The organism is Streptomyces sp. NPDC020747, assembly GCF_044334695.1.
Taxonomy (GTDB): Bacteria; Actinomycetota; Actinomycetes; order Streptomycetales; family Streptomycetaceae; genus Streptomyces.
Genome location: NZ_JBIRTJ010000017.1, coordinates 114800 through 229623, shown reverse-complemented (window position 1 = coordinate 229623; position 114824 = coordinate 114800). Strand labels below are relative to the sequence as shown.

The 114824-nt window shown below is 70.7% G+C and carries 99 protein-coding genes and 3 pseudogenes (1 of these 102 cut by a window edge); 45 read left to right on the top strand and 57 right to left on the bottom strand.

Annotated features, from left to right (window positions below):
* From ACH4YP_RS37370 to ACH4YP_RS37340, 7 genes are all read right to left on the bottom strand, one after another.
* A protein-coding gene (locus ACH4YP_RS37370; RefSeq protein WP_361057600.1) for a universal stress protein crosses the window boundary here: on the bottom strand, positions 1-257 show its 5' portion. 160 nt of this gene lie to the left of the window's left edge; 257 of the gene's 417 nt are visible here — the first part of the coding sequence; the start codon lies at positions 255-257; its stop codon lies off the left edge, out of view.
* Position 258: 1 nt separating this feature from the next.
* Positions 259-1752, bottom strand: a complete 1494-nt coding sequence (locus ACH4YP_RS37365; protein WP_398495379.1) for an APC family permease — start codon at positions 1750-1752, stop codon at positions 259-261.
* 155 nt (positions 1753-1907) lie between these two features.
* Positions 1908-3179 (bottom strand): saccharopine dehydrogenase C-terminal domain-containing protein, encoded by a 1272-nt coding sequence (locus ACH4YP_RS37360; RefSeq protein ID WP_361057596.1) that lies wholly within the window; start codon positions 3177-3179, stop codon positions 1908-1910.
* A gap of 87 nt (positions 3180-3266) precedes the next feature.
* A complete protein-coding gene (gene secD / locus ACH4YP_RS37355; RefSeq protein WP_398495377.1) occupies positions 3267-5552 on the bottom strand; it encodes a protein translocase subunit SecD in 2286 nt (761 codons plus the stop codon).
* 63 nt (positions 5553-5615) lie between these two features.
* Positions 5616-6083 (bottom strand): hypothetical protein, encoded by a 468-nt coding sequence (locus ACH4YP_RS37350; RefSeq protein ID WP_398495376.1) that lies wholly within the window; start codon positions 6081-6083, stop codon positions 5616-5618.
* Between the two features lie 224 nt (positions 6084-6307).
* Positions 6308-6532, bottom strand: coding sequence for a helix-turn-helix transcriptional regulator (locus ACH4YP_RS37345; protein ID WP_361057590.1), 225 nt, complete (start codon positions 6530-6532; stop codon positions 6308-6310).
* On the bottom strand, positions 6532-6903 hold the full coding sequence (locus tag ACH4YP_RS37340; protein ID WP_398495373.1) for a DUF2975 domain-containing protein: 372 nt from the start codon (positions 6901-6903) through the stop codon (positions 6532-6534). The genes ACH4YP_RS37345 and ACH4YP_RS37340 overlap by 1 nt, the downstream gene beginning before the upstream one ends.
* Before the next feature lie 19 nt (positions 6904-6922).
* Between ACH4YP_RS37340 and ACH4YP_RS37335 the strand changes: the two genes are divergently transcribed.
* Positions 6923-8128, top strand: coding sequence for a cysteine desulfurase-like protein (locus ACH4YP_RS37335; protein ID WP_398495371.1), 1206 nt, complete (start codon positions 6923-6925; stop codon positions 8126-8128).
* Positions 8129-8146: 18 nt separating this feature from the next.
* Here ACH4YP_RS37335 and ACH4YP_RS37330 read toward each other — a convergent pair whose 3' ends face one another.
* The 5 genes from ACH4YP_RS37330 to ACH4YP_RS37310 form a co-directional block, all read right to left on the bottom strand.
* On the bottom strand, positions 8147-9970 hold the full coding sequence (locus tag ACH4YP_RS37330) for a hypothetical protein (protein ID WP_398495369.1): 1824 nt from the start codon (positions 9968-9970) through the stop codon (positions 8147-8149).
* On the bottom strand, positions 9967-13701 hold the full coding sequence (locus tag ACH4YP_RS37325) for a DUF5682 family protein (RefSeq protein ID WP_398495368.1): 3735 nt from the start codon (positions 13699-13701) through the stop codon (positions 9967-9969). The genes ACH4YP_RS37330 and ACH4YP_RS37325 overlap by 4 nt, the downstream gene beginning before the upstream one ends.
* Before the next feature lie 5 nt (positions 13702-13706).
* Complete coding sequence (locus ACH4YP_RS37320; RefSeq protein ID WP_361057584.1) at positions 13707-14876, bottom strand: AAA family ATPase; 1170 nt, start codon at positions 14874-14876, stop codon at positions 13707-13709.
* Between the two features lie 123 nt (positions 14877-14999).
* Positions 15000-20063 carry a hypothetical protein gene (locus ACH4YP_RS37315; protein ID WP_361057582.1) on the bottom strand — a complete coding sequence of 1688 codons (5064 nt, stop codon included), beginning with the start codon at positions 20061-20063 and terminating at the stop codon, positions 15000-15002.
* The gene (locus ACH4YP_RS37310) at positions 20060-20914 is read right to left on the bottom strand and encodes a DUF4132 domain-containing protein (RefSeq protein ID WP_361057580.1); all 855 of its coding nucleotides are present in this window, start codon (positions 20912-20914) and stop codon (positions 20060-20062) included. The genes ACH4YP_RS37315 and ACH4YP_RS37310 overlap by 4 nt, the downstream gene beginning before the upstream one ends.
* 195 nt (positions 20915-21109) lie before the next feature.
* Here ACH4YP_RS37310 and ACH4YP_RS37305 point away from each other — a divergent pair, with 195 nt between their 5' ends.
* From ACH4YP_RS37305 to ACH4YP_RS37290, 4 genes are all read left to right on the top strand, one after another.
* Positions 21110-21925 carry a hypothetical protein gene (locus tag ACH4YP_RS37305; protein ID WP_361057578.1) on the top strand — a complete coding sequence of 272 codons (816 nt, stop codon included), beginning with the start codon at positions 21110-21112 and terminating at the stop codon, positions 21923-21925.
* A gap of 124 nt (positions 21926-22049) precedes the next feature.
* Positions 22050-22415 carry a peptidoglycan-binding domain-containing protein gene (locus tag ACH4YP_RS37300; protein WP_361057576.1) on the top strand — a complete coding sequence of 122 codons (366 nt, stop codon included), beginning with the start codon at positions 22050-22052 and terminating at the stop codon, positions 22413-22415.
* A gap of 93 nt (positions 22416-22508) precedes the next feature.
* A complete protein-coding gene (locus ACH4YP_RS37295) occupies positions 22509-23273 on the top strand; it encodes an N-acetylmuramoyl-L-alanine amidase (protein WP_361057574.1) in 765 nt (254 codons plus the stop codon).
* A 128-nt stretch (positions 23274-23401) separates the two neighbouring features.
* The gene (locus ACH4YP_RS37290) at positions 23402-24412 is read left to right on the top strand and encodes a winged helix-turn-helix domain-containing protein (RefSeq protein WP_361057572.1); all 1011 of its coding nucleotides are present in this window, start codon (positions 23402-23404) and stop codon (positions 24410-24412) included.
* A gap of 90 nt (positions 24413-24502) precedes the next feature.
* Here ACH4YP_RS37290 and ACH4YP_RS37285 read toward each other — a convergent pair whose 3' ends face one another.
* From ACH4YP_RS37285 to ACH4YP_RS37255, 7 genes are all read right to left on the bottom strand, one after another.
* The gene (locus ACH4YP_RS37285; protein ID WP_361057570.1) at positions 24503-25762 is read right to left on the bottom strand and encodes a VWA-like domain-containing protein; all 1260 of its coding nucleotides are present in this window, start codon (positions 25760-25762) and stop codon (positions 24503-24505) included.
* Positions 25759-27021, bottom strand: coding sequence for an AAA family ATPase (locus tag ACH4YP_RS37280; RefSeq protein WP_361057568.1), 1263 nt, complete (start codon positions 27019-27021; stop codon positions 25759-25761). The genes ACH4YP_RS37285 and ACH4YP_RS37280 overlap by 4 nt, the downstream gene beginning before the upstream one ends.
* 106 nt (positions 27022-27127) lie before the next feature.
* Positions 27128-28615 (bottom strand): hypothetical protein, encoded by a 1488-nt coding sequence (locus ACH4YP_RS37275; protein ID WP_361057566.1) that lies wholly within the window; start codon positions 28613-28615, stop codon positions 27128-27130.
* Between the two features lie 89 nt (positions 28616-28704).
* Positions 28705-30240: a HEAT repeat domain-containing protein gene (locus ACH4YP_RS37270; RefSeq protein ID WP_361057564.1), complete on the bottom strand. Its 1536-nt coding sequence runs from the start codon at positions 30238-30240 to the stop codon at positions 28705-28707.
* A gap of 69 nt (positions 30241-30309) precedes the next feature.
* The gene (locus ACH4YP_RS37265; RefSeq protein WP_361057562.1) at positions 30310-30846 is read right to left on the bottom strand and encodes a hypothetical protein; all 537 of its coding nucleotides are present in this window, start codon (positions 30844-30846) and stop codon (positions 30310-30312) included.
* Between the two features lie 49 nt (positions 30847-30895).
* Positions 30896-31747, bottom strand: a complete 852-nt coding sequence (locus ACH4YP_RS37260; protein WP_361057560.1) for a methyltransferase domain-containing protein — start codon at positions 31745-31747, stop codon at positions 30896-30898.
* 270 nt (positions 31748-32017) lie between these two features.
* Positions 32018-32734 (bottom strand): FCD domain-containing protein, encoded by a 717-nt coding sequence (locus ACH4YP_RS37255; protein ID WP_361057558.1) that lies wholly within the window; start codon positions 32732-32734, stop codon positions 32018-32020.
* Between the two features lie 220 nt (positions 32735-32954).
* On the opposite strand from ACH4YP_RS37255, the gene ACH4YP_RS37250 reads away from it, so the two are divergent.
* From ACH4YP_RS37250 to ACH4YP_RS37235, 4 genes are all read left to right on the top strand, one after another.
* Positions 32955-34178, top strand: a complete 1224-nt coding sequence (locus ACH4YP_RS37250) for an aminotransferase class V-fold PLP-dependent enzyme (protein WP_361057556.1) — start codon at positions 32955-32957, stop codon at positions 34176-34178.
* Positions 34179-34298: 120 nt separating this feature from the next.
* Positions 34299-35603 (top strand): sugar ABC transporter substrate-binding protein, encoded by a 1305-nt coding sequence (locus ACH4YP_RS37245; RefSeq protein ID WP_361057553.1) that lies wholly within the window; start codon positions 34299-34301, stop codon positions 35601-35603.
* Between the two features lie 2 nt (positions 35604-35605).
* Positions 35606-36601 carry a carbohydrate ABC transporter permease gene (locus tag ACH4YP_RS37240; protein ID WP_398495362.1) on the top strand — a complete coding sequence of 332 codons (996 nt, stop codon included), beginning with the start codon at positions 35606-35608 and terminating at the stop codon, positions 36599-36601.
* Positions 36598-37434 (top strand): carbohydrate ABC transporter permease, encoded by an 837-nt coding sequence (locus ACH4YP_RS37235; protein WP_361057551.1) that lies wholly within the window; start codon positions 36598-36600, stop codon positions 37432-37434. The genes ACH4YP_RS37240 and ACH4YP_RS37235 overlap by 4 nt, the downstream gene beginning before the upstream one ends.
* A gap of 57 nt (positions 37435-37491) precedes the next feature.
* Here ACH4YP_RS37235 and ACH4YP_RS37230 read toward each other — a convergent pair whose 3' ends face one another.
* The gene (locus ACH4YP_RS37230) at positions 37492-37956 is read right to left on the bottom strand and encodes an SRPBCC family protein (RefSeq protein ID WP_398495360.1); all 465 of its coding nucleotides are present in this window, start codon (positions 37954-37956) and stop codon (positions 37492-37494) included.
* A gap of 89 nt (positions 37957-38045) precedes the next feature.
* A complete protein-coding gene (locus ACH4YP_RS37225; protein ID WP_361057546.1) occupies positions 38046-38489 on the bottom strand; it encodes a Rid family hydrolase in 444 nt (147 codons plus the stop codon).
* A 142-nt stretch (positions 38490-38631) separates the two neighbouring features.
* Here ACH4YP_RS37225 and ACH4YP_RS37220 point away from each other — a divergent pair, with 142 nt between their 5' ends.
* Entirely contained in the window at positions 38632-39714 is a 1083-nt protein-coding gene (locus ACH4YP_RS37220) for a GlxA family transcriptional regulator (protein ID WP_398495358.1), read from the top strand.
* Between the two features lie 23 nt (positions 39715-39737).
* Here the strand turns inward: ACH4YP_RS37220 and ACH4YP_RS37215 are convergent, their stop codons facing one another.
* Positions 39738-42611 carry an ABC transporter substrate-binding protein gene (locus ACH4YP_RS37215; protein ID WP_398495356.1) on the bottom strand — a complete coding sequence of 958 codons (2874 nt, stop codon included), beginning with the start codon at positions 42609-42611 and terminating at the stop codon, positions 39738-39740.
* 597 nt (positions 42612-43208) lie between these two features.
* On the opposite strand from ACH4YP_RS37215, the gene ACH4YP_RS37210 reads away from it, so the two are divergent.
* Positions 43209-43433, top strand: a complete 225-nt coding sequence (locus tag ACH4YP_RS37210) for a hypothetical protein (RefSeq protein ID WP_398495354.1) — start codon at positions 43209-43211, stop codon at positions 43431-43433.
* 53 nt (positions 43434-43486) lie between these two features.
* On the opposite strand, the gene ACH4YP_RS37205 is transcribed toward ACH4YP_RS37210, so the two are convergent.
* Positions 43487-44104 (bottom strand): LysE family translocator, encoded by a 618-nt coding sequence (locus ACH4YP_RS37205; RefSeq protein ID WP_361057534.1) that lies wholly within the window; start codon positions 44102-44104, stop codon positions 43487-43489.
* Positions 44105-44218: 114 nt separating this feature from the next.
* Here ACH4YP_RS37205 and ACH4YP_RS37200 point away from each other — a divergent pair, with 114 nt between their 5' ends.
* The 3 genes from ACH4YP_RS37200 to ACH4YP_RS37190 all read left to right on the top strand — a co-directional run bounded on the left by ACH4YP_RS37200 (position 44219) and on the right by ACH4YP_RS37190 (position 47014).
* Positions 44219-44671 (top strand): Lrp/AsnC family transcriptional regulator, encoded by a 453-nt coding sequence (locus tag ACH4YP_RS37200; protein ID WP_361057531.1) that lies wholly within the window; start codon positions 44219-44221, stop codon positions 44669-44671.
* Positions 44672-44839: 168 nt separating this feature from the next.
* Complete coding sequence (locus tag ACH4YP_RS37195; protein WP_361057528.1) at positions 44840-45283, top strand: hypothetical protein; 444 nt, start codon at positions 44840-44842, stop codon at positions 45281-45283.
* Positions 45284-45472: 189 nt separating this feature from the next.
* Positions 45473-47014 (top strand): FAD-binding oxidoreductase, encoded by a 1542-nt coding sequence (locus ACH4YP_RS37190; RefSeq protein WP_398495351.1) that lies wholly within the window; start codon positions 45473-45475, stop codon positions 47012-47014.
* On the opposite strand, the gene ACH4YP_RS37185 is transcribed toward ACH4YP_RS37190, so the two are convergent.
* Together ACH4YP_RS37185 and ACH4YP_RS37180 are read right to left on the bottom strand one after the other, a co-directional pair.
* Complete coding sequence (locus ACH4YP_RS37185) at positions 46999-48381, bottom strand: FAD-binding oxidoreductase (RefSeq protein ID WP_398495349.1); 1383 nt, start codon at positions 48379-48381, stop codon at positions 46999-47001. The two genes, ACH4YP_RS37190 and ACH4YP_RS37185, sit on opposite strands and share 16 nt — an antisense overlap.
* A 31-nt stretch (positions 48382-48412) precedes the next feature.
* Positions 48413-49393: an antibiotic biosynthesis monooxygenase gene (locus ACH4YP_RS37180; RefSeq protein ID WP_361057519.1), complete on the bottom strand. Its 981-nt coding sequence runs from the start codon at positions 49391-49393 to the stop codon at positions 48413-48415.
* A 78-nt stretch (positions 49394-49471) separates the two neighbouring features.
* On the opposite strand from ACH4YP_RS37180, the gene ACH4YP_RS37175 reads away from it, so the two are divergent.
* Positions 49472-50038 carry a nucleoside deaminase gene (locus ACH4YP_RS37175; protein ID WP_398495347.1) on the top strand — a complete coding sequence of 189 codons (567 nt, stop codon included), beginning with the start codon at positions 49472-49474 and terminating at the stop codon, positions 50036-50038.
* A 6-nt stretch (positions 50039-50044) separates the two neighbouring features.
* On the opposite strand, the gene ACH4YP_RS37170 is transcribed toward ACH4YP_RS37175, so the two are convergent.
* Positions 50045-50989 carry an AraC family transcriptional regulator gene (locus ACH4YP_RS37170; RefSeq protein WP_398495345.1) on the bottom strand — a complete coding sequence of 315 codons (945 nt, stop codon included), beginning with the start codon at positions 50987-50989 and terminating at the stop codon, positions 50045-50047.
* Positions 50990-51097: 108 nt separating this feature from the next.
* On the opposite strand from ACH4YP_RS37170, the pseudogene ACH4YP_RS37165 reads away from it, so the two are divergent.
* From ACH4YP_RS37165 to ACH4YP_RS37155, 3 genes and pseudogenes are all read left to right on the top strand, one after another.
* Positions 51098-52070 (top strand): annotated as a pseudogene (locus ACH4YP_RS37165) (SDR family NAD(P)-dependent oxidoreductase).
* A gap of 516 nt (positions 52071-52586) precedes the next feature.
* A pseudogene (locus tag ACH4YP_RS37160) lies at positions 52587-52718 on the top strand (alpha/beta hydrolase); the annotation flags it as partial.
* A 56-nt stretch (positions 52719-52774) separates the two neighbouring features.
* The gene (locus tag ACH4YP_RS37155) at positions 52775-53434 is read left to right on the top strand and encodes a hypothetical protein (protein WP_361057504.1); all 660 of its coding nucleotides are present in this window, start codon (positions 52775-52777) and stop codon (positions 53432-53434) included.
* A 97-nt stretch (positions 53435-53531) separates the two neighbouring features.
* On the opposite strand, the pseudogene ACH4YP_RS37150 reads toward ACH4YP_RS37155, so the two are convergent.
* The 4 genes and pseudogenes from ACH4YP_RS37150 to ACH4YP_RS37135 all read right to left on the bottom strand — a co-directional run.
* Positions 53532-53972 (bottom strand): annotated as a pseudogene (locus ACH4YP_RS37150) (class I SAM-dependent methyltransferase); the annotation flags it as partial.
* Positions 53973-54051: 79 nt separating this feature from the next.
* On the bottom strand, positions 54052-54420 hold the full coding sequence (locus ACH4YP_RS37145; RefSeq protein WP_398495343.1) for a VOC family protein: 369 nt from the start codon (positions 54418-54420) through the stop codon (positions 54052-54054).
* A 113-nt stretch (positions 54421-54533) separates the two neighbouring features.
* Entirely contained in the window at positions 54534-55922 is a 1389-nt protein-coding gene (locus ACH4YP_RS37140) for a glycoside hydrolase family 43 protein (protein WP_398495341.1), read from the bottom strand.
* A gap of 449 nt (positions 55923-56371) precedes the next feature.
* Positions 56372-57316, bottom strand: coding sequence for a hypothetical protein (locus tag ACH4YP_RS37135; protein WP_398495339.1), 945 nt, complete (start codon positions 57314-57316; stop codon positions 56372-56374).
* 282 nt (positions 57317-57598) lie between these two features.
* Between ACH4YP_RS37135 and ACH4YP_RS37130 the strand changes: the two genes are divergently transcribed.
* On the top strand, positions 57599-58825 hold the full coding sequence (locus ACH4YP_RS37130; protein ID WP_398495337.1) for a cytochrome P450: 1227 nt from the start codon (positions 57599-57601) through the stop codon (positions 58823-58825).
* An 11-nt stretch (positions 58826-58836) separates the two neighbouring features.
* Entirely contained in the window at positions 58837-59037 is a 201-nt protein-coding gene (locus ACH4YP_RS37125) for a ferredoxin (protein ID WP_361057492.1), read from the top strand.
* A gap of 69 nt (positions 59038-59106) precedes the next feature.
* On the opposite strand, the gene ACH4YP_RS37120 is transcribed toward ACH4YP_RS37125, so the two are convergent.
* On the bottom strand, positions 59107-60738 hold the full coding sequence (locus ACH4YP_RS37120; protein WP_398495335.1) for an amidase: 1632 nt from the start codon (positions 60736-60738) through the stop codon (positions 59107-59109).
* A gap of 223 nt (positions 60739-60961) precedes the next feature.
* On the opposite strand from ACH4YP_RS37120, the gene ACH4YP_RS37115 reads away from it, so the two are divergent.
* Both ACH4YP_RS37115 and ACH4YP_RS37110 read left to right on the top strand, forming a co-directional pair.
* Positions 60962-61654 carry a hypothetical protein gene (locus ACH4YP_RS37115; RefSeq protein ID WP_361070465.1) on the top strand — a complete coding sequence of 231 codons (693 nt, stop codon included), beginning with the start codon at positions 60962-60964 and terminating at the stop codon, positions 61652-61654.
* Positions 61655-62385: 731 nt separating this feature from the next.
* On the top strand, positions 62386-63666 hold the full coding sequence (locus ACH4YP_RS37110; RefSeq protein WP_361070468.1) for an MFS transporter: 1281 nt from the start codon (positions 62386-62388) through the stop codon (positions 63664-63666).
* 54 nt (positions 63667-63720) lie between these two features.
* Here the strand turns inward: ACH4YP_RS37110 and ACH4YP_RS37105 are convergent, their stop codons facing one another.
* Positions 63721-64140, bottom strand: a complete 420-nt coding sequence (locus ACH4YP_RS37105; protein ID WP_361070470.1) for a VOC family protein — start codon at positions 64138-64140, stop codon at positions 63721-63723.
* 82 nt (positions 64141-64222) lie between these two features.
* A complete protein-coding gene (locus tag ACH4YP_RS37100) occupies positions 64223-64615 on the bottom strand; it encodes an AraC family transcriptional regulator (RefSeq protein WP_361070473.1) in 393 nt (130 codons plus the stop codon).
* A gap of 190 nt (positions 64616-64805) precedes the next feature.
* Here ACH4YP_RS37100 and ACH4YP_RS37095 point away from each other — a divergent pair, with 190 nt between their 5' ends.
* From ACH4YP_RS37095 to ACH4YP_RS37080, 4 genes are all read left to right on the top strand, one after another.
* Positions 64806-65432, top strand: a complete 627-nt coding sequence (locus ACH4YP_RS37095; protein WP_398495458.1) for a tellurite resistance TerB family protein — start codon at positions 64806-64808, stop codon at positions 65430-65432.
* Positions 65433-65647: 215 nt separating this feature from the next.
* Positions 65648-66571: an SGNH/GDSL hydrolase family protein gene (locus tag ACH4YP_RS37090; RefSeq protein WP_361070476.1), complete on the top strand. Its 924-nt coding sequence runs from the start codon at positions 65648-65650 to the stop codon at positions 66569-66571.
* 118 nt (positions 66572-66689) lie between these two features.
* The gene (locus ACH4YP_RS37085; RefSeq protein ID WP_361070479.1) at positions 66690-68051 is read left to right on the top strand and encodes an NAD(P)/FAD-dependent oxidoreductase; all 1362 of its coding nucleotides are present in this window, start codon (positions 66690-66692) and stop codon (positions 68049-68051) included.
* 223 nt (positions 68052-68274) lie between these two features.
* Positions 68275-68703 carry a cupin domain-containing protein gene (locus tag ACH4YP_RS37080; protein ID WP_361070501.1) on the top strand — a complete coding sequence of 143 codons (429 nt, stop codon included), beginning with the start codon at positions 68275-68277 and terminating at the stop codon, positions 68701-68703.
* 33 nt (positions 68704-68736) lie between these two features.
* On the opposite strand, the gene ACH4YP_RS37075 is transcribed toward ACH4YP_RS37080, so the two are convergent.
* From ACH4YP_RS37075 to ACH4YP_RS37050, 6 genes are all read right to left on the bottom strand, one after another.
* A complete protein-coding gene (locus tag ACH4YP_RS37075) occupies positions 68737-69630 on the bottom strand; it encodes a Gfo/Idh/MocA family oxidoreductase (protein WP_361070481.1) in 894 nt (297 codons plus the stop codon).
* 147 nt (positions 69631-69777) lie between these two features.
* Positions 69778-71847, bottom strand: coding sequence for an iron ABC transporter permease (locus ACH4YP_RS37070; protein ID WP_398495332.1), 2070 nt, complete (start codon positions 71845-71847; stop codon positions 69778-69780).
* A 35-nt stretch (positions 71848-71882) separates the two neighbouring features.
* Positions 71883-72863 (bottom strand): ABC transporter substrate-binding protein, encoded by a 981-nt coding sequence (locus ACH4YP_RS37065; RefSeq protein ID WP_398495330.1) that lies wholly within the window; start codon positions 72861-72863, stop codon positions 71883-71885.
* Positions 72860-73729 (bottom strand): ABC transporter ATP-binding protein, encoded by an 870-nt coding sequence (locus ACH4YP_RS37060; protein ID WP_398495328.1) that lies wholly within the window; start codon positions 73727-73729, stop codon positions 72860-72862. Before ACH4YP_RS37060 ends, ACH4YP_RS37065 begins: the two co-directional genes overlap by 4 nt.
* 56 nt (positions 73730-73785) lie before the next feature.
* Complete coding sequence (locus ACH4YP_RS37055) at positions 73786-74349, bottom strand: MSMEG_1061 family FMN-dependent PPOX-type flavoprotein (protein WP_398495326.1); 564 nt, start codon at positions 74347-74349, stop codon at positions 73786-73788.
* A gap of 142 nt (positions 74350-74491) precedes the next feature.
* A complete protein-coding gene (locus tag ACH4YP_RS37050) occupies positions 74492-75250 on the bottom strand; it encodes a class I SAM-dependent methyltransferase (RefSeq protein WP_398495324.1) in 759 nt (252 codons plus the stop codon).
* Between the two features lie 138 nt (positions 75251-75388).
* Between ACH4YP_RS37050 and ACH4YP_RS37045 the strand changes: the two genes are divergently transcribed.
* A complete protein-coding gene (locus tag ACH4YP_RS37045; RefSeq protein ID WP_361070497.1) occupies positions 75389-76540 on the top strand; it encodes an acyl-CoA dehydrogenase family protein in 1152 nt (383 codons plus the stop codon).
* A 220-nt stretch (positions 76541-76760) separates the two neighbouring features.
* Here ACH4YP_RS37045 and ACH4YP_RS37040 read toward each other — a convergent pair whose 3' ends face one another.
* The 6 genes from ACH4YP_RS37040 to ACH4YP_RS37015 form a co-directional block, all read right to left on the bottom strand.
* Positions 76761-77306 carry a PaaI family thioesterase gene (locus tag ACH4YP_RS37040; protein ID WP_361065095.1) on the bottom strand — a complete coding sequence of 182 codons (546 nt, stop codon included), beginning with the start codon at positions 77304-77306 and terminating at the stop codon, positions 76761-76763.
* A 16-nt stretch (positions 77307-77322) separates the two neighbouring features.
* Positions 77323-78297 carry an LLM class flavin-dependent oxidoreductase gene (locus ACH4YP_RS37035; RefSeq protein WP_361065096.1) on the bottom strand — a complete coding sequence of 325 codons (975 nt, stop codon included), beginning with the start codon at positions 78295-78297 and terminating at the stop codon, positions 77323-77325.
* Complete coding sequence (locus tag ACH4YP_RS37030) at positions 78294-80912, bottom strand: GNAT family N-acetyltransferase (RefSeq protein ID WP_398495321.1); 2619 nt, start codon at positions 80910-80912, stop codon at positions 78294-78296. The genes ACH4YP_RS37035 and ACH4YP_RS37030 overlap by 4 nt, the downstream gene beginning before the upstream one ends.
* 35 nt (positions 80913-80947) lie before the next feature.
* Entirely contained in the window at positions 80948-82027 is a 1080-nt protein-coding gene (locus tag ACH4YP_RS37025) for an amidohydrolase family protein (protein ID WP_361065099.1), read from the bottom strand.
* An 84-nt stretch (positions 82028-82111) separates the two neighbouring features.
* On the bottom strand, positions 82112-83074 hold the full coding sequence (locus tag ACH4YP_RS37020; protein ID WP_361065191.1) for an electron transfer flavoprotein subunit alpha/FixB family protein: 963 nt from the start codon (positions 83072-83074) through the stop codon (positions 82112-82114).
* Positions 83075-83137: 63 nt separating this feature from the next.
* Positions 83138-83899, bottom strand: coding sequence for an electron transfer flavoprotein subunit beta/FixA family protein (locus tag ACH4YP_RS37015; protein WP_398495456.1), 762 nt, complete (start codon positions 83897-83899; stop codon positions 83138-83140).
* 174 nt (positions 83900-84073) lie between these two features.
* Between ACH4YP_RS37015 and ACH4YP_RS37010 the strand changes: the two genes are divergently transcribed.
* The 7 genes from ACH4YP_RS37010 to ACH4YP_RS36980 are packed head-to-tail and all read left to right on the top strand — an operon-like array spanning position 84074 to position 91072.
* A complete protein-coding gene (locus ACH4YP_RS37010) occupies positions 84074-85399 on the top strand; it encodes a phenylacetate--CoA ligase family protein (protein WP_398495319.1) in 1326 nt (441 codons plus the stop codon).
* Positions 85399-86133: a hypothetical protein gene (locus ACH4YP_RS37005; RefSeq protein WP_398495317.1), complete on the top strand. Its 735-nt coding sequence runs from the start codon at positions 85399-85401 to the stop codon at positions 86131-86133. Before ACH4YP_RS37010 ends, ACH4YP_RS37005 begins: the two co-directional genes overlap by 1 nt.
* A 2-nt stretch (positions 86134-86135) precedes the next feature.
* Positions 86136-87047 carry an SDR family oxidoreductase gene (locus tag ACH4YP_RS37000; protein WP_361065106.1) on the top strand — a complete coding sequence of 304 codons (912 nt, stop codon included), beginning with the start codon at positions 86136-86138 and terminating at the stop codon, positions 87045-87047.
* Position 87048: 1 nt separating this feature from the next.
* Complete coding sequence (locus ACH4YP_RS36995; protein ID WP_398495315.1) at positions 87049-87552, top strand: Zn-ribbon domain-containing OB-fold protein; 504 nt, start codon at positions 87049-87051, stop codon at positions 87550-87552.
* Complete coding sequence (locus ACH4YP_RS36990; protein WP_361065111.1) at positions 87549-88697, top strand: thiolase family protein; 1149 nt, start codon at positions 87549-87551, stop codon at positions 88695-88697. Before ACH4YP_RS36995 ends, ACH4YP_RS36990 begins: the two co-directional genes overlap by 4 nt.
* A gap of 18 nt (positions 88698-88715) precedes the next feature.
* Positions 88716-89960, top strand: a complete 1245-nt coding sequence (locus ACH4YP_RS36985) for an acyl-CoA dehydrogenase family protein (RefSeq protein WP_398495313.1) — start codon at positions 88716-88718, stop codon at positions 89958-89960.
* Positions 89957-91072 (top strand): acyl-CoA dehydrogenase family protein, encoded by a 1116-nt coding sequence (locus ACH4YP_RS36980; protein ID WP_398495311.1) that lies wholly within the window; start codon positions 89957-89959, stop codon positions 91070-91072. The genes ACH4YP_RS36985 and ACH4YP_RS36980 overlap by 4 nt, the downstream gene beginning before the upstream one ends.
* A 13-nt stretch (positions 91073-91085) precedes the next feature.
* On the opposite strand, the gene ACH4YP_RS36975 is transcribed toward ACH4YP_RS36980, so the two are convergent.
* From ACH4YP_RS36975 to ACH4YP_RS36945, 7 genes are all read right to left on the bottom strand, one after another.
* On the bottom strand, positions 91086-92840 hold the full coding sequence (locus ACH4YP_RS36975) for a serine/threonine protein kinase (RefSeq protein ID WP_361065119.1): 1755 nt from the start codon (positions 92838-92840) through the stop codon (positions 91086-91088).
* A gap of 113 nt (positions 92841-92953) precedes the next feature.
* Entirely contained in the window at positions 92954-94111 is a 1158-nt protein-coding gene (locus ACH4YP_RS36970) for an acyl-CoA dehydrogenase family protein (protein WP_398495309.1), read from the bottom strand.
* An 82-nt stretch (positions 94112-94193) separates the two neighbouring features.
* The gene (locus ACH4YP_RS36965) at positions 94194-94730 is read right to left on the bottom strand and encodes a DoxX family protein (protein WP_361065124.1); all 537 of its coding nucleotides are present in this window, start codon (positions 94728-94730) and stop codon (positions 94194-94196) included.
* Positions 94727-95638, bottom strand: coding sequence for an SDR family NAD(P)-dependent oxidoreductase (locus tag ACH4YP_RS36960; protein ID WP_398495307.1), 912 nt, complete (start codon positions 95636-95638; stop codon positions 94727-94729). The genes ACH4YP_RS36965 and ACH4YP_RS36960 overlap by 4 nt, the downstream gene beginning before the upstream one ends.
* Positions 95639-95666: 28 nt before the next feature.
* Complete coding sequence (locus tag ACH4YP_RS36955) at positions 95667-96821, bottom strand: CaiB/BaiF CoA transferase family protein (protein ID WP_398495305.1); 1155 nt, start codon at positions 96819-96821, stop codon at positions 95667-95669.
* A 106-nt stretch (positions 96822-96927) separates the two neighbouring features.
* Entirely contained in the window at positions 96928-97707 is a 780-nt protein-coding gene (locus ACH4YP_RS36950) for an enoyl-CoA hydratase/isomerase family protein (RefSeq protein WP_398495303.1), read from the bottom strand.
* Between the two features lie 2 nt (positions 97708-97709).
* Positions 97710-98465 (bottom strand): SDR family NAD(P)-dependent oxidoreductase, encoded by a 756-nt coding sequence (locus tag ACH4YP_RS36945; RefSeq protein ID WP_398495301.1) that lies wholly within the window; start codon positions 98463-98465, stop codon positions 97710-97712.
* A gap of 85 nt (positions 98466-98550) precedes the next feature.
* On the opposite strand from ACH4YP_RS36945, the gene ACH4YP_RS36940 reads away from it, so the two are divergent.
* The 5 genes from ACH4YP_RS36940 (at position 98551) to ACH4YP_RS36920 (ending at position 103792) form a co-directional block, all read left to right on the top strand.
* A complete protein-coding gene (locus tag ACH4YP_RS36940; RefSeq protein WP_398495299.1) occupies positions 98551-99693 on the top strand; it encodes an acyl-CoA dehydrogenase family protein in 1143 nt (380 codons plus the stop codon).
* Between the two features lie 159 nt (positions 99694-99852).
* Entirely contained in the window at positions 99853-101454 is a 1602-nt protein-coding gene (locus tag ACH4YP_RS36935; RefSeq protein ID WP_398495297.1) for an AMP-binding protein, read from the top strand.
* Between the two features lie 4 nt (positions 101455-101458).
* Positions 101459-102610, top strand: a complete 1152-nt coding sequence (locus tag ACH4YP_RS36930; RefSeq protein WP_398495295.1) for a thiolase family protein — start codon at positions 101459-101461, stop codon at positions 102608-102610.
* Positions 102607-103026 (top strand): Zn-ribbon domain-containing OB-fold protein, encoded by a 420-nt coding sequence (locus ACH4YP_RS36925; RefSeq protein ID WP_361065144.1) that lies wholly within the window; start codon positions 102607-102609, stop codon positions 103024-103026. Before ACH4YP_RS36930 ends, ACH4YP_RS36925 begins: the two co-directional genes overlap by 4 nt.
* A gap of 16 nt (positions 103027-103042) precedes the next feature.
* A complete protein-coding gene (locus ACH4YP_RS36920) occupies positions 103043-103792 on the top strand; it encodes a FadR/GntR family transcriptional regulator (protein WP_361065147.1) in 750 nt (249 codons plus the stop codon).
* A gap of 89 nt (positions 103793-103881) precedes the next feature.
* On the opposite strand, the gene ACH4YP_RS36915 is transcribed toward ACH4YP_RS36920, so the two are convergent.
* From ACH4YP_RS36915 to ACH4YP_RS36905, 3 genes are read right to left on the bottom strand one after another with little or no spacing between them, the layout of a single operon-like run.
* On the bottom strand, positions 103882-104904 hold the full coding sequence (locus tag ACH4YP_RS36915) for a TIGR03617 family F420-dependent LLM class oxidoreductase (protein WP_398495293.1): 1023 nt from the start codon (positions 104902-104904) through the stop codon (positions 103882-103884).
* Positions 104901-106085, bottom strand: a complete 1185-nt coding sequence (locus ACH4YP_RS36910; RefSeq protein WP_398495291.1) for an acyl-CoA dehydrogenase family protein — start codon at positions 106083-106085, stop codon at positions 104901-104903. Before ACH4YP_RS36910 ends, ACH4YP_RS36915 begins: the two co-directional genes overlap by 4 nt.
* A 5-nt stretch (positions 106086-106090) precedes the next feature.
* Entirely contained in the window at positions 106091-106885 is a 795-nt protein-coding gene (locus ACH4YP_RS36905) for an enoyl-CoA hydratase/isomerase family protein (RefSeq protein ID WP_398495289.1), read from the bottom strand.
* Between the two features lie 103 nt (positions 106886-106988).
* Between ACH4YP_RS36905 and ACH4YP_RS36900 the strand changes: the two genes are divergently transcribed.
* Positions 106989-107855: a crotonase/enoyl-CoA hydratase family protein gene (locus tag ACH4YP_RS36900; protein WP_361065159.1), complete on the top strand. Its 867-nt coding sequence runs from the start codon at positions 106989-106991 to the stop codon at positions 107853-107855.
* A 319-nt stretch (positions 107856-108174) separates the two neighbouring features.
* Positions 108175-109587, top strand: coding sequence for a family 1 glycosylhydrolase (locus tag ACH4YP_RS36895; protein ID WP_361065162.1), 1413 nt, complete (start codon positions 108175-108177; stop codon positions 109585-109587).
* Here the strand turns inward: ACH4YP_RS36895 and ACH4YP_RS36890 are convergent.
* Both ACH4YP_RS36890 and ACH4YP_RS36885 read right to left on the bottom strand, forming a co-directional pair.
* Complete coding sequence (locus tag ACH4YP_RS36890; RefSeq protein WP_398495286.1) at positions 109566-110066, bottom strand: MaoC/PaaZ C-terminal domain-containing protein; 501 nt, start codon at positions 110064-110066, stop codon at positions 109566-109568. The genes ACH4YP_RS36895 and ACH4YP_RS36890 overlap by 22 nt on opposite strands.
* A 110-nt stretch (positions 110067-110176) precedes the next feature.
* Positions 110177-110998 (bottom strand): enoyl-CoA hydratase/isomerase family protein, encoded by an 822-nt coding sequence (locus ACH4YP_RS36885; protein ID WP_361065167.1) that lies wholly within the window; start codon positions 110996-110998, stop codon positions 110177-110179.
* 118 nt (positions 110999-111116) lie between these two features.
* Between ACH4YP_RS36885 and ACH4YP_RS36880 the strand changes: the two genes are divergently transcribed.
* Genes ACH4YP_RS36880 through ACH4YP_RS36865 form a run of 4 tightly spaced genes read left to right on the top strand, consistent with a single transcriptional unit; the run spans position 111117 to position 114794 of the window.
* On the top strand, positions 111117-112235 hold the full coding sequence (locus ACH4YP_RS36880) for an acyl-CoA dehydrogenase family protein (protein ID WP_398495284.1): 1119 nt from the start codon (positions 111117-111119) through the stop codon (positions 112233-112235).
* Positions 112236-112255: 20 nt separating this feature from the next.
* Complete coding sequence (locus ACH4YP_RS36875) at positions 112256-113485, top strand: acyl-CoA dehydrogenase family protein (RefSeq protein ID WP_361065173.1); 1230 nt, start codon at positions 112256-112258, stop codon at positions 113483-113485.
* Complete coding sequence (locus tag ACH4YP_RS36870) at positions 113482-114030, top strand: nuclear transport factor 2 family protein (protein ID WP_361065176.1); 549 nt, start codon at positions 113482-113484, stop codon at positions 114028-114030. The genes ACH4YP_RS36875 and ACH4YP_RS36870 overlap by 4 nt, the downstream gene beginning before the upstream one ends.
* Positions 114030-114794: an SDR family NAD(P)-dependent oxidoreductase gene (locus tag ACH4YP_RS36865; protein WP_398495281.1), complete on the top strand. Its 765-nt coding sequence runs from the start codon at positions 114030-114032 to the stop codon at positions 114792-114794. The genes ACH4YP_RS36870 and ACH4YP_RS36865 overlap by 1 nt, the downstream gene beginning before the upstream one ends.
* The last annotated feature ends 30 nt before the right edge of the window (positions 114795-114824 follow it).

Here is a 114824-nt window from a genome sequence, read left to right as displayed (position 1 = left end):
GCCGGCTTCTGGTCGATGATTTCGACGGTTGTCCGTACGTCGGCCTCGTCGGCCACCCTGACTGCGTGGTCGAGTGCGACGCGTCCGGCCTCGCGGACGGCCTCGCGGTGGGCCCCGTACTCCTCGCCGAGGGTTCCCGGAGCCGCGGCGCCGTAGACCAGCACGAGCGGCTCGTCGAACGCGGCGGACACCTCGATCGCGACGCGCAGCGCGCGTGCCGCGCCCGGCGACTCGTCGTATCCGAGGACAACCGACATGTCAGGACTCCTTGCCGTGGACGAGATCGGCGTCGGCCACACTTGGGCGTTCCGACCAGAAGAGCGGCGACATCAGTCGCCGTACGACCATGAGCACCACACCCATGAGGGCGATACCGATGCCGATGACGAGCGGGGGACCCAGCCCGAACCACGAGACACCGCTGTAGGAGTTCTCGGGGTCGGCCATGTCGGAGACCGATTCCACCAGGAGCCACGCCAGCAGTCCGGCGCCGACCAGCGGGCCCAGGCCGATGAGTACGAAGTAGCGCGCGCTCTCGGTCAGATGGCGACGGTAGTAGACCGCACAGGCCACACCCGTGAGCGCGTAGTAGAACGCGATCAGCAACGACAGTGCGGTGAGCGAGTCGAAGAGGGCGTTGGTGCTGATCTGGTTGACGACGAGGTACCAGGCGATGGCGATGCCGGCGACCCACCACGTGCTGACGTCGGGCGTGCGGAACCGCGGGTGGATGTGTGCGAAGTGCTCGGGCAGCGCGTGACGGCGTGCCATGGACAGTGCCGTGCGTGATGCCGGGATGATCGTCGTCTGCGTCGAGGCCAGCGCGGACGTCGACACCGCCAGCAGCACGACCCAGTCCCAGCCGCCCATCACCTCGGTGGCGAGCAGGGCGAAGACGAACTCCTCTTCGTCGGCGTTCTCGGCGAGGAAGGTCGTGCCGGCGTAGGCCACGACCGCGAAACCGACCGACAGATAGGTCACCAGCAGTACGACCGTCGACCAGACGCCCGCCTTGCCGGGAGCCGTGGCGGAGTTCTCGACCTCCTCGGTGAGATTGACCGCCGACTCCCAGCCCCAGTAGATGAACACCCCCAGCAGCAGGGCCCCGGTCAGTGACGCGCCGCCGGCCCCGAAGGGGTTCAGCCACTTGAATGAGGGGTTGATGGAGTCGAAGGTGCTCGTGCCCGCGTAGACCCGGTAGAGCGCCACCACGACGAAGGCGATCAGACAGGCGACCTGCGCCAGGATGAGGACGTTCTGCACCTTGGCCGACACCTCGGTGCCGACGACGCACACGGCCGTCATCACGAGGATGAGCAGCACCGCGAGCGACTGGCGTACGAAGTCGTTGTCGACCCAGCTGTCCAGGCCGAAGGCCAGCAGCGCGAAGCTCACGGCGACGTCCGCCAGCGATCCGACGACCAGAACTCCGGTCATCGCGATGGCCCAGCCACCGAGCCAGCCGGCCCACGGCCCCATCGCCCGGGTGACCCACGAGAAGGTCGTACCGCAGTCCTGGTCGACCTTGTTGAGGTAGTAGAACGCCGACGCGATCAACAGCATCGGCACGAACGACGCGACCATCACGCCCGGGGCGTAGATGCCCACCAGCGCCACGATCGGGCCGATGACCGCCGCCAGCGAGTACGCCGGGGAGGTGGAGTTGAGACCGATGACGAGCGCGTCGACGAACCCGATCGCGTTGGCCTTCAATCCGACAGGTGGGGGCGCGTCCGCGGTGTCGTTGGCCATGTTCCCTCGCTCCGGTTGTGCGTGGATCCATACAACAGGGCGTTGTGGAACTTTTTACGCTATTGAGGGCCTCTTGGATACGCATGTCACCTGGGTAGGCGTGCGCCGGTGCGTGGGCGGCAGTAGCCGGTGTGGCAGTAGGGGGTGTGTGGCAGTCAGAGGGCGGGGCCGTCGGTCCCGTCTCCGCGTACCGGCGTGTCCTCGCGCATGCCCCACGGTGACCCGTACTCCGTCAGCAGGTCGAGGAACGGCCGGGGCGGCAGTGCCTCGGGGCCGAGCACTCCGCTGCCGTGCCAGGCCCCCGACGCGATGAGTTCGAGAGCGGCCACGGGGTTGATCGCGGTCTGCCAGACCACGGCCTGGGAGCCGTACTCCCGCATCGACCACTGGTTGTCGACCACGTGGTAGAGGTAGACCTCCCGCGGCCGGCCGTCCTTGGTGCCCTTGACCCACGTACCCGCGCACGTCTTGCCGTGCATGCGGTCCCCGAGGCCGGCCGGGTCGGGCAGACAGGCGGCGACCACGTCCCGCGGGGAGACGGTGACCTTGCCCGTTCCGGTGCCGGTGCCGCCGTTCACGGTGACCGGGTCGGTGCGGTCCAGGCCCAGCTTGTGCAGGGTCTGGAGGACACCGATGAACTCGTCGCCGAGCCCGTACTTGAAGGTGACTCGCTCGGCCTTCAACCACCGGGGGACCAGCAGCACCTCCTCGTGCTCGACGTTGACGCACTCCACCGGCCCGATGCCCTCCGGGAAGTCGAACACCTCCGGCTCGCTGAAGGGCGGTGTGGTGAACCAGCCCCGCTCCGTCTCGTAGACGACCGGTGGGTTGAGGCATTCCTCGATGGTCGTCCAGATGCTGAAGGACGGGGCGAAGTCGTAGCCGTCCACGACCAGGTTGGCGCCGTCGCGGATGCCGATCTCCTCGATCTCGTCGAAGAGGACGTCGGCGGCGTAGCGGGCGAAGACGTCCGACAGGCCCGGCTCCACACCCATGCCGACCAGCGCGAGCCGGTCCGCCGCCTCCCACTCGGCGGACCGCGCGAACTGCGCGTCCCCCAGTTTCACGCCGCACTCCTGGTAGGGGCGGGTCGGGTGCGGCCGGGACAGGGACATCGCCATGTCCAGGTAGTGGGCGCCATGGGTGAGCGCGGCGTCGAACAGTGGCAGCACGAAACGGGGGTCGGTGGCGTTCAGTAGGACATCACAGCGGTGTTCGGCGAGTGCGGCCCGCACCCCGGCTGTGTCCGAGGCGTCGAGCTGCACCGCTGTGAACCTGTGCTCGTCGTCCCCGAGCGCCGCGACGGCCGACTCCGCCCGCGCCGGGTCGTAGTCGGCGACGACCATGTGCTCGTAGAAGGAACGCCGGGCCGCGATCTTCGTGATCGCGGTCCCGACGCCTCCCGCTCCGACCAAGAGAACTCGCATGGCGCAGCACTCCTTCGTCCCGCCGACGGCAGGCGTCCCAGCGTCGGCAGGGGAGGCCCCCTGCCTGTTCGGTGGGCCAGGACGATATCAGCCGGTACGCCCCGTGAGAGGGACGGACCGGGCCGTGGCGCTGGGCGGTGGCGAGGCGCTGCGGGCCTGGAGTCCGATGGCCAGGGGCGCGGCGGTGAACATCGAGGAGTACGTGCCCACGACGATGCCGATGAGCAGGGCGAGGGCGAAGTCGGTCAGGGAGTCTCCGCCCAGCAGGGTGAGCGCGGAGAGGATGAACACGGCTCCCATGCCCGTGTTCACCGTGCGGGGGAGGGTTTGCAGGATCGCGGTGTTGGCGAGGCGTGAGAAGGGTGTCTTCCGGTCGCCGGCCGACAGTTCCCTGATCCGGTCGAAGACGACGACGGAGTCGTTGACGGAGTATCCGATCACGGTCAACAGGGCCGCGAGGAAGACGCCGTCGATCGGTTTGCCGAGCCAGGCGAAGACACCGACGAGGATGAGGGCGTCGTGGGCCATCGCGGCGACCGCGGAGGTGCCGAAGGTCCAGCGGAAGCGCACCGCGAGATACAGCAACTGGGCGGCCAGCGCCGAGGCGAGGGCGATGAGAGCTCCTCGGCGCAGCTCGTCCCCGAGGCTGGGGCCGATGAGCTCGTCGCGGATCTTCTCGGCACCGCCCGCGAGGTCGCCGATCGTCCTGTCCACCTTCGCCGCCTCGGCGTTGGACAGTTGATCCGTGCGTACGGAGAGATCGCCGTCGCCGGAGGTCTGGACGACCGCGCGGGGCAGACCCGCGTCGGCCAGTGCGTCCCGGGCGCGGTCGGCGTCCACGGGGGCGGAGGTGGCGTACTCCATGAGCCGTCCGCCGGTGAACTCGACGCCGAAGTTCAGCCCCCGGAGCGCGATGCCCGAGGTGGCCAGGACGAGCGCGACGGCGGACGCGGCCAGCCAGGTGCGCCGACGGCGCATCAGGTCGGGATTGCGGCGGACGAGCCAGTCGCGGACCTTTCCGGTGTCCGCGATGCCGGTGAGACGGGGACGGCGTCGTACGGATCGACGGGCGACCGCGTGGTCGGCGAGGACGCGGGTGATGACCAGGGCGCTGAGCATGGAGGCGAGAACGCCGATGCCCAGGGTGACACCGAAGCCGCGGACGGGCCCTGAAGCGAGGAAGAAGAGCAGGCCCGCGGCGATGAGAGTGGTGATGTTCGAGTCCGCGATGGCGCTGAACGCGTTGCGGAACCCGGCGGTGAGGGCGGCGCGCAGGCCCTTGCTCTGGCGGGCCGCGTATTCCTCGCGAGCCCGTTCGAAGACGAGGACATTGGCGTCGACGGCCATGCCGATGGCCAGGACGAACCCGGCGAGCCCGGGGAGGGTGAGGGTGGCGCCGAGCGCGACCAGAGCCGCGTAGGAGATGACTCCGTAGCAGGCCAGGGCCACGGCGGCCAGGGCGCCGAGGAGCCGGTAGACGGCGACGATGAACAGTGAGGTCAGGGCGGTGCCGATGACGGCGGCCGTGGCACTGGCCTCGATGGCGGTTGCGCCCAGGGTCGGGCCGACGGTGCGCTGTTCGACGGTCTCGACCGGCACCGGCAGGGCTCCGCCGTTGATGAGCAGGCCCAGTTCGCGGGCCTCGTCACGGCTGAAGGAGCCGGTGATCTGGGTGGACCCGCCGGCGATGCCCGTACGGCAGGCGACGGAGGAGTTGACCTGCGGGGAGGAGATGACCTTGTTGTCCAGGACGATGGCGACGCGGCGGGCGGGATCGCCGGCGGGACGGCACGCCGCCTCGCCCGTCAGGCGGGCCCAGGCGTCGCCGCCCGCTCCCTTGAAGTCGACGCCGACGTACCAGCCGACCCCGCTCTGCTGGTCGATGCGTGCCTCGGCGTCGTCGACGTCCGCGCCGGTGAGTGCCGACGGGCCCAGGCGCACGGGCCGGCCGGATTCGTCGGGGAGGACGAGTTCCGCCGGGTGCTTGGCCTGCGGCTGCCGTGAGGTTTCGCCGGTGTCCGCGGCGCCGAGGACGGGATGGAAGGCGAGTTGGGCGGTGCGGCCCAGGACGTCGGCGGCCTCACGCGGGTCCTGGATGCCGGGCAGCTCGACGATGATCCGGTTGTCTCCGGAACGGGCGATGGTGGGTTCGGCGACGCCGAGCGCGTCGATGCGGTGGCGCAGCACCTCCAGAGTGCGGTCGGTGGCCTCCGAGTCGGCCTTGGCTGTGGGTGAATCCCGGGTTTCCAGGACGATTTGAGTGCCGCCGCGCAGATCGAGTCCGAGGCGGACCGGCACGGTCAGCGTGATGTAGAGCGACAGGGCGAGAACGGCAAGGGCGAAGAACGCCCGCACGCGGATGGCGCGCGTCAAGGGTGCCTCCAACAGGCATACCGCAGCCGTGAGAAGGGTGCGGTGGGGATCGACTGGGTGACGTCAGATGCCGTTGGAAGGCGGCGGGCCCCGCCCGCTGTGCCGCTCGGAGTGCTGTGGAGGCGTGAAGGCGCCCTGTGAGAGCGGCAGTTGCGGCCCGGGCTCCGGCAGGGGGAGCACCGGGCCGGGCGGGACGGACACCCCGCCCGGAGGCAGGATGTGCCACTCGCCCGGCGTGGCCCTGCTTACGCGGGGCTGCTGGCCGCAGGCGGTGGTGCACTTGTCGTCGGCGTTGCTACGGGTGTCGGCCTTGGTGGCGACACTTGTGGCCGGGGGGATTTCGGCGGCCGGTGTCAGGACCCGCTGCACGGCCGCCGTGACCGGCGCCGGTGAGACGGGGGAGGCCGCGGCGGGGATGCCCTGGAGGCCGAGTACGCCGAGGAGCGTGAACAGTGCCGCCAGCAGCGCGCCGGCGATGGGTGTGGGGTTCCGGCTGCCGGAGGTGGAGGACGCACGGGTTCGCTGTGTCATGCGATTCCTCCTCCTCAACTGCCTTTGCCTGAACTGCTGTTGGAACAACTGCTGGTGGAACGGCTTCCGGCCGACGGAGAAGTGGAACCGCCGGGCCCGGTCAGGGACACGGCCGCCACGGGTGGCGGCCCTTGGGGACAACGTGTGAGGAACGCATAAAGTTCGCTCGGGACCGTACGGATGGCGAATCCGGTCCGGGGACTGCTTCCGGTCCGGGGTCTGCTTCAGTCGTCGTTCGTGTCGTCGTCGGGGACCCAGCGCAGTACGTCGCCGGGCTGGCAGTCGAGCGTGCGGCAGATCGCGTCGAGGGTCGTGAACCGAACCGCCTTCGCGCGGCCGTTCTTCAGTACGGCGATGTTGGCGGGCGTGATGCCGACGGCAGCGGCGAACTCGCCGACCGACAGGTTGTGTCTGGCGAGCTGGACGTCGAGGTCGACGATGATCGCCATCAGACGACCGCGGCGATCTCGGTCTGCAGATCCGTCGCCTTGCGCAGGAGGCTTCGCATGATGACGGTGAGCATCGCGAACGCCGCTCCCACGCCGACGCTCGTGATCGCGGCGCCCAGGGCGCTGAGTTCCTCCATGCCGTCGTCGGGAGACGGAATGTCGGCCACGAAGAGATGTCCGGCGATCCCCGTCGCCAGCAGCGTCGCCACGACGGAGGATGCGATGACGATGTCGACCCACCGGAAGGCCAGCGGTGAGAAGATCGCGCCGCGCCGGACCATGGCGAGCAGCATCCACACTGCGAGGGGCTCGTCTCCGTGGGGGCAGCCCTGGGCGAGGTGCGTACTCTCGTCAGGGAACTGCCTCGGCACGGCACCCACAGGAGCTCTCGTGACGTACGACATCACCGCCCTCCGCTCCCAGTTCCCGGCGCTGAACGCCGGGACCGCGCACTTCGACGGCCCCGGTGGCACCCAGACCCCGCAGCCCGTCATCCGGGCCGTCGCCGACGCGTTGGCGCAGCCTCTGTCGAACCGGGGAGGAGGGACACCGGGGGAGCGGCACGCCGAGAGCATTGTCGCCAGGGCTCGTCAGGCCCTGGCCGACCTGTTGGGCGCGCACCCGGCAGGGATCGTCTTCGGCCGTAGTGCCACTCAGCTCACCTACGACTTCTCCCGTGCCCTCGCCAAGGCATGGTCGGCCGGGGACGAGGTGGTCGTCACCCGTCTCGACCATGACGCCAACATCCGCCCATGGGTTCAAGCCGCCGCCCAGGCCGGTGCCACCGTGCGCTGGGCCGACTTCGATCCCGCCACCGGAGAACTGACCGCGGCCGACGTCCGTGCCGTTCTGTCCCCGCGGACCCGGCTGGTCGCCGTGACCGCCGCCTCCAACCTGATCGGAACACGTCCCCCGATCGCCGAGATCTCCGGCCTGGCCCGCGATACCGGAGCGCTCACCTACGTCGACGGCGTGCACCACACCGCGCACGCGCTGGTCGATCTGGAGCGGCTCGGCGCGGACTTCTTCGTCTGTTCCCCGTACAAGTTCCTCGGCCCCCACCACGGAGTCCTCGCCGCCCGGCCGGAGTTGCTCGAAACGTTGCGGCCGGACAAGCTCCTGCCCTCCACCGACGCGGTGCCGGAGCGCTTCGAACTGGGCACACTGCCCTACGAGTTCCTCGCGGGTACGGAAGCGGCGGTCGACTTTCTCGCCGGCCTCGACACGGAGGCCACAGGAACGCGACGACAGCGCCTGGCGTCCGCGTTCATGGCCCTCGAAGCACACGAACAGGCCCTGCGCACACAGCTCGACAAGGGCCTGTCCTCGCTTCCAGGGGTCCAGGTCCACTCCAAGGCAGCCGACCGCACTCCCACCCTGTTGCTCACGTTCGACGGTCGCTCGTCGGTGGAGGCCTACCGGTTCCTCGCGGAGCGTGGCGTCCACGCGCCGTCGGGGTCCTTCTACGCGATCGAGGCCTCCCGTCGACTCGGCCTGGGTGACACCGGTGGGCTTCGGATCGGCCTGGCCCCCTACAACAACACGGAGGACGTCGAACGGCTTCTGGAGGGCCTGTCCGAGTTCCTGGCGCTCTGAGGGGAGCCGTCGACTCGTTCAAGGGGAGGGCGGCAGCGCCGGATCCGCTCCCCACGCCGCGGCGCACAGTGCCCGGTCGACCTCCTCGCTGTAGCGGGCCGCCGCGAGCCAGGCGTGGGCGAACCGGTTGACGTCGGCGGGGACGAGACGGCCGAAGGCGTCGCGGGACCGGTCCGCGGCAGCCGAATGGAGTTCGTCGAGGAGGTCTCCGGCGCAGGCGAAACCGTAGCGGCCCAGGCGCCGACTGTCGGCCGCGCTGTCTCCGGGAAAGGCGAGCACGCGACGGCCCGCCGAGGCCGCCTGGTGGACACGGCGGCGCAGAAGATGCAGCGGCGCCTCGTCCGGGGTGGTGGGTGGCGATCCGGCGGGCGCCATCGCCGGGGTGGGCAGGTCCGCGTGCTGGAGACGGTCGAGGCCCAGGTCGAGATGGGCCCCTGGATCTTGGGGGTGGTCCGCGGCGAGGAGCAGCGCTCGGGGCAGGGGAGACGGGTCGAGGCGGGCGACGACACGCAGTCGGGTGCCCGGGGAGGCCGCGAGGAGACGGAGGTTGTCGCGGTAGGGCAGCGCGGGGTGGTCATGGGCGGCGGCCAGCCGGAGCGTCAGTCCGTCGCAGTCCGCGAGCAGGCAGTCCCCCGCCGCCTCGCGGACCGTACCGGTGAGGGTCACGTCGAGGAACAGCAGGCCGTCCCCGCCGGTCAGGGCACGTGATACCTGATCGGCGACGGGCAGTTCCCACAGGCCTGCGAGAGGGTCCTCGCGCCAGGCGGCGCCGGACGCGCGCACGGCCCGTACACCCGCTCCCGCACCCAGCCGGCCCGTCGGGGAGACGGTCGCACCGGACACGGCGAGCCCGGCCCGTGACAGTTCACGGTGGGTGAGAGCCGTGTCCCCGACGCGTACGGCCCGGTCGGCCGCACCCACCGCCCGGCCGGGCCCTCCCGGGACGACATCCGAGACCGTATGGAGACGGCCCTCGGCGTCGGACGTCCAGGTGACCGCTCCGGCGTAGCCGGTCGCCGTGAGGACCGGCTCGGAGAAGAGCCCGTACAGCCGCAGGGATCCGTCCGGGGTGTACGGCTGCCGTGCGGTGCCGTGCAGGGCGGCGAGTTCGGGGCCGGTGGAGCCCGGGAGGCGATGGGCTGTCCCGAGGACCTCGCGGAGAGCCGCGGCCAACTCGGTGAGGCGGTACGCCGGATCGGCGCAGCGAGCCGCGCGCAACTGCGTGACCACGGAGACCGCCGAGGCGGCGATCCTGGGCAGACCGCTGATCCGTGCGGTGTGAGCGGCGCGCAGCAACTCCGCCTGCAGCACGGCGCCCGCGCCGTCCGTACCGGCTTCGAGTACGGCGGCCGCGGCGTCGTACGTGGCTTGTGCGGCGGCGCGCTGGTCGGGGGTGGGGGTCTCGGGTTCCGTGGGTGACGCGGACTTGGTGTCCGTCGAGATCGCCTTGTTCGCGGAGACCGGTGTGCGCGGGGAGGCGGGAGCGTCCTGGCCGACCGGTGCGGGCACGGCGTCCGGTATCGACTGCGACTCGGAGCCGGACTCGGGCTCGGAGTCGGCGATCGGTGCCGCCGAGGCCGCGGCCGCGCGGTGCAGGCAGTCCGGGGCCAGCAGGCAGCCGCAGCGGATCGCGTCCGCGTTGGTCACGGTGCCGCCGGGGGCGTGCAGTTCGAGGTGGGTGTCGTCGTCGACGGCGATGCGTACGGTGTCGCCGTCGCGGACGGACGGCCGTCCCGCCAGCTTGGTGATGCCGGCGTCCAGCCGCTTGCGGAGCCGGGGCGTGAGCCCTTGGACGAGTTCGGCGGTGACGGCCGGGGCGACCGGAGGCAGGTCGAGGCTCAAGAGACTTTCTCCCCTACCCAGCGGGCGAGTTCGAGTGGGCTGAGGGCGGCGACGGGCATGCCCGCGGCGACGAGCTGGCCCGCGACGCCGGTCGAGTACCGGGGTCGACCGGCGTCGTCCAGGCTCGCGCAGCCGAGTACGTGGCAGCCGGCCCCGACGAGACCGCGGACCTCGGCGAGCAGGCCACCGAGGGGATAGCCCTCCTCGAAGTCGCTGATGACCACGACGAGGGTGCGCGACGGCACGGTGACGAGTTCGCGGGCGTGGCGCAGCCCGGCGGCGATGTGCGTGCCGCCGCCCACGCTGACCTCAAGGAGCAGCGACAACGGGTCGTCGACATGGCCGGTGAGGTCGATGACCTCCGTGGAGAAGGCCAGGAAATGCGTGGACAGGGTCGGCACTCCGGCCAGCACGGAAGCCGTGAGAGCCGCCCAGACCGTCGAGGCCTCCATGGACCCCGACACGTCGGTGACCAGGATCAGCCGCCAGTCGGCGGCGCGTTTGGCGCGTGAACGGAAGACGGGGTGCTCCGGGATGACCTGGACGGTACCGTCCGGGCCGCGGCGTGCGGTCGCGAGGTTGGCGCGCAGTGTGCGGGGCAGGTCGAGGCCGCCGCCCGGCCGTCGGCTGGGGCGCGGGAGGACCGCACCGTGCAACGCGGGGCGCAGACGTGTGGCCAGTTCCCGGGTCAGCGCCTCGACCAGGCGGCGGACCAGCGGGCGCAGGGCGGCCAGTTGCGCCTCGGGCAGTCCTCCCGCGTGCTGGAGCACGGTGCGCAGCAGGTCGACGGAGGGCCGCACGACGTCCGGGTTGAGCTCGGCTATCACGTCCTTGCGGCCCGACGCCGCGGCCGCCGCCAGCACCTCTTCCCGGATGCCCGGTCCGAACAGGGCGGCCAGTTCCTCGGACCACGCGCGCACCCCCGGGTACGAAGCCTCCCGGCCGCCCCCGCCGCGTCGGCCAGGTCCGGTCAGGTCGCCCCTGCTGCCCTCACCGCGTCCGCTGCCGTACAACTCGTCCAGCGCGGTCGCGAACGCCGAGGCCGAGCGCGGCAGTTGGTCCGTACGACGGCCGAGTACGAGCCGCCAGCGGTCGGCGGACGCGAGGACGTGATCCTCGGGGGAGCGCTCAGCAACTCGCTCGGTTGTTTCTGACACTTCGGGCTCTTCGGGGTTCTCGGGTGCCGGAACGAGGTCGTCCCCCTTGGGCGGAGGCAGCAGCCCGAGCGTGCGCAGGGCGGCGCGGGCCGCGAGGTCCGCGCGGGTCCAGGTGGCGAGTGCGGCGGGGTCGACGCCGCCGGTGTCGGTCAGATGCGTGACGGCGAGGCGCTCCTCGACGGTGTCGAGGAGCCGGTCGCGGGCCGCCGGGCTGAGGGTGTCGAAGCCTTCCCGGAGCGAGGGGAGCCGATCGAGGAACTGCCGGTCGGGCATCTCGATGACGCGGTTGAGCAGCGGCTCCAGGGCGGGAGCCGCCGCCTCCAGGAGCGGGCCCGCGGCGGTGAGCACCCCGATGAGCCGGTCGGTGAGGGCTGTCCGGGCCTCGGGGGTGTTGGCCGAGTCGACCCATGAGGCGATGCGATCGCCCAGAACATGGGGGTCCTCGTGGCCGAGGAGAACACGTACGGCTCCGGCGGCGCCGCGCATCAGCGGGGAGCCGTCGGTGGCCAGCCGGGCGAGCGCGTCGGCGAGCCGTATCCCGCCCAAGAGGTCCGCGCGATGGGCGAGTTCGAGCAGCGCGTGAGCGTCGGCCCGGTCCTCGGAACCCGTGAGACCGTCCACCTGCCGCACCGCCGCGGCGGTCAGCAGCTCGGCCACGGTGGCCACCGTTTCGGTACGTTCCTCGTCGGTACCGAGGCCTGCGACATGACCCGCACGCAGTCGGTCCAACAGAGCCAGAGCGGCGAGGAGTTCCGGCAGCGTGGCGGACTGCGGCAGCACGTCGCGGACGTCGGCGAGGCGTTCGTCGGTGAGGGCGGGCAGGCCGCACTCCGCCGCCTGCCGAAGGCCGTGCAGGGTCTGTGCAGCCGTGGGGCCGCCCTCGTCCCGCTCTGCGCGCCGGCGTTCGCGCAGCAACCCCTCGGCAGCCTGCGCGGGGGTGACTCCTCGGACACCGGCCGCGGTCAGCATGGCCGCCGTGGCGGGTGTCCAGCGCACCTCCCAGCGAGAGGTCAGTGCCTCGGACCCGCCTGCGCCGACGACCTCCTTGGCCTCTCCGTACGGCACGCCGCACACGGTCAGGCGCTGCAGCAGGAGTTCGCGGCGGCTGTCCAGGTCGGAACGCAGCGGGTCCAGCCGCAGATCCCGCGTGGTGTCGGTGCCGTGGCTGTCGGGCCCGGGCAGCCCCAACGCCGCGAGCTCCGCCTCCACCGCCGGAGCGAGTCCACTGCGGGGCGCTCCCGGTGCCGGGCGGCCGCCGCGCGTTCCCACGAGCACCCGCTCCATCGCCTGTGCGACGGCCCGGCCGCGTCCGTACGGCTCTCCCTGTGTGAGGACGGTCTGCACCGCCTCGACCAGCTCGCCCCGGCCGGCCGCGGGAAGTCCACGCAGCCGGGCGAGGTCCCCCGCGAGGCGGCAGATCTCCCGGGCGTCGGCGGGTCCCGACGGGTGCCCGAGAACGCGCAGTTGGGCACAGATCTGTACGGCGGCGCGTGTCAGGGCGTCTTCCAGCGCGGCCGGGTCGCCCGCCGCGCCCAGGACCAGGTGCTGCCATTCCGGGTCCCGGATGCCCGCCGGGTAGCCGGACCGCTCGTCGAGAAGCGCGTAGGTGTAGGGGATGAACGACGTCGTCCATGCCGCGGCCTCGGCGGCGTCCGGGCCGCCGGATGCGTGCGACCGGGGTTCCGCCGGTGTGCCCGGTGACGTCAACGCCGGGGCGTGGAAGGCGCCGACGACCATGGCGGCGCGTTCGCCGTTCGCTGTGGCGGCGGCCAGCCGGGCACGCATCCACTCCTCGCGCCGCAGATCCAGCTCGGGCACGCCTCCCGAGGCGGCCGCGTCCTCGCGCAGCGCCCAGCCCGTCAGCAGGGCGGCCCGCCGCAGCGCTTCGGGAGGCGAGCCCGGGGCGGCCGCCTCGACGAGACGGTCCCACAGGTCGTCACCGGTACGGCCCGTGAGCCGGGCTCGCAGCGCGGTGGCGAGGCCGGCTCGGGGGGACGTCTCGTGGACGCCGACGGGATCCGGAGCGCTGGGTGTCTCGCCGGTGGCCGGTGAAGAGGCGGGACCCTCGGCTGTCTGCGCGGTTGGTGGAGGGGTGGGGATGCCGGGCGCCCTTGCAGGGGCCGGAGCGGCGGTCGGGCCGGGCGGCTCCAGGGCCGAGCCCCGGTCCGTACCGTCGTCCGGGCATGCCGGGGCGTACCGCTCGGCGCTCCACGCCCTGTTGGCGAGCGGCAGGTCGCACGCGACGACCGGCACGTCGTGGCGCGCGGCCCAGCGCACGGCGGCGAGTTCGGGCGAGAAGTCGGCGAACGGATAGAAGGCCGGGCCCGGGCCGCCGCCCCCGTCTCGGGGAGCGGCGGCGAGGGCGACCGGGGCCCGTGTCTCCTCATGACCGAGCCAGGGCAGCCATTCCTGCATCTCGTCGGGCAGTTCGACGAGCAGCACGTCCGGCTTGGCCGCGTCCAGCAGCGCGGGCACGGCCGCGGCCAGGGAGGGCGCGTGGTGCCGTACGCCGATGAGGTAGGGCGCCGCCGGGTCGGTGAGGGCCGCGACGGCTTCGTCGGGGGAGAGGGGCACGGTGGTCAGTCCTCCAGGACGGTGCGCAGGTCCCACAGGGTGCGCCAGGTGGCGGAGCCCTGTTCGGCGCGGCGCCTGACGGGGCCGTCCCAGTAGCCGCGCAGCCGGGCCGCGTCGGCGGGGTCGTCCTTACGGACCACACCGAGGAGGTGACCCGGCAAGAGGCCGAGGACGTCGCGGTCGCCCGGGAAGTAGGCGGCGGCGAGCCCCAGCGCGCCCGCCACGGACACGGCCTCCGCGGTGCTCATCACCGTGGAGGGCCGCTCGACCTCCCAGCCTTCCGCGGACCGGCCCTCCCGCAGGTCCCGGAAGGCCGTGATGAGGGCTTCCAGTACAGCGTCGTCGACCTGGAAGGGCGCTCCGGCCCGCTCGACCGAGGCGCGTGCCTGACTGCGTACGAGCGCGGTCTCGGCGTCGAGGTCCGCGATGGGGCCGACGGTCTCGAAGTTGAAGCGCCGCTTGAGCGCGGCCGACATCTCGGAGACCCCTTTGTCGCGCAGGTTGGCGGTCGCGATGAGGCTGAAGCCGGGTGCCGCGTGGGCCAGGGAGTCCTCGGTGCCCGCCAGTTCGGGCACGGCGATGCGCCGCTCGGAGAGCAACGACACCAGCGCGTCCTGCACTTCGGGCAGGCAGCGGGTGACCTCCTCCACCCGGGCCACTGCTCCCCGGGTCATGGCGGTCAGGACGGGCGAGGGCACGAGGGCCTGCCGGCTGGGCCCCTGGGCCAGCAACAGGGCGTAGTTCCAGCCGTACTTGAGCTGGTCCTCCGTCGTGCCCGCGGTGCCCTGGACGACCAGGCCACTGGTGCCGCAGACGGCGGCGGACAGCAGCTCGGACAGCATGGACTTGGCGGTGCCGGGCTCGCCGACGAGCAGCAGCCCGCGCTCGCCGGCGAGGGTGACGACGCACCGCTCGACCAGGGCTCGGTCGCCGACGAACTTGCCCTCGACGACGAGGCGCCGCGGCACACCGTCGGGTGTCGGGGCGCCGTCGGGCAGCCGCAGTGCCCGGCCGTCGCTGCCCATGACGAACGTGACGACGGCACGGGGCGTGAGCCGCCACGCAGGGGGGCGCGGCCCGTCGTCGTAGGCGGCGAGGAAGGCCAGCTCGGTGGCGTGCCGGTCCTCTGGCGGGGTGATCTGGCGGGCCGTGTCGGGGGCCAGGGTGGCTGTCATCGGTGGTCCGTCCGGTCGGGTCGGGAGGTCGTCGGCAGAGGGGTAGTCAGCTGAGGGGTCGTCATACGGGGAGCCGTCAGCAAGGGATCGTCCTGCCGGCTCGGGCGGTCGGCTCGGCGGTGGTCATCGGCGGCGGCCCTTCCGGGTGGCGCGGGTGGTGAGCTTCTCGTAGGCGGGCGCGTCGCCGTCCTGGACGCGCTGCCAGGCGCGGGCGAACAGGTCGGGCACCGGGAGGCGGGGCACGGCACGCGAGCGGTCGCGCACCGGATAGAGGCCCTCCTTCCAGGTCTCCACCGGCAGGGCGGGGGACTTGAGGTCGCGCCAGCCGCAGGGCAGGAAGAGGGTGCGCCCGGCGCGCGGTCGCTTCGCCTCGACAACCAGGTCGGTGGCGGCCAGTTCGGTGCGCGCCTTCTTCAGCCGGGCGGGCTTCCAGGCGGTCCAGCGGGCGCAGTTGCGGTCCGTCGGATCGGGCAGGGCCAGCAACTGGAGGTAGAGCGCGGCCGCGTCCTCACCCAGACCGTGTGCCGAGGCCACTTCGGCGACCAGCGCTGGAGCGACGACGGTGGGGTCCTGTGCGTGACCGACGGGCTCCTCCGGGGCGAGGCCGGCCGCCAGGGCGCGGTCGAGTCCGGCGCCGAGGATCGTGCGCAGGGCCTGCAGACCACTGTCACGATCCGGACCCACCAGGCCCTCCAGGAGTCCGAGGACCGCGTCGTCCGGACCGGAGAGAGCGGCGGGGCGGAGCAGGACCGTCTCCTGGTCGCGGTACCAGGGGCGCAGCACGAGGGCCTCCCCGACAGGCGTCAGACCGTGTGCGTCGGCGCCTCCGGTGGCGGGAAGCCCGTACGCCTTGCGCAGTTCGACCGCTGTCGAGCCGCCCTTGTCCGTCCACTCGACGTCGAGGTCGAGCAGCAGCCCGGGGTCGGTGAGGCGGTGCCGCACGGCGGCCAGGCCCTCGGGCAGCCGGGCGCGCAGCGGGTGCCCGTACGGCAGGCCGTAGGCGAGTGCGGCCAGCGAGGCGACGGCACGGGTCAGGTCGTACCGTCCGGGCAGCGCCTCGGGGTCCGCGGCGACGAGATTGCCGTCCTTGTCCGGCCGTTGCACCGTCGTGCGGCTGATCCAGGGGGTGAGCGTCGGGTTGAGCACGGCCTCGGCGGATCCGGCGGGCAGACCGGCGAGGTCGACCGCGAGGTCCTCGGGCAGGCGGACGACGGAACCGAGGCGCTCGGCCCACACCCGGCCCGCGGACGCGATGTCCGGACCAGTCGTCCACAGGTCCGCGGGGTCCTCGGGCAGCAGGACGCTCATGAGGGCGAACCGGTCCTCGCGGCCGAGCGACGACAGCCGGCCGTTGCCCAGGTCCAGCTGCCGGGGCTTGAGACCGATCGTGGCGAGTACGTCGGCGCTGGGGTCTTGCGGACGAGCGGCGAGGAGCACGGTGGCCTGGACGGGGCCCAGACCGTCGCGGGTCGCGGCGGCGAACGCGGCGGGCGCCTCGGGGTGCCAGGGTGCGGCGCCCTTGTCCCGGATCGTCCGGGTGAGAGCGGCCAGCCCGTCGGCGGGGAACGCCGACGGCACCGCGGTCTCCTTGTCCAGGGTGAAGTGGGCGACGGCGCCGAACGCGCCGGAGGGATCGTGGTCGAGGGCGAGCCAACAGACCCGGTTGCGCTCGGTGTCGACGTTCTGGCAGCCGAGGAGGACCACGGTGCGTCCGTCCCGGCGGAGCACCTGACCGGCACGTTGTTGCTTGTCGTGCGGCTCGCTCAGCAGGATCTCGCGCAGCCCGTTTCCGGGTGCGGCAAGCGGGCCTTCGGCGACCGCCTCCAGCAGCAGGAGCAGGGATTCCCGTTCGTCGTCGGTCAGGGTGGGCGTGGCGGCCCGGTAGGCCAGCGGCCGCAGCACGGCCAGGAGCGACGGCCACACGATGCCGATGCCGGGGATCGTGCGCTCCTCGCTCCGCCAGCCGTCACCGAGGGCGCCGGTCTGCGCGAGATCGGGCAGCGGCTTGCCCTCGGCGGGCCGTCCGGACAGCACGTGGTTCACGGCCCGGATCTGGCGCAGGGCGGTCCACGCGTGGTTGCCTCCCCACCATCCCCCCAGTTCGGCGATGCCGGCGGTGACCGCGCGCAGGGTCCGGTCCTCGCCGTGCTCGGGGCTGTAGTCGGCGAACATCTCCTCGTTCTGCCGCCGTTCGGACCCCTTCTTCTCCACCGGTGGTGCCACGAACGCGGCGGCCGACCCGGTGAGTTGGAGCGCCGCACGGACCAGGGCGGACACACCGATGAGCAGCCGCTCGTCGGCGAGGCCGGGCAGGGCCCTCGACACGGCAGGCCGAATGAAGTCGTCCACCGACGGGACGACGGGCTTGCCGTCGACGGTGGCACTGGCGGCGTCGCCGGCCTTGACGACCTGGGCCTCACGCTCGGTCAGGGCCTGGGCCCCGGCGCGCAGCACGTCGGCCGCCGCCTCGTCGGTGAGCGCGCGGAGCACGGCGGACGCCCGTTCGTCACGGGGGCGCAGTGCGTGCCAGAAGGCGAGAGGCGGTACGAGCCGGGTGCCGGCGGCGTACTCCCCGCCCCGCTGACCGGGTGTCACCCGGCCGAGTTCGCCGGTGGCCGAGGTGTCCTCGGAGGCGAACAGCGCGATGTGCTGGTGGAGGTACGCGGCGACGGGTTCGGCACCGCCGGGCAGTCGGAGCGCACCGAGAGGGAAACCGGCCGTCCGCAGTGTGACGGTCCGGCCGTCCGGCGTACCGCTGGTCGTCCGGGCCTCGGCGCCCTCGCCCTCCGAGCGCACCCAGCGGCCGAGCACCGAGCCGTCTGTGCCGAAGGGGCTGTGTTCCAGGCCGGGTTGCAGCGGCAGGACCTCGCAGTGGTGCTGCAGGAGTGTGGCGTCCTCGCGGATGCCGGAGCGCAGGAAGGCGGGCAGAGAGGCCCGTCCGTGCGTACCGGTGGCCGGGTCGTACTCCAGCCAGACCTGCTGCCGGCCCTGCCTGCCCTGGCGCCAGCAGGTCGTGCCGTCACCCATGACGGACCGGCTCGGCGGCAGGACGGTGTCGCCGGCGTGCAGGGTACGTCCGCCGGTTGCACGGCCCCCGTCGGTCAGCGGGATGGAGGGGGCTCCGGCGTCGTTGCCGTACCAGTGGGGCAGTTGCTCGCCGCCGAGGGTGAACACCTCGGACGGCCGGGCCGACCAGTAGCCGAACTGCTTGCTGTCCTGCCGCCACATCACGAGCAGTTCGCCGTCGGTGTAGCGGAACTGCGGTTGCTGCCAGCGGTCGAGCTCGACGGGCAGGCGCAGGTCGTGGTCGAGCAGCACCTTGTCCGGTCCGACGACGACGGCCTTGTGCCTGCGGGAGAGGATCAGCGCGGGCCAGGCCTCGGTCAGACGCAGTGGGTCGTCATCGTGGTTGTGCCTGCGCTTGCCCTTGGGCTTGGTGTCTGTGTCGGGTTCGAGGAGGCGCAGCGCCTCGTCCAGGGCCGGCCAGCCCAGTTCGTCGGGGATGCCGGCCCGAAGGGTGCGGCCGAGCAGCGGCGCGATCTCGTGCTCCGCGACACGTGCGACCGCTTGAGGGCTGACCCGGGCGGCGACCGCACGGAAGGGGCGCAGGCGGCTGAGCGCCGCGCGGGCGCCGGGCAGGCCCGTCGAGGCGCGGAACGTCTGGGCCGCGTCGTCCAGCCACTCGCGCAGCACGTCACCCAGTACGGGATGTGAGGCGAGGGCCTCCAGCACGCCGGCGAGTGACCGGTTGTCGCTCAGCGCGTCGATGGCCCGGTGCAGCAGGGGCCGGAAACGCGGATCCGCGGCGGTGGCGGTGAGGTCGCGCCCACCGGACTCACGGTCGCGAAGCCAGCGGTCGAGGGACAGATACACCTCTTTGTCAGCGTCGGGCATCGCGAGGGGAACTCCCTGCGCCACGCACAGGTCCAGCAGGTCGAGGTCGGCACCTGCGTGCCAGCGGCCCGTGAACAGGTCCACGGCCCGGCCGTCGGCACACAGCCGCGGCGCCATTCGCTCGACGAGCTGGAGGGTGAGCGGCGAGCGTCCGCTGACCGTGCCGCCGTGCTTGCGGTGGGCGGCCCAGCGGCTGAGCCACTCCGCCGCGTCGACAGCTCCCGTCTTCTCGCCGTCCTGACGGAACTGACTGTCCTCGCCGCCCTCGCTGTCCTCGCCTGTGACCTCGCCTGTGAGGAGGCGATCGGCGCCGCTCTCCGCGAGCAGCGTCAACCAGAACTCGTCGTCCTTGACGTCGCGTTCCAGGGCGGTCGGCATGATCTCCAACAGCCGTGCCCGTACGGCCGGTTGCCGCTCGGCGAGGACCGGGAGGGTGGCCCGGTAGGCGGTCCAGAACGAGACGGGCGCGCGCACCGCGGCGGGCGAGGCGACCAGGTCGGCCACCAGGGCGCATTCCTCGGTGACCCGGGGCAGCCCGGCCGCCTTGATCAGGCCGCGGGCGTCCTGCGGCAGCGACGCGTACGGCGGCATGCCCGCCGCGCAGCGCTCCACGCACAGCTGCCGGAACTGCGACCAGGCCGTGGCCGGGTCGAGCCGGTGGGCCAGGTCCTTCACATACTCCTTGAGCGCCTTGACCGTCAGCGCCCCGGCGAAGGCGAACTCCAGGAACACGGCGCGCTGCCGCTCCTCGTCCACGGCGAGTGCGTGCACCCGCTCGGCCTCACGGGCCTTGCCGAAGAAGGCAGCGGCGTACGTCGTGTTCTCGTGCTGGAGGAAGATCCGGGCGGCCTGCTCGTAGAAGGTGGGCAGGAAGTGCGGCACGGCACGGCCGAGCCGCTCGCCGAGTTCCTCGAAACCCTCTTTGGCGGTGCCGGGGCGGGACTTGGCCTGGCGTGCGAGCCGTTCGACGTCCTTGACCAGAGCCAGCGCGTGGTGGCCGTTCGCCGGGTCGTTGACCAGCGCCCAGGCGGGGAAGCCGAGGGTCTCGCGGCGTACCTGTCCGACCTCGGGGGTCTCCGGTTCGCGGGCCAGCCCGAGGAACTCCAGGGCGAGGTCCTCGGCCTCGCCGAGGGTGCCCGGCACGAGACGGACGGCGAGCCGGCCCTCCAGCGCGGGATGGGTGTACGTCCGTACGGTGAGGGAGTCGGCGTCCTCGCCGGTGCTGGTGCCCACGGGCAGGACGGCACCGGCTTCGAGGAGCGCGGCGGCGGTGGTCTGTGCGTAGGTGGTCATGCCGCCTGCTCCTCGTCCTCGATGTCACGCCCGGCGAACAGTGCGGCAGCCATGCGCATGCCCTCCGACCAGGCGACGGGCCCCACCTGACCGAGCTTCAGCACCCGGCCGGAGCCGTCGGTCCACATGAGGGGGCCGGTCTCGGTCTCCTCGTAACCGTCGTAGTCGCCGATCCAGACCCGGGCCTCCACTCCGCGGGCGTCCTCCCGCACGGAACAGACGGCGTTGCCGCCGCGCACGCGGTAGCCGAGCTGGGTGGTCCTGCCGTGCAGGAAGCGCAGTTGCTTGAAGGCACCGCCCGCGTAGTCCTCCACGGTGGTGGCCTCGGCGTCGAGGCCGGCGGGGCGCTGCCACACTTCGCGGAAGAGCTGCTGGGCCCGCTGCTCGACGCCGAGTTCGACGGCGAACTCCCGCAGTTCCTCAAGGTCGTCGAGAAGGACGGGGTGGGGGAGGTGGACGAGCTCGGGGGCGATGCGCACGCTGTCCCCGTCCAGGTCGACGAGGCCGAGCCCGCGGCCGAGGTCGGCGTCCCGGAGGAATCCGGCCACCTCGCCGTCCGGACCGGTGACGACGAGATCGCGCAGCGCGCTCTGCCAGGCGGGATCCGGCCACACCCGGGCGATGACGGCGAGGGGCACCGGAAGCGAGCGCACCATCCACTTCTCGACATCGGCGAGGCACTGGCGTTCGTGCCGTTCCAGCCACTCGGCGAGCTGCCGCAGTCCCATGACCGCGGGATCGTCGGCGAGTTTGGCCGGTACGGACTTCAACTGCCGCCCCGCGGCGTTGCGGCACACCACCTTTCCGCCGTCGAGGCCGACCTCGTAGTCGCTGGCCGTGACCCACCCCATATGTGCCTCCCCGCACTTCACTGATCAAGTGACCGGAACTCTAGGTGAGACCACTGACAACGCCTGCTCCGAGCCCACTTGGAACCGCCTCCGAGCCCACTCGGACCCCGCCTCCGTGCCGACTTCGAGTCCGAAGTCGGTAAGTCCCCAGTAGCCTGCGGGTTTTCGAGTGTCGTGGGAAACAGGGGGTGCCGGATGGGACGTCAGGATCTCGCGGACGCGCTGGACGACGAGCTGAGGAGGCGGCTGCTGCCCCCGACCGCGGTGCGCGCGCTGGGACTCTGGCTGGCCGGATCCGGCGCTCGGTACGCGACAGGTGCCGGCGGCCACGACGTGGAGTACGCGCCCGCACGCTGGACCGGTATCGAGCCATGGCCCGTTGGACTCCCCGAGCGGTCGCGGACGGGAACCGCGAGAATCAGCCGCGACCAGGTGGTCGCCGCGACCCGCGGGGCAGCGGAGCGCTCGGAGTGGTCCGAGGCCCTGGTCGCGTCGTACGTATGGGGTCAGGGCCGGACCGGCTACGGTCCGCACCGCCTCAGGGAGATCCTGGCGGAGCCCACTGTCGACGACGCGTTGGCCACGGCCGGGTCGGTTCTTCGTCAGGAGGGTGCTGTCGCGGCGTACCGCGGTCTCCGCGGAGCGGTGAAGGGGCTTGGACCGGCGTTCTTCACCAAGTTCCTCTACTTCCTCGACCAGGGCCACCTCCTCGACCCGGCGACGGACGCGCCCGCCGAGCCCCGTGCGCTCATCCTGGACCAGCGGGTCGCGCGCGTGATGAGGGCCCACGCCACGCGGGTCGGCGCGGACATGGCACTGGCTTCCGCGCCGGCCGTGGCCGCCTGGATCTGGTCCGACAGCGGCTGGACCTCCCATCGGTACGGGGTGTACCTGGAGTGGATCCACGCCGCGACCGAACAACTCGCCTCCGCGGGGATCGGCTGGCCCGGGTCACGCCCGGACCTCCTGGAGCTGGCGTTGTTCGACGGTGTCTGGGAGCCGGCGTCCTGACAACTGGCGCGTAGGAACGCCTGACCTGCCTTCTTTCGGCCTGGTCGAATCTCGTAGACCGGTGGTCGTGTTCACACGCACTCTTACTTTCGTTACAACAAGCACACACCTTGGGAGAGACATCATGCGCACCCATCGCCTAGCCCTCCTGTGCAGCACCGCCGTACTGGCCCTCGGAGGGAGCCTCGCGATCGCGCCCTCCGCGAGCGCCGCGGTCGCCGAGCCGAACTGCAACTACATCTCCGACACCGCGCGGCCCACGGTCCGTCCCAACGACGAGGGCAACGCGGTTCGTCAGGTGCAGTGCCTCATCAACGTCTACAGCAAGTACGACACCTGGATCGACGTGGACGGGGACTACGGTCCGGCCACCGCGCGGGGCATCTACTGGGTGCAGACCTGCAACGGCACCACGGGTGGTGCCGACGGCATCGTGGGCTCCAGCACCTGGAACCGTCTCTACAACCCCAAGGCCGCCTGCGCCCTCTAGGAGCGCTCCTCCGTTCCACCGGCTGCCCGCTTCCCGACCGGAGGAGCGGGCAGCGTCGACCGGCCCGGACACCCCCACAGGAGGAATCACGCGATGTCGGTCCCGGACTCGAACCCCGCAGGCTCCCTGAGCCCAGCCCACACGGCGTCCCCGGTATCGCGACGCGTGATCCTGGGCGCCCTCGGAGTCGCCGCCGCGTTGAGCGCCGTGCCCCGCCCGCCCTCGGCTGTCGCCGCCTCCGCCGCGTACACGTTGCGCTCGCGCGCCGCCTGGGGCGCGGACGAGACCCTGCGATACGTGGCCGACGGCACGGAGATCTGGCCGCCGGAGTACTACCCGGTCCAGACCCTCACCGTGCACCACACCGACGACGGGAGCACCGATCCGGACCCGGCCGCCGTGGTGCGCGCGATCTACCGCAACGACACCGTCGGCAAGGGCTACGGCGACATCGGCTACAACTTCCTGATCGACAGGAACGGCCTTGTGTACGAAGGGCGTTGGTCCGGCACGGACGGCACGCCCGCGCACGACGTGTCGGGGCGGATGGTCACCGGCGCGCACGTCCAGGGGTACAACAGCGGAAACCTCGGAATCGCCCTCCTGGGAACGCTGACGACCACGCCCCCGACGGCCGCCGCACGCACCGCGCTCATCCAGCTCCTGGCCGAACTCGCCGATCGCCACGCGATCGCCCCCTCGGGGAAGGTGTCCTACGTCAATCCGGTGAGTGGGGTCAGCCGCGTATCGCCCGCCATCGGCGGCCACCGCCACTGGGCCGCCACCGACTGCCCGGGTACGGTCTTCGCCGACATGCCCGCCATACGCACAGAGGTGGCCGCCCTGATCCAGGGCTGACGGCTTGGGCGTACACAGCACTGACTCCGCCGTGTGCGCCCGAGGATGATCCGTTCCGGTCATTGTTCTTACGGGGGCCGGCGCGGCATTGTCTGCCTCATCGGGCAGGAATCACGCATGGGGGGACCGTGCTGCGTATCCACTTCACGTCGGAGGATCTCGTCCGAACGCGGCTCGCCTGCCGCCCCGACCCCTTATGGGAGATCACCGCCAGCCTGCACCGCCTGCAGTCCCAGGCCGGGCGCTGGGCCCATGCGGCCTGGTACCGCGACGCCCGCGCCGCCATCGCGGCACAGCAACTGGGCACCGTCGTACGCACATTGCTGCTTCCGCTGTTCCCCCGCGCGACGTACTTTCCCGACTTCCTGACCCCGGCCGAGGCGGGCCAGGGACTGAAGAGCGGCCTGGACGCGATCCTCGACACGCCGCCCGCCCGGGTCCGGCACGAGATCGGTCTGCTGGCGCAGGTCAGGAAGGTGCCGGCGGACATGTACCGCCTGGCCGACAACGACGTCCGCGGGGAACTGGTCGCGGCGCTGCGCAAGTACCACAACGCGGCCATCGCCCCCTACAGCGACCGTATGCAGGCGCGTGTCGACGCCGAGTGCGCTCATCGAGGCCGCGATCTGCTGCACGGCGGAGCGGAAGGGCTGCTCGGGGGACTGGGGCCTGCGATGCGCTGGAGAGCCCCCGTCCTCGAGGTGGAGTACGTGGGCGGTGTCGATCGTGATCTGCACCTGGGCGGCCGCGGCCTGTTCCTGATCCCCTCGTACTTCTGCTGGCAGAAGCCGGTGTCCTTCGCCGACCCCGACCTGCCGCCCGTCCTGCTGTACCCACTGGCATCAGGCGGCCCCATGCCCCAACACCACCCGGCCGAGGCGCCGTTGTCGGCGCTGCTCGGACGCACCCGCGCCGCGGTACTGCTCGCGGTGACGTACGGCGCCACCAACTCGGAGATCGCCCGCGCGGTCTCGGTGTCCCCCGCCAACGCCAGCCACCACACCACGGTGCTGCGCGACTCGGGACTCATCGCCAGCCACCGCCACGCGAACACCGTCCTGCACACCCTCACCCCGCTGGGAGCGGCACTCCTCCGCCTCCCCGACCAGGACCCTCAGATCACGGTGCAGGACGGCTGAGGGCGGAGGTCCGGCGGCCGCCTCGACTTCACGTGGACCAGGCCATGAGCATGAACTCCTGGGCCTGGTACGCCAGTTGCCCCGAGGGGATCACCGAACGGCGGGACTGGAGCCGATCTCCACCACGCGAGCCCACGTGGGCGGAGTGTCGGGGACGTACTCGGGATCGTCCTCGTCCCACGACCCGGAGTCGTACGGCCGGGGGAACAGGCCGACCACCGTCCGGCAGGACGGCTGCGTGCTCGGCCAGGGTGTCTGGCCGTCGGTCAGGACGACGATGACATCCGGCCGCGGCCGGGTACGGAGCGCCTTGGCGAAGCCCGTGCGCAGGTCCGTGCCGCCGCCGCCCAGTAGCGGAATCCCCTCGGCGCGGCACAGCGGGTGCACGAACTCGGCGGCCGCGTCGCACGGCAGTACGGAGACCAGGTCCCGGCGGCCGCCCACGGCACTGGAGATCGCGGCAACCTCCCGAAGAGCGCTGCCCAGTTCGGCGTCGCTGACCGAGCCGGAGGTGTCGATGATCACGGAGACCCGGGGCGGCCTGCGCCGGAGACTGGGGAGCACCACGCCGGGCACCCCGGCCGAGCGGCGTGACGGACGACCGTAGCTGTAGTCCTCGCCCGCGCCGGAGCCCGAGGTCGCCGAACGGATCGCCGCGCCCAGCAACTCCCGCCACGGCTGCGGAGGTTGGAACGCCTCCTCGGCCCATCGCTGCCACGCCTTGGGGGCGTTCCCCGGCCGGCCCTTGATGCCCTGCGCGACCCGGAACCGAACCGCGTCGCGTTCCTGGGCGCTGAGGCCGTGCGCGCCGTTGGGCCCCAGCTCCCAATCCCTTTCCGAGCCGTCCGCCCCACTGCCGCAGTCCAGCCAGGCGTGGCTCTCCGTGCGCGGCCCGAGCCGGAACTGCCGCAGGTAGTCCTCCATGAGTTGGCCCTCGGGCAGCCCCAGGGAGCCGGGCTCGACGACGTCCTGGGGCCAGGCGAGCCCATCGCCGTACACGTCGTCGTTGATCTCGCAGTCCGCGGCGATGTTCATCCGCAGCCGTTCCCCGGGGCCGGTCAGTCCGCGTTCCTTGGCGGCCCTGTCACTGCGCCCGTGGTGGTCGCGCAGCAGGTGCGACACCTCGTGCACCCACACACCGGCCAGCTCCTCCACCGGTGTGCGATCCACGAACGCCGGTGAGACGTAGCACCGCCAGTGCCGGTCGACGCCCATCGTGGGTACCCACCGTGACTCCACGGTGTGCAGGGCGAACAGCGCGGTGGCCAAGTAGGGCCGGGCCCGGGCCGCCTGCAGCCGGGCGGCGAAGAGTTTGTCGAGGTCCAGCGCCCTCGGCGGCTCCGGGGTCACCGGCCCGCCTTGGTGGCGACCGCGGCCCGGGCCGCCGCCCGGTCCGCCCGCCGGGAGATGGACACCGCTCCGGCCAGCCGTTCGATCGACGCCGGAACGTCCCAGTCCTGCCGGCGCAGCGAGGCGAGCGTGGTGGCGGGGACGACCACCAGGTCCGGCGCTCCGGTGTCCAGTGCCCGCACCAGGAGCGCCCACGCCGCGTCCCAGCGCTCCTTGTCCGGGCGCTTGCGGACGGCGGCCACGACACCGTCGAGTACGGCCTGTCGCAGATCCCCCCGCTCGGGCAGGACGGCGGACTCCGGGTCGGCGAGCAGCAGTTCGGGGTCCGGGAGGTCCATACGGTCCAGACCGGCCAGCAGTTCCAGACCGGGGCCGTCTCCCACCGTTCCCCTGACCAGCAGGGACAGCACCTCCCGGGAGGAGCCGGCCGCGGTCGCGAAGGCGATCAGACACAGGGTCATCTCCCAGCTGCGCGGTGACGGCCAGGGTCCGCCCCGACGCGTCTCGTTGCTGGGCAGCCGGTGCACGAGTCCGGGGCGGGCGGAGAGGAGTTCGCACACGGCACGGCGGGCGAAGTTCACGGCCCCCGGCAGCCGCTCCGGATCCAGCCGCGGAAGTGTGGCCCGCGGCCATGTCCCGCCGAGGCCACGAACCACCACGTCGTGGTCGTGGGTCCACTGGAGATGGACGAACCGGTTGGCCAGGGGCGGGCTCAGCTCCCAGCCGTCGGCCGCCGAGGACCGCGGATTGGCCGCGGCCACGATACGTACACCGGGCGGCAACCGCAGGGCGCCGATGCGCCGTTCGAGTACGAGGCGAAGCAGCGCGGCCTGTACGGCGGGAGGCGCGGTGGACAACTCGTCCAGGAACAGCAGCCCGCGCCCGGCCCGTACCAGTCGGACCGCCCAGTCCGGCGGGGCCATCGGGACGCCCTGTTCGGCGGGATCGTCGCCGATGACCGGCAGCCCGGAGAAGTCCGACGGCTCGTGCACGCTGGCGATGACGGTGGTCAGCGGAAGGTCCAGGGACTCGGCGAGCTGTGTCAGGGCCGCGGTCTTGCCGATGCCCGGCTCGCCCCACAGAAGGACGGGCAGGTCCGCGGCGACGGCCAGGGTCAGGGCCTCCAGTTGGATGTCGGGGCGCGGTTCCGTGGTGGTGTCGCGCAGGCGGGCCAACAGGTCGCCTGCGACGTCCAGTTGGGAGAGGTACGTCGGGTCGGAGGGTGCGTCGGGCGCGGCGAACGGACTGTATGAGGGCATGTTTGATCACCTGAGGGTTCGTGGAGCGGCGAGTGAGGCAGGGGCGAGTGAAGGCAGGAGTGACTAAGGGCAGGGGGAGTAGAAGGCAGGGAGAGATGTCCCTGGATCAGCGGCCGGTCGTGTGGCGTGGACGGGAGCGGTGGTCACGGGGGCGAGGTGGCTCCGGGTGGATGCGGCCGGGCCCGGGGCCGACGAGGTCCGCCCGGAAGAGCCCATAGGTGATGCGCCGCCGCGCGGCCGTTTCCAGTTCGTCCCGCAGCGCGCCGTCGCGCAGCAGTGCGGCGGGGCCCAACAGGCCCTCGACGACGGCCAGTGCTCCGGCGATGTCGCCGTGGTGGAGGCGTTCCCGGACCCCGGTGAGGCAGTCCGGACGGCGGTGGGCCGTGTCGATGGTCTGGAGGCAGGGGAGCGGTGTGCCGGTCAGCTCGGCCAGGAGTTCCTCCCGGCGGATCTCGACAGGGTCGTGGTCCAGTGGGGACAGGACGCCGTCGACCAGGCCGATCCGATGCTGTTCTCCCCGGCACTCCACGAGGTGCGGTCGCCCGGTCCGGGCGGTTGCCCGATCCCGCCCTGCCCGGGCAGGAACCTGCTCGGGGGTCCGGGAGGGAACTGCCGGGGAGTGGTCCGGTGCCAACGCCGAAGCGACCAGCGGGTGCAGCTGACCGACCTCGATCGAACCACCGCGGACCAGTTCCAGGTCGGGCAGCGTCCAGGTCGCCGCGTCGGGGAGGACCGGCAGCGCGGCGGTCGCCCCTCTCGTGGGCGCCACCGCGACGGTGACCCCGGGCAGCCCTGGGCCCTCACCGTCCGCGTCCAGGTCCAGTAGCAATCGCCGGCCGGACCCCAGCCGCACGGCGACGGTACCGGTGGACCGACCCTCGGCGCGGAGCAGTATCCCCGCCTCGGCGGCCCACCGGTCGACGGCACAGCGCGGATCCCACGGCACCGGCTCCAGCACAGCCGGGTTCACCAAGGGGACGTCCATGCCGGCCTTCACCGGGGGAAGGCCCGCGCCTGCCGATCGGTCGGCCCCCGACCGGACCCGCAGCTCATCGCTTCTGCGCGCGTCCCACAGATGACGGTGCAGATCGAGGCGGAACCGGCGGTTCGGACGGGGGTGCGGGTGACGGCGGGCGCCCGCATCGCTGAGGGACCCGTCCCACAGCGCGAGGCTGATGCGCTGACCGGCATCCGCCCAGGCGGGCGCGGTCCGGACCACCAGACACACCGGGCCCGGGCCGTCACGTGTGCCCGGGCCGTCACGCTCCACCGCGTCGTACCGCGTCAGAGCGATCGTCAGGCCAGGGCGCAGCAACCCGTGGGGAGCGATCCTCGGCATGTGCCAGCGCAGCAGGTCGGGCGCCAAGTGGCGGAGATCTGCGCGGACTTGGGCGGCGAGGTCCCGGCCGCGGGTACGAGCCAGGGACCGCAGATCGAGATCCACGTCCACATGGGCGGCGGCACACGCCCCCGCCCAGTCCCCGGCACGGCGACGGGCGGTGGCAGTCTCGATCATGGAGGGCGGCACGGCGAACTCTCGCACGCGCGGCCAGAAGGAAAGGCGGAGTTCCTCGTACGCGGTGTCAGTGAGCATCAGCACTCACCTTGCGCGGACGGGACCCCCGATCTGTCAACAGAGTGAGTCGTCATCGCGAGCGACAGTATCGCCCCCACGTCGACCTGTCAGGTGGTTTTCCGTGGCGGTCGGTTCCGGCCGGCTGGATCCGCGAGGGCCTGGAGCACCGCGGCCACGGCCTGTCGCAGCCGTGGCGACGGGTCCGAGGCGAGGGCCATCAGCCGGTCGTGCAGCGCATCGCGGTCCGGCGGGGGCGCGAAGCCGACCTTGAGCCACTGCTTCAGACCGAGCGCGGCGCTGTGGCGGACCGGCTCCTGAGGGTCGTCGAGGCCCCGCACCAAGCGGCGTACGTCCTCCTCGGCGCCGTAACTGCCGTGACCGGGGCCATTCAGGTCCTCCGGGACGAGCAGCGGGAGCACCGCGACCCGGACCTCGTCGTGCGCCTCGGCGCTGTCGGCCAGGCGTCGCAGGGCCGGCAGGGCGTCCGCCAGCCCGATCAGGGCGTAGCCCGTCCGCCAGGCGGTGCTCGGGTCGGCCGTGAGGCGAGCGACCAGGGCGTGGGTCACGGGCCAACGCTCCCACAGGCGCAGTCCGTTGTGGACGGCTGCGCCCAGTCCGTCGACGGCACCTGCCCGCACATCCGTGTCCGGGTCGTCGAGCAGTGGGAGCAGCAGCCACACGGCGTCCCATCTCCCGCACTCGCCGACGGCTTTCGCGGCGGCGGCACGGGTCGGTCCCGGCGTCGCCGCGTCGGCGATGACACCGCGCAGGTGTTCCACGGCGGTCCCGGTGTCCACCTCTCCCAGCGCGCGAGCGGCCGCCGGACCGGCCACGGGGTCGCGAAGCCATCGCCGTGCCGGGCCGATCAGCCGCCGGTCGCCCGGCTGTTCCAGCATGCCCAGCAGACGCGCCGCCACGGCCGGGCTCTGTTCGGCGTCAAGGGCTTCGGCAAGGGCGTCACGAACCTGCGGCCTCTCCATGTCGGACAGTCGACCCGCCACCGCGATCTGAACATCGGGGGACGGGTCGCGCAGCCCCGCGAGCAGCGAGTCGAGCAGCCGCCCGTTGCATTGTCGAGGCAGCAACGTGAGTGCCTCTACGCGTGCGGCGGCGTCGCCCTGCCGTGCCGTCCGGATCACCTCGGCCTTCACGGCCGGATCGTCCCTCAGCACGTGGATCAGACTCCGGGCGCGACCCCATATGGCGCCGTGCGGATCGCCGAGCAGGCTCACCAACGCCGGGACATCGCCAGGCACGCCCAATGCCGTCAGGCCGACGAGAGCGTTGATACGGACGTGGTACTCCGGGTCGTCGAGCAGCTGCGCGAAGGCCCGCACGATCCCGTCGCCGTGAAGCTCAAGGCGGATGGCGGCGAGCGAGGCCTTGCGGCGCACCCATGGATCCATGTCGCCCATCAGGAGCGGCAACACCTTCTCGCCCGCCTCCGGCACCCCGAGCCGACCGAGGCCGACGGCCGCGGCCTCGCGCACCTGGGGCACCGGGTCACCGGCCGTCTCGGCGAGCACCCAGGCATGCTCGCGACGGCCGAGCTTGCCCAGGCCCTTCACCGCCGCCACGCGACGCTGCGTACTCCGTCCCGCCAACTCCCGCAGGAAGAAGGCGATCTGGTGTTCCGATGCCATGTCGCACCCCGGAAAGGAAGACTTCCGAGCCGCTCGGAGGTTGTACGGCCGGACCGGGGCGGCCGAGGCTCACAGCGCGCGGGCGAAGGAGTCGAGTACGGCGAAGTCGGCGTCGAGCAGCCCGACCCGGGCGTCGACATGATGCAGAAGCGCCGCGCCCCCGTGGTGCGAGGCGACGAAGGCGCGGTCGGTGTCGTCGAGGTCGTCGTCGACCCAGGCGAACGGACGGCCCTCGGCGTGTGCGACGAGGTGACGGGTCTTCCAGAACGTGCCGTCCGGGCGTATGTCATGTGTCGTGGGCCAGTCCACGACCGGCAACCGGGGAAGCCCGATGACAGGCCCGATGAACGTGTTGGCCTCCGCGCCCCAGGTGGTCGCCCACACCAGGTCGTACCGCTCGCCCAACTCCCGTAGCCGGGAGCCGTGTTCGGGGTTGAGCCACACCCGGAGCGGCTTCACGCGGGCCCGCGGTGTGCCGGGGTGCTGGGCTATCCAGCCCTCGGGTTTCATCCGATGCGTGGCATAGCCCGCGGGCCGCCGGTGAGGCTTGGCGGCGTAGGGGTTGAGTGGCCCGTCCACGTCGAGGTAGAGAAGCGGCCGGTTCATGCCGATACCCCCCTTTCCCATCGCTGTTCCCGCCCCGCAGCCGGCTTGGTTACGGCACTACCGGCCAGGTGGCGGTCACCAGCCAGAGTCGGGCTGTCAGACGTACGCCGGTGTCCGACTCATAGGCGCGAAAGGCGTCGACCGCCGCGAGCCGGGCGCGCTCCGTGGCCTGCGGGTCGGCGTCCCGCAGCCAGTGCCGCACGGGGCCCCAGCCGAAGAGGAAGGCCGCGGCGTCCTCCGCGTCCGCTCCCCACAGCTGAGTCCGTTCGATCGCCACGGCGTCGGCGTCCTCGAAGCCGGCGTCGCGCAGTACGCCCATGGTGCGTTCGGGGTCGGCGAAGGAGGCGGGGCCGGTCTTCGTGTCCTGGGACAGGTCGGGCAGGGGCACATGCTCGCCGACGGCGGCGAGGACGACGGACTGTTCCATCCGGCTGAAGGCCTGCGGACAGACGAAGGCGAGGCGCCCGCCCGGCCGCAGAGCCCGTCCGATGTTGGCGAACGCGGCCACCGGGTCGGCGAAGAACATCACCCCGAGGCGGCTGAGCGCCACGTCGAAGCCCGCCTCGGGAAAGGGATGCACCTGGGCGTCGCCCCGTACGAAGGAGACATTGTCGAGCCCCTCCTCGGCGGCGCTCGCCCTGGCCCGCTCCAGCATCGGCACGGACAGATCGACGCCGAGCGCACGGGCTCCTCGGCGGGCCGCGAGACGGGTGAGACGTCCGTTGCCGCAGCCGATGTCGAGGACCGCGTCCGTGTCCTCAACGCGGGCGGCGGCCAGGAGAGGCTCGTTGGAGGCGTCGTTGAGGTTGTCGTAGCGCGTCTGGTGATCGGCCCAGTGGGTGCCTTCATAGCCGTTCCAGGCCTCGGCCTGATGCGTGTTCACGATCGTCGCGTCCGTCATACGTACATGGTGACGCCCCGCTTCGACTCGTGTCACCGCGTGGGGGGCGGGGCTTGAGGGCGTGCAGCAGGCGGAGGCGGCCGATCGGGGCCCCTCGCGGTGTGCCCGGGCCGTGGTCATCAGCCGGTCCAGGGCGTCGCGGGTGTGAACGAGTACAGCGCCTGACACCGGCGGTTCCGACCGGGACCCGGGCGGCTCACCCGGTGTGCTGCCCGACGGTTCGTCCGTCGCGGATGACCGTGCCCGACCGCGCTCCGAGAACGGGTGGCGTCAGCTCGGGGCGTCCTCCGGTCCGCCGTCGTTCTCCTCCACCGGTGGCATGAAGGCTCGGAGCCAGCGTTCCGTCTGGGCGACGTGGGCCTCGGCCGCGCCGGCGGCGGCGCCCGGGTCGCGGTCGGCGATCGCCGTGGCGAGGACCCGGTGGTCCGCGTCGCTCTTGCGTCGCATCTCCGGGCCCTCGGGGAGGGTGAAGACCTGGTACTTGCGGGAGCGGGCGCGGAAGACGGCGAGCAGGGAGGCGAGTGTGGGGTTCTCGGCGGCCCGTGCCACCTCGGCGTGGAAGCGGTGGTCGAGTTCGGAGGCCTCGGTGGGGTCCTCCGTGGCCTCCATGGACTCGATGAGGGCGTAGAGCGTCTTCACCGTCTCGGGGGTCCGGCGCGCGGCGGCCTTGGCGGCCACGTGCGCCTCCAGCACCCGCCGGATCTCGTAGACCTCCAACAGGCCCGACAGCGGCAGGAGTTCGAGGGTCAGCGAGAGGCTTCCGATGACGTCCTCGGGCCGGAGCTGGGAGACGTAGGTGCCCGAACCGTGCCGCGGCTCCACCACGCCGAGAGCCGCGAGCATCCGCACGGCCTCGCGCAACGGACCCCGCGAGACGCCCAGTTCCTCGCCGAGCTCGGCCTCGGGCGGGATGCGCTCTCCTGGGCCCAGACGGCCCGTCGCGATCATGTGACGCAGACCGTGGAACGCCCTGTCGACTGCGGACATCCGACTCCTCCCCTGACGGGCCGGCGGCACCACCGAAACCCTCGGGCACTGTAGTCAGTCATCTGATGTCTCGGATGTATCGACCGGGAGTCATCTGATGACTTTCGCTGCCTGACCCTTGCAAGGCCCGAAAACGCCTGCCAGGATGCCGAGTCATCATACGTGTCGCCGTCGTCCTCTGATGTCTGGCGGCACTCGGGTTCGGTAGATGTGGAGTGATGTGAGCGAGACCGAGGTCACCACCGCCCCGCGTCCCCTGCTGTTGGCGGACGGCCGACCCGCCGCCCGGGCGTGGTCGCTGGACCCCGTCCTGAAGCACCTGAACCACGGCTCGTTCGGGGCGGTCCCGCTGGTGGCGCAGAAGCGCCAGAACGAGCTGAGGGCCCAGATGGACAGCTCCCCGGTGGTGTGGTTCCCCGCGCTGCCGCAGAAGATCGCCGACGCCCGCGTCGACCTCGCGGCCTTCCTGCGGGCCACCCCCGACGACCTCGCCCTGGTGCCCAACGCGAGCGCCGGAGTCAGCGTCGTACTCAACGCTCTTCCGCGCCGCCGCGGCGGCGCGATCGTCGTCACCGACCACGGCTACGGAGCCGTGACCATGGGCGCCGAACGGCTGGCCCGACGCTGGGGCGGCGAGGTCCGCACCGCCCGCGTGCCGCTGGACGCGGACGAGGAGCAGGCGTACGAGGCCGTCATGGCCGAGACCGACGACGCCACGGACCTGATCGTCGTCGACCAGATCACCTCGGCGACCGCCCGCCGGATGCCGGTCGAGCGAATCGGCGCGGAGGCCGCGCGCCTCGGGATCCCCCTGCTCGTGGACGGCGCGCACGCCCCCGGCCTGATCGCCGCCCCGCTCGACGGCCTGACGTGCGACTTCTGGGTCGGCAACCTGCACAAGTGGGGCTGCGCGCCGCGTGGCACCGCCGCCCTGGTCGCACGGGGCGCGCAGCGCGAGGACCTCTATCCGCTGATCGACTCGTGGGGCGCCCCCGATCCCTACCCCGACCGCTTCGACCAGCAGGGCACGGTGGACGTCACCGGCTATCTCGCCGCGCCGACAGCCCTGGACTTCGTCGACCGCACCTGGGGCTGGGACACCGCACGCCGGTACATGGACGACCTGGCCGGTTACGCCGAGCGCCTCGTCGGAGCCGCCTTCGCCGAACTGGGCGCCGTCCCCGGCACAGTCGACGTGGGCATGCCGGTTCCCGGGATGCGGCTCGTCCGGCTGCCCGAGGGGCTGGCCGCCGGCCGGATCGAGGCGGACGCGCTGCGCGACCGGGCCGCCCGCGAACTGGGCGTGGAGGCGGCCTTCACCAGCTTCGACGGCATCGGCTACATGCGGCTGTCCGCCCACGTCTACAACACCGCCGCCGACTACGAGTACTTCGCCGAGGACTGCGTCCCCGTCATCGGCGAATGGGCCCGCGCAGCCCCCTGACAGCCCGGCGCGTCGACGGCGCGACATGGCGATTCCCCGACACCACGGCCCCCGACAGCACGGCTCACGGCCCCCGAAGCCGCAGCCGGCGCGCCCGTATCCAAGGAAGAGGTCGGCACGATGAGTAGAAGGACGGCAGCTCTCGCCCTCGGCACAGCCGCCACCATGGTCCTGACCGGCTGTTCCGCCATGAGCGGCGGAGCAGCCGACGGAACAGTCACCCTCAACATGGTCGAGAGCCTGACGAACCCCGCCCGCACGGACCTGCTGAAGAACCTGATAGCGGACTTCGAGAAGCAGAACTCGAAGATCAAGGTCAATCTGATCTCGCCGCCCACCGAGCAGGCGGACCAGAAGATCCAGCAGATGCTCCAGTCCGGCAGCGGCGTGGACACCCTCGAAGTACGGGACACCACCGTTGGCCCGTGGTCGAACAACGGCTGGCTCCACGACATGAAGAAGGACCTCAAGCCCTGGAAGGGCTGGGAGGCGATGACGGAGAACGCCGTCAAGGCCTCCGAGACAGCCGCCGGCAAGACGTACTTCGTCCCGTACGGCTTCTACGGCCTGAGCGTCTTCTACCGCACCGACCTGATCAAGGAGGCCGGCTTCGACAAGCCCCCGGCCACCTGGGACGAACTCCTCGAACAGGCCTCCGCCATCCACGATCCGGCCAAACGCCGCTACGGGTACGCCTTCCGCGGCGGGGCCAACGCCAACGGCAACGCCACCGCCGTCATCGAGGCGTACGTCGCCGACAAGATCGACCCCGCCGACGGCTTCAAGGTGAAGGACGGCAGCACGATCTTCGCCGCCCCCGAGGCCGTCGACGCGATGAAGACCTACCTCAAGCTCTTCAAGGAGGCGTCCCCCAAGTCGTCGGTCTCCTGGGGCTATCCGGAGATGGTCGAGGGCTTCTCCAACGGCTCCACGGCCTTCCTGCTGCAGGACCCTGAAGTGATCGCCACCGTCTCGGAGTCGAAGTCGATCGCGAAGAACCAGTGGGACACCGCCCCGCTGGTGGCGGGGCCCAGCGGCAAGACCGTACAGCCGCTCGCCACCGCCGGCTGGGGGATCGCGGACGGCAGCAAGCACAAGGCGGAGGCCGTCAAACTGGTCGAGTTCCTCTCCGAGGGCAAGGCGTCGACGGCCTTCACCAAGAAGAACAGCCTGGTGCCGATCCTCAAGTCGGCGACCGAGGACTCCTTCTACAAGACCGGCCCCTGGTCCAGCTACGTCACCATGACGCAGAACCCGGACACCTACCTCAACGTCAGCCAGCCGCGCGGTGTCGCCTGGTGGGCGGAGTGGCAGCAGAAGGCCGACGCCGACATCCAGAAGATGGTGCTGGGCAAGACGACTCCCGAGAAGCTGCTGGACGGCTGGGACGCGTACTGGACCGAGAAGCGGCAGCAGGAGAACTGACCATGCCCACCGCGTCCGACACGACGGAAACGACGAAGACGGCGTCGGCGGGGCCCTCCGGAACCGGGGGCACCCCGCCCGGCCGCGGCGCGCAACGAGGCCGCCGCAAGCCGGAGTTCACCGCCCGGCGCGGCTTCCTGATCGCCGTCTTCATGGCACCGGCCGCGGTTTTCGTGGCGGTCTTCACGTACTACCCGATGATCGCCGGCAGCCAGATGGCCTTCCGTAACTGGAACCTGACGGACCTGACCGACACCTCCTGGGTGGGCCTGAAGAACTTCCGCGACGTCTTCGCCGACCCCGCCTGGGGCACCGTGCTGGGCAACACCGGGATCTGGGTGTTCGGTTCGATCGTGCCCCAGCTGGTGATCGGCTTCGCCCTCGCGCTGTGGCTGCGCAGGAAGTTCCGCTTCCGGGGCCTCTACCAGGCGCTCATCTTCTTCCCCTGGGCGATCTCCGGCTTCCTCATCGGCATCCTGTTCCGCTGGATGTTCAACAGCGAGTTCGGCGTCGTCAACGACCTGCTGCAGAAGGCCGGTTTGATCGACGAGCCGGTCGCCTGGCTGGCCGACCCGCAGACCGCGATGTTCGCCGTCGTCGTCGCCAACATCTGGTACGGCGTCACCTTCTTCACCATCATGATCCTGGCCGCGCTGCAGTCCATCCCCGAGGAACTCTACGAGGCGGCGGCGCTCGACGGCGCGGGCAAGGTGCGCACCCTCTTCCAGATCACCATTCCGTACATCAGGGTGACGCTCGCGCTGACGATCCTGCTGCGGGTCATCTGGATCTTCAACTTCCCCGACCTGATCTTCGGGATGACCGGCGGCGGGCCGAACAACGAGACGCACATCGTGACCACCTGGATGATCAAGATCACTCAGCAGGGCGACTACGGCAGGGCCTCCGCCCTCGGGCTCATAGTCGTCGCCATGCTGCTGGTGTTCGCGGTCTTCTTCCTGCTGGCCACGCGCGAGAAGCGAGAGGTGAAGTCGTGATCGGCAAGGAGTCCACGGCGGGCCGGGCCACCAAGTTCACCTTCCTGGGGCTGTGGGCCGTCTTCACCGTCTTCCCGCTCTACTGGATCACCATCACGTCCCTGAAGGCGCCGGGCGACATCTTCGCCTTCCCGATCGCCTACTGGCCCGAGCACTTCTCGCTGGAGAACTACAGAGGGCTCTTCGGCAAGGCCGACTTCGGCGTCTACCTCATCAACAGCCTCATCGTCGCGTTCGTGGCGGGCGCGGTGGCCACAGCGATCTCGATGCTGTCCGCCTACGTGCTGGCCCGCTTCGAGTTCCGCACCAAGTCCGCCCTGCTGATGGCCGCGCTGGTCACCCAGATGATCCCGACCTTCATCGCGCTGGGGCCGCTGTACCTGCTCATGACCGATCTGAACCTGGTCGACAACAGGCTCGGGCTCATCCTCGTGTACGTCGCCGTGTGCATCCCCTTCTGCACGGTGATGCTCCGCGGCTTCTTCGAGAACATCCCGGACGCGCTGGAGGAGGCCGCCATGATCGACGGCCTCTCCCGGTTCGGAGCGCTGTTCCGGGTGCTGCTGCCGGTGATGCGTCCGGGGATCGTAGCCGCGTTCGTCTTCAACTTCGTCAACTGCTGGAACGAGCTGTTCCTGTCGGTGACGCTGATGAACAGTGACAGCAACAAGACCGTCCCCACGGCCCTGAACGGCTTCATCTCCAGCTTCAACATCGACTGGGGATCCATGTCCGCGGCGGCGGTCCTCACCATCCTGCCGACGATGGTGCTGTTCGCCTTCGCCAGCCGCCACATCGTGCAGGGGCTCACCGCCGGAGCGGTGAAGGGATAGGTGAAGGGCTGAGGGGCGGCCTCGGAGAGTGGGCGCGGGCGCTGGGCCGGGTGTGGCTCAGCCGCTGCGGCCCTCCAGCGCCGCGGCGATGTCGTCGAGATCCTTGGCGATGGCCTTGCTGACCGCCCGCGCGCCCAGACCACCCATGACCTTGGCCAGCAGGCCCGCGACACCACCGGACGCCACGGCCGAGAACGTCATGCGGACCGTCGTCGTCACCGGTCCGTCGGCTCGCAGCACCCACTCGGAGACGTAGTGCGAGCCGTGGGACTCGGCCTCCACCACATACCGCTCCGGAGGCTTGCTGGCCGTCACCCACATCTCCTCGGTGGCGTCCTTGCCGAACATGCGCCGTGTCTCCCGCCACCGCGTCCCGACGCCGAAGGCGCCCTCCGTGAGGACCTCGACCTTGGAGACGCTGGTGAGGACGTGCTGCATGCCGGCCAGGTCGGTGATGGCCTCCCACACCGGTCCCTGGGCCGAGGCGATGCGCCGTTCGACGACGACACTTCTGCTGGTCATGGTTCCCATGAAAGCACCAGGGTCCGACAACGGCCCGATGACCGCCTGACGGCCGACCGGCACGCACCTCTCACGACCCGGCCGGACCGTCAGACTCGGGCCACGAGTTTGACCTCGACCAGCAGTTCGGGGAAGGCCAGCCGAGGGGTGCCGATCATGGTGCTTGCCACCTGAGGGTCCGGTCGGCCATAGGCTTCCTTGCGCACCGGCCCCGCCGCGGCGTCACCCGCATCGGCATCCACCACGTAGATGACTTCGTCGACGACGTCGTCAAGAGACGCGTCGAAACGCTTCAGCAATTCTGCCGCGTTGGCATAGCACTGGCGCAGTTGCTCACCCATGTTGGAGAAATCAGTGACCAACCCGTCCTCATTCACCGGAGCGGGGGCAACGAGTGCCGCCCCGTCGTGTGCCACCTGGCCGGAGAGGTAAACGGTATCGCCGCGCTTGACCGCTTGGACGTACCCGTAGCTTTCCTCCCAGGGGACTCCGAAGCTCTCCACCTGATCTGCCTTGCCCATATCGATGCCCATATCGATCCGATCGTCAAAGTGACTTCCCCAATGACCGTATGCGGGCCAGGCCGGGGTGAACCAGACGCGGTAGTGCCACTTACAGCAAGGATCGTGCCGGAACCGCAGGCCGGACCCGATGCCGTGCCCGTGGGCTAGCCTGGTGACAGACAAGTGGGCACTAGGGGGCACGGAAACCAGGGGGGCGCGGTTGCGATCCAGAGATGACCGGAAAATCGTGGCGATCCTCGCGATGCCGCGAGTGTATTCACTGGACGTCAGCATCCCGGCTCATGTCTTTGGTCAGCATCCGGGTTATCGAGTCCTCGTGTGCGGCGACCAGAATCTCGACGCGGTCGACGAATCGAGCGACAGGCCATCGGACGTCGATGTGGCCGCGGACATCAGGCCGACTCACTCGCTCTCAGCTGTGGAGTACGCCGATATCGTCGTGGTTCCGGGCTATGAGAACCCGAGTCTTCCCATCCCGGATGGCTATCTGAAAGCAGTGCGGCTTGCGGGCGAGCGGGGCGCCCGTACAGTCGCGGTCTGCACGGGCGTTTTCGCGGTGGCGGCCACCGGAATGCTCGATGGGAAGACGGTTACGACGCACTGGCAATACACCGACCAGCTTCGGAGGACGTATCCCGAAGTCGACGTCGCGGAGAACCGGCTGTTCGTCGAGGACGGGGCGGTTCTCACGTCTGCGGGTGCGGGCTCGGGAATCGATGCATGTCTCCACGTCATCCAGAGCGATTTCGGGACGACAGTCGCCGGCGGCGTGGCGAAGGACGTCGTCCTCTCCACCGCCCGCAGCGCCGACGAACCACAGTACGTGGACGTTCTGCCCCCTCCTCGCGCCGGCCTTCGGCCGACCCGGGAATGGGTGATCGAGAACATTGGATCTTCGATCACCGTGCAGCGGATGGCGGACCACAGCCGGCTCTCGCGGAGAACCTTCATCCGGCACTTCGTGCGCGAGACAGGAATGCCGCCCATGCACTGGGTCGCCCGACAGAGGATCCTCGGCGCGCGGCGACTCCTCGAATCCTCCGACTGGTCTGTGGAGAGGATCGCCGGAGCGACGGGGTTCGGCACGGCCGCGAACTTCCGGAACATCTTCCGAAGGGAGGTCGGAACGACCCCGACCGCCTACCGGAAGTCGCACGGCCCGAGCAGTGCGGACAACGCCTCGGCCGATGCTTCGGACAACGCGTCAGTGCCGCCGCCGACGGTACGTCTCTAGGGCGGCCACGGCGGCCACGGCGCTCACTCGGTCACATACGCGTTGAGCGGCGACAGCCCGTCCAGGTCCACCTGAACCCCCTTCAGCCTGGAGCTGTAGAGGAACGTGCGCACCGGCACGTACACCGGAATGGCCGCCGCCTGCTCCATCACCCGGCGGTCGACGGTGGACCACTTCTCGCCCGCGGCCGCCACGTCGGCCGTCGCGTTGGCCTCGTCGATCGCGTCGTTGACCGCTGTGCTGTTGAGCCGGGAGAAGTTGGAGGTGGTCGGGTAGGTGTAGCGGCCGTCGAAGGAGTCCGGCAGGAACGCCGAGGCCAACGGGAGGCCGCTGATGTTCATCGGCAGGCGGGCCAGATCGTAGGCACCGTCGCCCACGTTCTCGTAGATGTCGGAGACGTCGACGTTCTTCAACGTCACCCGGAAACCGGCCTTGTCCAGGGCCTTCTTCACGGCCTTCGCCCGTGCTTCGTCCGCTGTCGTCGCATAGGCGACGGTGAGCGGAAAGTCCGTCTCGCCGGCCTCGGCGAGCAGCGCGCGGGCGCGGGCCGGGTCACCGTGCGCCCCGGCCCCGTACAGGTCGAAGTCGCGCGAACCGGGGATGCCCGGCGGCATGAGGTGGTGCGTGGCAATCCCGTCCTCGCCACTCGCGGCCAAGACGTCCGCTGCCGGGTACGCGGTGGCGATGGCCTGGCGGACCTTCAGCTTCGGTACGCGCTTGGTGTCGACCGAGTACGCGAGGACGTGGGGGGCCGGTGACGTCACCCGGACCGTGCCGCTGCCGGTGGTGCCGTCCGCCGTGCCCAGCCCGTCCTTGTCCAGTGAGCCGGAGAACGTCATCACGGCCGACTTCGAACCGGCCGCGCGGATCCGGGACTTGATCTCGTCGAGGGTGAGCGAGCCGGTGATCTCGTAGCGGTCGGGGTACGCGGTGCGCACCGGGTCCGTGTTCGCGCGCCACTTCGGGTTGCGGGTGAGTGTGAGGTCCTTGGCGCCGGTGAAGGAGTCGACCTGGTACGGGCCCGTCGACGGCAGGAGTGTGGAGGTTCCGGAGATGTCGGCGACCCGCTCCGGCATGGGTGCGCCGTTCGGGCCGGCCAGGACGACGTTGAAGTCCGGGTGGGCGCCGTCGAGATGGAAGACGATCGTGCGGTCGTCCGGGGTCTCGATGACGCCCGGCGGCATCTCGTGCTCGCCGCCGATGCCGTCCGCGTCCTCGGGACCGAACAGGAAGGTGCGCAGCGTGCGGTCGCCCATCGGGAACTTGTCGGGGTCGAGGGCACGCCTTACCGCGAACGCGAAGTCCTGGGCGCGTACGGGCGATCCGTCGTTGTACGTGAGGCCCGGTTTGAGAGTGAACGTCCAATCGCGGCCGCCCAGCGATGATCGGCCGGTGTCCTCGGCGAGGTCCCCGACGAGTCGGACGGAGCCGTTGGGCAGGGTTTCGAGGGTGGTCAGGCTGCGGTAGACGAGGCGGGAGATCAACCGGTCGGCCCCTGACCACATGTTGCCCGGGTCGAGAGTGGTGATACCGCCCGGTTCGAGGACCGTGACCTTGCCGCCCTTGGCCGCGCCCCGCACCGCCGGAGCGGGGCCCTTCGCGTCGGCGTCGGAGCCGAGCGTGAGGGTCTGGGTCTTCGCCACCGGGGCCACAGTGCCGGTGCCGGCCTTAGACCCGCCAGGGCCGCTCTTACCACTTCCCTCGTCACCGTCGTCGCCGCCGAAGGGCTGGACGACCGAGAACACGACCACGAGCGCGGTGACGGCCGCGGAAGCCGCGATCCACGTGACGCGCCGCCCGCGCAGCCCTCGCAGTCGAGCGGCCGGGGGAGCGGGTGGCTGCTTCGGGAGAGGCGGCGCGAGCAGGTACGAGGTGGGGTCGGGGCTGGTGGTCGTGGCGCTTGGGGCGAGTTGCCGCGCGGCGGAGGCAGACGCGGAGTGCTGCGGTTCGGGCGATGCGTGGGCCGGGCTCCCCGGTGCGGTGGAGGCGGAGCCCTGCCCCAAAGGTGGGGTGTGGTCGGACAGTTGGGCCGGAGGCTCGGCGGAGGCGGCGACCCGCGGCGCGGGCAGGGCCAGTCTCTCGAATACCGCCCGTGCCTCCTCCGCCGTCGGCCTCTCGTCGACCGGCTTCGCCAGCATCCGCCCCACCAGCTCGTCCCACTCGGGGGTGAGCCCCGGACGCCGTACCGACGGCTTCTCCGGTGTCTCGTACACATGGCTGTGCATCAGCGCGGGCGCCGACGTCGAGTCGAAGGGCGGTGCGCCGGTGAGCATCTCGTACACCGTGCAGCCCAGCGCGTACACGTCCGTACGACCGTCGTCCGCGCCCCGCGTGAAGCGCTCGGGCGCCATGTAGGGGAGGGTGCCGATGGGGGAGTCGGTGGTCGCGGTGAGCCGGCCGCCGGTCGCCGCGTCGAGGAACTTGGCGATGCCGAAGTCGAGCACCTTGACCGTGCCCTCGTCCGTGAGCATCACGTTCGCCGGTTTGATGTCGCGGTGCACGATGCCGGCCCGGTGCGCCGTCGCCAGTGCCCGGCAGACCTGTGCCGCGAGCTCCGCGACCCGTTCCGGCGGCAGCGGCCCCTCGGTCAGCAACTCGCCCACGGTCCGGCCGGAGAGCAACGGCATGACCAGGTAGGGGACTTCGCCGTCCGTCCCGTGGTCGAAGACGGGCACGATGTACGAGCTGTCCAGTGCGGCGGCGGCCCGCGCCTCCCGCCCGAACATGGCGAGCAGCCGCTCCCGCTCGGCGCCGGCCGTGCCGGGAGGCAGGCTCAGCAGCTTGACGGCGACCGGGCGTTCGAGCCGCGCGTCCCTGGCCCGCCACACCACACCCATACCGCCCGCACCGATCCGCTCCGTGAGCGTGTACCGGCCGTCCAGGACCGTGTCGCGCATCCCCGCCCCCACTCGCTCAAGGAATCAGCGGTCTCAATGTACCTACGCGCAAGGGGAGTTGAGCGGTTCCCGGGTGAGGTGCGGGGGCTTGCGTGACTGATGCGGACGTCCCATGCCGGCCGCAACGCCGAGGCAGGGGGGCCTTGAGATGCGATACGGGCGCGTCATGCGAGCTGCCGCCTTACTGGGTGTACTGGTGTGGGCGGCCGGCTGCTCGGACGGCGGCGACGACGAAGCGCGTGGATCGTCGGCGTCACCGACCGTGTCGACCCCGGCCACGAATGGGACCCCGTCGAGCAGCCCGTCCAAACCGGCGTACTACGACAACGACGACAACGACAACGTGCTGATGGCCAAGGGCGACTGCTACGGGCCCCCCGACGCCATCGGCAAGGTTCTCAAGCGCGTCGAGAAGAAGACGACCGTGTACACCTACGTCGACTGCTCCGAGTCCGCGGACGACGTGCTGGGCATCAACGGCGATCCCGGATGGGAGGTCGCGGGCTCGCGTGACTACGCCAAGTACGTGGTGGGTGAGGGTTATGCCTGCGTACGCAACCTCAAGGCCCCGCACCCGGCGAACCGGGCGAAGGCGGCATGGAGATCCGCGTCGGTGACTGCCTTGAGGCCTCGGACACGGGTGACAGGTACGAGGAGGTCCCCTGCGAGAGGGAGGTGCTGCCCGACGTCAAGGTCATCGGCGAACCGGACCTGGACAACCACTGCCCGCGCAAGGGCGACACTCAGCTGACCGAGAAGTCCATCCTGGACGTGTCGGGGCTGGGCGGCGGTCCGGTGTACTGCGCAAGGGCTTTCGCGTAACCCTGAGGAGGCGTGCACGCGGAATCCGGTGCGAGGCTGAACATGGCGGGCCGTCATCCGGCCAGACGTTCCACGAGGAGGAACCCGCCGATGACGATCATCATGGCACCGCTGGAGCGGGTGACGGCGCGCGCGGCTGCCGGCCGCGCCTGCAGCACGGTCCGGGCCAGTACGCCCACGGTGAGGTAGACGACGGCGCAGCCGGCCATGTGGAGCGTGCCCAGCAGGGCGGTCTGAGCGGCCACGGGCCACCCCGCCGCGGGGTCGATGAACTGGGGGAACAACGAGAAGTACAACAGCAGCGCCTTGGGATTGAGACCGCTGATCCCGGCGCCCTTGAGCACGATCTGCCGATTCGAGGCGGCCATCACCTCGGTGGAGGCGCTGGGCGTGACCGGCCGTGCCAGGACGCCCCAGCCGAGCCACATCAGATAGGCGGCGCCGAGGACGGTCAACGCGGTGAGCAGGGTCGCGGAGCTCGCGACGATCACCACCAGACCGGCCACGGCGAGCACGGTGTATCCGGCATACCCCGCGACCAGTCCGGCTACCGCGGGGACGATCGACCGGTTTCGCAGCCCCGCCGTGATCGCGTAGGCCCAGTCCGCGCCGGGCGTGAACACCAGCAGAAGATCCACTGCCAGGAAAGCCGCCACAGTGCCCGCGTCCATGCTGAACCGATCTCTCTCTCGCCCACTCGTACGGGAGGGAACATTAGGCGGATTCTGTGCGAATATGTTTCTGAATTTTCCGCGAATCCGGGCTTCTGGGGCACAATCTTCCCCATGGATGACCTGGACCGGAAGATTCTTACCGAGCTGCAGCTGGACGGCCGTCTGACGGTGACCGAGCTGGCCGCCCGGGTGAAGCTGAGCGTCTCGCCGTGCCACCGGCGCCTGCGCGACCTGGAGCGAACGGGCGCGATCCGCGGCTACCGCGCTGTCGTGGATCCGGCCACGGTCGGCCTGGACTTCGAGGCCCTGGTCTTCGCCACCCTGCGGTGGGAGGACCGCGGCACCGTCGCCGCCTTCGAGCAGGCCGTGGCCGCGGTCCGGCACGTGGTGCAGGCCCAGCGCCTCTTCGGTGAACCCGACTACCTCCTGCGCGTCGTCACCGCTGACCTGGCGGCCTTTCAGCAGCTGTACGACCAGCAGTTGGCGACTCTGCCCGGCGTCCAGCGCCTGACCTCCACGATCGTCATGAAGCACGTCGTCGACGACCGCCCGCTGCCTGTCTGAGGCCGGTTTCGGAGGCTCTGGTCCCCGGTGAGCGCCCGGAATCGGCCAACAGGAGTGCCGTCGCGGACCGAGTGGGAGAATCCCCCTCCTGGGGCCGCGCGCCACGGCCATGGGACGGTCGGTGCATCTCTCCGTCGGCGCCCGGGAGGACCGGAAGGAACCGTCAGCGTGATCGAGTGGGTGTTTCTCAGCACCGGGGCAAGGCCCGTCCCTCGGCCGGTCGCGACCCCGCTGGTGTGGGCCGCGGCTTTCGGCGGTGCCCTGTTGCTGGTGGCAGTCCTCAACACCCTCGTCGGCCCCGACCGGCCCGCACTCGCGCTGGCGGCGCTGTCCCTGCTGGCCGCCCTGCTGGGCGGGCGCTCCCGCTTCACGGCGGCCCCCGGAACGGCCGCGCTGTGCTGGCTGTTCCTCAACGCCTTCGCCATCCCGCCCCTGGGTACCCTCAGCTGGGCCGGACACCGTGACACGTTCTGGCTCAGCTGCCTGCTCGCGGCGGCTCTCATCGGCACAGCGGTCGCCCGCCTTGCCCATGCCCGTGCCGCCTACCGCCGCATAGCCGCGGGAGCGGGCCCCGCGGCGTGGGAACCGGGCGAGCGCCCGGAGGACGCCTGACCGGGGGCCGGCCCTTGATCCTGCATGGCCCGTTCGCATGAAGCTTGCCTGTCCAGGGGTGTCAAAACCCCTTCCCCACCCCGCCCTTCTCCATCGTGAGCCCTGCCCGGGCTGGGGGATCTCGCGCCTCGCGCGCGTACGACTCCCACGCCTCCGGCATCCGGACACCAAGCGCGAAGGGGCGTACCTGTGCAGACCGGCCGACGAGATGTCCTGCGTACCGGAGGAGCAGTCGCTGCCGCCGGGGCCGCGATCGCGCTGGGCGGCGCGAACGGTTGGGCCTTCGCCTCCGCCCGCCGGACCCCCCTCGTCGGGGGAGCGGAGCACGCCGCATGGCGCGAGCTCGCCCGGAGCCTGAGCCCGGCCGCCCGGCTGTACCGACCCGGTCAGCCGGAGTACGCGGCCCGCGCGACGGCCGACAACCAGCGCTACGCGTCCGTGCGTCCGGCAGGGGTCCTCGCCTGCGCGACGGAGAGCGACGTACGGACGGCCGTGCTGTGGTGTGCGAAACACGGAGTGCCGCTCGCGCCCCGCTCCGGCGGTCACAACTACGCCGGCTACTCCACGACCCCGGGCCTCGTGATCAGCCTGCGCGCGATGAATCAGGTCGTGCCGCGAGGGTATGAGCTCCGGCTGGGCGGAGGCGCCACCAACTCCGATGTGTACGCCGCCCGCGCCGCGAACCTGTACTTCCCCGGCGGCCGCTGCCCCGAGGTGGGCGTGGCGGGCCTGACCCTCGGCGGCGGCCTCGGCTTCAACGACCGCAAGTGGGGCCTGACCTGCGACCGGCTCACGGAGACCCGTCTCGTACTGGCCGACGGCACCCTCGTCCGTGCGGCGGAGGACGAGAACCCGGACCTGTTCTGGGCCTGCCGCGGCGGAGCGGGCGGCAACTTCGGCATCAACACCGCGTTCACCTTCGCCGCCGTACCCGTGGGCAGGCTGCGCGCCACGGTCTTCCACCTCACCTACCCCCTGCACGCCGCCGTCGACGTGCTGGAGGAACTGCGGGAGATCCTCGACACCGACCGGGACAACGACTTCGACGTACGCATCGGCTTCAAGCACGCCGGCGACGGCACGGCCACTCTCGCCCTGCTCGGGCAGCGGCTGGGCGACGAGGAAGGACTGCTCCGCCGGTTCGCGCCCCTGCTGCGCCTGCGTCCCGACCGGGCGGTCATCGAGGAGCGCGGCTTCTGGGCAGCGCAGGACTTCCTGATGGAGACCCCCGGCCCGAAAGAGGCCTACGCCTCCAAGTCCCTCGTCCCCAACCAGTGGCCCGGCCCCGACACCGTGGCGGCCATCGCGGACTGGACCCGCAACTGGCGCCCCGGACCGGGCCGCAGCACCGGCTACGTGACCCTGTTCGCCATGGGCGGCGACACCGCGACACGACGACCGGACGAAACTGCCTACCCTCACCGGGAAGCCGCCTTCGTCATCGACATCGGCACCCACTGGAAGCCGGCCGCCTCGCCCGCCCAGGTGCGCGGCCTGCTGGAACAGACCCGCGCCGCCCACCACATGCTGCGCCGTCACCTGAACACCGACGCCGCCTACGTCAACTTCCCCGACCCGGACCTGCGCGACTGGCGGCACGCCTACTACGGCGCCAACTACGACCGCCTGGTGGACGTCAAGCGCAGCTGCGACCCCGCGGCCCTGTTCCGCTACCAGCAGGCGGTCGGCCGCCCACAGCCCTCAGCCCGAGCCGGCTACGGCGTGAGGTAGGTGTGGAAGACGTTCGCGGGGTCGTACGCGGACTTGAGGGCCTGTAGCCGCTTCCAGTCCTCGGGGGCGTACGACCTCCGCGCCCGGGAGGCGTCGGCGGTGAGGTCGGCCTCGGCGATGTAGTGGCCGGTTCCGTACGGCTCGACGGTACGCATGGTGTCCCGGAGCCAGCGGGTGTTGGCGCTGTCCGCCGCCGGGTCGTCCCAGATCGCGAAGGGGGCGACATAGGTCTCGCCCAGGACCGAGAAGGCCATGTCGTCCGAGAGGGAGCGGTCCCGGGAAGCGGGCCACAGGGGCGCGAGGATGAGCGACTGCTCGGAGGGGGCCCGGTCGATCGAGGCGGCGAGCGCCGGCAGCAGGGTCTCGTACCCGGTGTCCGACCACAGGGTGTCCACCGCGTTCCGATGCTCCTGGGGCCAGAAGCCGGACGACGTGCCGTACAGGTCCTCGAAGGTCTTCGGCTCATCCGTCTGCCGGAACAGGGCACGTTCGGCGAACGGGCAGTCCCGCAGCGGGTCCAGGCAGCGGACGGCCTCGTCACGCGTGCGAGCGAAGGCGGTGCCGGTGAAGCTGATCACCTTGGGCCTCGGCGAAGCCGCCGTGATGTCCGGGGAGGCGGTCGAGAGCATGAAGGACGCCTCGACATTCGCGGGAAGACGCTGAGCTGCTTCGTTCGCCCAGCGGGTCACTGTTTCGACCTCGGCCAGAGGAAAGGTGTACGTGGTCGCGGCGACCGCTGCCGGAAGGTCGTGGACCGACACATGGAAGCGGGTGGCGACCGCGAAGAAGCCGGGGCCCGCGCCGCGCGCGGCCCAGAAGAGGTCGGGGTTCTCGTGCCGGTCGCAGGTGAGGGTCTCGCCGTCCGCCGTGACCACCTCGACCGCGTGCACGCTTGCGGCAGCCGGACCGAGAAGGCCGGAGTTCCAGCCGAGGCCGCCGCTGAGGAGATAGCCGCTCAGGGCGACGGGCCCGCAGTGCCCGGCCGGGAAGGCGAGGCCGTGCGGGGCGAGCGCGGCGACGAACTCGCGGCCGGTGAGCGCGGGTTGCACGGTCGCGGTGCGCGCGGCCGGATCGATCTCGCAGGCGTTGAGCGCGGAGAGGTCGATGAGCATGCCACCGTCGCGCAGCGGGGAGCCGCACCAGCTGTGCCCATGGGAGCGGATGGCGACCCGGAGGCCCTCGGAGCGGGCCAGCCGGATGGCCGCCGCGATGTCGCGGTCCGAGGCGACCCGGACGATGAGGTCGGGAAAACGCTCCGGCTTGAGGCTGTTCCACAGCATGGCCGACCAGGTGCTGTCGTAGGCGGCGTCGCCCCGCCGGACGATCTCCCCTTCGATCACTTCACCGACCCCGTGGGCTCCGCTCATGATGCGCTCCTCAGTCGGTGGTCAGCCGGGGTCAGTCGGTGGTGGTCAGCCCGAATATCAGGATGCACAGCCCCCAGCACAGCATCACGAGGGCAGCCCCCGCCACATGGGTCCGTACGGAACGCGCCCTGCTGGGCGCCAGCCAGAAGGCGAGAACCCGGTTCACCAAGGGCATCAGCAGCCAGGTCAGGATGGAGACACTCAGCATGTTTCCGATGAACAGGCCGATATAGCCGGGCAGTCCGAGCTCGTCCAGCTCGAAACCGACCGTCAGATTCAGAACCATCACGGTGGGATACAGCGCCAGCACCACGGTCATGGCCTGTTTCCAGCTGGGCGGGACGGCGTCGTCCGCGTCTTCCCCGAAGCGGAACCAACCGCTGAACGCCGACTCCACCTTGCGCACGTCGTAGGAGTAGAAGTAGTCCCGGCCCTCTTCGAGGAGCTTTTCGCGGGCGCCGGACGCGAGCCATTCGTCGAGGTGTTCATGGGTGTCGAATCTGAATACGACGACCCAGTTGTCCTGGATCCCCTCTACCGGCTTGAACAACTCGGTCCCCATGAAACCCGGGTACTTCTCCTGGGCCTTGAGGGCCTTGTCCTGCCACCGCATGAAGTCCTCTTCGCGGCCGGGCCGCACCTCGTGGGAGATGACCGCCGTGACGGCTTCCTCGTCCGGGGGCGGTGGCGTGCCGCCGACCAGGACCTCCTGGGTCGGTGTCCCGTCGAACAACGGACGTCCCTGGGCAAGCAGTTCCTGGCGCTCGCCGGATTCCAGCCAGGCGGTCAGCAGGTCGATACGGGAGAAGCGAAAGACCACCACCCATTCCCGCTCTTCACCGGCGCCCGGGGGATATATTTCCGTCCCCTCGAATCCGTCGAACGTGCGCACGGCATGGTTGGTCCGCTCCTGCCATCGCTCATAGTCGTCGGCGCGGCCTTCCCGCACCTTCTGGGAGGTCACAACGGTCGCACCGTCGCCGGTCGGGGCACGGATTGCACTGACACCCATACGGAGTAGTCTAATTCCAAGGGGAGTTATCGGACAATCGGGGCAGTTTTCCTCGGTGATACCGAGCGGAGGTCCGACATGAGTCACAAGGAGTTTCTGACCGAAGCGGTACGGCTGGCCACCGAATCCGTCGAAGAGGGCTGGGGCGGCCCGTTCGGTGCCGTGATCACCAGGGACGACGAAATCGTGGCCCGGGGCCAGAACCGCGTTCTGCTCACCGGCGACCCCACCGCGCACGCCGAAGTGGAGACCATACGCAAGGCCGTGCAGCGCCTGAATCCCGAGGCTCCCTCGATATCCCCGGAACACCAGAACGAGAGCACGCTCGAATACGTGCCGCGCCCCGAAGGGTCCCCCGACCCGGTGCCGGAGCGGGCCCGGATGCTCAAAGGCTGTTCGATCTACATCAGCGGCGCACCCTGCCCGATGTGCATGAGCGCCATCTACTGGTCGCGGATCGACAACGTCTACTACAGCTGCGATCTGAAGGCCACGCGCGAGATCGGTTTCGACGACGCCTTCCAGTACGAGGACTTCCAGAAGCCCCTCGACCAGCGCCGGATCCACGTCGAGCAAATCCACCCCGAACTCGGCGTCCAGGCCTACGAAACCTGGTCGCACAAGCCCGACCGGCATCCTTACTGAGGTTGATCAGCCGTCGCCAGGACGAGTCCTGGCGACGGCCTCTGCCCGGTAGGTCCGCGGGGCCACGCCCACCGCCCGCTTGAAGGCGTTGCTGAAGGCGCTCTCGGAGGTGTAGCCCACGGAGCGTGCGAGCGCCGCGACCGGGGTGCTGTCCTGTCTCAGGGCCCGGGCGGCCAGGCTCATGCGCCAGTTCAGCAGGTACGTCAGGGGCGGCACCCCGGCAGCCTCCTTGAACCGTACGGCGAACGTGGTGCGGGACATCGCCGCCGCCCTGGCGAGTTCCTCAAGCTGCCAGGGGTGGGCCGGGTCGCCGTGCATCAGACGCAGCGCCGGGGCGAGCCGTTCGTCGGCGAGGGCGCGCAGCCAGCCGGGCGGCAGCCCGTCCGAGTCGGTCAGGCAGATCCGCAGCACCTGCACGAACATCAGCTGCGCGAGCTGGGCCGAGACGAACTCGACGCCGGCCCGGCCCGTCCTCAGCTCCGCCACCAACTGCCCGATCAGCCACCGCAGTACGCCGGCCTCGGGCGAGTCGGCCCGCACGTGGACCAGCTCCGGCAGCGCCCGGCGCAGCAGGTCGCCGCGATCGCGGCTCAGGTCGATGTGCCCGGACGCGCAGGTGACGTCCACCGCCTCGCCCTGGCCGAGCCGGGCCATCCGAGTCGCCGGGTCCATGGTCACGTCGTCGGAGTCGGTCGGTTCGACTCCCTGCCGACTGCAAAGCACGTACGGTCGGTCACCGTCGGAGACCACCACATCCCCCTCGGCCAGGCGCAGCGGATCACCGCCCGCCTCGCGGACCAGCAGGCAGCTGCCGTGCAGCACGGCAATCACCTTCAGCCGTTGGCGTCCGCGCAGCTCGATGGCCCAGTCGCCGCCTGCCGTGAAGCCGCCGGAGAACACGGTGCGGGCGTCGGCGACGGCCAGGGCGTCGGACAGCGGGTCTACGGTCACGCTCGAACTATCACGCAAGTAATGCGGACTCTCAAGCATTCATCGTACGGATCCGTCGACCTACGGTGATCCGGACAGCTCATCCTGAGGCTTGAGGAGAGACCGGCCATGACCACCGCACAACACCCCCTGGGTTCCGGCTTCGGCGCCGCGTCCACCGCCGAGGAGGTGATCAAGGGGATCGACCTGACCGGCAAGGTCGCGATCGTCACAGGCGGCTACTCCGGTATCGGTCTGGAGACGGCCCGCGTCCTGCGCGCCGCCGGCGCCGAGGTCGTCGTACCGGCACGGGACGTGGAGCGGGCCAGGACGGCGCTCAAGGACGTGCCCGGGGCCGAGGCCGAACACCTGGACCTGCTCGACCCGGCGTCCATCGGCACCTTCGTGGAGAGGTTCCTGGCGTCCGGGCGTCCGCTGCAACAGCGCCGGGATCATGGCGACCCCGCTGACGCGGGACGCGCGCGGATACGAGGGGCAGTTCGCCACCAACCACCTGGGGCACTTCCAGTTGACCACCCGGCTGTGGCCCGCGCTGGTCGCGGCCGAGGGCGCGCGGGTCGTGGTGCTGTCGTCGCGGGGCATCCGTTTCGCGGGCGTCGACTTCAACGACCTGCACTTCGAGCAGCGGACCTACGAGCCCTTCCTCGCCTACGGCCAGTCGAAGACGGCCAATTCCCTGTTCGCCGTGGAGGCGGACCGGCGCGGGCAGGCGCAGGGCATCCGGGCGTTCGCCGTGCACCCGGGTCTCATCGTCGACACCGGCCTGGTCAAGCACCTCGACCGAGCGGCGCTCCAGGCGGCGGGCGCGCTCGACAGCGAGGGCCGGCCCGGCCGTGACCCCGAGCGCCAGATGAAGACCGTGCGGCAGGGCGCGGCCACCAGCGTCTGGTGCGCGACCAGTCCGCAGCTCGACGGTCTCGGCGGGGTCTACTGCGAGAACGTCGACATCAGCCCGCTGGTGACTCCCGAGAACGAGGCCGCCTGGGCCGGCGGGGCCAGCGTCCCGGGTGTACTGCCCCGCGCGGTGGACCCGGAGTCGGCCGCCCGCCTCTGGGAGGTCAGCGATCGGCTCACGGCCTGACTGCGGCGTCGATGCGGGCCTGCTCGTAGGCGATGGTGACGCCACGTCATGGTTTCGGCCTGACGAACGTCACGGCCAACCGATGACATCACGCCCTGTCAGATGAGTGCGACGGCGGCTGAGGTGGATGCATGGGCGCTGTTCCGCATGAACGGCCGGCAGTGGGCCGTCCCGAGCCCAGCCGTTCCAGCGCCCCGTACACCCCTCAGGAGGACAACAGATGCGCAGAGCCTTGTCCCACGCCCTCGCCGCCACCGCGGCAGCAGTGACCGTGATTCGGGAAGAGGCGGTGGCGACGACGTCGGACACCCTGCGGTGGGTCCCGTGCTCGGAGAAGAAGGCCGCTTCACCCCGTCTGGAGTGCTCGACGCTCGAAGTCCCGCTGGACTACCGGGACAAGGCGCTGGACTCCTACGACCCGATCGGCTTCGCCCCACGTGGCGTCGGCCGCAGCACGCCGGTGACCTGTGGCCTGACGCCGGCACAGAGGAACCGCGGCAACCTGCCGCCGTACGCGCACACCGCGGCCCGTGCGCGTTCTGGCCGACCGAGCGGGTCGAGCCGCCGGTGCGCATCGGTGACCGGGGCCCGTCGAACGTGCTCATGGCGCAGAACGAGCGCGATCCCGGAACACCGTCGGCCGGCGCCCTTCGCGGGACCTCGCCTGCGCGGCGCAGCACAGCAAGTAACAGGAGAGTAGAGGCATGCTCAAGGAGTGGCGGCATCGTCGGGCCGTGCAGCGGGTCAAGCCCGGGGACGGGCGGTCGTTGAAGCATTTCCGCTGGTGGCAGATCCTTTCCCGCGCACTGTTCCATCTTCGGCTGATGGACGACGACGGTCGGCAGGCGGTCTATGCCGTCGACGTCAGACATCAGAACTACTCGTCCTCGTCCGGCCGGGTCATAGCCCACCTGTACCTCGATGGCAGGCATCACGCCGAGTCCACAGTCCCTGCCGTCTTCCCCGTCCAGGGCGGCACCGTCGAAGTGAGGACGAGCGGCTTCGGGCTCAAACGCTGCCACTACGTCACTGCCGAGGGGGCCGAGTTCCAGCTCACCCCGGACCCCGCCTCCGCCGAGGGGCGCCGCGCGCGCTTCGACCGCGCGCACCCCGCACTGAGCCGCTGTATCGGTTTCCTCTCGGTGATCGTGCTCGCCATCGGCCTGGTACTCCTGATCCTCCAGCTCGCCGAACAGGTCACCCGGGCGCCGGAGGGCGTCGCCCAGTACGTCGGGACCTTCACGTCGCCCATTGACCTGTCGGCATGGGGCAACACCGTGGTCGGGATCGCAACTGTGGCGGCGAGCACGGAGCGGGCGCTGCGGCTGCGCTACAGCCGGCTGCTCGACGGCGCGGTGGGATGAGTTTGGCGTTCGCCCGGGGGCCCGCCGGTTGAGCGCTGCGAGGCGCGTTCGGGACCACCAGGTGCCCGTCCGGCGGAACTTGCCGGACAGGCCCGCACTAGGCGAAGGCCACGGACCGTGGTTCTGCGATGCCGATGATGAATTCCTGCCGCGTCCGGATGTCGGCGGACCACCCCAACTCGGTGAGGTCGCACGTGAGTTGCTCCGGATCATGGAAGACCTTCACGATGTGGTACTCGCTGCCGTCGTCGAGTCGACGGACTTCCGCGGCCACTTCCGCACGGGCGGCTGCGGAGGGTCCTTCGTCGATGAAGATGGCTTTGCCCTGCGGTGCGAGTGCGGCAGCCACCGTATTCCAGAAGTCGCTGAGCCGGGACGGCGGGACATGGGAGAGCCAGAAGGCGAAGAACACGGTGTCGTAGCGGCGTGGCGGCTGCCAGTTGAACACATCGACACGCTCGAACCGGACGTCGGCGGAGGCCGTCCGTGCTCGTGCGACACCCAGCACCTCCGGTGACGCGTCGACAGCGGTGACCGACCGCGCCCGCGCGGCCTGGTGTGGTCGGTCGCATCACCATTGGTCCCAGAGTAAGCCAAATGCCCGGCGCTGGAAGGGATCAGCTCCTGATCACGCAGAAGGGGTGCCCCGCCGGGTCGGTCAGGACCCGCCGGCTGTCCTCGTTCGGCTGGTGGTCCGGTTTGCCTGCGCCCAGTTCCAGCAGCCGGGCTTCGGCCTCGTCCAGGTCGTCGACCGTGAAGTCGAGGTGAGACTGCTGGGGGACGGTCTGAGTGGGCCAGTGCGGGGCCTGGTGGTCGTCGACTCGTTGAAAGCCGATGGTGAGCCCGTTCTCGCAGGTGAGAGCGGCGAAGTCGGCGTCGGATCTCGGGTGGGGTGCCAGGCCGGTGGCCTGCTGATAGAACGCCGCCAGAGCCGGCGGATCAGGGCAGTCGAGCGTGATCGCGCTCAACTTCATCTGCAGGGGCACAGGACGGCACCTCCGGGCCGGTCGGTGGACTTGCGCGATGCACAGCCTAGGGCCGGCCAAGAGGGCAAAGTGCGCCGGAACCTGTGCAGAACCTCCCAGGGGACATGGGCCCGTCAATAGCCGACACGGAACGTCGCGTCCTGCTGTTCGGTGGACGTCGAGACCGGGTCGATGCGCAGCACGTAGTTGGCATGGCGGACGTAGCGGGTGGGGTTGTTGTATGAGCGGAAGGATGCCCAGGAGCTGTCCGCGAGGCCCGTCGTGCGGTGGAAGGTCGCGTCGCCCGCGTACGCCGACGTGCCGTCGTTGACGTCGAGTTGGAGCTGGTAGTTGTAGTGCCGCAGATAGCGGGTGGGGAAGTTGACCGACTGGAAGGAGACGCCGGAGCTGTCGGCGAGGCCCGGGACCAGTTTCCACTGCGAGTCGGTGTACAGGTCGAAGGGATATGTGTCGATGCGGGCCGCGTAGTTGGCGTGGCGCACGTAACGGTCCGGGTAGTTGTACGACTTGAGCCGGTTCCAGGCCGGCGCACCCCACTTGGTGATCAGGTTGTTGTACTCGGCCGTGGTGATCGTCGCGATGCCGCAGTGCTTGGAGTTGACCGGCTGGGTGTAGGTCTTCTGGTCGAGTGCGGCCCAGGTGCCCGAAGCCAGGTTGGTGGACTGCCAGGCGTAGAAGACACCGTTCGGCGTGTACGTATCTCCCCAGAGGAACCATGTGTTCGACGTCAGTGACTTGAACACGGTCGGGGCCTCGGTGCCGCCGTGTGCGACGCCCGCGCTGAACTCGGTGAAGCTGCCCGGGGCGAGAGACGTGGACCTCGACGCCACCAGTGTCTGGTTCTTCTTGAAGAAGAGGTAGTTGACACCGTTGACGCCGACGGCCATGTTGCCGTCGATGACGTCGTAGCCAGGGTCGAAGAAGACCTGCGGGGCCGAGGCGGTGACGAAGTCGCTGGTGTAGTTCACCATGATCACGTTGTGGCCGCTGGAGTTGACCGAGGAGTAGATGACCGCGTACTGGCCCTGCCCGGCGTCCCAGAACGCCTCGGGGGCCCAGCTGTGAGTGGTCATGTCGTGGAGCTTGAGGCGGCGGTAACCGGTGAAGGTGCGCAGGTCGACGGAGTCCCAGACGTGGATGTACTGGCTGTTGTAGCTCCAGTCGGTGCCCTTGAGGTCGGTGGCGATGGCGACGAAGGTGCCGTCCTGCTTGCGTATGAGGAACGGGTCGCGCAGGCCGAGGGCACCCGCGGTGGGGGTGACCGCCGGGTTGTTCTGGTTCAGCGGCGTCCAGTTGAGCGAGTCGGTGCTGACGGCGAGGTGCAGACCGTAGTCGGTGCCCGCGCCGAGGCTGGTCGACTCGGTGAAGTAGCACATCACGTACGCCGAGTCGGCCGCGTGGGCGGTGCCGGCGCCCAGGGTCAGTACGCCGGACATGGCCAGGGGAGTGGTGGCGGCCATGCCGAGGAGGAGGCGGCGGGACGGCTGAGGTCTTGCGCTCATCTTGGTCTCCAGGCGGCGTACGGGGGCGGGTGAGCGGCTGCGTGGCGCGGGGGACCGGGGACGTGAAGTACGCAGCCGGACAAGCGAGTTGGCCGAAATATCGAACAAGGTTCGGGAAGTCGATCAGAAGGTAGAGCGCTGTTCAGTGCGCGTCAATCACTCTGTCGAGGCTGTGGTGAATCTGTGCCGACGGGGGCTGTGGGCCTCCGGCCGTATGGGGATGGCTCGTTCGGCGGGTCGGCCGAAGCGGCTGGGCCGCGGTGCGAGCGGCGTGCTGTGCCGTGGTCCGGTGACGGGCTTTCAGGGAGTTCGCGACGGGGCGTGGATTCCGCCGGGCAGACGTATGGGAGGGGCGCTTTGACCCGAGTCGTGAAATCGCGGCGAACTCACGCGCCATTCTTCGCCCGAGGGCGATGAGGACGGGTGGTTGGGTGCCTAGCGAGGTGCGGCTACCGGCCGTGGGTCCCAGATCCCTTGAGGTAGGTCAGCCGCGCTCGGTCGCGCTCGGTCGTCAAGTCGAGTGTGGTCACAGGGTGGCGGGTCCACACAGGTGAGCCGTCGATCCACGGCACGAGCAGAGCGACGGGACGGAGCAGGCCGTGGACGTCCGCGACGCCCGCCGGCGGGAGGTGTCGTGCCTGCCGCTTCCTGGCGATCCGCAGAAGCATCGGGGGCGCCTCGTCCGGGTCGCCGTCGGCCGGGTACAGCATCAAGTAGGCCTCGCCCGCCTCCGGTTCGCGCAGTAGCAGCCAGCGCATCGGGCGTGCATCCTCGCTGACGGCCACGCGGGCGAGAGTGGAGGCGACCCGCGCTTCGAACGCGAAGGCCACCAGGCCGCAGGCCGAGCCTGCGAGGAGGAACCACCCGCGGCCGGCGCCGCCGAAGACGTGCAGCACGCCGGCGAGCCCGGCGAGCGCGGTGAAGACGGTCCAGGCGGCGATGCCGCGAAGGCCGAGAGCGCTGAGCAGGCCGCGGTCGCGCCACCAGACCAGTCGCCGCCGACCGCCGGTCACGGCCACGGGTGGCTGCGGCCGTTCGGTCTCGGCCGTGGAGCGTACGGCCGCTTCGAGGAGTGCCTGGTGGGTGAGCTCAGCGGCAGCCAGGGGCGCCTGGCGGGAGCGTCGGACGGCTGTCCTGCGGTGACGTTCCCTCCTCGACTCGGGATCCAGCCTGAGCCCTACACCGACCAACGTCGTGACGCCCAACAGCAGACCGCCGAGGAAGGTCATGACCCAGGCGAAGTCACCGGCCTCCGTGCCGTCCTGAAACCCTTCGAAGTAACCCACCGCCACGCCCGGGGCTGCAAGGAGGAGGCCCACGACACCGACGCGCAGCAACCACTTCTCGGGCGCGGCGCCCGGGCCCATGGGAGGAACCTCCCGACGGTCGTCCATACGTCTCCTGATCTCATGCGTCGGACAACAGACACATGGGTGCGCCAGATGGTTGCGCAGCCTCTCGTACGTACCTCGTACGCACCTCGTCCGGGTCGGCGCACGGGTACCCCCGAGTCCGGGAACGCGGCCCGAATCCCTCCCCCAGTCGCACACCGGAGCGGTCAATTCCGGCCAGATTGTCCCCTTCACGGATCTGGCTGAAGTCGATGTCGCCTCATTAGATGCCCGCGGCATCTAATGAAGATCGGTACGACGCATCCTTCGTCCGCGAGGTCTTCGATGACAGACATGACGGATACGGCAGACGTGAAGCCGCTCTCGGCACCCGTCGCCTTCCCCCAGGACCGCACCTGTCCCTTCCAGCCACCCACGGGCTACGACCCCCTGCGCGCCGCCAGACCGCTCGCCCGCGTGACCCTCTACGACGGCCGGACAGCCTGGCTGGTCACCGGCCGTGACCTGGCCCGCAGCCTGCTCGCCGATTCCCGCCTGTCGTCCGACCGCCTGTGCCCCGGATTCCCGGCCACCTCGCCGCGCATCGTGGCGTTCCGCGACCGCCGGTCCGCCCTGCTGAACGTCGACGACCCCGAACACCACGCCCAGCGGCGGATGCTGGTCCCGAGCTTCACCCTCAAGCGCGCCGCCGCGTTGCGGCCGGCCATCCAGCGGATCGTCGACGAATGCCTCGACGCGATGCTCGCGCAGGGCCCGCCGGCCGAGCTGGTGAACGCCTTCGCGCTGCCCGTTCCCTCGACGGTGATCTGCGAGCTGCTCGGTGTCCCGTACGCCGATCACGAGTTCTTCGAGGAGCAGTCCCGTCGGCTGCTGCGTGGCCGGGACCTGGACGAGGTGCGGGACGCGCGCGACCGGCTCGACGGCTACCTCGGGGCGCTGATCGACCGCAAGTCCGAGTCCTCCGTCGGCGACGGTGTCCTCGACGCCCTGGTCCACGAACAGTTGCGCGAGGGCGCGGTGGACCGCCAGGAGGCGATCGCGCTGGCCACGATCCTGCTGATCGCCGGCCACGAGACGACCGCCAACATGATCTCGCTGGGCACGTACACCCTGCTCCAACACCCCGAGCGGCTCGCGGAGTTGCGGGCCGACCCCTCCCTGTGGCCCGCCGCCGTCGACGAGTTGATGCGGACGCTGTCCATCGCGGACGGGCTGCTGCGGCAGGCGACGGAGGACATCGAGGTGGACGGGACGACGATCCGCGCCGGTGAGGGCGTGGTCTTCGCGACGTCGGTCATCAACCGCGACGGGGAGGTCTACGCCGAGCCCGACGCCCTCGACTGGCACCGCCCCACCCGCCATCACGTGGCGTTCGGCTTCGGCATCCACCAGTGTCTCGGCCAGAACCTCGCACGTGCCGAAATGGAGATCGCCCTGCGTTCCCTGTTCGAGCGGGTGCCCGGGCTGCGGCTCGACGTGGCGCCGGACGAGGTCCGCTTCAAACCGGGCGACACGATCCAGGGGATGCTGGATCTGCCCGTGGCCTGGTAGGGGGTCTCCTCATGCACATCGATATCGACACGGACATGTGCATCGGCGCCGGCCAGTGCGCGATGTCCGCCCCGGCCGTCTTCACTCAGGACGACGACGGCTTCAGCACCCTCCTGCCCGGACAGGAGGACAGCGCCGACCCGATGGTCCGGGAGGCGGCCCGAGCCTGCCCGGTCGGCGCCATCAAGGTGTCGGAGTCCGCGCGACCGTGACTGCCGTGGTGGCTCCTTGGCAAGGGGCCACCACAGGCACACCGCCAACGCGTGTTCCCGTCCGTCGGATCAGAAACCGACATCGGCGTCCCGGTAGGTGGGTTGGCGGCGGACTCGGGACGCCTGCTCGTAGGCGTGGGCGAGCCGGAACAGCACCGGCTCGCTCCACGCCGTACCCATGAACGTCAGGCCGACCGGCAGGCCGAACGCGAAGCCGGCCGGGACGCTGATCGCGGGGTATCCGGCGAGTGCGGCGGGCGTCGACGAGCCGCCGCCGTAGCTGTCCCCGCGGACCAGGTCGATCTTGGCCGGTGGTCCGGTGGTCGGCATGACGAGGGCGTCCAGGTCGAAGCGGCGCAGCACCGCGTCGATGCCCTCGGTGCGCGAGAGCCGGTGGTTGGTGGCCAGCGCCTCGCGGTATTCGCGTTCGGTGAAGTCCAGCTCGTGCACCGCCTCCAGGCCGTCCTGCCGCACATAGCGCAGTTCGCGGTCGGCGTGCGCACGGTTGAACGCGATCAGCTCCGCCAGGCTGCGCGGATGGTCACCGGGGGCGGCGGCCAGGTAGGCGTTGAGTCCACGCTTGATCTCGTACGCCTGGACGACCATCGAGCTGGGCAGGTCCTCGAGCTGTTCGGCTGTCGGGATGTCGGCCGGGTCGACCACCGTCGCCCCGGCCTTGCGCAGTGTGGCGATCGCCCGCTCCGCGATCTCGTCGGCGTGGTGGCTGTAGCCGAAGTACACCGCTCGCGGTACGCCGATACGGGCACCACGCAGCCCGTCGGCGTCGAGGAAACGGGTGTAGTCGCGGTGGAAATGGCCCCGGCTCGCCTCGGTCGCCGGATCACGGTCGTCGATCCCGACGAGCGTGCCGAGCAGGATCGCGGCGTCGCGGACCGTGCGCGCGATCGGACCGACACTGTCCTGGCTCGGCACGCCCGGGATCACGCCGCCGCGCCCGACCAGTCCGACGGTCGGCTTCACGCCGACGACACAGTTCGCCGAGGCCGGGTCGATGATCGAGCCGTTGGTCTCCGTACCGATTCCGGCCACGCACAGGTTGGCCGCGGCGGCGACCGCGGTGCCTGAACTGGACTCGTTCGGTGACCGGTCCAGTTTGTAGGGGTTCCGGGTCTGGCCGCCGCGGGCGCTCCAGCCGGCATGGTGGGTGAGCGACATCCCGCCGGCCCACTCGCTGAGATTGGTCTTGCCGAGGATGACCGCACCGGCCGCGCGCAGCCTGGCCGCGACCGTGGCGTCCCTCGCAGGCCGCAGGCCCTCCAGGGCGAGTGATCCGGCCGTCGTGTGCATCCGGTCCGCGGTCTCCACCAGATCCTTGAGCAGGATGGGCATGCCGTGCAGGGGCCCACGGCGACCCCGCTCGGCGTCCAGCCGCCGGGCTTCTCGCAGTGCGTCGGGATTGACCTCGATCACCGCGTGCAGGAGCGGGTCGACGCGTTCGACGCGCTCCAGATAGTGGCGGGTGAGCTGTTCGGCGGTGAGCCGTCCGTCGTCCATCCGCCGGCGAAGCTCGCCGATGCCGAGCTCGTCCAGTTCTGTGGCCGCCGCGGGTGCCGTGTCCGCGGCTCGACCCGTGGTCGAGGCGTCGGCACGGGCGGGGGCTGCGCCGAGCCAGGGTGCGGCTGCCGCAGCGGTGCCGAGTGCGAGCACGGTGCGGCGGCGTGGGGCGTTGATTCGGTCCATTCAGCGCACGTTAGAGGCGTGGCCGAGGTTTCTCGCTCCGACTGTCCCCCGGCTCTCCGGTGAGAGCAGCCCCCGGTCTTCGCGGGGGGCCAGCCGGAACGTCGTGCACGGCAGGCCCTGCGGACCATTCCTCCACTTGTGTGGATTCAAGTTGTTTGTCTGGTGCGGGTGTTGAGTCGCGGTTAGCGTGCCTTGACCGATGTGCCTCAAGGGGGAGCAGTAGATGAGTAAGACAGGTATTCGCAGGATTCTGGCGCGACTGGGCGTCGCGCTGTTGGCGGCCACAGGACTCGTCCTGACCGGACCGAGCGCCGCCCAGGCCGGCACCGTCGTCGACATCCCGGCGCCCACGCCGGGCGGTGTCTCCATGTCGATGAAGTTCTACGGGGCCGTCGTGCCCCAGCCCTACACCCCGGACCCGGACGCCGCGTACAACGAACCGAACACCTGCCAGCTGTACTTCCGGCAGTTCGACCCGTCCTCCGGCTGTGGCGGCTTCAAGTTCGGGACCGTGCTGCACAACGTCCGCGAGCAGCCCGGCTACAAGGCGGGACTTGCCGGCACGGGCTACTTCGACGCGTATGCCGACACCGACCGCACCTTCGGCTGCCTGCGTCCTGACGGCAGCTTCGACCACTCCACGGCCTTCGTCGTCCACCAGGACCAGCGCCGTCTGTCCCCGGTCTACGTGGAGGGCGGCGCCGCCAACCTCGTCCAGCGGCTCCGGGACTACCCCGACGGCGAATACGGGCCCAACTGGTTCGTCAACTTCACCCCCATCGTGGACGTCGACTGCCCGACCGGCATGACCCCGACCCAGTACGGACTCAAGGTCAGCAACGTGCGGGTCACGATCGAGGACCCCGAGATCTTCGGTACGACGACGTGGGCCTACCCGGGGCCGTTCTACGCGTAGAACGGCCGTAGAACGTTGAGGAACCCGCGCGTACGAGGGCTTGCCGCGCCTTGAGGGGCTTGCCGGGCCCTCGTACGTCACCCGGCCGGTGGGTCCGGGACGCCCCGAACTGTCCGTCTCGCCACTGGAGTTGACATCGGCGGCCGGGCACCGGCGCGGGCGTGACGCGGTAAACTCGTGTACAGCCTGTGGTTGATTGCGCAACAAGGCGTGTGGCAAGGTCACTTCACAACCGTCGGGCGTGCCGCTTCGTACCGCAGGCCTGATTTCCCTCTTGCCCCCACTCGAGTGGAGTCCGCGTGCCCAAGAGCTCGCACCCTGGCGTGGACGGACAGCGTCCCCGTCACACCCACGCCCGCCGCCGAGCGGAGCGGCACGAGTGGGCCGACCGGCATCCCCTCGGCGCGAGGTCGCGGGAATCCCGGGGCCAGGTCCGGCGGGGCCGCGCAAACCTTCAAGGGCCCGCGCCTACGGTGCGCGGACGGCGGTGCGACGGCCGCGTATCGCGTACGAACAACGCCTGATGCCCTGCTGATCGAATGCGGAGCCTCCCGCTCGACGCGGCCGATGACGGAAACTCCCCGAGTGCCGGACGCCGCCCTGTAGAGACGGCCGCGGCACATACCTTCCGGCTTCGGGCCAAGAACCATCGACCGGGTCCTTCGTACGACGGGCCGCCAGGTCGGCCCTCTCCTTCGTTATGCCAGCGCTGACTGAAAGCACCCCACTCCGTGACCATCTCCGTTTACGAGGGCCAACCGGCCGGTCGGCACGCCGCCATTCCCCAAGGCAGCCTGCTCCGCCGGGTATACGCACCCAGAGCCTTCGACGCGCTCGCCTTCTCCATGTGCACCTACGCCATGCCGCTCCTGGTACTGGCCACGACCAAGTCCGCGTCTCTGACGGGGCTGGCCTTCGCTCTGGAATGGATACCGCGGGTGGCGGCCTTCGGCCTGGCGGGCGACCTGGTCGACCGGCGTGGGGCCGCGATCGTGTTCTTCCTCGCCTCCCTGGCACGGGCGCTGCTCGTGGCGGCGGGAGGCGTCGCCCTGTTCATGCTTCCGAGCGGGACGGCCGAAACGGTCACCGTGATGGCGCTGGCCGCCGGAACAGGTGCCCTGACACAGTTCAGTTTCATCGCCAACGAAGCCGTGGGCGCGATCGTCAGCCGGCGAACGGCAGGCCAGGCGCACAAGGTGCAGGCCGTGCTGATCGGGATCGACCAGACCGCCACGCTCACCGGGCCCGCGCTGGGGGGTGTGCTTCTGCTCGCCGGGCCGAGCCATATGCTCGTCGTCCTCGGGGTGTTGTCCGTCCTCGCGGCCTGTCTCGCCCTGCAGACCCCGCCGACACCGCTGCGGGCCTCGGCGAAGAACGGTGTGCGACGGGAAGCGGGGCTCAAGACCGGCTGGCACACGCTGAGTTCGCTGCCGGTGCTGAGCTGGCTCGTGGCCGGGCTGGTCGTCTCCAACCTCGCGCTCGGGCTGCTGCAGGCCGCCAGCCCGATCATCGTGATCGAGCGCTTCGGACTGACCTCGGCGGCCGTGGGCACGCTCTGGTCGGTGGCAGCGGCCTCCACCCTGATCGCCGTCGCGGCCTGCCGAATCGCGCTCAACCGGCTCGGCCTGTGGGGAGTCGGCGTCGTCTGTTCCACCGTCGCGGCCGCGGCTTGTCTCGCCCTGTCCCAGGCGCCCACCTACATCTCGTACGTCCTGGTCATGGCGCTCTTCATGGCCGCGGACGGCGGCCTGACCGTCGTGCTGCGCACACTGCGCTCACTCCTCATACCCCCGGCCGCCTTCGGAAGCACCCTCTCCCTGACCATCCTGCTCCTGCTGTTGCCCTTCCCGGTCGCGGGAATCGTGGTTGCTCTGACACCGTTGTCGGCGCTCCAGCACGCCATCCTGGTGTGCGGCGTACTCCAGGCCATCGCCCTGGGCCTTGCCTTTGTGCGGCTGCGGGGCGATTCGGTCCTGCACGGATCCGGCAAAACGGCCCAGATAACAGCCTGACGGAGACGCGGCCCGGGGCCGTCGGCCACGACCGGCCGGGCGCCGACACCGCTGTCAGGAGTCCTGCTCCTTCAACTGGGTGAAGCGGATGCTGTTGCCGAAGGGGTCGCGGAGTCCGCAGTCGATTCCGTACGGGCGCTCGGTGGGTTCCTCGGTGAACTCGACGCCCCGGCCCAGGAGTTTCTCGTACGTCTTGCGGCAGTCGTCGGTGGTGAAGATGAGGTGGCCGCCCATCGCCCCCTTGGTCAACAGCTCCCGCACCTGCTGCGCCGTCTCCTCGGACAGTGCCGGAGGTCCCGGCCTCTCCAGCAGGATCTGGCGGTCGGGGTGACCGGGGACGCTGACGGTCAGCCAGCGCATGAAGCCCAGGGGCACGTCGGCGTTGACCTCAAGGCCGAGCTTGCCCACGTAGAAGTCGAGGGCCTCGTCCTGGTCGAGGACGTAGATCTGTGAGTGCGTGATAGCGGTGAACATGTTCGTCACGCTATCGAGCCGGCCGGACGAAAACTTATCCAAAACTGCTCAGTCGACGGGACGCTACGGGTCGTGCGGACGGTCAGCCGCTCGGACGCGTCCACGCCATCGTGAAACACGTCGGTACGGGCGCGGCCACCGCTTCCCGTCGGTATGCCCTCGGCGACAGACCGACGATGTCGCGGAACGTGCGGCTGAAGGTTCCCGGGCTGCCGAAACCCACCTGGAAGCAGATGTCCGTCACGCTGCCGTCGGTCTCCCGCAACAGGAACATCGCACGCTCGACCCGGCGGCGCTGCAGATAGCGGTGCGGTGTCTCGCCGAACGTGGCCCGGAAGGTGCGTGTGAAGTGCGCCTGGGACACATGGGCGATCCGGGCCAGGGCCGGGACGTCCAGCGGCTGCGCGTAGCCGCGGTCCATCGCGTCCCGTGCCCGGAGCACGCGACGGTTGCTCTCTTCTGCGGCCCGACTCACGACGCCATCACACCACGGACCTGCGCGGCCCGTGGAAGAGGCCGCCGACGAGGATTGCTTTACGTTGCCTTTGCCATTCGGGAACCCTGGTGGCTGTGAGGAGCGTTCACTTGTCGCGGGGCGTGAACCAGCGCGACCGATGATCAGGACCGTACAGGCAACAGCAGAAGCCGAGGTGGCAGTAGTGGCGATGTGGGACCGGCTCAAGGACCAGGCCAAGAACCTCCAGCAGTCCCAGAGTGCCAGGGGATCAGGCGGACAGGGGCACGCTCCCTACGGGCAGGGCCAGGCCCCCTACGGGCAGGGTCAGGCGCCCTATGGACAGGGCCAGAGCGGTGGCCACGCGCCCGGTTCGTCCTCCGGCGGCTCCGGCGGCTCCAAGGCCAAGCTGGTCGGGCTGCTCAAGTCCCAGCTCGCGTCGGTCAAGACCGAGCTCAAGAGCGGCGCCTACCGGGACGCCAGCATGGCCATGTGCGCGCTCGTGGCCGCGGCCGACGGACACGTGGAGCAGGCGGAGAGGCAGCGTGTCGAGGAGCTGATCGTCTCCAACGAGGTTCTGCAGAACTTCCCGGCGGACCAGCTCCGCCAGCGCTTCAACAAGCATCTGGACCAGCTCATCGCCAACTTCGAGCTGGGCAAGGCCGAAGCGCTGCGGGAGATCGCCAAGGCGGCCAAGAAGCCGGTGGAGGCCCGCGCGGTCATCCAGACCGGCATCGTGGTCGCGGGCGCCGACGGGCACTTCGACCAGACCGAGCAGTACGCCATTCGTGACGCCTGCGCCGCCCTCGGTCTGTCACCCACGGAGTTCGGCGTCTGACAGCCGCTGCCGCCGACTTCGCCCCCTGGAGTCGGCGGCTCCGCGGAGATGGCGGCCAAGTGGTCACGCCGAAGCTGATCCACGGCGTGAACCCGTTCCTCCTGCGTCCTACGCGCCTCTGTCCTGAGGGCGAACTGGCCGGTATACAAGTTCAGTCACCGTGCAAGGGCGCGCCGTCGGCGGCCCGGCCGCGGTACCGGACCCAGGGGGCAACCTTGAAGAACCGTCGCACCCAGCACGGCAGCACGGCAACGAACCGCCGACGGGCGACCGCCGTGGGAGCGGCGGTCAGCGGCTGCGCCCTCGTCGTCGCGTCCGCGGCACCCGTCGCGGCGCACGGTGGCGGCCACGGTCACGGCCGGGGCACGGACTACGTCTCGCTCGGGGACTCCTACACCTCGGGACCGGGGATCCCGACGCAGGTGGACGCGAACTGCGCCCGCTCCGACCACAACTACCCCTCACTCGTCGCCGCGGAGCGCAGAACGTCCACGTTCAAGGACGTGAGCTGCGGAGGCGCCACGACCGAGCAGATGTGGAAGGCACAGGGGACCAACCCTCCGCAGCTCAACGCCGTCCAGCGGGACACCGACCTGGTGACCGTCCAGATCGGCGGCAACGACATCGGGTTCAGCTCCATCATCGGCACCTGCGTCCAGCTGAGTTCGCAGGACCTCACGGGGGACCCGTGCCGGCGTCACTTCACGTCCTCCGGGGTCGATCAGCTGGCGCTGAGGATCCTCGACACGGCACCCAAGATCACCCGCGTGCTGCGGGCCGTCCACGCCAGGGCGCCGCACGCCCGCGTGCTCGTCGTCGGCTACCCCGTTCTCCTGCCGGACGACGGCAGCGGCTGCTACCCCTCGGTGCCGTTCGCGGCGAAGGACTTCCCCTATCTGCGCGACACCGGCAAGCGCCTCAACCTGATGATGCGCGTGGTGGCGCGGTTGAACGGTGCCGAATACGTTGACACGTACGGACCCACGATCGGGCACGACATGTGCAAGGCCCCGGACGTCCGCTGGGTCGAACCGCTGCAACCGGCCTCGCCCGCGGCCCCGGCCCACCCCAACGCCAAGGGCGAGGCGGCCATGGCACGTGCCGTGCTGCGGAGCCTGAGCAAGGGGCACGGGCACTGACGGACCTTCCGGGCGGAGTGCGGTCCGCTCGCCTCATCGGGGGATCACCACGTGCGAAGGGGGGACTCAGGGGGCAGAGGGACCGTGGGAAGTCAGAACGTGCGCGGCCGGTGAAGGGATGGACATCGTGGTACGACCGAAGATCCTGGTGGTGGGAGCGGGCTTCGCGGGAGTCGGGTGCGTCCGGCGCCTGGAGCGCAAACTCGGATCCGACGAGGCCGACGTGGCGCTGGTGACACCGGTCTCCTACCAGCTCTACCTACCGCTGCTCCCACAGGTCGCCTCCGGAGTGCTGACCCCGCAGTCGATCGCCGTGTCGCTGCGCCGCAGCCGTAAGTACCGCACCCGCATCATCCCGGGTGGTGCCATCGGTGTGGATCTGAAGGCCAAGGTCTGCGTCGTCCGCAAGATCACGGGCGAGATCGTGAACGAGCGGTACGACCACATCGTGCTGGCGCCGGGCAGTGTCACGCGCACCTTCGACATCCCGGGCCTCACGGACAACGCCCGCGGCATGAAGACGCTCGCCGAGGCCGCGTACCTCCGTGACCACGTCATCTCGCAGCTCGACCTCGCCGACGCCAGCCAGGACGAGGCCGAGCGGGCGGCGCGGCTGCAGTTCGTGGTGGTCGGCGGCGGCTACGCCGGTACGGAGACCGCCGCGTGCCTGCGACGCCTGACGCACAACGCCGTCAAGCGCTACCCGAGGCTCGACCCGAAGCTGATCAAGTGGCACCTGATCGACATCGCACCGAAGCTCATGCCCGAACTGGGTGACAAGCTCGGCCGCAGCGCCCAGGAGATCCTGCGCAAGCGGGGCATCGACATCTCGCTGGGCGTCTCCATCGCGAAGGCGGGCCCCGACGAGGTCACCTTCACCGACGGCCGGGTGGTGCCGACCCATACGCTGATCTGGACCGCCGGAGTCGCGGCGAGCCCGCTCATGGCCACCCTGGGCACCGAGACGGTCAAGGGGCGGCTCGCGGTCACTTCGGAGATGTCCCTGCCCGGCCACGACGGCGTCTTCGCGCTCGGCGACGCCGCCGCCGTACCGGACGAGGCCAAGGACACGGAGGGCGCCGTCTGCCCGCCGACCGCTCAGCACGCGATGCGCCAGGGCAAGCACGTCGCCGACAACGTCATCGCGTCGCTGCGCGGGCAGCGGATGACCCCGTACGTCCACAATGATCTGGGACTGGTCGTGGACCTCGGTGGCCTCGACGCCGTGTCCAAGCCGCTCGGGTTCGAGCTGCGCGGCCTGCCCGCCCAGGTCGTCGCCCGCGGCTATCACTGGTCGGCGCTTCGCACCAATGTGGCGAAGGTCCGGGTGGCGACGAACTGGGCGCTGAACGCGGTGGCCGGTCACGACTTCGTGGGCACCGGACTGCTGTCCCGTTCGTCCGCGAAGCTGCGGGACTTCGAGCACGCGAACGCGTACCTGACCCCGGAGCAGATCCGGGAGCGCACCGAGACCGGGTGACGCGAGGGGCGCGAGCGTACGATGCCCGGCGGGGACGCAAGCCGCCCGGCGGGCACACGAGTGGCCCGGAGAGATCCGGGCCACTCGTGTGTGGACGGCGATGCACGGGGGCAGTGAGCTTTTCGGGCCCAAGTCGGCGTAAGGGCCGACGAGTTGGCCGATCCGGAGGGGGATTCCCGTGAGCAGCACGTCTCGGCTGGGCAAGGTCCGCAGAACGTTCGTCATGACCGGCTGCGCGGTCGCACTGGTCTTCGGCTCGACGTCCGCGCTCGCCACTCCCGGCAGCGGGGTCACCGGCACGATCCTCGCCCAGGGCACCTCGGCCGGAACACTGAAGGTCAAGGCCAAGGGGCGTACGGACGTCATCGTCCGGTCCATCACCATCGCGCCGGGCGGCACGACCGGCTGGCACTACCACCCGGGTCAGCTCATCGCCGTCGTCAAGTCGGGCACGCTCACCCGCACGTTGCAGGACTGCTCGGTGGAGGTCAGCCACACGGGCACCTCGTTCATCGAGCCGGCCGGGTCCCGTCACGTCCACGTCGGCCGCAACCTCGGGACCGAGCCGGTCGAGTTGTACGTCACCTACCTGGTGCCCAAGGGCAGCCCGTTGTCGCTCGACGCGGACGCTCCGGCGTGTGCCGGGAGTTAGGCACACGCCGGAGAATTCAGGTCCGTAGTGCGCTCAGCGCACCTGGGGGGCGGTGTCGAGCTGGGATTCGGCATCGGTGAGGATCTCCGTCACCCGCAGGCCGAAGGCGGCGTCGCACGGATGCGGGCGGCCGGTGCGGGCGGCTTCGAGGAGGGCGTCGGCAGCCCGGGTGAGCGCCTCGACCGCCCCTTCGGCGGACCCGGGCAGGACGGTCACCCCGGCCTTGCCGCGCAGCTCGACGGCGGCCCCGGCGGCCGCGGGCGGGGCGGTCAGGCTGAGAGTCAGGGTGCTCGACGCCCCGCCGGCGTGGTGGAGCACGAGGTGCACGGTGTCCTTGGGGCCCCGCGCGGCGGCGGCCACCCGCTCGACATCGCCGAGAACCGGCATCAGCACGGACAGGGCGTGCGGGCCGACGTCCCAGAGGCCGCCCTTCTCCTGCCGCCACGGCGACGCGGCGAACGGGCTGTCACTGGTGAACACGGCGCCGAGCCACTCCGCGCGGGCCGTGAACCAGCCCTCCGTAGCGGCCTGTTCGGCGATCCAGGCCTGGATCTCGGGCTGGAAGCGGCTGGTGAAGAAGACGACCGAGGCGACGCCCGCCTTCTCGACCGCCTCGACGACGGCGCGTCCCTCCTCCACGGTCGCCGCGAGAGGCTTGTCGAGCAGCAGATGGCAGTTCGCCCGCGCGGCGCGCGCCGCGAGCGGGGCCTGCACGGACGGTGGCAGGGCGACGGCGACGGCGTCCACCTCGGCGAGGAGGGCGTCGACATCCTCGTACGCGCGCGTCCCATGACGGTCGGCCAGGGCCTTGGCCGCGTCGGCACGCCTGCCCCACACGCCCACGAAGTCCAGTTCGGGATGCCCGCTCAAGGCGGGAGCGTGAGCCATGTCGGCCCAGGGCCCAGTACCGAGCAGTCCGATGCGCATGCCGCCACCTCTCGTCGTGCCTGTCTATTACGGCGGGCGCCGTCCGTGATCGTCCGGCGCCACCCGGAGTGAGCTTTTCACGCAGGCCCGGACGCTGCCCAGCCCCGTCCACCGCGCTGGACACCGTGAGGACGCGGTCCGGCGGCGCTAGCGCCGGCTGCGTACCAGCAGATACAGGAAGTACGGCGTGCCGATGACCGCCGTCATCAGGCCGGCGCCCAGTTGGGCGGGGGCGATGACCGTCCGGCCGAGGAGGTCGGCCGTGCAGACGAGCGCGGCGCCGAGAAGGACGGCGACCGGCACCACCCGTACGTGCCGTCGGCCCACGAGGGCACGTGCCGCGTGCGGGGCCACCAGGCCTACGAAGCCGATGGTGCCGGCCGAGGCGACGGCGGTCGCGCTGAGCAGGACGCTCACCACCAGGAAGCCGAGCCTGGCCGGGGACAGCCGCAGACCGAGGAGCCGCGGTGTGTCCGCGTCCAGCGAGATGAGGTCCAGCTCGGTGCGCCGGGCGACCGCGACGACAAGGCCCATCACCAGCACGAGCGCGACGGGCAGGACGTCCGGCATGGTCCGGCCGTACGTCGAACCGGACAGCCAGGTCAGCGCCTTGGTGGCGTTGAACGGGTCGGTGAGCACGATGAGCAGGCTGACCAGTGCCGTCGTACCGGCGGCCATGCCGATACCGACGAGGACCAGCCGGTTCTGCTGGTAGCCGCCCCGGGCGGCGAGCCCGAAGACGATGACAGAAGTCACCGCGGCGCCCGCGAACGCGGCCCCCGCGACACTCCAGGTGCCGGCGACGGGCACGGTGGTGACTAGGAGTACGGCGCCCAGCGCGGCTCCGCCGGACACCCCCAGCACCCCCGGCTCCGCGAGCGGGTTGCGGGTCACGGCCTGCACCAGCGTGCCTGCCAGGGCGAGCGCCGCGCCCGCGCACAGGGCCGCGAGCACCCGGGGCATCCGGGTGTCGAGGACGAAGGACACGGTCCGACCGGCCCGCCCCTGCGCCCAGTTCACGACGTCGCCGAGCAGGAGCTTGCTGTCGCCCAGCAGCGCGCCGGCGATCGTGACGCCGACGACCACGGCGACGAGGGCGGCCAGCGTGACCAGGAACGCCGTCCGGCTGGGGATGCGAAACCGGTCCGGTGCCTCGGCTCCGGCCGTGTCCCGCAGCCGCAGGGCCATCACCACCAGGAACACGGCGCCGATGAGGCTGGTGACGACGCCGGTGGGGACGGCGACCGCCGTGTCCGAAGGTACGAGAGCCCGCAGCAGCACGTCCGACCCGAGGACGAGCCCAGCGCCGACCACGCCGGCCACGGGCAGGTTCGTACGAGTGCGGACAAGTCCCCGGAACCGGCGGGCGAGCGGACGCACCAGGGCCGGTGCGCACAGGCCGACGAAGCCGATGGGCCCGGCGAGCGTGACCGCCGCCGCGGACAGCAGCGTCGCCAGTACGACCACGGTGACGCGGGTGGCGCGGACCGGGACGCCCAGTCCGCGCGCGGCGTCGTCACCGAGGGCGAGTGCGTCGACCCGACGGGCGGTCAGCAGCAGGCCGACGACTCCGACCAGGGCGACGGGCAGCAGCTGCAGGACGCCGTCGAAGCCGTTCTGGCTGATGCTGCCCTGGTTCCACTGGTAGAGGCCCTCGGTCTGCTCGGGGAACAGCAGGAGCAGGCTCTCCGTCATGGAGGTCAGGCCCAGCGCCAGCGCGGTGCCGGCGAGGACCAGTCGTACGGTGCCCGTACCGAGGCCTGACAGGGCGAGTACGACGGCCGCGGCCAGGAGCCCGCCGGCGAAGGCGACCCCGGAGGAGGCGAGCAGCGGGAGCGAGACGCCGGTGGCGCCGACCAGCCCGAGCGCCAGATACGAACCGGCGTTCACCGCGAGGGTGTCGGGAGCGGCGAGCACGTTGCGGCTGACGGCCTGCAGCACGGCGCCCGCCACGCCGAGGATGACGCCGACCAGGATGCCGGCGGTCATCCGCGGCAGCCGGGAGGCGATCACGACGGACGCGTCGGACGGATCGGCCTGCCCGGTCAGGGCCTTGAACACCTCGGCCGGTCCGACGGCTGCGGTGCCCTGGGTGATGTCGACGACGGCGAGGACGGCGACCAGGATGACGAGCCCGGCCGCCACCGCGGCCGCGCCCGTCCGGGACGCGGCCGTCGGCGGACCGGTGACGGCGGGGGGCGTTGCGGTGACGGTCATGGCTTCGTCTGCTTCGACAGTTCTTTCCGGGTCGTCTACTTGGTCAGCGCGTCGACGACGGCGTCGATGTACGCCTCCATCGACTCGGGACCGCCGAACATCCAGATGCCGTCGGGCAGTCGGTGCACCTTGTCGGCCTTCACGAAGGGCAGGGACTTCCATACGGCGTTCTTCGCGAGCGCGCCGGTGAAGGGCGTGCTGCCCTTGTCGCCGTCGTTGCCTATGTAGGCGAACTGGACGTCCTTGGGCAGACCGGTGAGGCCTTCGACGTCGGTGGTCCCGAGGCCGTAGGCGGCGTCGCCCTTGATCTTCCAGGCGTTCTTCAGGCCGATCCGCTCGTTGACGGCACCGATGAGCGAGCCGCTGGTGTACGGGCGCAGGGAGACCTGGTTGGAGGTGACGTAGCCGTCGGCGAAGGCGAGGTCCGTGCCGTCGAGACCGGCGTCGGCCAGGGCCTTTTTGCCCTCGGTGACCTTGGCCTCGAAGTTCGCACGGGCCGTCCTGGCCTTGTCCGTGGTGCCGGTGGCCTTGGCGATGAGATCGAGGTTCTCCAGCATCTGACCGACCTGGTCCGAGGCGTCGGCGGACTTGATGCCCAGCACCGGGGCGATCTTCCGCAGTTGCTTCACGGCCGCGGGCGGCAGGTCGGAGGAGGCCACGATGAGGTCGGGGGAGAGGGCGGCGACGGTGTCCATGCTCGGCTCGCCGCGCGTGCCGATGTCCTTCGGCTCGTTCTTCAGCGGGACGGCGGTGTCCCAGGTCTTGTAGCCCTTGACGTCGGCGACGCCCACGGGGTCGACACCGAGGGTGATGAGGCTCTCGACCTCGTTCCACTCGGTGGCGACGACCTTGGTGGCCGGGCCGTCGAGCTTGAGCTTCGCGCCGGTGCCGTCGGTGAGGGTGATGGCCTCCGACTTCTTCTCGGACTTGTCCGCGACGGGCTCGGTGGTGCCGCAGGCGGCAAGGGCGAGTGCGGCGGCGGTGGTGGCGGCCGCGGTGAGCAGGAGGCGTCTCATGAGGTGGTGCCGAGCCTTTCGGTTCGAGTGATTCGTGTGTGGTGGCGGCCGATCGGGCGGGTGCGCAGTCGGCCGGTGAGGGGGTCTGTGTCGACGTCGATCCGGATGCCGTAGACGGTGGTCAGGCGTTCCGGCGTGAGGACGTCCTCGGGCAGGCCGTCGGCGACGATCCGGCCCGCTTCGAGCAGCGCGATCCGGTCGGCGACGGCCGCCGCCTGGTCGAGGTCGTGCAGGACGACGCCGACGGCGATCCCGTGGTCGTCGGCCAGGTCGCGGATGAGGTCGAGGAGTTCGACCTGGTAGCGCAGGTCGAGATAGGTGGTCGGCTCGTCCAGCAGCAGTACGCCGGTCTCCTGGGCGAGGCAACCGGCGAGCCACACCCGCTGCAACTGACCGCCGGACATCTGGTCGGCGCCCCGGTCGGCGAGGTCCGTGACACCGGTCAGGGCGAGCGCCCGGTCGACCGCGGCCGACGCGTCCGGATCGGGCCGGCCGAAGCGGCCCCGGTACGGGTAGCGGCCGAACTCGACCACGTCCCGCACGGTCAGTCCGCTGGGCGTGGGGCGGCCCTGGGTGAGCAGGGCGACGTGGCGTGCGAACTCACGGGCGCTCAGGGCGAGGCCGTCGGTGTCGCCGTCGATCCTGAGCGTGGCGTGGCGGCCCCGCTGCAACCGGGCGATCGTCCGCAGGAGCGTCGACTTGCCGCTGCCGTTGGGGCCGACCAGAACGGTCACCTCGCCGGGCCGGAGCGTGACCTCGGCGTCGTGTACGACGTCGACGCCGTCGTACGACACGGTCACACCCGTGGCCGACAGTTCATGACCGCGCAGACGAGGGGTGTCGGCTGCCTCTTCACCAGATCTCACGCGGTGAAGGTTAGCCTAACCTAAATTGATCTTGAAGGGGGTGTCTCGGTACCGGCTCAGCCGGTCTGCCACGACGCCGGATTCCACACGCCCGAGCGGCGCAGCGACTGCGGGCAGTGCAGGTAGATCTCGTCGATCTCCAGGACCAGGGCCAGCGTGGGGCGCTGGTCGTCCAGCTTCATGGCGTCGAAGAACGGGGCATCGGTGAGGATGCGGGCCCGGCCGTTGACCCGCAGGACTTCTTTGCTGCCGGGTATCAGGTACAGCAGGCCGGCGTGCGGGTTGTCGAGGATGTTGTGGAAGCTGTCGCCCCGCCGGTTGCCCGGCCGGTCGGGCAGTGCGAGCGTGCCGGAGTCGATGACGTACGTGAAGCCCGGGGCGTCTCCGCGAGGTGAGACGTCACAGTTGCCGCGTGCGTCGGAGGTGGCCAGCAGGCAGAAGGGCGAGCGGGCCAGTATGTCCCGGTCCTTGTCGGTGAGTTGGTCGTGAACCTTCTCGATCACTATGGGCCAGGGCTCGCCCAGCAGTTCACGCAGCTCGGCGCTCGACCCCAGCTCGACCCAGCCCTCCTCGGTCGCCGCGTCCGGCCCGTTCCCGGCGGTATCGATCGTGTGCGGCAAGGTCGACTCCCAACGTGCGTACGTTCAGCGAGCAGTTGCGTATGGAACATCATTCGACGTTAGGCTTACCTTACTTTGCGGTCCGGGCGTGACCGCCGCGGTGCGTGGGGCTGCCTTCGTGCCCTGGGGTTCCAGGCTCTGGTCAGGCCTGAGAGGTGGCCGGTCGCACGACGGTCAGGCCGCACAGGTACGGCTCGTCGAGCTCGCCGTCGGCGAAGAGCCGCGCCGGCGCGGTGCGGTTCGCGCCGAGGAGTCCGGCCCGCTCGGCGGGGTCCATGACCACGAAATGCGAGTGCGTGCCGAGGTTGCGGATGTGCTCCTCGACGGTGATCCGGCGCGACCAGGCGATCTCTCGGGTGGCGACCCGGACCGGAAACGGGGCGAACAGATTGGCCACCGTCGTCGGGAAGCCGCGGGTGAAGGGCGCGAGCCGTTCCTCCTCCGCCGCGACCCAAGGGACGCTGATGTCGGCCTGGTTCCACCACAGGGCCAGTACGCCGTGGGGGCGCAGTGCGCGCAACGCCTCGGGGACGGAGAGGGCCGGGTCGGTCCAGTGCCAGGCCTGCGCGTAGGCGATCACGTCGAGACTGCCGACGGCGAAGGGCAGGCGGTTCCCCTCGCCCCGCACCAGCGGAACCTCGGGCTCGGCCCGTCGCAGCTCCGCGGCCATGCCGGCGCCCGGCTCCATCGCGACGACCCGGGCGCCCCGCTCGCGCAGCAGCCGGGTGGCGATTCCGGTGCCGGCCCCGCGGTCCAGCACGTCGGCGCCCGCCAGTGGTCGGCCGGCGAGCTCCTCCACGGCGTCGAAGAGGGCTGGTGGATAGTCGGGGCGGGTGACTGCGTACTGCGCGGCAACGGTGTCGAAGGATCGGGCGCGGGCCTGGTTCGCGTGTAATGCCATGCCTGCGATCTTGCCGGGCGGAGGGCGGAACTGTCAGCAGTCGACACAGCCCTCGTCCGTGAGTACCCGTCCCCCTCCTCATCCGCTAACATAGAATAATTAGGTAGATGAATAGGCTAGTGGTGGCGAGGAGTGGCCGTGGACTTCGGGCTGACCGACGAGCAGGACATGTTGCGCGCGACGGCACGGCAGTTCGTCGCCGATGTGTGCCCGGCCGAGAAGGCGAAACAGTGGGACGAGGAGGGCGTCGTGCCGCCCGAGCTGTTCCGGGGCATGACCGAACTCGGGTGGTTCTCGCTGCCGTTCAGCGAGGAGGAGGGCGGCGACGGCGGGGGACCGCTCGAACTCGTCCTGATCGCGGAGGAGCTCGGGCGGGCCAGTTTCGACGTCGCCATGTGCTACATCGGCGTACTCATCCCGGGAATCACCGTGTTCCGGTGGGGCGACGAGGCGCAGCGCGACTTCATCCGCAAGCAGGTCATGACCGGACGCCACCGGCTCGCCGTCGGCCTCAGCGAGCCGGACAGCGGCTCCGACGCCGCCGCGCTGCGCACCACCGCGGAGGACCACGGCGACCACTTCCTCGTCCGCGGCCAGAAGGCATGGTGTACGGGCGGCGGGCTGCCCGACACGACCATCGCGACCTATGTGCGCACGGGGCCCCGCGAACCCAAGCACGGCGGCATCAGCCTGCTGCTCGTCGACCCCGCGACCGACGGCGTCGAAGTACGCCGCACACCCACACTGGCCCGGCACATCCTGGGCACCAACGAGGTCTTCTTCAACGACGCCCTCGTACCGAAGGAGAACCTCGTCGGGCCGCGTGACGAGGGCTGGAAGGTCATGCTCTCCAACATCGAACTGGAGAAGGTGATCATCAGCGGAGGGTATCTGGGCGCCGCACAGGCGACGTTGGACGAGATGCTGGAGTACGCGCGCACCCGGCACGCCTTCGGCCGTCCGATCGGGAACTTCCAGGCACTCGCCCACGCGATGGCCGATCTGCAGACCGAGATCGACTCCGCCCGGCTGCTCGCGTACCGCGCCGCCTGGCTGCTCGCGCAGGGCAAGCCGTGCACGCGTGAGGGCTCGATGGCGAAGCTGAAGGGCTCGGAGACGTACGTGGCCGCCGCCCGGCTCGGCATGCAGGTCTGCGCGGGGCACGGGTTCTCGACCGAGAGCGTGATGAGCTTCCGCTACCGCGAGTCGATCGTCGCCACCATCTCCGGCGGGACCAGCCAGATCCAGCGCAACGGGATCGCCCGCAGCATGGGCCTGCGGTCCTACTGACGTCTACTGACCCGACCGCCCCTGCAGTCCCCGGACGCGGTGGGCGAATCCGGCGGACGGCCGACAAGTGGTGCGAGAGTCCCAGCGACACGCCGCGCTTACGGCGTGTCGCTGGGACTGTGCGCACACTTGGTTCTCGGCTGCGGATTCGCCCACAGCGTCCGTCCTTGGCAGGGGCCGTCGGTCTCACCGGCCCGCGGCATGCACTGCCGGCGGACGGTCACCGCTGTTCGGCGTCCCCGCCCTGTCCGGCCAGCCACTGCGCGTGCCGCGCGTAGTGGCGGTGGTCGCGTGTCACCCAGACTCCGGAGGCGCGGGCCAGTACGGCTCCGCCCGGCGACAGTGTCATCTCGCCCGCGATGTACCAGCGTGAGCCCTCCCGCCGGTCGGCCCACACCCGCAGCTCCAGGGGCCGTTCCACCGGCACCGGCTTGACGAAGCTCACCGTCAGCTCGGCCGTCACGCTCATCACGCCGTGCAGCAACGGGAGATGGCCGAGGCAGTCGTCCAGGACCGCTGCCGTCCAGCCGCCATGAGCGACATCGGGGCCGCCCTCGTGGGAACGCGGACAGCTCAGCTCGAACCTCGCCACACCGTCCTCGTCGAGCCGTTCGCGCTCCACGCCGAGCCGGCAGGAACCGAGGACGCGGCACCCGCCGCAGAGGGTCACGCCCCCGGCGGTCCGGGGCGGCTCCGGCAGGCCCGAGGCCGCCCAGTGCCCGTTCGGCGTCGGCGCGTCGGTCTCTCCGGTTCCCGTCGTCGGCATGGCGGAACTCCTCGTGTCAGACATCGGCAAGCAGCGGGCGCAGCTTCCCGGCGATGAGCTGGACCTGGCGGGCGACCATCTCCTCGGGCATCCCGGCCAGCGAGGCCCACAGGAACACCCCTTCGACCGGCAGGCCGGCCACGTACTCCTTGATGGCGTCGGCGGTGTCCTGCGGTGTGCCGTACAGGAACTGACCGACGCCGGTCGCGCTCAGCCCCGTCTCCCGCCACTTCTCGGGGTTGATCGGACGGGGGGCGGGCTGGTCGGTCCCCTCCACCATGTACCGGCGGTAGCTGTCCCACTGGTAGGAGAGATGCTTGCGGACGACCGGCCAGTCGCCCTCCGGGTCCTCGGTGACGAACGTGGTGAACGAACCCTGCATCCGGCCCTTCGACACGTCGTAGCCGCTCTCGGCGAGCCCTTCCCGGTACGGCTCCAGCAGCGCGGGGTTGAGCGAGAGCAGCCCGGTGCCCAGCCTGCCTGCCCGGCGGGCGCCCTGAGGGCCCTGGTAGCCGAGCCAGATCGGCAGCGGGTCCTGGACCGGGCCGGGGGTGACCAGCGACTCGGCCCACAGGCCACGGATCTCCCGCACCCGCTGGTCGGTCGTGGAGTAGCGCTTGGTCAAGTCGGCGTCGTACAGCCGGTATTCGGGCACGCGGTAGCCCGTGCCGAGCCCGAGGTCCAGGCGGCCGTCGCTGATGATGTCCACGAGCGCGGCCTGTTCGGCGAGCTCGGGGGCCGCGTGCAGCGGGGCGGGGATGACCGCGGTACCGAGGCGGATCCGCTTCGTGCGGGCCGCGACGGCGGCCGCCATGGTGAGCGGCTGCGGGAGGTAGCCGTCCTCGAAGCCGTGGTGTTCGGAGAACCAGACCGAGTCGATGCCGAGCCGGTCCGCCTCCTCGCACATCTCCAGGGCGAATCCGTAGACCCGGGACCAACTCTGCTTCCAGGGCGGGGGATTGCGCATGTCGAAGTAGATGCCAACCTTCACGAGGGGTCACCTTTCCTTGTTTCGTCAGCGAGCCGGATCGTCGCGCGGGTGACGGCGACCCCGTCCCCGGGCGGCAGCAGCCGTATCGGACGCAGCTCCATCGCCTCGATCTCGGGCAGGTCCTCGACCATCGCGGAGATCCGCAGGACGGTCTCCTCCAGCGCCGCGAGGTCCACGCCCGGGCCGCCCACCCTGCCGTCCAGCAGCGGAGCCGCCCGCAGCGAGCGGACCATCTCCCGGGCGTCCCGGTCGCTGAGCGGGGTCACCCGGTGGGCCACGTCCGCCATCAGGTCGGCGTAGTCCCCGGTGAGGCCGAAGGCCACCACCGGGCCGAACACCGGGTCGGCGCCGACGGAGAGGAACGCGTCCGGGCCGGAGCCCGGTTCGGTGTCCCGTACGGCGATCCCGTACGAGTCCAGCAACTCGGCGGCGATACGCGCCGGTACGGGCCCGGGAGCGCGGCCGGCGAGCAGCGACCTGGCCCGGTCGGTGTCGACTCCGGGGAGATCCGGGATGACACCGGCGGGCGTACTGCGCCACGCCTGATAGGCCGCCGCGTGCCCGAGCGAGGCCGCCGCCGACTCGGGGAACGTGTAGGTGGGGACGACGAGTTCGCCCCGGTGGAGGAGATCGGCGACGCCCGCGCCGCCCAGGAAACTCGCCACCACCGGTTTGGAGGGCGCGGCCGCGGCCGCGTCGAGGATCGCTGCCGCGACCTCGTCCGGCTTGTCCGCCAGCGGGGGCATGAACAGGACGATGGCGGCGTCGATCCCGTCATCTGCCAGTACGTCGTCGAGTGCCTGCCGGTAGTGCGCGGCGGTCGCCATGGGCGTGAGGTCGACCGGGTTGGCGACCTCCGCCCCGGGACCGAGGGCCGCGCGGAGCGTCTCCCGGGTGCGCTCGCCGAGCGGGGGCACGCGCAGGCCGCTCGCCGCGCAGGCTCCGACGGTCAGTGCGGCGGGGCCGCCCGCGTTGGTGATCACGGCGACCCTGTTGCCGGGCGGGGGAGGCTGGTGGGCGAGCAGGAGCGCCGCGTCGAACAGCTCCTGGAGGCTGCGCGTACGGATCACCCCGGACTGGGCGAACAGTGAACTCACGGCCGAGTCCGACGGACCTGCCGGATCCGCATGCCCTGCCGGGTCCGCACGACCTGCTTGATCCGCAGGCCCAGCCGAATCCGCTCGACGTCCCGGGCCCCCTCGATGTCCTGGGCCTCCTGGAACGTCCGAGTCCACCTGGCCCGTCGCGTGCGCGTGACCCGGGTGGACCGCGATGATCGGCTTGCGCGGCGCGACCCGGCGGGCGATGCGGGCGAACCGGCGTGGATTGCCGAAGGTCTCGACGTGCAGCAGGATCACCGAGGTCTCCGGGTCCTCCTCCCACCACTGGAGCAGGTCGTTGGTGGACACGTCCACGGCATGGCCCACCGACACGAACCCGGAGAAGCCGAGCCGCAGCCGCCGGGCGAAGTCGAGTACCGCGAGCCCCAGCGGCCCGGACTGGCTGGACATCGCCACCCGGCCGGGCGTGGGCAGGGCGGGCGAGAAGGTCGCGGCCAGCCTCGCCGAGGGCGTCGTGTTGACCACGCCCATGCAGTTCGGGCCCACCAGCCGCATCCCGGAGGCGCGGGCGAACCGGGACAACTCCAGCTCGGTCGACCGTCCGGCCGCACCGGTCTCCCCGAAGCCGGTGGAGACGACGACCACCGCCTTGACGCCTGCCTCCGCACACTCCCGTACGACATCGGGCACCGCCTCGGCCCGTACCGCGATCAGCGCCAGGTCCGGCGGCTCGGGCAGCTCCCGGACGCTCGGATACGCCCGGGCTCCCGCGACCTGCTCGGCCCGTGGATTGACGGGGAACACGCTGCCGCGGAAACCGCCTCGCAGCAGGTTGGCCACGATCTCGTGGCCGATCGTCAGGGGGCGCCGGTTGGCGCCGATCACCGCGACCGACCGGGGTTCGAGCAGGGGGCGCAGGGAGCGTCGTACGGCCGTGTGCTCGCGGCGCTCGGCCCGGGCGACCGCCTGGGCCTGCGGGTCGACGGCGATGTCGAAGTGGATGATCTGGCCGGGCGGCCCGGACTCGACCCGGTAGCCGGAGCCGAGGAACACGTTGATCATGCGGGTGTTGTCGGCGAGGACGTCGGCCTTGAGGACCCGGATGCCCCGGGCGCGGGCGGCAGCGGCGATGTGCTCCAGCAGCAGCCTGCCGAATCCCTCGCTCTGGTCGTCGTCCCGGATGGTGAAGGTGACCTCCGCGTGGTCGGGGTCCTCGGCGTCCCGGACGTAGCGCACCAGGCCGGCGATCTCGTCGCCGGCCAGCGCGACGAGCGCCAGCTCGTTGAGGTAGTCCACGTACGCGCCGCGCCGGATCACGTCGTCGCGCGCCCGGATCACCGGGCCGAGCGAGCGGTAGGCCAGGGTCGCCCGCGACAGGCCGCCGACGAAGGCGACCAGGCGGTCGGCGTCCTCCGGCCGGATGGGCCGGACGAAGGTCGACCGCCCGGTCCTGACGAGACCGGGCTGTTCCAGGTCCTCTGGATACGCGGGCTGTTCCAGGTCATCGGGATGCGCGGGCCGTTCCAGGTCCTCTGGATGCGGGGGAGTGGTCACTGTCTCGTCCGGAGTCCTCGCGCCGCCGACGCCGCTCAGACGGCCGCCTCCTGGGGAGTCTGCTCGGGCAGACGGAACAGTTCGTTGAAGGTGCCGCGCGTGACGCGCTCGCGGATCTCGTCGGACACACCGTCGAACAGCTCGTGCAGTGTGGACTGCGTGTGACCGTACGTGCCTTCCAGGTGCGGGTAGTCGTCGCCCCACATCACATTGCGGTAGCCCGTCGACTCGACGATCTCCACCGAGCTCTTGTCGTGCTGGAAGGAGGCGTACACCTGCTGCCTGATGATCTCGCTGGGCAGCCGGCTCAGCTTCGGCCGTACGAACATGCCGTGCTGGCGGTAGGCCTCGTCCATCCGGTCGCCGATGGCCGGCACCCAGCCGGCGCCGCCCTCCGCGATGAGGATCTTGAGGTCGGGGTGACGGTCCAGGGCACCGCCCGCGACCATGTGCGAGACGACGCGCATGCCCGGGTAGGTCGTCTCCATGTAGTTGACGACGGCCCCGCCCGGTCCGCGGAAGACGACGTTCTCGCCGCCGGTGCCGATGTGGAAGCCGAGTACGACGCCGGCCCGCTCGGCCGCGGTCCACAGCGGCTCCCACAGGTCGAGGGCGTACTCCTCACCTGGCCGCGTGGAGCACGGCAGGAAGATCGACTGGAAGCCCATCTCCGCGACCCGCTCGACCTCGGCGACCGCGTCCTCGACGTTGGTCGTCGAGACGCAGGCGGGGGTGATGATGCGCTTCTGCTTCCCGAGGACCTCGGAGTGAGCCCAGTCGTTCCAGGCCCGCACGGTCTCCCGGGCGAGCTCCCGCTCGGTGATCGAGCACAGCCAGAACCCCATGGAGGGGAAGGCGAGTTGGCCCCAGACGCCCTCCTGGTCCAGGTCCTTGAGCCGGACGTCGAGGTCGCGGGCGCCCGGCGGTCGCATGGCGTCCATGAAGTCGTTCAGCTGGCGGTCGATGCGCTCGCCGTCGATGTAGAGCACTTCGTACTTGTCGCCGCGCTCGCTGCGCGGCGCACGGTCGGCGAGGCGCGGCGGCAGCGCCTTGATCCAGAGGTCGTCGGGTTCCATCACGTGGGAGTCCCCCGAGTTGACCCAGATCTTCGTCATGGCGCTCCTTCGGGTCAATGGATGCAATCAGTTAGCGATTTTAATCGTATCGGCCTCCGGGTGGAAGGCCGGGAGGGGTGGAGATCAGCTTCGGCGCCGCTCGATCTCCTCCACCAGCTGCGGGAGCACCTGGAAGAGGTCTCCCACGACGCCGTAGTCGGCCAGCTCGAAGATGGGGGCGTCCTGGTCCTTGTTGACCGCGACGATGGTCTTGGAGGTCTGCATACCCGCGCGGTGCTGGATCGCCCCCGAGATGCCGGCGGCGAGGTAGAGCTGCGGGGAGACCTGGGTGCCCGTCTGGCCGACCTGGTGGCTGTGCGGGTACCAGCCCGCGTCCACGGCGGCGCGGGATGCGCCGACGGCCGCGCCCAGGGTGTCGGCGACGCGCTCGATGACCGCGAAGTTCTCGGCGCCGTTCACGCCGCGGCCACCGGAGACCACGATGTCGGCCTCGGTCAGCTCGGGCCGGTCGCCACGTTCCCGCGGCGAGCGGGACAGGACCTTGGCGGTGGCGGAGGCGGGGCCGAACGTGACGTCCCACTTCTCGACCTCGGGCGTGACGGGGGACGGCTCGGGGGCCGCGGCGTTCGGCTTGACCGTGATCACCGGAATGCCCTGGGTGACATGGGCCGTCACCTGGTACGTCGCCGCGAACGCGGACTGCTCGGTGGCCGGGCCGTCGTCGCCGGCGACGACATCGACGGCGTCCGTGATCAGCCCCGACTCCAGGCGGAGCGCGACCCGCGCGGCGGTCTCCTTGCCGTCCGGGTTCGAGGGCAGCAGGATCGCCGCCGGGTCGGTGCTCCCGGCGATCTGGGTGAGCGCGTCCACGGCCGGGGTGACGAGGAGCTCGTCGACCTCGGGGGCGTCCACGACGTAGACCTTGTGCGCGCCGTACCGGCCGAGCGCCTCGGTCGCGGAGTCCGCGTCCCGTCCGAGGAAGACCGCCGACGGTTCGCCCAACCGGCGTGCCAGGGTGAGTAGTTCGAGGGTCGGCTTGCGTACGACGCCGTCGGTGTGATCGACGAGTACGAGGATCTCGGCCACGGTGCTGTACTCCTCCTGCTGGAACGGTTCCGGGATGGTGGATGGGGGCGGTGCGGTAGATGGTCAGGCGAACTTCTTGGTGGTGAGGAACGCGGCCAGTCCGGCGCCGCCCGTACCGTCGTCGGCGACGATCTCCCCCTTGGAGCGCGGCGGGCGCCTGGTCGCGGTGTCCACGGCCGACCGCGCGCCGGCCCGGCCCACCTGCCCGGCGTCGATGCCGAGGTCGGCGAGGTCGAGGGTCTCCAGGGGCTTCTTCTTCGCGGCCATGATCCCCTTGAAGGAGGGGTAGCGGGCGTCGCCGGAACGGTCGGTCACCGACACGACGGCGGGAAGCGTGCCCTGGACCCGGACGGTCGCGGAATCTCCCTCGCGGCGGCCGGAGACCGTGCCGTCCTCGACCGTCAGCTCCTCGACATGGGTGACGGCCGGGACCCCGAGTCGTTCGGCAAGCAGCGCCGGTACGACGCCCATGGTGCCGTCCGTCGAGGCCATCCCGCACAGGACGAGGTCGAAGCCGTGCCGTTCGATCGCCCTGGCCAGCACGAGTGAGGTGCCGAAGGCGTCGCTGCCCTCGATGTCCTCGTCGCTCACGTGCGTCGCCGAGTCGCCGCCCATGGCGAGCGCCTTGCGCAGGGCGTCCTTCGCGTCGTCGGGGCCGATGGTGAGGTAGCTGATCTCGGCGTCGACACCCGACTCGACGATCCGCAGGGCCTGCTCGACGGCGTACTCGTCGAGTTCGGACAGCAGGGAGTCGACCGACTCGCGGTCGGTGCTCCCCTCCTCGGTGAAGGTGCGGTCCGCCGTGGCGTCGGGCACGTGCTTCACGCAGACAACGATCTTCACAGGGCTCTCTCCGTGCTCTCCCGAAGGTCTAATGGGTGCTAATAGTTAACTATATGGATCGCGGTAGCGCGAGAGTCTCCGGAGAATCAGTCGAATTGGTTGACTGATTGCGCTGATAGTTGGAAGATCTGGGCAGCCGAGCCGCGAGGAGGCGCCATGGGCGGTGACAGGGACACCGGGGACAGGTATTTCGAGCCACAGGTGGAGACCATGCCCCGCGACCAGCTGCGGGCCCGGCAGGAAGAACGGGTGCTGGAACTCGTCGAGTACGCCTACGGCAACTCCGCCTTCTACCGCGAGCTCTGGGACGAGCACGGGGTGCACCCACGTGACATCCGCTCCCTGGAGGACTTCCGGGCGCGCATACCGTTCATCACCAAGGACATGGTGCGCGCCCACCGGGCCCGTACCGGAGATCCCTTCGGCGGTCTGCTCTGCGTGCCCGTCGAAGAACTGACCTCCGTCTCCTCCAGCTCCGGCACCACCGGAGACCCGGAGTTCTTCGCCGAGATCTGGGAGGACGCGCCGCCCCTGGTCACCGCGCAGGTGCGGGACCTCTGGGAGCTCGGCCTCAGGCCCGGGGACCGGGTGCTGAGCCCGCCCGGCACCTTCCGCAACCTCATGGACCCCGGCTACCAGGCGCTCGGCGCCGTGGTGATCGAGGTGGACACCTGGCTGGGGAAGATGCACGAGGTCGTCGAGGCCCTGCGCACCTACCGGCCGGCCTACCTGCAGATGATGTATCCGCAGATGGTGGAGCTGGAGCACCTCGCCGAGACGACGGATCTCAAGGAGGCGTTCTCCTCCCTCAAGGGCGCCTCGTGCGCCGGACAGCCCCTCAGCCGCAAGATGCGCGAGCGGATCCGCGACGACTGGGGCATCGACGTCTACGAGTACACCAGCGCGGCCGACACCGGCACCGCCTGGGAGTGCCGGGAGCACGACGGCTTCCACCTCTGGGAGGACACCGTCTTCGCGGAGTGCGTCGAGGTCGACGAACAGGGCGGATGGCGTGACGTGCCGGAGACGGACCTCGGCGAACTGGTCGCCACCGACCTGGACAACCGGGCCGCCCCACTGATCCGTTACCGCAGCGAGGACCTCGTACGACTCTCGGGGGACCGCTGCGGCTGCGGGCGCACCCACGCCCGGATGTGGGTGGCCGGGCGACGCGGTGACGAGACGCTGGTCCATGGCCGTTCCGTGGTCCTGCGGGACATCTGGCTGGCGGTGGAGGACCAGCCGGAGACCGTGGCCGGGGTGTTCCAGATCGTCCGGGACCGCCGCGAGGTCGACGAACTGCGCCTGCGCGTCGGCTACGACCCCCGTCTCACCGCGGATGTCGACGCCCTGGCAGGGCGGCTCGGCGAGGCCGTGCGTGAGCGGACCGGAGTCAAGCCGGTGCTCGACATGCGCACCGAGGAGGACCTGTTGAAGACCATGACCAGCGTCGCCAAGTTCCCCCGGGTGGTGAAGAGTTGATGGCGCGCGCCGACACCCTGGCCCGCGCCAGGACGCTCGACCGGCCCGAACTGGCCTACCTCGTACGCTTCCCCACCGCCGACGGCGTGCGGGACATGGAGCTGACCTGGGCGGAACTCGCCCGCGACACCGACTGGGTGACCGCACGGCTCCGGGAACACGGACTGACCGCCGGGCAGCGGGCGCTGCTGACCACCTCCGGCTTCGAGGGTTTCTGGGGGCGCGCGGTGATCGGCGCCCTGCGCGAACTGAAGGTCACTTACGGCATCGCCGAGGCGATGGGCTGGGACCATCGCCGTACCTCGGTCTTCCACCGCGAACTGGATCCGCACGCGGTGATCGGCCTGTCGGCGGAGACCCTGGAAGGTCTCGCCGGGGCGGCTGACCTGGGCGAGATGTTCCGCTCGACGTCCGTCGTACTGGCCCGGCCCGCGGCCGTGCCGATGCTCCGCGGGGTGGGCGTGTCCGCCTCCCTGATCTCCGCCGTGGGACCGGCTCTCGCGCTGGAGTGCCCCGAGCGATGCGGCGCGCACGTCAACGGCGCCGAATGGCGGGTCGACGAGCGTGAGGACGGACAACTGTCCGTCGCGGCGGGGGAGGGGCGTGCCTCGCCGCTCCCCGAGACACCGCTCGGCATCGCGGGCCGCGTCGTCACCGGCAGGTGCGCCTGCGGCAGCGAGGACCCGCGCGTACTGCTCGGCGATGCCGACTCACCGTATTCAGCAAGGAGTTGAGGATGTCCGAAGGAGTGGTCGACGGCCGTGTCGTGGTCGTCACCGGGGCCGGCAACGGGATCGGCAGGGCGCACGCCCTGGCGTTCGCCGCGCACGGCGCGAAGGTAGTGGTCAACGACCTCGGCGGTGCACGCGACGGAGGGGGCGCCTCGGCCGGGCCCGCCCAGACCGTGGCCGACGAGATCGTCGCGGCCGGCGGCGAGGCGGTGGCCAACACGGACGACATCTCCACCTGGGAGGGCGCCGGCCGGCTCGTCCAGCAGGCCGTGGACACCTACGGCGGCCTCGACGTGCTGGTCAACAACGCCGGCATCCTCCGCGACCGGATGATCGTGTCGATGACCGAGCAGGACTGGGACAGCGTGCTCGCCGTCCATCTCAAGGGCAGCTTCGCGACCCTGCACCACGCGGCCGCGTACTGGCGGGGACGGGCCAAGTCCGGTCACGACAACGACGCCCGGGTGATCAACACGACGTCCCCGTCCGGCATCTTCGGCAACCCGGGCCAGTCCAACTACGGCTCTGCCAAGGCCGGTATCGCGAGCCTCACCGTCATCGCCGCGGCCGAACTCGCCCGCTACGGCGTGACGGTGAACGCCATCGCGCCCACCGCGCTCACCCGGCTGACCGAGGACATCGAGATGATGAAGCGGGCCGCCGAGAGCGAGGACCTGACCCCGGAGGCCATCTCGCCACTCGTCGTGTGGCTGGGTTCGGCGGCGTCGCGCGAGGTCACCGGCAGGGTGTTCGGCGTCGTCGGCAACCGGATCACCGTACTGGAGGGCTGGGTCAACGGCCCCGGCGCGAGTGCCGAGACCCGGTGGACGCCGGAGGAGCTGTCTTCCGTCGTCCCGAACCTGGTTGCCAAGGCCGCCCCGAACGCCGACGCCCTCGGCAACCGGAACGGGGCGTGACATGACGACAACGCAACGACCGGTCGCCGAGGGCCTGTTCACCTGGCCGCCCTCCGCATCCGAACCCCTCCGGCTCATCGGCTCCGAGTGCACGGCGTGCGGTCTCGTGAGTTTCCCGGCGGCCTCGGACTGTGTCAGGTGCGCGAGCGACGAGTCGAAGACACGGCTGCTCGCGGACCGCGGGACGCTGTGGACGTACACGACCCAGAACTTCCGCCCGCCGTCCCCGCCGTATGACGGCCCCGAAGCCTTCGAGCCGTACGCGGTCGGTTACGTCGAACTCGCCGGCGAGCTGCTGGTCGAGGCCCGTCTCACCGAGCCCGACCCGGAGAAGCTGCGGATCGGTCAGGACATGCGGCTGACGCTCGTGCCCTACGCCGTGCGGGACGACGGCACCGAGGTCATGACGTTTGCTTTCGCCCCGGTCGAAGAGTCCACCGCGGTCGAAGAATCCACTTCTGTCGAGGAGTTCGCCCAGGCAGATCCCGTAGAGGAGGCGTCATGACCGAGGCCGTCATCATCGGGGTGGGGCTGCACCCCTTCGGCCGGTTTCCCGGCAAGCCCGCCATGGACATGGGCGCGGACGCCGTACGGCTGGCGCTCGCCGACGCGGGTGTGACCTGGCCGCAGATCCAGGGCGGTTACGTCGGCAGCTTCGAGGTCGCGAACCCGGACGCGATCGTCGGCAAGCTGGGCCTGACCGGAGTTCCCTTGCGCGGCGTGTTCAACGGCTGCGCAACGGCCGGTACGGCGGTGGCCCTTGCCGCCCGGGCCATCGAGACCGGCGAGCACGACCTGACCATCGCCATCGGCCTGGACAAGCACCCGCGCGGCGCGTTCGCCGCGGACCCCTCCGTGGCCGGCATCCCCTCCTGGTACGGGCAGACCGGGCTCTTCCTCACCACCCACTTCTTCGGCATGAAGATCAACCGCTATATGCACGACCACGGCATCTCCCACGAGACGCTCGCGCGCGTGGCGTCGAAGAACTTCCGCAACGCGGCCGGAAACGAGAAGGCCTGGCGCCGAACCCCCCTCACACCGGAGGAGATCCTCGCCTCCCCGGTCCTCAACTACCCACTCCGCCAGTACATGTACTGCGGCCCCGACGAGGGAGCCGCGGCCCTCGTGCTGTGCCGCGCCGACCAGGCCCACAAGTACACCTCCACGCCCGTACGGGTCCGGTCCACGTCACTGCGCAGCCGCAGGCTCGGCGCCTTCGAGGTGCAGAGCCCGTCGTTCCCCGTCGGAGAGCCCGTGGTCAGCCCGACCGTGGAGGCCGCCCGCGAGGCGTACGAACGGGCCGGCATCGGACCCGAGGACGTCGACGTCGCCCAGCTCCAGGACACCGACGCCGGGTCGGAGATCATCCACATGGCGGAGAACGGCCTCTGCAAGGACGGCGAACAGGAACGCCTCATCGCCGAGGGCGCCACCGAGATCGGCGGCCGGCTACCGGTCAACACCGACGGCGGCCTCCTCGGCAACGGCGAGCCCATCGGGGCCTCCGGGCTGCGCCAGATCCACGAGATCGTGCTCCAGTTGCGCGGCACGGCGGGCACCCGGCAGATCCCCGGCACGCCACGTGTCGGCTACACCCACCTGTACGGCGCGCCGGGCGTGTCCGCGGTAACGATCCTCTCGACCTGAGAGCGCAAGGGACCCCCGATGGAACATGACATGCAGGACTTCGCCGCCGAAGCGCGCCGCTTCCTCGACGCCCACGCGCCGAAGGCCCCCGACCGCAGTGCCTTCAGCTGGGGGGAGGGCGACGACTCGATGGCGTACTTCAGCAGCCTTCCGCCAGAGGAGGAGCGGGAGCACGTGCGACGGGCGCGGGACTGGCAGCGGATCCGCCACGAGAACGGCTTCGGCTGGATCACCGGACCGCCCGAGTACGGCGGCCGCGGCCTCACCCCCGTACACGACCTGCTCTACGACGCCGTCGAGTCCGAGTACGACGTCGCGGACACCGGCACGCTGAGCGTGATCGGCCTGGGCATGATCGGCCCGACGATCCTCGCCCACGCCCAACCAGGCATCAAGGACCGCTGGTTGCCCGCGATGTACCGCGGGGACGCCATCGCCTGCCAGCTGTTCAGCGAGCCCGGCGCGGGATCGGACCTGGCGAGCGTGGCGACGAAGGCCGTGCGTGAAGGCGACAGCTGGGTGCTCAACGGGCAGAAGGTGTGGACGTCCGTCGCCCAGCACAGCCAGATCGGCCTCGCGCTGGCCCGTACGAACCCGGACGCGCCCAAGCACCGCGGCATCACCGCCTTCCTGGTCCCCATGGACGCCCCCGGTGTCGAGGTCCGGCCGCTCAGGCAGATGACCGGCGGCGCGGACTTCAACGAGGTGTTCCTCACCGACGTACGCGTCCCCGACGACCACCGCCTGGGCGAGATCGACGGCGGCTGGACCGTCGCCCTGACCACCCTGATGAACGAGCGTGCGACGGTCGGCAGCGAGGGCGCGGGCCCGGTGGCCGCGGCCCTTTCCCCGGACCGGCTCTCGGCACTGATGCGCGCCACCTGGACCTGGGACGACCGCGCCCTGCGCGCCCGCCTCGCCGAACTCCTCGTGGACGCCATGGCCACCGAACACCTCAACACGCGAGCCCTGCGCAAACTCCGCGGCGGCGTCGCACCGGGCCCCGAGATGTCCGTCTCGAAGCTGATGTACGGTCAGAACCTCACCAGGGCCGCCCACTTCGTCTCCGACGTCCTCGGCCCGCGCGTGATCGCCGACACCGGCAGGTGGGGCACGTACGCCTGGTCCGAACTCCTCCTGGCCACACCGGCGTTGCGCATCCTCGGCGGCACCGAGGAGATCATGAAGAACATCCTCGCGGAACGCGTCCTCGGCCTGCCCAAGGAACCGCCGATCGCCACGACCAAGGAGGCGCGGTCGTGACCGCCGACGAGAACGAACTGCGCGAACTGCGCGCCTCTGTACGGGAGTTCCTCGAAGCCAAGTCACCCGAGGAAGCCGTGCGCAAGCTCATGGAGAGCGAACCGCGCTTCGACCCGGCGGTGTGGGCACAGGCCGCCGGCCAACTGCGGCTGCCGGGACTGGTGATCCCGGAGGAGTACGGCGGTGACGGCTTCGGCCCGGTCGAACTCGGTGTCGTACTGGAGGAGATGGGCCGCGCCCTGCTGTGCGCGCCGTTCTTCGCCACCGTCGTCCTGGCCGCCCAGGCCCTGCTGGCCTCGGGCGACAGCGAGGCCTGCGCACGTCATCTCCCCGGCATCGCCTCCGGCCGCACCACGGCCACCCTCGCGGTCGCCGAGGACAGCGGTTCCTGGGACCCCGCCCTGATCTCCGCACGCGCCGTGCCGGACGGGGACGGCGCCTGGCGACTGAGCGGCCGCAAGTCCTTCGTCATCGACGGCACGACGGCCGATCTGCTCCTCGTCGTCGCCCGTACCGTCGCCGGCCCCTCGCTGTTCGCCGTCGACCGGCAGGCGACGGGGTTGGAGACCGAACCGATGGAGACCCTGGACGCCACCCGGGCGATGGCCCGGCTGACGTTCGACGGCGTACCCGCGACTCTTGTCGGCCCGGACGGGGCGGGCGGGCGCGTCATGGCCAAGGTCCTGGACATCGCCACGGTCGCACTGGCCGCCGAGCAGGCGGGCGGGGCCCGCAGGTGTCTGGAGACGAGCGCCGAATACGCCCGTACGCGGCATCAGTTCGGCCGGCCGATCGGTTCCTTCCAGGCCGTCAAGCACAAGTGCGCGGACATGCTCGTCCAGGTGGAACTGGCCGAGGCAGCGTCCCGTGAGGCTGCGCGGTCGGCTGCCGAGGGTGCACCCGACTTCCCGGTCGCCGCCGCCGTCGCCCACGCGTGCTGCTCACGGGCCTATGTGTTCGCGGCCATGGAGAACATCCAGGTCCATGGCGGAATCGGCTTCACCTGGGAGCACCCCGCCCACCTGTACTTCCGGCGGGCCAAGTCCTCACAACTGCTCTTCGGCGGCCCGGCGGTGTACCACGAGCGGCTGCTGGACCGCCTCGGCATCTGAGGCCGACGAGACGTCAGGACCAGTTCCAGGACTGGTTGACGCTGCCCGCGCAGCCCCAGGCCTGCACCTTCTGACCGTCCTGGCCGGAGGTCTCGGCCTCCGCGTCCAGGCAGAACCCGTCCGGGACGCTGATCAGTGTTCCGCCGCCACCGAGCCGCCACAGCTGGGCGCTCTGTCCGTCGCAGTTCCTGGCCCGGATCTTCTGGCCGTTCCGGCCCGTCATGCCGGCGTCTGCGTCCAGGCAGAGGTGGTTGCCCTGATTGACGACGAGGTACTGGGGGTCGTGACCGGACACCTGGTACAGCGCCCACTTCTGCGTGGCCGCGCCCTTGCACCCCCACACCTGTACGTCCGGTCCACGGGTGTCGAGGCACCTGGCGACCGACGCGCCGTTGACGTTCTGGGTCACGGTGACCGAGCCGGCCCGGACCGGCGCGGGTGACGTGCTGTGCCCGTCCGGTGTCGCGGACTCATGTGTGGCCACCGGACTGGACGACTTCTCTGCCGACTGGTCGTCCGCCTTCGACTTCGAAGGAGCGGGTGTGGATGCCTCCTGTGAACTGCTGGGCGTCGAGGCCGAACTGTCCGTCTCGGCCGATGACGTCGGCGCCTCAGGGGCGGCCGATGCCGGGGCGTCGCCCTGCCGCAGCATCGCCGCGGTGACACCCCCGGCGACCAGGACGGCTGCCACGGCGGCGGCGCCCCACATCAGCTTTCTGCGCTTCCCGGACGCGGGCGCGGCAGGAGAGCCGGCCGCGGCGGAGCCGGCGGACGGAGCCCCGGGCGGCACGGACGCAAGAGCGGCGGGCCGCGTTTCGCGCAGAGGTGTCCTCTTCGGCGCGCGGGGAGGTCGCCCGGCCGGAGCGGGCAGTTGATGCCCGATGGCGGTCCTGAACACCGTCTCCGGTGACGGTCGCCGCTTCGGGTCCTTGTCCAGACAGGTGCGCACGAACGCGCCGAGCTCCGCATCGGCGGCGGTCACCTTGTCGAGCACCTCGTCCCGCGGCGGATCGAACGCCACGCTGTGCAGGACGTCGACCCCCGTACCCTCGCCGAACGGTGCCTGACCCGCCACGGCGTAGGTGAGGGCCGAGGCGAGCGAGAAGATGTCGGAGGCGGCCGTCACCTCTACGCCTCTGACATGCTCCGGGGACATGAAGGCGGGGGTTCCCACATGCTGGCCCGTGACGGTGATCGTGGTGTCGCCGGTGGTGGCCTGGACGACACCGAAGTCGATGACGCGGGCACCGTCGGCAGCGAGGATCACATTGGACGGCTTGAGGTCACGATGGACGAGCCCCGCGCGCCAGATGGCCTCGACGGCACGTCCCATGTCGGCCAGCAGCCGCCAGGCCGTCGTCGCGTCGATCGGCCCGCGCGCGGTGACGACTTCGTCGAGGGTCGGCCCCGGGACGTACTCGGTGGCGACCCACACCAGGTCCTCGTCGAAGCCACTGCCCAACAGCCTTACGATGTGCGCCCCCTGGACGCGGTCCAGTGCACCGACCTCGCGCTCGAATCGCTTGCGGAACTGGGGGTCCTCCGCGTATTCGGGCCGGATCACCTTGACGGCGGCCATTCCCGTCCTGCCGACGGTGTCCCGGCCCAGATAGACCCGGCCCATCCCGCCGCTGCCCAGCCGCGACACCAGTACATAGGGGCCGACCCGGGCGGGGTCGCTCTTCCGCAGCGGGACCGGCGCCGGCGGGTCCATGCCGACCGACGCGTAGGCGAGCGCGACGGACCGGCTCAGCTGGGGGTCTGACATGTGGATCCTGGTCTCTCGCGTGACATGTGCGACGTGCGCGCCGTGCGCGACTGGCGTCGGTCAACGGGAGAGTATCCCAACATGCTTGCGAAAAAGGCGAGTTGGTGTTCGATTCAACCTTGTGTCGCCTTTCCCAGCAGCGCCTTCGCGATGATCACCTGCTGAACCTGGCTCGTGCCCTCGTAGATACGGAACAGCCGGGCGTCGCGGTAGAAGCGCTCGACGGCGACCCCGCGCATATAGCCCGCGCCGCCGTGGATCTGCACCGCGCGGTCCGCGACCCGCCACACCATCTCGCTGGCGAAGTACTTCGTGCAGGACGGGCCGATCTTGGTGTCCGTACCGGCGTCGAAGGCGCGGGCGGCCTCCAGGACCGTGGCGCGTCCGGCGTAGTAGTCGGTCATCGAGTCGGCGACCAGGCCCTGGACCAGCTGGAAGGAGCCGATCAGCTTGCCGGACTGGCGGCGGGTGCCGGCGTACTCGACCGACTCGTGGACCAGCCGCTCGGCCATGCCCACACAGAGCGCCGAGATGTGCACCCTGCCGTGCGCGATGCAGCCCATCGCCGTGCCGAAGCCCCGGTTCAGGCCGCCCTCGCCACCGACGAGCGCGGAGGCCGGTACGCGTACGTCGTCGAAGAACACGTCCGCCGTCCAGGCGCCGAACTGGCCCATCTTGTGGTCCTTCGGAGCCACGGTGAGGCCCGGCGTACCGGCCGGGACCAGGAACGTGGAGATCCCACGGGTGCGCGGTGCGTCGGGATCGGTGCGGGCGAAGACCATGAAGACGTCGGCGAGCGGGGCGTTGGTGATGTACCGCTTGGCCCCGTTGATCACCCACTCGTCGCCTTCCAGATGGGCGCGCGTGGTCAGCGTCGACGGGTCGGACCCGGCCTCGGGCTCGGTGAGCGCGAACGACGCCAGTACGTCACCCGAGGCGATCTTCGGCAGCCACTCGGCCTTCTGCTCCTCCGTGCCGCCGACCATGAGGACATGACCCGCGATGCCGTTGTTGGTCCCGAACATCGACCGCAGGGACGGGGTCGTGTAGCCCAGCTCGAACATGAGCTGGGCCTCCTCGTACATCGACAGCCCCAGCCCGCCGTAGTCCTCGGGCAGCGCGAAGCCGAACAGGCCCATCTTCTTGGCCGCCTCGCGGATGTCCGCGGGCATCTCGTCCTTCTCGTCGATCTCCGCCTCCAGCGGCACGACTCGTTCCCGGACGAAACGCCGGACCTCGGACAGCACCGCGCTGAAGTCAGCCGCGTCCATGTCGACTCCCTGATAGTCCTGATAGCTATGGTGGTTCTGATAGCGCTGGTAGTTCTGATAGTGCTGATGGCCCTGGTTGTAATCAGTGATCTGTTTGTGTCTCGTCCGGCTTCCGCTCCGGCCGGTAACACATGGCCAGCAGCGCCGCCGCGCTCGCCGTGCCGATTCCCGCGGCCAGCAACGCGGGCCCCGCGCCCGCGTGTTGGCGTCGCAGCAGCCCGTCGAGCGAGTACCTGCCGTTGCCCAGCGCCGCCAGCGCGACGGCGGCGCCGCCCACGACACCGGCGTACTCCCAGCCGCCCCTGAAGACGAAGAAGCCCTTGTCACGGTGGTCGGTCCGGGCCGCCACGGCCATCAGGCCGACGGCTGCCGCCGCCGGGAGGGGGTTGGCCGCACCCAGGGTGATGCCCACGCCCGCCGCCATCTCGGTCCCGGCGGCCATCCGGGCGTGCACCTCGGGCGGCCTCAGGCCGAGCGCCTCGAACCAGCCCGTCGTGCCCTTGAGCCCGCCAGGACCGGCGACCTTGTTCCAGCCGTGCGCGAAGAGCATCGGGCCCAGCGTCGCGCGCAGCACGAGAGCGGCGACGTCGTGGCCGCCCGCGCTGCCCCGGGCCTTCACTGGCCCACTCCGGTGGCGCGGCCGGCGGGGGCGACCCCGTACAACTGCGGTACGGCGTCGACGAGTTCGTCGTACGTGAGAGCCTGGCCCGACTGGCTGGGATGGACGCCGGCGACGGTCCAGCCCTGCAGTCGGTTCAGCCGGTTGCCCTCGATGCGCAGGACCTGGCCGGTCAGCCAGGCCGAGCTGTCGGAGGCCAGGTAGACGACGACACCGGAGGCGTTGGCGGGATCGCGTGGATCGAAGCCGTCGACCGCCTGGAGGGACGCACCGACGTCCAGCCCGTCCGTCATCCGCGTGGCCGCGATCGGCGAAACGGCGTTCGCGGTGACCCCGTACCGGCGCATCTCCAGGGCGGTCAGGACGGTGAGCCCGGCTATCCCGGCCTTCGCCGCGCCGTAGTTGGACTGGCCCTGGTTGCCGAACAGGCCGGTCCCGGACGTCGTGTTGATCACGCGGCCGGCGACACGCTCCCCCCGCTTCGACGCCTCGCGCCAGTACGCGCAGGCGTGCCGGGTCAGTGCGAAGGTGCCTTTGAGATGAACGGCGATCACCGAGTCGAACTCGGCCTCGCTCATCGAGAACAGCATGCGGTCGCGCACGATCCCCGCGTTGTTCACGACGATGTCGAGGCGGCCGAACTCCGCGACGGTGTCCGCGACCATGGTCTCGGTCGCCGCCCAGTCCGTCACCGAGCAGTGGTTGGCGACCGCCCGGCCGCCGAGCTTGGTGATCTCGGCGACGACCTCGTCGGCGGGGGAGTCACCGGTCTGTTCACCGTGGATGCCCGAGCCGAGATCGTTCACCACCACGCTCGCGCCGGCCTCGGCGAGCGCCAGGCAGTGCGCCCGGCCCAGCCCTCTCCCACCGCCGGTGACGATGGCGACCTTGTCGTCGAGGATGCCCACGACGTACCTCCTGAGCAGATCTGTCGGGTCAGTTGAGTTCGCGGAGTACTTCGTCGGTGTGCTCGCCGAGCGTCGGCGCGCCTCCGCGTGGCTTGTCGTCGACGCCCCAGAACGCGACGGGTGTCGCCACCGTCCGCAGCATCGGGGCGTCACCCATGCCGGGCTGTTCGACGAACGCCCCGACCGCTTCCGCCTGCGGATCGGCCGACACCTCCGCCAGGGTCTGCACGGGCGCCCACCACACGCCCTCGGCGTCGAACCGCTCCGCCCACTCGTCCAGCGGACGCCGCGCGAACTCCTCGTCGAACAAGGCGATCAGCTCGCGTACGTGGCCACGCCGGGCTTTGCCGGTCGCGAACCGCTCGTCCGTCGCGAGGTCCTCGCGGCCCAGCGCCTTGACGACACCGGGCCAGTGGCGGTTGCCCTCCAGGCCGACCAGCCAGAACCAGCGGTCGTCGGCGGCCCGGTAGGAGTTGTAGAGCGGGGACTCGTGCTCGGTGCGGTGACGGGTACGCCCGCGCTTGCCGAAGAAGTTCTGCAGGGCGAGGTCGTTGCCGTTGGCATACGTGCCGGAGCGGAGCAGTGACACGTCGACCACGCCGCCCTCGCCCGTACTCCCGCGCCGCAGCAACGCGGCGAGGACGCCCGCGACCAGGTTCGAGGCGGCCGTACGGTCGCCGAGGCCGGGGCGGATGCCGGGCGGCGGCTCACCGGCCGGGTTGAGCATGGCGGCGATGCCGGGCCGGGCCCAGAAGGCGGAGACGTCGTACCCGGCCCGGTCGCGCTCGGCGCCCGCCCAGCCGTAGCCCGTCAATGTGCCTATGACCAGGCGGGGATGGCGTACCCGCAGCTCGTCCGGTGCCAGGCCCAGGCGCTCCAGGGCGCCGGGGCGGAGGTTGGTGACGAAGACGTCGGCGCGCTCCAGCAGCCGCTCCAGCGCGTCCTTGCCGTCGTCCGACCGCAGGTCGAGGACGATGCCGCGCTTGCCGCGGTTGTCGGTCTCGAACGGGGGCGCGCTGTCGATGTCCTGGCCGACGTGCCGCAGGGTGTACCGGTTGGGGTCACCGGTCGGAGCCTCCACCTTCACCACGTCGGCGCCCCAGTCGGCGAGCATGGTGGCAGCGGCGGGTGCCGCCACCCACATGCCCAGCTCGACGACGGCAATGCCCTCCAGTGGCCGCACGGTCCACCACCTCCATACCGGTTCGGATCAGTCGGGATCAGTCGGGGTCTGTCATGGTCTGGCAGGGGTCTACCAGGGGTCTACCAGGGGTTTTCGAGAACGCTCGCTACCTGCCGCGGAACTCTCCCGGGCGGCGCTCGCGGAAGGCCTTGAGTCCCTCGGCCCGGTCCTCGGTGGAGAACAGCACCGAGACGGTCTCGCGCTCGTACGCGATCGCTGTCTCCAGGTCCATGCCGAGCCCGTGGTCGATCAGCCGCTTGCCCGCCGCGAGTGCCAGAGGTGCGCCGGCCGCGAGCGTGGCGGCCAAGGCCTCGGCGGCGGCGAGTGCTCCGCCGCGCTCGGCCAGTTCGTTGACCAGACCGAGCTGCCAGGCCCGCTCCGCGTCGATCGGTTCGCCGGTGAGGATCATCTGCCTGGCGATCGCGGGAGGCAGCAGTCGCGGCAGCCGCTGTGTGCCGCCCGCGCCCGGCAGAACGCCGAGCTTCATCTCGGGCAGACCGAGCCGCGCACCCCGCTCCACCACCCGCAGGTCGCAGGCGAGCGCCAGTTCCAGCCCGCCGCCGAAGGCGAACCCGTGGACGGCCGCGACCGAGGGCTTGGGGAACTCCTCCACAAGCGCGTACACCTCGGTCAGGCGCCCCACGAAGGCACGGAACTGCCCGGGTTTCGTGAACGACTCGATCTCGCTGATGTCGGCCCCGGCCGAGAAGGCGCGGCCCGCTCCCGTCAGGACCAGGGCGCGTACGTCGTCGTTGTCGCGTACGTCGCTGAGTGCCTGTGCGAGCCGGTCGACGGTCTCGGAGCCGATCGCATTGAGCTGTCCGGGCCGGTCCAGGGTCAACACGGCGAGTTTGTCGCGGAGTTCGACATGCAGCACGGTGTTCACCCTCAGACCATCGTGAGGCCGCCGCTGACCGAGAGCGTCTGCCCGGTCATGTAGGCGGCGTCGTCGGACGCGAGGAAGGCCACCACACCGGCGATCTCGCCGGGCTGGGCGACGCGGCGCAGCGGGATCGCCCGCACGGTCGCGTCGTACATCTTCTGGCTGTACTCGGCGACCTGGCCGAGCAGCGCGGTGTCGGTCGGTCCCGGGCAGACGCTGTTCACGGTGATGCCGTGCCGGGCGACCTCGCGGGCCAGCGCCTTGCCGAAGGCGATGACCCCGCCCTTCGTCGCGGAGTACACCACCTCGCCGGACGAGCCGACCCGGCCGGCGTCCGAGGCGATCAGGACGACCCGGCCGCCCCCGCGCTCGGTCATCGAGTCGAGCACGGCCCTGGTCATGGTGAGGGTGCCCCGCAGATTGACCGCGATGATCCGGTCCCAGGTCTCCTCGGCGCTGTCGACGAAGCGGCCGATGACATCGACGGCCGCGTTGTTGACCAGGATGTCCACCGGGCCGAGCTCGGCGGTCACCCGCTCCACGGCCGAGCGCACGGCCACACCGTCGGAGATGTCCACGCCGACGCCCGTCGCCCGGACGGAATGCCGTTCGGCGAGTTGGGCCGCGACCTTCACGGCTGCCTCCTGGTCCAGGTCGCAGACGGCGACCGAGGCTCCCTGAGCGGCGAGCCGGTCGGCGATCGCCTCGCCGATGCCGCGCCCCGCTCCGGTGACGAGCGCCACCTTGTCCCGTACGCTCACGCGCCCTCCCTCGCCCAGATGCCGATACAGCGCTATCGTATAACTACTTCAGCTAAATAAGCGAGATGCCTGAGTGGAGTCGAGTATGCGCCGTACGATCTTCGCCGCGGAGCACGAGCTGTTCCGGGACACCGCCCGCACCTTCTACCTGCGGGAATGCGCCCCGAACACCGAGCAGTGGGAGCAGGACGGCCAGGTGAGCCGGGCCGCGTGGGCGGCCGCGGGCAAGGCCGGGCTCATCGGCTGGCAGTTCCCGGAGGAGTACGGCGGGCAGGGGATCTGGGACTTCCGCTACAACGCCATCATGGCGGAGGAGATGGCGGCCACCAGCTCGGTCGGCATCGGGCTCGGGCTGCAGAACGACGTGATCCCGCCCTATCTGATGCACCTCACCACCCCGGAACAGAAGGCCCGTTGGCTGCCCGGGGTCGTGAGCGGCGAGATCATCTGCGCGCTCGCGCTGTCCGAGCCGTCCGCCGGGTCCGACCTCAAGGGCATCCGCACCACCGCCCGCCGGGACGGCGACGAATGGGTGATCGACGGGTCCAAGACCTTCATCACCAACGGCATCCTGGCCGACCTGGTCATCGTCGCCTGCAAGACCGACCCGGACGCCGGACACAAGGGCATCAGCCTGATCGTCGTCGAGCGCGGCACCGATGGCTTCGAACGCGGGCGCAAGCTCGACAAGGTCGGGATGAAGGCCCAGGACACCGCCGAGCTGTTCTTCCATGACGTCCGCGTCCCCGCCGAGAACCTCATCGGGCAGGAGGGGCGCGGTTTCTACCACATGATGGGCAACCTGCCGACCGAGCGGCTGGCCATCGCCGTCTCCTCGCTCGCCGCGGCCGAGCGGGCCTACGCGCTGGCGCTGGAGTACGCCAAGACCCGTACGGCCTTCGGGCAGCCGATCGGGGAGTTCCAGGCGAACCGGTTCGCCCTCGCCGACATCAAGGCCAAGCTGGGCGTCGCCCGGGTCTACGTGGACGGCTGCATCATGGCCCTCTTCCAGGGCGAGCTGACCCCCGAAGAGGCGGCCGCGGCCAAGTACTGGACCTCGGAGACCGGCTGGGAGGTCATCGACCGCTGTATGCAGCTCTTCGGCGGCTACGGGTACGTCAATGAGTACGAGATCGCGCGCATCTGGCGGGACAGCCGGGTGCAGCGGGTGTTCGGCGGCACCTCGGAGATCATGCAGGAGATCATCGGGCGCTCGCTCGGACTGTGAACAAGTGGGGTCGGCCCGCTCCAGTCATTGACTACCTTGGCTAAATAGGTTAGCTATTTAACCTGGATGCGCGGACGGCGCCGGACGGTTTCAAGGAGGCGTTTGGTGAGGGCGTGGGCATCGGCCGTGTCTGACGATTTCTCATTTTCTGGAGCCAGCATGCATCACGCCCGCCGCCTGACACTCGGCGACATCATCCGCGAGCACCGAAGGTCCTTCCCCGACGGCGTCGCCCTCGTGGACGGCGAAGTCCGGCTGACCTGGCCCGAGTTGGACGAGCGCACCAACCGGCTCGCCCACGCCCTCACGGATGCCGGGGTCGGCCCGGGCGACCGCATCCTGTGGCTGGGGCAGAACTCGTTCCGGATCTGGGAGCTGCTGGGAGCCGCCGCGAAGGTCGGCGCCATGGTCTGTCCCGGGTACTGGCGGTGGGCCGCTCCCGAAATGGCGTTCGCGGTCGAGGACTTCGACCCCAAGGTCGTCGTCTGGCAGGACGAGGAGATCGGTGACACGGTCGGCAAGGCGCGAGCCGAACTGGGCAGCGACCACCGGGCGTTGTGGCTGCGGCACGACACCAAGGGCGCTGCGGGCGTCGCGAGCGCAGCGACCCCTGACTCGTACGAGACCTTTCTGGCCTCCGGATCGCCCGAGGACCCGTCCATCGACGTCGATCCGGACTCCGCGCTCCTGGTCATCTACACCGCCGCGATCACCGGACGGCAGTCCGGCTCGATGCTCTCGCACCGCAACCTGCTCGCCATGGGCGCGAGCAGCGCCTGGATGGGCGACATCGGCCGGGAGACCGCGTTCCTCGGCGCCGGACCGATGTTCCACATCGGCAACTACCAGTTCTGGGGTGTCCCGGCCTTCGTCCACGGCGGCAAGAACGTCATCGTCCGCCGCGTGATCGCCGAGGAACTGCTCCCGCTGCTGGCGGAGGAGCAGTGCACCCACGCGTATCTGATGCCTCCGACCATCGCGCAGCTCGTCGCCCTGAACCGCGAGGCGGGCCACGACCTCTCCCACCTGCGGGCCAGTGTCGCCGCCCCCCTCTGGCAGGGCACCGTGCCCACGGACCAGAGCCGCTTCACCCGCAACGGCGGTGGCGAAGGCCGTGGCTACGGGCAGACCGAGGTGACCGGGTTCGCCGTGACCGGCGCCCACGGCGGCGCGGGCACCGGCAACGCGGGACGACCGGGGCCCTTCGGCGCCGTACGCATCCTGGACAGCACCGGCAAGGAGTGCGCGATCGGCGAGGCCGGCGAGATCTGCGTCCGCGGCGACCTCGTGCACCTCGGCTACTGGAACCGGCCGGAGATCAACGAGGAGCGCTTCCGCTTCGGCTGGTGGCACACCACCGACCTCGGACGGCGTGAGCCCGACGGCACGATCAGCTTCCTCGGGACGACGACCCGCATGCTCAAGTCGGCCGCCGAGAACATCTTCCCCGCCGAGGTGGAGAACTGCGTCGAGACCCATCCCGCGGTGAAGGAGGCCGCCGTGATCGGCGTGCCCAACGAACGCTGGGCCCAGGACGTCAAGGCCGTCGTGGTGCTCCAGGAAGGCGCCGACCCGGTCACGGCCGCGGACATCGTCGAGCACTGCCGGTCGCGCATCGCCTCGTACAAGAAGCCGAAGACGGTGGAGTTCGTCGAGGCGCTGCCTCGTACCAAGGATTTCGCCAAGGACTACGAGGCACTCGACGAGCGGTTCGGCGGTGGCGGCTATCCCGGCGGCGACACGCTGGGCGCGGGGCGGTGACGCCGTGAACGACCGACAGCCGGTAGTGGTCGGCGTGCACGCCACCGAACAGGCGCTCACCCTTCCTCACCGCGATGCCATGGACCTCGCCCTCGAAGCGGTGTCCGGAGCGATCGCCGACGCCGGGCTGACCCCGGCGGACGTCGACGGCACCCAGGTCGACTGGCCCGGCCCCGGCGGCGTACCCGGCGAGGGCAGTTCCTGGGCCCGCATGCTAGGCCGGGATCTGCGCTGGACCAGCGACTCGATGCTCGACAACGCCGGCTCCCGGGGCCTGCTGAAGGCGGCGGCGGCCGTACGGGCCGGACTGGCGGACACCGTCGTGGTCGGCGGCTGCAAGCTGGTCTCGCGCGGTGGAGGCCCGGTCGGGGCCGGTGTACCGCTGGAGTTCGCCGATGTGTGGGGCAGCTATGTCGTCGCCCAGTTCGCACTGGTGGCGGCGCGGCACATGCATGAATACGGGACCACGGCCCGCCAGTTGGCCGAGGTCGCCGCGACGATCCGCAACAACGGCACGACCAACCCCGAGGCGATGATGTACGGCCGCGGCCCGTACACCGCCGACGACGTGCTCGCCTCCCGCATGGTCGCCACCCCCTTCCACCTGCTGGACTGCTGCATAGTCGGCGAGGGCGGCGCCGCACTCGTGGTGACCACCGCCGAACGGGCCCGCGACCTGCCCCATCCGCCCGTCGCCGTGCTCGGCGGAGGCATGGAGTACCACCAGGCCGCGTACGCCAATCCGGCGCTGCACCGGGAGGTCGGGCAGCTCGGCCGCGACGCCGCCGCCCGCGCCTACGCGATGGCCGGCATCGGTCCGCAGGACGTGGACGTGTTCTCCCTCTACGACCCCAACTCCTTCGAGATCATCAGGCAGTTGGAGATCCTCGGCCTGTGCGGGGAAGGAGAGGGCGGACCGCTGGCGGCCGGCGGCGCCATCGCCGTCGGCGGCAAGCATCCCGTCAATCCGGACGGCGGCTGCCTGGCATACGCGTGGAACGGGACACAGCAGATGACGCTCAAGGTCGTCGAGGCGGTACGGCAGTTGCGCGGCAGCGCGGTGCACCAGGTCGAGGGCGCGGAGCTGGCGGTCGTCGGCAACGCCGGATCCGGGGCGCAGCACTACGAGATGAGCGTACTGGGGAGGACCCGATGAGCCGGCCCGTGCCCGTCCCCACCCCGCTGTCCCGGCCGTTCTGGGAGGCGGCCGCGCGCGGGGACCTGGTCGTGCCCCGCTGCACGAGCTGCGGCCTGCGCTTCTTCGTGCCCGAGCCCGCCTGCCCCGGCTGTATGTCCCGGGAATGGGAGTACGTGCCCAGCGCGGGCCGCGGGACCGTCTACTCGGTGACCGTCGTCCACCGGGCACCCGGCCCCGGCTTCGACACACCCTTCGCGCTCGCCGTGATCGACCTCGACGACGGCGCCACCCTGCTCTCGCACGTCGACGCCGGAGATCCGGACGACGTCGTCATCGGCATGCGCGTACGCGTGGATTTCCGGGCCTTCACGGACGAGATCACGCTCCCGTACTTCGTGCCGGACACGAGGCACGAGCGACTGACAACCGAATGAGCGTGGAGGTGGCGCGGTGACGAACACGCCGGTACGGGTCCCCAAGATGGCCGAGCTGGTGGCGGCACAACTGCGCCGCAAGATCGTGCGCGGGGAACTGACGGAGGGGGAGGCGCTGCCTGCCGAGACGGCGCTGATGGAGGAGTTCGCCGTCTCCAGGCCGACACTGCGCGAGGCGTTCCGGGTGCTGGAGTCGGAGTCGCTGATCAGCGTGCGCAGGGGAGCCAGGGGCGGGGCACGCGTGCAGATCCCGGAGGGCACGGTCGCCGCCCGCTACGCCGGGGTGGTCCTCGAATACCGGGGCACGACCCTCAAGGACGTCTACGACGCCCGTACGGTCATCGAGGCGCCGTGCGCCGGGCTGCTCGCCGAGCGGCGCACGGACGAGGACCTGGAGCGGCTGCGGGCCGCCGTGACCGAGGCCGAGGCGCTGATGGACGACCCGTCGGCCTTCATCCGCGCCCACATGGAGTTCCACGCGCTGGTCGTCGAACTCGCGGGCAACGAGACGCTGAGCGTCCTCAACGGCATGGTCCGCCACATCATCGACCAGGCCAACTGGTCCCATGTCGACCTCGACGCGGGCAGCCCCGAGAACGTACGGGCCAATCGCCGCGGCTTTCGCGCCCATGGCGCGCTCGTCGAGCTGGTGGCCGCCCGCCGGACCGAGGCCGCCGAGGAGCTGTGGCGCGTCCACCTCCAGGAGGCCGAGGACTACCTGCTGCAGAGCAGGTCCATGACGACCGTCCTGGACCTGCTCGGCTGACGGACAGCGGCTGACCGACAGGCGGCTGCCGTCATCGGGGCATGACACCAGTTCGTGTCATGCCCCGATGGCGTCAGCTGCCGTGAGGTTCAACTGCCGTGCAGTTCCTGCACGATCGGCTCCCACACCTCGGCGTCGATCTCGTACGCGGTGTAGAAGGACACCCGGTCCACCAGCGACCCGTACCGGCGGCGGATCTCGGCCGCCACGCGCCCCGGCTCCGCCACCACCGCGAAGGTGTGCAGCACGTCGTCGTCGACGAGCCGGCCCATCGCCTCCCACTTGTCGTCGCGGTCCGACTTCGACAACGCGTTGAGCTCGTCGCCGAGTTCGCCCCAGCCGTGCAGCTCCAGGACCCCGCGGTAGGCGGGTGTGCTGCCGTAGAAAGCGATCTGGCGCCGGGTGCCGTCCACCGCGCGGGCCAGCTCCTCCTCGGTGCGGCCGGTCGCGGTCAGCAGCAGATGGGAGACGGAGAAGTCGCCGCGCGTACGGCCCGACTTCGCCAGCCCGGCCTCGACGGTCGGCAGGGTGACCTCCCGCAGATACCGCTCGGTGGTGAAGCCGTGCGCGAGCAGTCCGTCCCCCACCTCGCCCGCCACCCGGGTCATCGCCTCCCCGACGGCGGCCACGAAGACCTGGGGCGCGCCGCCGGGAGCGGGCGGGGGAGAGAAGAACGGGGACATCAGAGTGTGCGTGTAGAAGTCGCCGCGGAAGTCGAGCTTCTCGCCCTCGTTCCAGGCGGCCCAGATGGCGTGCAGCGCGCTCACGTACTCCCGCATACGGGCCGCGGGCCGGCTCCACGGCATCGCGAAACGCCGCTCGATGTGCGGCTTGATCTGGCTGCCCAGGCCCAGCACGAAGCGTCCGCCGGAGTAGCTCTGCAAGTCGTGGGCGGTGTAGGCGAGTTGCATGGGCGAGCGGGCGAAGGCCACCGCGATGGCCGTACCCACCTCGAGCCGGTCGGTGTGCTCGGCCGCCAGCAGCAGCGGCAGGAAGGGATCGTGCTTGGACTCCGACGCCCACAGCCCGTCATAGCCGGCCTTCTCGTGGTGCCGGGCCTCCGCGACCACCTCGGACGTGCGCCACACGTTGAGCTTCCCGTCGACCTTCATACCGCTCCTCCGACCGCGTTCGTGCTGCTGTCCATGCCGATGCGCTGTGCGAGCAGTTCCCGGTGGAACGCCGGATCGCCGAACAGCAGTTGTGATGTCTTGGCCCGCTTCAGGTACAGGTGGGCCGGGTGCTCCCAGGTGAAGCCGATGCCCCCGTGGACCTGGATGTTCTGCTCCGTGGCCTGCAGACAGGCGTCGGAGCAGAACGCCTTGGCCAGGCTTGCCACGGCGGGCAGTTCCGGGTCGTCGTTCCCGGCTGTGAGCAGCGCGTAGTGCGCGGCGGCGCGCGCCGACTCCACCTCCAGCAGGACGTCCGCCAGGAGGTGCTTGACGGCCTGGAAGGAGCCGATGGGCCGCCCGAACTGGTGCCGCACCTTGGCGTAATCCACCGCCATGTCGAGTGCGCGGGAGGCCACTCCGACCTGCTCGGCGGCCAGCGCCACCGCGGCCCGGTCGAGCACCTCCGACACCAGGTGCCGGCTGTCGCCGCCGCTCGTACGGAGCCGGGTCGCCGGTACGTCCTGGTAGTCGAGGCGTGCCTGTCTGCGGGTGGGGTCCAGCGTGGGCAGGGGCTCACGGGTCAGCCCGGCCGCGTCGCCGTCCACGCAGAACACGCCGATGCCGTCGCCGGTACGGGCCACGGTGAGGACGACATCGGCGGCGGCGCCGTCGAGCACGAACATCTTGTGCCCGTTCAGGAGCCAACTCCCCGCCGACTCACGGGCGGTGAGCCGGATTCCCCCTGCGTCCCAGCGGACGGTGGCGCCTCCGGGGCTCCCAGGGCCTGGGGGAAAGTCCTCGGTCAGGGCCAGCGTCCCGACCAGCTCGCCGGAGGCCAGGCCGGGCAGCAGCCGCTTGCGGGCGTCCTCGTCGTCGCAGCGCAGCAGCGTGGTCGTAGCCAGCAGGGCCGAGGCGAGAAACGGCGCGCACAACAGCGCCCGCCCCAACTCCTCCATGACCACGCCGACTTCGACCGGCCCGTACCCCGCACCGCCGTACTCCTCGGGGACGGCCAGACCCTGGAGACCCAGCTCCGTTCCCATCCGGCGCCACAGTGCCCGGTCGAAGCCCTCCGGGGTCTCCATCAGGCGGCGCATCTCGGTCTCTGGGGAGGTGTCCGCGAGGAACGCCCGCACTGTGCGCCGCAGTTCCTCCTGCTCGTCGCTGAACGCGAAGTCCATGCCCCTCAGCCCTTCTCGACGGCCTGGCGACGGCCGCGCGACGCGATGATCTTCTCCACGACAGCGATGTGTTCCGGGTCGTGCATGGTGTCCCGCTCGGCGAGAAGGGCGGGTTCCAGCACGGTGGTCAGGGCCTGCTCCAGGTGCAGGTTCACCGCCCGCTTGGTCTCGCGCAGCGCCCGCACCGGCAGGGTGGCCAGCCGCCTCGCCAGGTCCATGGCCTCGTCCAGCAGCTTGTCCTTCACCACGACGCGGTTGGCGATGCCCAGCCGGACGGCCTCCTCGGCCCCGACCCGGTCGCCGAGGAACAGCAGCTCCTTCGCCCTGGTCAGACCGACCAGCAGCGGCAGGATCAGTGCCCCGCCGTCGCCCGCGACCAGCCCGACCTGGACGTGCGGGTCGGCGATGTAGGCGTCGTCGGCGATCAGTACGAGGTCGCTCAGCAGCGCCAGGCTGCAACCGAGGCCCACGGCGGGCCCGTTGACCGCCGCGATCACCGGCAGCGGGCAGCGGACCATGCCGGTGATGATCCGCCGGGCCTCGTCGACGTTCTGCTGCCGGAAGGCCCGGTCGCGCTGGACCCGGGTCATGATGTCGAAGTTGCCCCCGGCGCTGAACGCCCGCCCGCGACCGGTGAGTACGACCACTCGGGCCTCCGGGTCCTCGGCGAGCGTGTCCCACACCGACGCGAGGCCGGAGTGCAGCTCCTCGCTCATCGAGTTGAGCTGTTCCGGCCGGTTCAGCTCGATCAGCCGGACCGCCCCGTGGGAGGTCACCACCAGATCCGCCGGGTCAGTCATGTCCACACCGCCGCAATCATCAATGAGTCAGTAGAGTGCAATGCTATAACTAATTAAGCTAACTGGGAACGGGTCGCAGAGTGACGAGGCTGACGGAGGACGCATGCCGGAGCAGGAGTACGAGACCGTGCGAGCCGAGGTGGCGGACCGGATTCTCACGGTCACCCTCAATCGGCCGACGAAGCTGAACGCCTTCAGTCCGCAGATGATGCACGACCTGCTGGACGTCCTGGACGCGGCCGACGCCGACGACGAGGTACGCGTGGTGGTCGTGACCGGAGCCGGCCGCGGGTTCTGCGCGGGCGCCGACGTCAGCTCCGGCGGCTCGTCCTTCGACCACCGCAAGGCGGGCGCCTGGCACCGGGACACCGGTGGCCGGGTCGCGCTGCGCATCTACTCCAGCAACAAGCCGGTGATCGCGGCGATCAACGGCCCGGCGGCGGGTGTCGGGGCCAGCATGACCCTGCCCATGGATATCCGGCTGGCGTCGACCTCGGCGAAGTTCGGCTTCGTCTTCGCGCGCCGCGGCATCGTGCCGGAGTCCGCCGCGAGCTGGTTCCTGCCGCGGGCCGTGGGCATGCAGCGGGCCATGGAGTGGGTGGCGACCGGCCGCCTCTTCGGCCCCGAGGAGGCTCTGGCGGCCGGGCTGGTCCGTTCCGTCCACCCGCCGGAGGAACTGCTGCCCGCGGCGTACGAACTCGCCCGTGAGATCGCCGAGAACACCTCGGCGATCTCGGTCGCCCTGTCGCGCCAGATGATGTGGCGGATGCTCGGAGAGTCCCACCCGATGGCCGCGCACCGCCTCGACTCGCGGATCATGAGCCAGATCGGCGGCGGCCCGGACCCGGTCGAGGGCGTCGAGTCGTTCCTCGCCAAGCGCCCGCCCGAGTTCCCCGGCCGGGTCAGCAAGGACATGCCGTCCGTCCATCCCTGGTGGCAGGAGGAGGAGTTCCGGCCCTTCGGCGAGTAGCCCCGACCGCCGACCGGATCATGGCCGAAACATCACCCGGCCCCACGGCCCGGGAAGGTCAGGAGCTCATCGACGCGGGCCTCGGCACGGCCGCTGCGGCTACCGTGCCGACTGCGTATGACGGGCCGATCACGGCCATGGCCTGGCATGCCGTGCGCTTCGTCCTCGACGGGGTCGACAAGGGGCGAGCGATCATCCGCCCGTCTTGCGAATTGATGAGATCTGTCCGAAACGTTGTCGTAGTTTCCCTGAAGTGTTAGCGTCCGCACGGCGTTCATTCAGTTGAATGCGTTCAACCATTACGCCCTGGACGGTGACCATGAGCGATGGTTTCCTGTACGAATCCTTCTGTGGTGTCGACTGGGGAGTTGCCACCGCGGACTCCATCGCGGCCCCGCCGCCGCCCCCGCCCGAACGCGGCGGGCACTTCAGGCAGTGGACCGACGACATCCGGCAGCTGGTCGGCGTCACTCCCGACGCGCACCGGATGGTGGCCGGCTGGACACGGCTGCAGCCCGACGGACCCGGCGCCTGGGACCAGCACGCGCTGGACCGCTGCGACCGCGCCCTCGACTCGCTGCTCGAACTCGGTCTGCGGCCCGGTCTGACGCTGCTCGACCGGTCACTGCCGCCCTGGCTGGATGACTCCGGCGGCTGGCTCGCCCGCGACACCGCGGAACACTTCGCCGCCTACGCCGCCGAAATGGGCCGTCGCTTCGGTGACCGCGTGACGCGCTGGATCACCTCCACCGACCTGGCCGGGCCCACACTCGCGGACCACGTGGCCGGGATGTACACACCGGGCCGGGGCATCGGCCGCGCGGGCCTGTCCACCGTCCACCACATCCTGCTCGCCAACGGGCTCGCGACCCAGGCACTCCGGGCAGCCGGCGCGAGCGGCCGCGTCGGCACCACGGTCACCCTCGTCGGCGGCTACCCGGCCACCGACGACCCCTTCGACCGCCTCGCCCTGGAACGCCTGGTGAGCTGGACCAACCGCCTCTTCCTGGACCCCATGCTGCTCGGCGAGCACATGGTGACCGAGGACGACGTGTCACCGGTCGAGGCCACCGGCTGCGTGCGCCCCGGCGACCTGGAGACCATCGCCACCGCCCAGGACATGCTGGGCCTCTCCTGGCACACGCCCTTCCGCGTCACCGCACCGGAGAACCTGCCCCACGTACTGCCGGCCGACAAGTGCCAGGGCACCCTCAACGAGGTGAACCGCCTGCTCGTCGGGCTCGGCTTCGCGATCACCCCGTTCGACGACGTGGAGACGACGGCGTACGGCTGGCCCCTGATCCCCGAGGCGCTCGCCGACGCCGTCGCGGACCTCCACGACCTCTACGGCGAGCTCCTGCCTCCGCTGTCCGTCATCGACAACGGCATGGGAGATCTGGACCTGGTCGACGAGACGGGGCACAGCGACGACGCCCGGCGCCGGGCACTGCTGCGCGCCAGGCTCTCCTGGCTGGGCCGGGTGATCGCGCGCGGTGTGCCCGTCTGCGGCTACGAGTACTGGTCGGTGCTCGACAACCTGGAGGCGAAGTTCCGCTACACCCGCCTCTACGCGATGGCGGTCCCGGACCACGAGCCCCCGCCGCGTCCGCCGATGCCCTCGGACTGGGTGCGCGGAGGGGCGTTCGCGGGCCCGGTCCCCTCCGGCGGGGCGGGCGGCCTGACGCTGGTGCCGCCGACCGGGCCCCGGTCTCAGAGCGTCGGAGCCTCGTAGTCCCTGCCCCGGATCAGCCGCACCGGCGTGTAGACGAGCACGTCCTCGTCGCGCTGGTTGCGCACGCTGATCCGGCTGGTCACCACGCCCCGGCCGGGCTTGCTGGAGGGGCGGGAGTCCGTGGTCTCCACGACGGCGTACAGCGTGTCGCCGACGTACACCGGCCCCTGCACCGTCAGCTCCATGTGCAGGAAGGCGAGGCCCGTGCCGTGCAGCACGTTCGTCTGGAGTACGAGTCCTTCCGCGATGCAGTACGTCAGCGCCCCCGGGACCAGCCGGCCTGTGTAGCCGCCGTCCGCGGCGTGCGAGGCGTCCCAGAAGAGCGGCTCGTTGAAGCCGCCCCAGGTGATGAAGTTGACCAGGTCCGTCTCGGTGACGGTGCGGCGGGCCGTCCGGAAGATCTGGCCCTTCGGCATGTCCTCGTACGTCATCCCCTTGACCAGCGGAGGGATCTCGGTGGCGGTGGGCTCCGATGTCATGGCGGGCTCCTCAGGCATTCGTGGCGTTCGCAGGCGTCTGCGGGTGTCCGTGGGTTTCCGTGGGTGTCGGTTTTCGTGTCTCTGAGTGTCGGCCGGTGCGCGTCCGAGGGTCAGAGGTCGATCGGGTGCTTGTCCGCCACGCCCTCAAAGTCCGGGGCGCGCTTTTCGCGATGCGCGGCCAGCCCTTCGACGACCTCGTGCCCGCCGAACCCGAAGAACTCCAGCCCCAGCGAGGCCTCGAAGATCGGCTGGGCGGTGCGGTACCAGTGGTTGAGGGACCGCTTGGTCCAGCTGATGGCACTGGCGGGCCCGGCGGCCAGCGCGGTCGCCACCCGCAGACCCTCCGTGTGCACGTCCTCGTCGTCCACGCACTTCGACACGAGACCGATGCGCTCGGCCTCCTCGCCGGTGAGCGTCTCGCAGGTCAGCAGGTAGTACTTCGCCTTGGCCATACCGCACAGCAGCGGCCAGCAGATGGCGGCGTGATCACCGGCGGCGACCCCGAGCCGAGTGTGCCCGTCGACGATCTTCGCCCGGCGCCCGGCGATGGAGATGTCCGCCAGCATGCCGACGACCAGCCCGGCGCCGACAGCCGGGCCGTGAATGGCGGAGACCACCGGCTTGGAGCAGTTGATCACCCCGTACACCATGTCCCGTGCCTCGCGCATGACCCGGGCCCGCACCGCGTACTCCTCGGTCAGGGCATCGATGGAATCGAAGGTCCCGCCGGCCGAGAACGCCTTGCCCGCTCCCTGGACGAGCACCGCACGCGTCTGTTCGTCCCGGTCGACGACCTGCCAGACATCGGCGAGCTCACCGTGCATCCGAGGGTCCACGGCGTTGAGGTTCGGGGCGTCGAGCACGATGCGGAGCACGCCGGACGCGGGCCGCTCGAAGGTCAGGCTCGTGAACTGGTCGTAGAGATCTGTCACGTCGCGCTCCTGGTGTATTCAGTGTGGATACTATAATTATCTAACTGTATCGAGCGGTGGGCGGCAAGCGGGTGGCAAGCCTGTCGCACCCGGTCGCACCGAGGACGGGAAGCTCGGCATGGATCTCACGTTCAGCGAGGAACAGGACGAACTGCGCAAGGTCGTACGGTCGTTCCTCACCAAGCACGCCAGGGAAGCCGATGTGCGCCGCCTGGCGGCCGACCCGAGCGGGTACGACCCGGTCGTCTGGCGGCGGATGGCCACGGAGATCGGCCTCCAGGGACTGGCCGTGCCGGAGAAGTACGGCGGCTCGGGTTTCGGCTACGTCGACCTCGGCGTCGTCTTCGAGGAGACGGGCCGCGCGCTGCTGTGCGCGCCGTACTTCGCCACCGTCGCCCTGGCAGCCGAGACGCTGCTGCGCTGCGACGACGAGAGCGCCCGCGGCGATCTCCTCCCTGGCATCGCGTCCGGCGAGACCGTCGCCACGCTCGCGCTCACCGAGGAGAACGGCCGGTGGGACGAGGAGGGCATCCGGCTCACCGCCCATGAGGAGGCGGGCGGCTGGCGACTGACCGGCCTCAAGGCATACGTCCCCGACGGACACCTCGCCGACCTGTTCCTGGTCGCCGCCCGTACCCCCTCCGGTATCAGCCTCTTCGCCGTCGAGGCCGAAGCACCGGGCCTCGCCCGCACGCCCCTCCCGGCGCTCGACCAGACACGCAAGCAGGCCAGGGTGGAGTTCATGAACACCCCCGCCCGCCTGCTGGGCCCCGAGGGCGCGGCCTGGCCCGCCCTCGAACGCACCCTCGCCGCGGCCTCCGTACTGCTGGCCGCCGAACAGGTCGGGGGAGCGGCCGCCGCGCTGGACGCGGCCGTGGACTACGCCAGGATCCGCGAGCAGTACGGCCGGCCCATCGGCTCGTTCCAGGGGATCAAGCACAAGTGCGCCGACATGCTCGTGGAGATCGAGTCCGCCCGCTCGGCCGCGTACGGCGGACTGTGGGCGCTGGACGCGGGCGACGAGGCGGAGATCGCGATCTCGGCGGCCCTTGCCCAGGCGTTCTGCTCGGAGGCCTTCACGAAGGTCGCCGGCGACAACATCCAGGTCCACGGCGGCATCGGCTTCACCTGGGAGCACCCCGCGCACCTGTACCTCAAGCGGGCCAAGAGCTCCGAGGTGCTGCTCGGCACACCGTCGTACCACCGGGAGCTGCTCGCCGCCCGGCTCGGCATCTGATCATCGGCAAAGGAGCTGGCATGGAGCTGGACTTCGGGCCCGCGGTACGCGACTTCCGCGACGAACTGCGGGACTGGCTGGCCGAACACCTCGTGGGGGAGTTCGCCGAGCACCGGGGCGTGGGTGGCCCCACCGACGGGGCGGCCTGGGAGGTGCGTCTCGCCTGGGACCGCGAGCTGGCGGCCGGGAACTGGCTCGGTGTCGGCTGGCCGCAGGAGTACGGCGGACGGGGGCTCGGCCTCCTTGAGGAGATCGTCTTCGAGTACGAGTACGCCCGCGCGAACGCCCCCTACCGGGCCACCGTGAACGCCCTCGACCTCCTCGGCCCCATGCTCCTGAAGGTGGGCAGCGAGGCTCAGCGGAAACGCTTCCTGCCGCCGATCCTCGCCGTCGAGGAACTGTGGGGCCAGGGCTTCAGCGAGCCCGGCGCCGGATCCGACCTGGCCTCCGTGCGCACGAGGGCCGAGCGCGACGACGGGGGCGCCTCGTTCGAGGGCACCTCCCGACCGATCGGAGCCGAGAGCGGGGGCGAGTGGGTGATCAACGGGCAGAAGGTGTGGACCTCCTTCGGCATCCACGCCGACTGGCTCTACGTCCTCACGCGCACCGACCCCGACTCCCACCGGCACAAGGGACTGACCATGCTGCTGGTCCCGGCCGACCAGCCCGGCGTGGAGATCCGGCCCATCCGCAACCTCGCGGGCCAGGACGAGTTCGCCGAGGTCTTCTTCTCCGACGCACGCACGGATGCCGACATGGTCGTCGGCGAGGTCGGCCAGGGCTGGCGCACGGCGATGGCCACCCTCGGCATCGAACGCGGCACCACGCTGCTGCCCCAGCAGCTCACTTTCGAGCGGGAGGCCGAGGCGATGATCGAACTGGCCCGGGAACGCGGAGCCCTCGACGATCCGATGCTGCGCCGCCGGATCGTGGACGCCTGGATCTCCGTACGCATCATGCGCACCACCAACCTGCGGACCATCGCCGAACTGACCGCGGGCCGCACGCCGGGACCGCAGGCCACCACAGCCAAGCTGTACGCCTCGACCCGGCACCAGCAACTCGGCCATCTGGCCATGGAGTTGGCCGGGCCCGCCGGGCAGATCGTCGGCGAGGACTACGGCCTGGACACCCGGCAGCGCTCCTTTCTCCTGTCGCTCGCGGAGACGATCTACGGCGGGTCGAGCGAGATCCAGCGCAACATCATCGGGGAACAGGTCCTCGGCCTGCCGAAGGAGCCCCGGCCATGAGCGACGCCGCAGGTCCCCAACCGCTCGGCGCGGGACGGTCCTTGGAGGACCGCATCGACCGCGTCGAGTCACACCTTGCCATCCAGCAACTGCCCATCCGCTACGCGCTCGCCGTGGACGCCCGCGACCTCGACGCCTGGGCCGGCTGCTTCAGGCCGGACGTGGAGATGGGCCGGCACGGCCGGGGCCGTGAAGCGCTGGTGGCGTACATCGAGCCCCTCGTCCGTGGCTTCCGCCGGTCGATCCACCAGATCTGCGGCCACCGCGTCGAGTTCACCGACCGCGACACGGCGACCGGTGCGGTCTACTGCCGTGCCGAGCACGAGGTGGGGGACCGGTGGATCGTGATGGCGATCTGCTACCGGGACGACTACGCGCGCGTGGACGGCGAGTGGTACTTCTCCCGCCGCCGTGAGCAGCACTGGTACGCGGCCGATGTGACCGAACGCCCCCAGGCGGTGGGCTTCAAAGGCTGGGACGGGTCCGGCGAACCGGCGCTGCCGGACGCCTTTCCCTCATGGGCACCCTTCTGGAAGGACATGTGATGCAGCGAGGCACAAGGCTGGCCGGGAAGACGGCTCTGGTCACCGGAGCGGGACAGGGGGTCGGCCGCGGTATCGCGCTCGCGATGGCCGCCGAGGGCGCGGCCGTGGTGATCACCGGCCGGACCGAGGGGAAGCTGAAGGACACCGCCGGGGAAATCGTCGAACGTGGCGGCAGGGCGCACCTCGTGGTCGGCGATGTGGGCGAGCGCGGCGACGTCGACCGCATGGTGGCCGAGACGGTACGGCAGTTCGGCGGCCTCGACATCCTGGTCAACAACGCGCAGGCATCCGTCCAGCGGCGCCTGGAGGAGACGTCGTACGACGACGTCGAACTCGCCTACCGCAGCGGTCCGTTGGCCACCTTCCACGCGATGCGGGTGGCCCTGCCCCACCTCAAGGCAAGCCGCGGCAGCGTCGTCAACCTCGGTTCGTCGGCCGCCGTGCAGGGGGAGGTCAACTTCGCCTCCTACGCGATGGCCAAGGAGGCCATCAGAGGCCTGACCCGTGTCGCCGCACGCGAGTGGGGCGCGTACGGGATCCGCGTCAACGTGGTCTGCCCGGCGGCCCTGAGCCCGGCCGCGGAGGCGTACTTCACCGCCCATCCGGACAAGGCCGAACGCGTCCTCGCCGGCATCCCGCTGGGACGCATGGGCGACCCGGAGACGGACATCGGCCGGGCGGTGGCCGCACTGGTCAGCGACGACATGGCGTATCTGACGGGGGCGACGTTGATGCTGGAGGGCGGGCGGACACTGATCGGGTGAGGCCGCCGGCTCCCGTTTCTGCCGACTTCT

Coding starts and splice junctions, on each gene's coding strand:
- ACH4YP_RS37365 (WP_398495379.1), bottom strand. CDS start 1,752: ATGGCCAACGACACCGCGGACGCGCCCCCACCTGTCGGATTGAAGGCC.
- ACH4YP_RS37360 (WP_361057596.1), bottom strand. CDS start 3,179: ATGCGAGTTCTCTTGGTCGGAGCGGGAGGCGTCGGGACCGCGATCACG.
- ACH4YP_RS37350 (WP_398495376.1), bottom strand. CDS start 6,083: ATGACACAGCGAACCCGTGCGTCCTCCACCTCCGGCAGCCGGAACCCC.
- ACH4YP_RS37345 (WP_361057590.1), bottom strand. CDS start 6,532: ATGGCGATCATCGTCGACCTCGACGTCCAGCTCGCCAGACACAACCTG.
- ACH4YP_RS37320 (WP_361057584.1), bottom strand. CDS start 14,876: ATGACAGCCACCCTGGCCCCCGACACGGCCCGCCAGATCACCCCGCCA.
- ACH4YP_RS37315 (WP_361057582.1), bottom strand. CDS start 20,063: ATGACCACCTACGCACAGACCACCGCCGCCGCGCTCCTCGAAGCCGGT.
- ACH4YP_RS37310 (WP_361057580.1), bottom strand. CDS start 20,914: ATGGGGTGGGTCACGGCCAGCGACTACGAGGTCGGCCTCGACGGCGGA.
- ACH4YP_RS37305 (WP_361057578.1), top strand. CDS start 21,110: ATGGGACGTCAGGATCTCGCGGACGCGCTGGACGACGAGCTGAGGAGG.
- ACH4YP_RS37300 (WP_361057576.1), top strand. CDS start 22,050: ATGCGCACCCATCGCCTAGCCCTCCTGTGCAGCACCGCCGTACTGGCC.
- ACH4YP_RS37295 (WP_361057574.1), top strand. CDS start 22,509: ATGTCGGTCCCGGACTCGAACCCCGCAGGCTCCCTGAGCCCAGCCCAC.
- ACH4YP_RS37280 (WP_361057568.1), bottom strand. CDS start 27,021: ATGCCCTCATACAGTCCGTTCGCCGCGCCCGACGCACCCTCCGACCCG.
- ACH4YP_RS37275 (WP_361057566.1), bottom strand. CDS start 28,615: ATGCTCACTGACACCGCGTACGAGGAACTCCGCCTTTCCTTCTGGCCG.
- ACH4YP_RS37270 (WP_361057564.1), bottom strand. CDS start 30,240: ATGGCATCGGAACACCAGATCGCCTTCTTCCTGCGGGAGTTGGCGGGA.
- ACH4YP_RS37265 (WP_361057562.1), bottom strand. CDS start 30,846: ATGAACCGGCCGCTTCTCTACCTCGACGTGGACGGGCCACTCAACCCC.
- ACH4YP_RS37260 (WP_361057560.1), bottom strand. CDS start 31,747: ATGACGGACGCGACGATCGTGAACACGCATCAGGCCGAGGCCTGGAAC.
- ACH4YP_RS37255 (WP_361057558.1), bottom strand. CDS start 32,734: ATGTCCGCAGTCGACAGGGCGTTCCACGGTCTGCGTCACATGATCGCG.
- ACH4YP_RS37245 (WP_361057553.1), top strand. CDS start 34,299: ATGAGTAGAAGGACGGCAGCTCTCGCCCTCGGCACAGCCGCCACCATG.
- ACH4YP_RS37240 (WP_398495362.1), top strand. CDS start 35,606: ATGCCCACCGCGTCCGACACGACGGAAACGACGAAGACGGCGTCGGCG.
- ACH4YP_RS37230 (WP_398495360.1), bottom strand. CDS start 37,956: ATGACCAGCAGAAGTGTCGTCGTCGAACGGCGCATCGCCTCGGCCCAG.
- ACH4YP_RS37225 (WP_361057546.1), bottom strand. CDS start 38,489: ATGGGCATCGATATGGGCAAGGCAGATCAGGTGGAGAGCTTCGGAGTC.
- ACH4YP_RS37215 (WP_398495356.1), bottom strand. CDS start 42,611: ATGCGCGACACGGTCCTGGACGGCCGGTACACGCTCACGGAGCGGATC.
- ACH4YP_RS37210 (WP_398495354.1), top strand. CDS start 43,209: ATGGAGATCCGCGTCGGTGACTGCCTTGAGGCCTCGGACACGGGTGAC.
- ACH4YP_RS37205 (WP_361057534.1), bottom strand. CDS start 44,104: ATGGACGCGGGCACTGTGGCGGCTTTCCTGGCAGTGGATCTTCTGCTG.
- ACH4YP_RS37200 (WP_361057531.1), top strand. CDS start 44,219: ATGGATGACCTGGACCGGAAGATTCTTACCGAGCTGCAGCTGGACGGC.
- ACH4YP_RS37185 (WP_398495349.1), bottom strand. CDS start 48,381: ATGAGCGGAGCCCACGGGGTCGGTGAAGTGATCGAAGGGGAGATCGTC.
- ACH4YP_RS37180 (WP_361057519.1), bottom strand. CDS start 49,393: ATGGGTGTCAGTGCAATCCGTGCCCCGACCGGCGACGGTGCGACCGTT.
- ACH4YP_RS37175 (WP_398495347.1), top strand. CDS start 49,472: ATGAGTCACAAGGAGTTTCTGACCGAAGCGGTACGGCTGGCCACCGAA.
- ACH4YP_RS37155 (WP_361057504.1), top strand. CDS start 52,775: ATGCTCAAGGAGTGGCGGCATCGTCGGGCCGTGCAGCGGGTCAAGCCC.
- ACH4YP_RS37140 (WP_398495341.1), bottom strand. CDS start 55,922: ATGAGCGCAAGACCTCAGCCGTCCCGCCGCCTCCTCCTCGGCATGGCC.
- ACH4YP_RS37135 (WP_398495339.1), bottom strand. CDS start 57,316: ATGGACGACCGTCGGGAGGTTCCTCCCATGGGCCCGGGCGCCGCGCCC.
- ACH4YP_RS37130 (WP_398495337.1), top strand. CDS start 57,599: ATGACAGACATGACGGATACGGCAGACGTGAAGCCGCTCTCGGCACCC.
- ACH4YP_RS37125 (WP_361057492.1), top strand. CDS start 58,837: ATGCACATCGATATCGACACGGACATGTGCATCGGCGCCGGCCAGTGC.
- ACH4YP_RS37120 (WP_398495335.1), bottom strand. CDS start 60,738: ATGGACCGAATCAACGCCCCACGCCGCCGCACCGTGCTCGCACTCGGC.
- ACH4YP_RS37115 (WP_361070465.1), top strand. CDS start 60,962: ATGAGTAAGACAGGTATTCGCAGGATTCTGGCGCGACTGGGCGTCGCG.
- ACH4YP_RS37105 (WP_361070470.1), bottom strand. CDS start 64,140: ATGTTCACCGCTATCACGCACTCACAGATCTACGTCCTCGACCAGGAC.
- ACH4YP_RS37095 (WP_398495458.1), top strand. CDS start 64,806: ATGTGGGACCGGCTCAAGGACCAGGCCAAGAACCTCCAGCAGTCCCAG.
- ACH4YP_RS37085 (WP_361070479.1), top strand. CDS start 66,690: ATGGACATCGTGGTACGACCGAAGATCCTGGTGGTGGGAGCGGGCTTC.
- ACH4YP_RS37080 (WP_361070501.1), top strand. CDS start 68,275: ATGACCGGCTGCGCGGTCGCACTGGTCTTCGGCTCGACGTCCGCGCTC.
- ACH4YP_RS37075 (WP_361070481.1), bottom strand. CDS start 69,630: ATGCGCATCGGACTGCTCGGTACTGGGCCCTGGGCCGACATGGCTCAC.
- ACH4YP_RS37070 (WP_398495332.1), bottom strand. CDS start 71,847: ATGACCGTCACCGCAACGCCCCCCGCCGTCACCGGTCCGCCGACGGCC.
- ACH4YP_RS37065 (WP_398495330.1), bottom strand. CDS start 72,863: ATGAGACGCCTCCTGCTCACCGCGGCCGCCACCACCGCCGCCGCACTC.
- ACH4YP_RS37050 (WP_398495324.1), bottom strand. CDS start 75,250: ATGGCATTACACGCGAACCAGGCCCGCGCCCGATCCTTCGACACCGTT.
- ACH4YP_RS37040 (WP_361065095.1), bottom strand. CDS start 77,306: ATGCCGACGACGGGAACCGGAGAGACCGACGCGCCGACGCCGAACGGG.
- ACH4YP_RS37025 (WP_361065099.1), bottom strand. CDS start 82,027: ATGACGAAGATCTGGGTCAACTCGGGGGACTCCCACGTGATGGAACCC.
- ACH4YP_RS37010 (WP_398495319.1), top strand. CDS start 84,074: ATGGGCGGTGACAGGGACACCGGGGACAGGTATTTCGAGCCACAGGTG.
- ACH4YP_RS37005 (WP_398495317.1), top strand. CDS start 85,399: ATGGCGCGCGCCGACACCCTGGCCCGCGCCAGGACGCTCGACCGGCCC.
- ACH4YP_RS37000 (WP_361065106.1), top strand. CDS start 86,136: ATGTCCGAAGGAGTGGTCGACGGCCGTGTCGTGGTCGTCACCGGGGCC.
- ACH4YP_RS36995 (WP_398495315.1), top strand. CDS start 87,049: ATGACGACAACGCAACGACCGGTCGCCGAGGGCCTGTTCACCTGGCCG.
- ACH4YP_RS36990 (WP_361065111.1), top strand. CDS start 87,549: ATGACCGAGGCCGTCATCATCGGGGTGGGGCTGCACCCCTTCGGCCGG.
- ACH4YP_RS36985 (WP_398495313.1), top strand. CDS start 88,716: ATGGAACATGACATGCAGGACTTCGCCGCCGAAGCGCGCCGCTTCCTC.
- ACH4YP_RS36975 (WP_361065119.1), bottom strand. CDS start 92,840: ATGTCAGACCCCCAGCTGAGCCGGTCCGTCGCGCTCGCCTACGCGTCG.
- ACH4YP_RS36970 (WP_398495309.1), bottom strand. CDS start 94,111: ATGGACGCGGCTGACTTCAGCGCGGTGCTGTCCGAGGTCCGGCGTTTC.
- ACH4YP_RS36940 (WP_398495299.1), top strand. CDS start 98,551: ATGCGCCGTACGATCTTCGCCGCGGAGCACGAGCTGTTCCGGGACACC.
- ACH4YP_RS36935 (WP_398495297.1), top strand. CDS start 99,853: ATGCATCACGCCCGCCGCCTGACACTCGGCGACATCATCCGCGAGCAC.
- ACH4YP_RS36925 (WP_361065144.1), top strand. CDS start 102,607: ATGAGCCGGCCCGTGCCCGTCCCCACCCCGCTGTCCCGGCCGTTCTGG.
- ACH4YP_RS36915 (WP_398495293.1), bottom strand. CDS start 104,904: ATGAAGGTCGACGGGAAGCTCAACGTGTGGCGCACGTCCGAGGTGGTC.
- ACH4YP_RS36910 (WP_398495291.1), bottom strand. CDS start 106,085: ATGGACTTCGCGTTCAGCGACGAGCAGGAGGAACTGCGGCGCACAGTG.
- ACH4YP_RS36905 (WP_398495289.1), bottom strand. CDS start 106,885: ATGACTGACCCGGCGGATCTGGTGGTGACCTCCCACGGGGCGGTCCGG.
- ACH4YP_RS36900 (WP_361065159.1), top strand. CDS start 106,989: ATGCCGGAGCAGGAGTACGAGACCGTGCGAGCCGAGGTGGCGGACCGG.
- ACH4YP_RS36895 (WP_361065162.1), top strand. CDS start 108,175: ATGAGCGATGGTTTCCTGTACGAATCCTTCTGTGGTGTCGACTGGGGA.
- ACH4YP_RS36890 (WP_398495286.1), bottom strand. CDS start 110,066: ATGACATCGGAGCCCACCGCCACCGAGATCCCTCCGCTGGTCAAGGGG.
- ACH4YP_RS36880 (WP_398495284.1), top strand. CDS start 111,117: ATGGATCTCACGTTCAGCGAGGAACAGGACGAACTGCGCAAGGTCGTA.
- ACH4YP_RS36875 (WP_361065173.1), top strand. CDS start 112,256: ATGGAGCTGGACTTCGGGCCCGCGGTACGCGACTTCCGCGACGAACTG.
- ACH4YP_RS36870 (WP_361065176.1), top strand. CDS start 113,482: ATGAGCGACGCCGCAGGTCCCCAACCGCTCGGCGCGGGACGGTCCTTG.
- ACH4YP_RS36865 (WP_398495281.1), top strand. CDS start 114,030: ATGCAGCGAGGCACAAGGCTGGCCGGGAAGACGGCTCTGGTCACCGGA.